This window comes from Paenibacillus sp. JCM 10914 (assembly GCF_001315105.1).
In the GTDB taxonomy this organism is placed as follows: domain Bacteria; phylum Bacillota; class Bacilli; order Paenibacillales; family Paenibacillaceae; genus Paenibacillus_AQ.
The window spans coordinates 1-96,612 of the sequence record NZ_BAZR01000022.1 but is presented as its reverse complement, the minus strand read 5'-3'; the positions used below and the strand labels follow the sequence as shown (position 1 = coordinate 96,612).

At 47.4% G+C, this 96,612-nt stretch carries 77 protein-coding genes and 8 pseudogenes; 24 read left to right on the top strand and 61 right to left on the bottom strand.

Annotated elements, in window-relative coordinates; genetic code table 11:
- From JCM10914_RS20415 to JCM10914_RS20355, 15 genes and pseudogenes are all read right to left on the bottom strand, one after another.
- A partial coding sequence (locus tag JCM10914_RS20415) for a hypothetical protein (RefSeq protein WP_036719288.1) occupies positions 1-844 on the bottom strand: 844 nt, incomplete at its 3' end.
- A 14-nt stretch (positions 845-858) separates the two neighbouring features.
- Positions 859-1,695 carry a hypothetical protein gene (locus JCM10914_RS29350; RefSeq protein WP_197286863.1) on the bottom strand — a complete coding sequence of 279 codons (837 nt, stop codon included), beginning with the start codon at positions 1,693-1,695 and terminating at the stop codon, positions 859-861.
- Between the two features lie 491 nt (positions 1,696-2,186).
- Positions 2,187-4,265 carry an ATP-binding protein gene (locus JCM10914_RS20405; protein ID WP_023964131.1) on the bottom strand — a complete coding sequence of 693 codons (2,079 nt, stop codon included), beginning with the start codon at positions 4,263-4,265 and terminating at the stop codon, positions 2,187-2,189.
- 173 nt (positions 4,266-4,438) lie between these two features.
- Complete coding sequence (locus JCM10914_RS20400; RefSeq protein ID WP_023964129.1) at positions 4,439-6,673, bottom strand: S-layer homology domain-containing protein; 2,235 nt, start codon at positions 6,671-6,673, stop codon at positions 4,439-4,441.
- Complete coding sequence (locus JCM10914_RS30760; protein WP_036719284.1) at positions 6,670-7,068, bottom strand: hypothetical protein; 399 nt, start codon at positions 7,066-7,068, stop codon at positions 6,670-6,672. The genes JCM10914_RS20400 and JCM10914_RS30760 overlap by 4 nt, the downstream gene beginning before the upstream one ends.
- 50 nt (positions 7,069-7,118) lie before the next feature.
- Entirely contained in the window at positions 7,119-7,790 is a 672-nt protein-coding gene (locus JCM10914_RS30755) for a GLUG motif-containing protein (protein WP_023964125.1), read from the bottom strand.
- Positions 7,791-7,993: 203 nt separating this feature from the next.
- Positions 7,994-8,200 carry a hypothetical protein gene (locus JCM10914_RS20395; protein WP_036719281.1) on the bottom strand — a complete coding sequence of 69 codons (207 nt, stop codon included), beginning with the start codon at positions 8,198-8,200 and terminating at the stop codon, positions 7,994-7,996.
- A 90-nt stretch (positions 8,201-8,290) separates the two neighbouring features.
- The gene (locus JCM10914_RS20390) at positions 8,291-8,842 is read right to left on the bottom strand and encodes an OsmC family protein (RefSeq protein ID WP_023964121.1); all 552 of its coding nucleotides are present in this window, start codon (positions 8,840-8,842) and stop codon (positions 8,291-8,293) included.
- A 131-nt stretch (positions 8,843-8,973) separates the two neighbouring features.
- Positions 8,974-9,897 (bottom strand): helix-turn-helix transcriptional regulator, encoded by a 924-nt coding sequence (locus JCM10914_RS20385; protein WP_023964119.1) that lies wholly within the window; start codon positions 9,895-9,897, stop codon positions 8,974-8,976.
- Positions 9,898-10,026: 129 nt separating this feature from the next.
- Positions 10,027-10,991 (bottom strand): annotated as a pseudogene (locus JCM10914_RS20380) (ABC transporter ATP-binding protein).
- Complete coding sequence (locus tag JCM10914_RS20375; protein ID WP_036719333.1) at positions 10,984-11,973, bottom strand: ABC transporter ATP-binding protein; 990 nt, start codon at positions 11,971-11,973, stop codon at positions 10,984-10,986. The pseudogene JCM10914_RS20380 and the gene JCM10914_RS20375 overlap by 8 nt, the downstream one beginning before the upstream one ends.
- Before the next feature lie 7 nt (positions 11,974-11,980).
- Positions 11,981-12,916, bottom strand: a complete 936-nt coding sequence (gene opp4C / locus JCM10914_RS20370) for an oligopeptide ABC transporter permease (RefSeq protein ID WP_023964111.1) — start codon at positions 12,914-12,916, stop codon at positions 11,981-11,983.
- Positions 12,917-12,934: 18 nt separating this feature from the next.
- Positions 12,935-13,888 carry an ABC transporter permease gene (locus JCM10914_RS20365; protein WP_023964110.1) on the bottom strand — a complete coding sequence of 318 codons (954 nt, stop codon included), beginning with the start codon at positions 13,886-13,888 and terminating at the stop codon, positions 12,935-12,937.
- Positions 13,889-13,983: 95 nt separating this feature from the next.
- A complete protein-coding gene (locus JCM10914_RS20360) occupies positions 13,984-15,735 on the bottom strand; it encodes an ABC transporter substrate-binding protein (protein ID WP_023964108.1) in 1,752 nt (583 codons plus the stop codon).
- Positions 15,736-16,475: 740 nt separating this feature from the next.
- Complete coding sequence (locus JCM10914_RS20355) at positions 16,476-17,228, bottom strand: superoxide dismutase family protein (RefSeq protein WP_023964106.1); 753 nt, start codon at positions 17,226-17,228, stop codon at positions 16,476-16,478.
- Between the two features lie 132 nt (positions 17,229-17,360).
- Here JCM10914_RS20355 and JCM10914_RS20350 point away from each other — a divergent pair, with 132 nt between their 5' ends.
- Positions 17,361-17,672: a hypothetical protein gene (locus JCM10914_RS20350; RefSeq protein ID WP_036719278.1), complete on the top strand. Its 312-nt coding sequence runs from the start codon at positions 17,361-17,363 to the stop codon at positions 17,670-17,672.
- A gap of 57 nt (positions 17,673-17,729) precedes the next feature.
- On the opposite strand, the gene JCM10914_RS28560 is transcribed toward JCM10914_RS20350, so the two are convergent.
- The 4 genes from JCM10914_RS28560 to JCM10914_RS20330 form a co-directional block, all read right to left on the bottom strand.
- Positions 17,730-23,003 (bottom strand): S-layer homology domain-containing protein, encoded by a 5,274-nt coding sequence (locus JCM10914_RS28560; protein WP_023964104.1) that lies wholly within the window; start codon positions 23,001-23,003, stop codon positions 17,730-17,732.
- A 209-nt stretch (positions 23,004-23,212) separates the two neighbouring features.
- Positions 23,213-24,226 (bottom strand): LacI family DNA-binding transcriptional regulator, encoded by a 1,014-nt coding sequence (locus JCM10914_RS20340; RefSeq protein ID WP_023964102.1) that lies wholly within the window; start codon positions 24,224-24,226, stop codon positions 23,213-23,215.
- Positions 24,227-24,493: 267 nt separating this feature from the next.
- Positions 24,494-25,474 carry a Gfo/Idh/MocA family protein gene (locus JCM10914_RS20335; protein WP_023964100.1) on the bottom strand — a complete coding sequence of 327 codons (981 nt, stop codon included), beginning with the start codon at positions 25,472-25,474 and terminating at the stop codon, positions 24,494-24,496.
- Positions 25,475-25,786: 312 nt separating this feature from the next.
- A complete protein-coding gene (locus JCM10914_RS20330; protein WP_231638721.1) occupies positions 25,787-26,134 on the bottom strand; it encodes a hypothetical protein in 348 nt (115 codons plus the stop codon).
- Between the two features lie 551 nt (positions 26,135-26,685).
- Between JCM10914_RS20330 and JCM10914_RS20320 the strand changes: the two genes are divergently transcribed.
- Positions 26,686-28,071, top strand: coding sequence for a helix-turn-helix transcriptional regulator (locus JCM10914_RS20320; protein WP_023964098.1), 1,386 nt, complete (start codon positions 26,686-26,688; stop codon positions 28,069-28,071).
- Positions 28,072-28,113: 42 nt separating this feature from the next.
- Here the strand turns inward: JCM10914_RS20320 and JCM10914_RS20315 are convergent, their stop codons facing one another.
- Positions 28,114-28,476 (bottom strand): hypothetical protein, encoded by a 363-nt coding sequence (locus tag JCM10914_RS20315; RefSeq protein ID WP_036719274.1) that lies wholly within the window; start codon positions 28,474-28,476, stop codon positions 28,114-28,116.
- Positions 28,477-28,889: 413 nt separating this feature from the next.
- On the opposite strand from JCM10914_RS20315, the pseudogene JCM10914_RS20310 reads away from it, so the two are divergent.
- Both JCM10914_RS20310 and JCM10914_RS20305 read left to right on the top strand, forming a co-directional pair.
- Positions 28,890-30,187: pseudogene (locus JCM10914_RS20310) on the top strand (GntP family permease).
- A gap of 41 nt (positions 30,188-30,228) precedes the next feature.
- Positions 30,229-31,365 (top strand): glycerate kinase, encoded by a 1,137-nt coding sequence (locus JCM10914_RS20305; protein WP_023964093.1) that lies wholly within the window; start codon positions 30,229-30,231, stop codon positions 31,363-31,365.
- 78 nt (positions 31,366-31,443) lie between these two features.
- Here the strand turns inward: JCM10914_RS20305 and JCM10914_RS20300 are convergent, their stop codons facing one another.
- The 3 genes from JCM10914_RS20300 to JCM10914_RS20290 form a co-directional block, all read right to left on the bottom strand.
- A complete protein-coding gene (locus tag JCM10914_RS20300) occupies positions 31,444-32,475 on the bottom strand; it encodes a sugar diacid recognition domain-containing protein (protein WP_023964091.1) in 1,032 nt (343 codons plus the stop codon).
- A 106-nt stretch (positions 32,476-32,581) separates the two neighbouring features.
- The gene (locus JCM10914_RS20295; RefSeq protein ID WP_036719268.1) at positions 32,582-33,100 is read right to left on the bottom strand and encodes a hypothetical protein; all 519 of its coding nucleotides are present in this window, start codon (positions 33,098-33,100) and stop codon (positions 32,582-32,584) included.
- Positions 33,101-33,127: 27 nt separating this feature from the next.
- Entirely contained in the window at positions 33,128-33,442 is a 315-nt protein-coding gene (locus JCM10914_RS20290) for a hypothetical protein (RefSeq protein ID WP_023964089.1), read from the bottom strand.
- Positions 33,443-33,703: 261 nt separating this feature from the next.
- On the opposite strand from JCM10914_RS20290, the gene guaD reads away from it, so the two are divergent.
- Both guaD and JCM10914_RS20280 read left to right on the top strand, forming a co-directional pair.
- On the top strand, positions 33,704-35,068 hold the full coding sequence (guaD, locus tag JCM10914_RS20285; RefSeq protein ID WP_023964088.1) for a guanine deaminase: 1,365 nt from the start codon (positions 33,704-33,706) through the stop codon (positions 35,066-35,068).
- 44 nt (positions 35,069-35,112) lie between these two features.
- Positions 35,113-36,471 (top strand): uracil-xanthine permease family protein, encoded by a 1,359-nt coding sequence (locus JCM10914_RS20280; RefSeq protein WP_036719262.1) that lies wholly within the window; start codon positions 35,113-35,115, stop codon positions 36,469-36,471.
- A gap of 165 nt (positions 36,472-36,636) precedes the next feature.
- On the opposite strand, the gene JCM10914_RS20275 is transcribed toward JCM10914_RS20280, so the two are convergent.
- The 6 genes from JCM10914_RS20275 to JCM10914_RS20250 form a co-directional block, all read right to left on the bottom strand.
- Complete coding sequence (locus tag JCM10914_RS20275) at positions 36,637-37,362, bottom strand: thioesterase II family protein (RefSeq protein WP_023964086.1); 726 nt, start codon at positions 37,360-37,362, stop codon at positions 36,637-36,639.
- Positions 37,363-37,465: 103 nt separating this feature from the next.
- Complete coding sequence (locus JCM10914_RS20270) at positions 37,466-38,251, bottom strand: hypothetical protein (protein ID WP_036719259.1); 786 nt, start codon at positions 38,249-38,251, stop codon at positions 37,466-37,468.
- A complete protein-coding gene (locus JCM10914_RS20265) occupies positions 38,248-38,937 on the bottom strand; it encodes an ABC transporter ATP-binding protein (protein WP_023964084.1) in 690 nt (229 codons plus the stop codon). Before JCM10914_RS20265 ends, JCM10914_RS20270 begins: the two co-directional genes overlap by 4 nt.
- A gap of 18 nt (positions 38,938-38,955) precedes the next feature.
- The gene (locus JCM10914_RS20260) at positions 38,956-39,324 is read right to left on the bottom strand and encodes a GntR family transcriptional regulator (protein WP_036719255.1); all 369 of its coding nucleotides are present in this window, start codon (positions 39,322-39,324) and stop codon (positions 38,956-38,958) included.
- Between the two features lie 135 nt (positions 39,325-39,459).
- The gene (locus JCM10914_RS20255) at positions 39,460-40,743 is read right to left on the bottom strand and encodes an MFS transporter (protein WP_023964082.1); all 1,284 of its coding nucleotides are present in this window, start codon (positions 40,741-40,743) and stop codon (positions 39,460-39,462) included.
- Positions 40,744-40,838: 95 nt separating this feature from the next.
- Positions 40,839-41,246, bottom strand: a complete 408-nt coding sequence (locus JCM10914_RS20250; protein ID WP_023964081.1) for a condensation domain-containing protein — start codon at positions 41,244-41,246, stop codon at positions 40,839-40,841.
- Between the two features lie 251 nt (positions 41,247-41,497).
- Here JCM10914_RS20250 and JCM10914_RS29015 point away from each other — a divergent pair, with 251 nt between their 5' ends.
- The 6 genes from JCM10914_RS29015 to JCM10914_RS20225 all read left to right on the top strand — a co-directional run bounded on the left by JCM10914_RS29015 (position 41,498) and on the right by JCM10914_RS20225 (position 45,901).
- The gene (locus JCM10914_RS29015) at positions 41,498-41,674 is read left to right on the top strand and encodes a hypothetical protein (RefSeq protein WP_023964080.1); all 177 of its coding nucleotides are present in this window, start codon (positions 41,498-41,500) and stop codon (positions 41,672-41,674) included.
- A 103-nt stretch (positions 41,675-41,777) separates the two neighbouring features.
- Positions 41,778-42,878 (top strand): transposase, encoded by a 1,101-nt coding sequence (locus JCM10914_RS20245; RefSeq protein ID WP_023964079.1) that lies wholly within the window; start codon positions 41,778-41,780, stop codon positions 42,876-42,878.
- 19 nt (positions 42,879-42,897) lie between these two features.
- Positions 42,898-43,635, top strand: a complete 738-nt coding sequence (locus tag JCM10914_RS20240; protein ID WP_023964078.1) for an ABC transporter ATP-binding protein — start codon at positions 42,898-42,900, stop codon at positions 43,633-43,635.
- A complete protein-coding gene (locus JCM10914_RS20235; protein WP_023964077.1) occupies positions 43,632-44,306 on the top strand; it encodes an ABC transporter permease in 675 nt (224 codons plus the stop codon). Before JCM10914_RS20240 ends, JCM10914_RS20235 begins: the two co-directional genes overlap by 4 nt.
- Before the next feature lie 29 nt (positions 44,307-44,335).
- Positions 44,336-45,190 (top strand): DUF4097 family beta strand repeat-containing protein, encoded by an 855-nt coding sequence (locus JCM10914_RS20230; protein ID WP_081739855.1) that lies wholly within the window; start codon positions 44,336-44,338, stop codon positions 45,188-45,190.
- Between the two features lie 36 nt (positions 45,191-45,226).
- Positions 45,227-45,901 carry an ABC transporter permease gene (locus JCM10914_RS20225; RefSeq protein ID WP_023964075.1) on the top strand — a complete coding sequence of 225 codons (675 nt, stop codon included), beginning with the start codon at positions 45,227-45,229 and terminating at the stop codon, positions 45,899-45,901.
- Between the two features lie 99 nt (positions 45,902-46,000).
- Here the strand turns inward: JCM10914_RS20225 and JCM10914_RS31480 are convergent, their stop codons facing one another.
- The 3 genes from JCM10914_RS31480 to JCM10914_RS20210 all read right to left on the bottom strand — a co-directional run bounded on the left by JCM10914_RS31480 (position 46,001) and on the right by JCM10914_RS20210 (position 48,024).
- The gene (locus JCM10914_RS31480) at positions 46,001-47,230 is read right to left on the bottom strand and encodes a copper amine oxidase N-terminal domain-containing protein (protein ID WP_023964074.1); all 1,230 of its coding nucleotides are present in this window, start codon (positions 47,228-47,230) and stop codon (positions 46,001-46,003) included.
- 228 nt (positions 47,231-47,458) lie between these two features.
- The gene (gene mazF, locus JCM10914_RS20215; protein WP_036719245.1) at positions 47,459-47,800 is read right to left on the bottom strand and encodes an endoribonuclease MazF; all 342 of its coding nucleotides are present in this window, start codon (positions 47,798-47,800) and stop codon (positions 47,459-47,461) included.
- Positions 47,794-48,024 (bottom strand): AbrB/MazE/SpoVT family DNA-binding domain-containing protein, encoded by a 231-nt coding sequence (locus JCM10914_RS20210; protein ID WP_023964072.1) that lies wholly within the window; start codon positions 48,022-48,024, stop codon positions 47,794-47,796. The genes mazF and JCM10914_RS20210 overlap by 7 nt, the downstream gene beginning before the upstream one ends.
- A gap of 516 nt (positions 48,025-48,540) precedes the next feature.
- Between JCM10914_RS20210 and JCM10914_RS20205 the strand changes: the two genes are divergently transcribed.
- Entirely contained in the window at positions 48,541-49,659 is a 1,119-nt protein-coding gene (locus JCM10914_RS20205; RefSeq protein ID WP_023964071.1) for an NAD(P)-dependent alcohol dehydrogenase, read from the top strand.
- Positions 49,660-49,750: 91 nt separating this feature from the next.
- Here JCM10914_RS20205 and JCM10914_RS20200 read toward each other — a convergent pair.
- From JCM10914_RS20200 to JCM10914_RS20165, 8 genes and pseudogenes are all read right to left on the bottom strand, one after another.
- Positions 49,751-50,916: pseudogene (locus tag JCM10914_RS20200) on the bottom strand (DUF4317 domain-containing protein).
- Positions 50,917-51,010: 94 nt separating this feature from the next.
- Positions 51,011-53,662, bottom strand: a complete 2,652-nt coding sequence (locus JCM10914_RS28555) for an InlB B-repeat-containing protein (RefSeq protein ID WP_081739853.1) — start codon at positions 53,660-53,662, stop codon at positions 51,011-51,013.
- A 269-nt stretch (positions 53,663-53,931) separates the two neighbouring features.
- Entirely contained in the window at positions 53,932-55,512 is a 1,581-nt protein-coding gene (locus tag JCM10914_RS20190; RefSeq protein ID WP_023964068.1) for a hydantoinase/oxoprolinase N-terminal domain-containing protein, read from the bottom strand.
- Positions 55,512-56,624, bottom strand: a complete 1,113-nt coding sequence (locus JCM10914_RS20185) for a DUF917 domain-containing protein (RefSeq protein ID WP_023964067.1) — start codon at positions 56,622-56,624, stop codon at positions 55,512-55,514. Before JCM10914_RS20185 ends, JCM10914_RS20190 begins: the two co-directional genes overlap by 1 nt.
- Before the next feature lie 4 nt (positions 56,625-56,628).
- Positions 56,629-57,939, bottom strand: coding sequence for a cytosine permease (locus JCM10914_RS20180; RefSeq protein WP_023964066.1), 1,311 nt, complete (start codon positions 57,937-57,939; stop codon positions 56,629-56,631).
- Positions 57,940-57,978: 39 nt separating this feature from the next.
- Positions 57,979-58,560: a TetR/AcrR family transcriptional regulator gene (locus JCM10914_RS20175; RefSeq protein ID WP_023964065.1), complete on the bottom strand. Its 582-nt coding sequence runs from the start codon at positions 58,558-58,560 to the stop codon at positions 57,979-57,981.
- A 554-nt stretch (positions 58,561-59,114) separates the two neighbouring features.
- Positions 59,115-60,102 (bottom strand): annotated as a pseudogene (locus tag JCM10914_RS20170) (tRNA dihydrouridine synthase).
- Positions 60,103-60,303: 201 nt separating this feature from the next.
- Positions 60,304-60,873, bottom strand: a complete 570-nt coding sequence (locus JCM10914_RS20165; protein WP_023964062.1) for a hypothetical protein — start codon at positions 60,871-60,873, stop codon at positions 60,304-60,306.
- An 879-nt stretch (positions 60,874-61,752) separates the two neighbouring features.
- On the opposite strand from JCM10914_RS20165, the gene JCM10914_RS20160 reads away from it, so the two are divergent.
- Both JCM10914_RS20160 and JCM10914_RS20155 read left to right on the top strand, forming a co-directional pair.
- Entirely contained in the window at positions 61,753-62,184 is a 432-nt protein-coding gene (locus JCM10914_RS20160; protein WP_052019883.1) for an HTH domain-containing protein, read from the top strand.
- A 132-nt stretch (positions 62,185-62,316) separates the two neighbouring features.
- Positions 62,317-63,876 carry an IS1182 family transposase gene (locus JCM10914_RS20155; RefSeq protein WP_023964060.1) on the top strand — a complete coding sequence of 520 codons (1,560 nt, stop codon included), beginning with the start codon at positions 62,317-62,319 and terminating at the stop codon, positions 63,874-63,876.
- A 98-nt stretch (positions 63,877-63,974) separates the two neighbouring features.
- On the opposite strand, the gene JCM10914_RS20150 is transcribed toward JCM10914_RS20155, so the two are convergent.
- Complete coding sequence (locus JCM10914_RS20150; protein ID WP_036719241.1) at positions 63,975-64,478, bottom strand: hypothetical protein; 504 nt, start codon at positions 64,476-64,478, stop codon at positions 63,975-63,977.
- A 720-nt stretch (positions 64,479-65,198) separates the two neighbouring features.
- On the opposite strand from JCM10914_RS20150, the gene JCM10914_RS30745 reads away from it, so the two are divergent.
- Both JCM10914_RS30745 and JCM10914_RS31970 read left to right on the top strand, forming a co-directional pair.
- Positions 65,199-65,360 carry an IS3 family transposase gene (locus JCM10914_RS30745; RefSeq protein ID WP_023964059.1) on the top strand — a complete coding sequence of 54 codons (162 nt, stop codon included), beginning with the start codon at positions 65,199-65,201 and terminating at the stop codon, positions 65,358-65,360.
- A gap of 360 nt (positions 65,361-65,720) precedes the next feature.
- Positions 65,721-65,810, top strand: a complete 90-nt coding sequence (locus tag JCM10914_RS31970; protein WP_370570269.1) for a hypothetical protein — start codon at positions 65,721-65,723, stop codon at positions 65,808-65,810.
- Positions 65,811-66,387: 577 nt separating this feature from the next.
- Here JCM10914_RS31970 and JCM10914_RS20140 read toward each other — a convergent pair.
- Both JCM10914_RS20140 and JCM10914_RS20135 read right to left on the bottom strand, forming a co-directional pair.
- On the bottom strand, positions 66,388-67,350 hold the full coding sequence (locus JCM10914_RS20140; protein ID WP_023964058.1) for a tRNA-dihydrouridine synthase: 963 nt from the start codon (positions 67,348-67,350) through the stop codon (positions 66,388-66,390).
- Between the two features lie 205 nt (positions 67,351-67,555).
- Positions 67,556-68,125 carry a hypothetical protein gene (locus tag JCM10914_RS20135; RefSeq protein ID WP_023964057.1) on the bottom strand — a complete coding sequence of 190 codons (570 nt, stop codon included), beginning with the start codon at positions 68,123-68,125 and terminating at the stop codon, positions 67,556-67,558.
- Between the two features lie 835 nt (positions 68,126-68,960).
- Here JCM10914_RS20135 and JCM10914_RS20130 point away from each other — a divergent pair.
- Positions 68,961-69,359 (top strand): (deoxy)nucleoside triphosphate pyrophosphohydrolase, encoded by a 399-nt coding sequence (locus tag JCM10914_RS20130; protein ID WP_036719238.1) that lies wholly within the window; start codon positions 68,961-68,963, stop codon positions 69,357-69,359.
- Position 69,360: 1 nt separating this feature from the next.
- Positions 69,361-72,229 (top strand): annotated as a pseudogene (locus tag JCM10914_RS20125) (DUF3427 domain-containing protein).
- 1,149 nt (positions 72,230-73,378) lie between these two features.
- Here JCM10914_RS20125 and JCM10914_RS20115 read toward each other — a convergent pair.
- From JCM10914_RS20115 to JCM10914_RS20080, 7 genes are all read right to left on the bottom strand, one after another.
- Positions 73,379-74,005, bottom strand: coding sequence for a type 1 glutamine amidotransferase family protein (locus JCM10914_RS20115; RefSeq protein ID WP_023964052.1), 627 nt, complete (start codon positions 74,003-74,005; stop codon positions 73,379-73,381).
- 112 nt (positions 74,006-74,117) lie between these two features.
- Positions 74,118-75,080 (bottom strand): YafY family protein, encoded by a 963-nt coding sequence (locus JCM10914_RS20110; protein ID WP_023964051.1) that lies wholly within the window; start codon positions 75,078-75,080, stop codon positions 74,118-74,120.
- Positions 75,081-75,482: 402 nt separating this feature from the next.
- The gene (locus JCM10914_RS20105) at positions 75,483-76,367 is read right to left on the bottom strand and encodes an MBL fold metallo-hydrolase (RefSeq protein ID WP_023964050.1); all 885 of its coding nucleotides are present in this window, start codon (positions 76,365-76,367) and stop codon (positions 75,483-75,485) included.
- A gap of 192 nt (positions 76,368-76,559) precedes the next feature.
- Complete coding sequence (locus tag JCM10914_RS20100; protein WP_052019882.1) at positions 76,560-77,147, bottom strand: TetR/AcrR family transcriptional regulator; 588 nt, start codon at positions 77,145-77,147, stop codon at positions 76,560-76,562.
- Positions 77,148-77,689: 542 nt separating this feature from the next.
- The gene (locus tag JCM10914_RS20095; protein ID WP_231638719.1) at positions 77,690-78,379 is read right to left on the bottom strand and encodes a hypothetical protein; all 690 of its coding nucleotides are present in this window, start codon (positions 78,377-78,379) and stop codon (positions 77,690-77,692) included.
- Between the two features lie 1,021 nt (positions 78,380-79,400).
- The gene (locus JCM10914_RS20085; RefSeq protein WP_023964048.1) at positions 79,401-80,627 is read right to left on the bottom strand and encodes a hypothetical protein; all 1,227 of its coding nucleotides are present in this window, start codon (positions 80,625-80,627) and stop codon (positions 79,401-79,403) included.
- A 602-nt stretch (positions 80,628-81,229) separates the two neighbouring features.
- Positions 81,230-81,808, bottom strand: a complete 579-nt coding sequence (locus JCM10914_RS20080) for a helix-turn-helix domain-containing protein (RefSeq protein WP_052019880.1) — start codon at positions 81,806-81,808, stop codon at positions 81,230-81,232.
- Between the two features lie 297 nt (positions 81,809-82,105).
- Here JCM10914_RS20080 and JCM10914_RS29005 point away from each other — a divergent pair, with 297 nt between their 5' ends.
- On the top strand, positions 82,106-82,261 hold the full coding sequence (locus JCM10914_RS29005; RefSeq protein WP_023964046.1) for a hypothetical protein: 156 nt from the start codon (positions 82,106-82,108) through the stop codon (positions 82,259-82,261).
- Positions 82,258-83,805, top strand: coding sequence for a recombinase family protein (locus JCM10914_RS20075; RefSeq protein WP_023964045.1), 1,548 nt, complete (start codon positions 82,258-82,260; stop codon positions 83,803-83,805). The genes JCM10914_RS29005 and JCM10914_RS20075 overlap by 4 nt, the downstream gene beginning before the upstream one ends.
- Here JCM10914_RS20075 and rlmD read toward each other — a convergent pair.
- The 4 genes and pseudogenes from rlmD to JCM10914_RS20055 form a co-directional block, all read right to left on the bottom strand.
- Positions 83,802-85,374, bottom strand: a pseudogene (gene rlmD / locus JCM10914_RS20070) (23S rRNA (uracil(1939)-C(5))-methyltransferase RlmD). The gene JCM10914_RS20075 and the pseudogene rlmD overlap by 4 nt on opposite strands.
- Positions 85,375-85,655: 281 nt before the next feature.
- Positions 85,656-86,536: pseudogene (locus JCM10914_RS20065) on the bottom strand (diacylglycerol kinase).
- Positions 86,537-86,554: 18 nt separating this feature from the next.
- Positions 86,555-87,314 (bottom strand): annotated as a pseudogene (locus JCM10914_RS20060) (sirohydrochlorin chelatase).
- A gap of 1 nt (position 87,315) precedes the next feature.
- Positions 87,316-87,606, bottom strand: a complete 291-nt coding sequence (locus JCM10914_RS20055) for a YerC/YecD family TrpR-related protein (RefSeq protein WP_023964038.1) — start codon at positions 87,604-87,606, stop codon at positions 87,316-87,318.
- Positions 87,607-87,896: 290 nt separating this feature from the next.
- Between JCM10914_RS20055 and JCM10914_RS20050 the strand changes: the two genes are divergently transcribed.
- Complete coding sequence (locus tag JCM10914_RS20050) at positions 87,897-88,490, top strand: hypothetical protein (RefSeq protein ID WP_036719231.1); 594 nt, start codon at positions 87,897-87,899, stop codon at positions 88,488-88,490.
- A 90-nt stretch (positions 88,491-88,580) separates the two neighbouring features.
- Here JCM10914_RS20050 and corA read toward each other — a convergent pair whose 3' ends face one another.
- The 4 genes from corA to JCM10914_RS20030 form a co-directional block, all read right to left on the bottom strand.
- Complete coding sequence (gene corA / locus JCM10914_RS20045; protein ID WP_023964036.1) at positions 88,581-89,540, bottom strand: magnesium/cobalt transporter CorA; 960 nt, start codon at positions 89,538-89,540, stop codon at positions 88,581-88,583.
- 108 nt (positions 89,541-89,648) lie between these two features.
- The gene (locus JCM10914_RS20040) at positions 89,649-90,638 is read right to left on the bottom strand and encodes an inorganic phosphate transporter (RefSeq protein ID WP_023964035.1); all 990 of its coding nucleotides are present in this window, start codon (positions 90,636-90,638) and stop codon (positions 89,649-89,651) included.
- Between the two features lie 14 nt (positions 90,639-90,652).
- The gene (locus JCM10914_RS20035) at positions 90,653-91,264 is read right to left on the bottom strand and encodes a DUF47 domain-containing protein (protein WP_023964034.1); all 612 of its coding nucleotides are present in this window, start codon (positions 91,262-91,264) and stop codon (positions 90,653-90,655) included.
- Between the two features lie 226 nt (positions 91,265-91,490).
- Positions 91,491-92,621 carry a DUF3048 domain-containing protein gene (locus JCM10914_RS20030; protein WP_023964033.1) on the bottom strand — a complete coding sequence of 377 codons (1,131 nt, stop codon included), beginning with the start codon at positions 92,619-92,621 and terminating at the stop codon, positions 91,491-91,493.
- 471 nt (positions 92,622-93,092) lie between these two features.
- On the opposite strand from JCM10914_RS20030, the gene JCM10914_RS20025 reads away from it, so the two are divergent.
- Positions 93,093-93,635, top strand: coding sequence for a DoxX family protein (locus JCM10914_RS20025; protein WP_023964032.1), 543 nt, complete (start codon positions 93,093-93,095; stop codon positions 93,633-93,635).
- Between the two features lie 61 nt (positions 93,636-93,696).
- On the opposite strand, the gene JCM10914_RS20020 is transcribed toward JCM10914_RS20025, so the two are convergent.
- Together JCM10914_RS20020 and JCM10914_RS20015 are read right to left on the bottom strand one after the other, a co-directional pair.
- The gene (locus JCM10914_RS20020) at positions 93,697-94,680 is read right to left on the bottom strand and encodes a methyl-accepting chemotaxis protein (RefSeq protein WP_023964031.1); all 984 of its coding nucleotides are present in this window, start codon (positions 94,678-94,680) and stop codon (positions 93,697-93,699) included.
- A gap of 8 nt (positions 94,681-94,688) precedes the next feature.
- Complete coding sequence (locus JCM10914_RS20015) at positions 94,689-95,168, bottom strand: methyl-accepting chemotaxis protein (protein ID WP_023964030.1); 480 nt, start codon at positions 95,166-95,168, stop codon at positions 94,689-94,691.
- 168 nt (positions 95,169-95,336) lie between these two features.
- Here JCM10914_RS20015 and JCM10914_RS20010 point away from each other — a divergent pair, with 168 nt between their 5' ends.
- On the top strand, positions 95,337-96,245 hold the full coding sequence (locus JCM10914_RS20010; protein ID WP_023964029.1) for a PIG-L deacetylase family protein: 909 nt from the start codon (positions 95,337-95,339) through the stop codon (positions 96,243-96,245).
- 79 nt (positions 96,246-96,324) lie between these two features.
- On the opposite strand, the gene JCM10914_RS20005 is transcribed toward JCM10914_RS20010, so the two are convergent.
- On the bottom strand, positions 96,325-96,612 hold a 288-nt coding region (locus JCM10914_RS20005; protein ID WP_036719227.1), incomplete at its 5' end, for a hypothetical protein.

Sequence of the window (96,612 nt, the reverse complement as noted above, 5' to 3'; positions counted from 1 at the left end):
TTTCGTTCACCAGACCGATGATAGGCTGGGTGTTCGGGCACCAGGATCCGCCGATCAGGATGTTGTGCGTGCCGTCCGTCTTCAGCAGCTCTTCCAGCTCATGGTATGTGATGTGCTCGAATACCACGTCTTTGCCGCGGAAAATCGCACGGTTTAGTTTGTCATCATAGACCGTCGTGAAATACTCCTCCGCTGTAAAGATGTCATGCTGCGCGATCTCCTTACCGTTCGTCTCCACAGCGATCGCTTTGAACACCTCGCTCCAATCAGATGAGGCGGAGGCGATGATCGGCGCTGCCTCATCCTCTTCCGTGCGCCCTTTCTCATAGGCAAACAGGAATGGCTCCGTGATTTTATGGGCGCTGACTCCTTGGCCATAGCTCACCTCTGCACCGGTTGCCGGCAGGTTCAGCAGATAGTTGTTCACCAAGTCGACGTACAGCTTCTTCTCGAGGTCGGCGGCGTTTTCGTCTGTAATATCCAGACTTGCGCCGTCCAGACGAGTGTCGAAATTGTAGATTTTCTCGACGCCGTAGGCTTTGGCCTGCGCGTTGATCTCGGCGATCTGCGCCTGCGTATCTTGGCTCCACGCGCCGCCGATCAGCACCAGATATGTGCCTTCGCTGTTAAGCAGCGTCGACAGCTCATGGGCGGTCACGGTCTCGAACACGTGGTCCGTCTGGCTCAGCGACGGATACACGCGCTTGAAGTAGTCGAAAGCATCCGCCTCGGCGGGAGCCTGCGGTTCGGCTGCTTGGGCCGAACCGGTATGGATAACGGGCAGCGTCAGGACGACTGCCAGGAGTAGGGCGAGTAGTTTACGTATAGATATCGATGATTGCATAGGCTCTCCTTTACTTAGCAGATTTCTTCTTCTTCAGGAGCCGGGGCCGGAGTAGGCGTCGGCTCAGGTGCTGGCGCGGGGGTTGGTGTTGGAGCAGGGGCCGGTGTCGGTTCGGATGCTGGCGTCGACGCAGGGGCCTTCGAATCGCTTTGCGACTTGGGTGATTCCTTCGGCTTGCTCTCTTCCTTGACAGGCGCAGGAACAGACTGCGGCTTGCTCGATTGCTGATTGACAAAGTTTACGGATTTAGACTTAGTGTCCGCCTGGCTGGAAGATGGTGCCGGTGTTGAATCAGGCGTGGCTGCCGGAGTTACAGGCGTAGATTGCGGCTTCGTCTCTTGCTTGGCTTGCGGCGTGGAAGCGGCAGGCTTATTCGCAGCAGGGCTGCTGACTGGGGTGCTGACCGGCGTCTGTTGGGCTTGCTGCTTTGCAGCAGGCGTGCTCACGCTGGCTGCAGCCGGGCCGGATGCGGCCGAGGGTGACTCGACGCTGCCGCCTTTCTGGGCAGCAGGCGTTGTATCTGCTACAACTTGTTCATTGCCGTTCTCGGATACCTGAGTTGATGCAGTCGAAGAAGCCGCTGCCGTCTCTTCCTGGGACGGTGCTTCGGCTGGAACCGTCGCAGCTGCAGACACTTCAACAGGAGCAGCTTCGGCTGTTTCAGACACCTCAGCGGGCTCAGACGTCTCATCAGTAGCAGCTGCAGCGTTCTCAGCTGCAGACTCCGCTTCTGCCAGAGGAGCGGACTCACCCTGTTTGTTGGCCGAGACGGCAGTGTAAGTGACGATGGATACGATAAATACAACTGCGGCAATCGATACCGTTAACTTGGAGAACAAACGATTTTTCATGATAGGTTCCCATCCTTTGGCTTGCAGCATTGGGATCTCCTCCGCTGCCAAGCAGAAATTTGGTCGATCGAACGTGTTTTAAATACATGTTGAAAAAGGCGGTTTTCCGTTTGAACAGCCTCTTTAAGCAGCTGGTCTCCCTCCAGCCTTCACCCCTCCATTCCTCTCTTGCTTTGGAGAAAAAAAAGAAGATCCGCCGAATATGCACGAGTTTGCGCATGTTCAACGAATCTCTGGTGGTCCAGTCGATTTCTTTCCGTGTTTCTCCACCATGATCAGTATCATGGTTGCTTAATTATCATCTTATTCTGCCAGACATTGCCTTGTCAACAGTTTTCCTATGTTTTTTGTCGGAATTAAACCGTGATGTCCTTTCCGGCACTTTTCAACACCTTACTAGAGCTGATCTGCCCACTTCTCCAAAATCCGTACACTCCCCCGCCATACCTCTCTTCCCATTGTTCTACCGTATACCCAGCACACAAGATCATTCATCGTCCCGCTCTCAACCTTTCGCTGAGCACGAACGCCGCATGCTTCTCCGCCGAGCGCAAATGGCGATAAAACGTTGCCCTGCTCATATGAAAGGAATCCGCGAGCTGATTTTTGTTCCGATCTTTCCGTATGTAACTGGCGATTAAAATCTCCTTCTCGAAGGCCGTTAAAGGCTCCGTAGGACCCTCATCGGTTAGAATCGCCTGAATCACTTCCCGTGCCTGCTGACCGCTCCAGTCCAAACGCCGCAGAACAGGAAGTCGTGCCAGTTGTTCCGGTTCGAACATCCGCTCAAGCAACTGCTTCATCTCGCCTCTTTCCATACCCGCGCCATATCCGTGCGCAAGTGATAACATCGACGCGCCCGCTGCCACTTCCGTTTGCCGGAGTATCCGGTGAATCCACTGGTCGAAGGTCGTTTGCCGAAAATCCAGCTCCCACGTCGTCAATTCGATGCCCGCGATCCCTGCAGCCTTACCGCGTTCCCGGAATCCCAGAATCGACAGCAAGGCATTTAACTGCGGATCCTCCGCCGCCAATATCCCGCGTAGCCCGCGGGTCATATAGATGAGCCATTGCTGCATCAGCAAGGCGCCCAGCTCTTCCGGACGATACAGGGATTGGCCGGTATTGACCGCGGATAGCAGCACGAAGATTGTATCGGCTTCCTCTATGGGAATATGGTGCAGCAAAAATCCTTCCTCCCCCAGAAGTTCCGCGCATCCTGGCGCATATCGTTCCAAGAGCGGCAAACTCAAGGCATGCAGCCAGACGCCGGCGCAAAAGGCCAACGGCGTTCCCTGTTCATCCCGGACAACAAAGATTCCTTCCGGAAAACGCACCGCGATTTCACCCAGTACGGCCGGGTAATCATCGCGCTCCACCAGTTCCGACTGCCAATCGGAATTACGGATCGATGCTGCCATGAACTCCTGCAAATGCGGCAGGTCCTCGGATTGAAACGGCTTCTGCTCGCCCGATTTCAGCGTGGAAGCGAAGTTCGCATAGGCATGCGCCGAGGGTAAAAATTCGCGGTACAGCTCCAGAATATGAGCACTCAAGGTCATCTGAATGGCTGGATCGACCCCGTGGAACCGCTCCGCCAATTGCGCAAACACCTGATGGCGAGTCCATTCATACTGTTCGGGGTTCCGACGTGCGAAGTCATCCCGCAAGATGCGGGCCACGATTTGATGCAGCGAGATGCCTTGCAGCGTGGTTCGCACGAACGAAAGCCCGGCCAACTGATAATAATCCGCTTCATCCAGCGGCGAGTCCAATAGACGATTCAACAGCCGTTCATCTGCGACCGGCAATAGCGACAAGATCGTCAATGCACGATATACGGCCGAGGAAGTCGCTTCCCGCAAAAACTCTGCGCTCAATACGGCCGGAACCTCACGCCATACGTTCCGCTCCTCCGCCTGCCCGGAGGACAGCATATCGACGATCAGCGCCAGCGATAACGGATGCCCGTCCGTCTTCTGGGCGATATCCCGTTGCAGTTCGGTGTCCAAACCGCTCCCGCCCAAATATTCATAGACCTCTGCTCGGGTAAACGGGCGCAGCGGGTAGGAATGGAGCCGGGACTTCCACTCCGGATTGCGCTGCCATTGGAGCGGCAGACCGTTCCTTGAAGCGCATACGATCAGCACGGAGGCGGACATCAACTCGGACAAAAAGCTGGACAATAACCACCCTCCCAGCCTGTCGAGCTGCTCGCAGTTATCCATCAACAGAACCGTTCGTTCTCTGGACAACTCGGATACGATGTACGGCAGCAGCGCCGTGTCCTTCGACCGGATACAACCATGCTCCGTTGCTAGCCCCATCTCCAGGCTGGCCAGAAACGCGCTTGACGTCGCCAAGCAGCCCTGTCCGTCCAACCATAAGGTTCGTACAGAGCTTTGCTTAGCCGTATGGGCCATTTGAAGCAGCAACGTCGTTTTGCCGATGCCGCCGATCCCCGATATCGAGAAAATAGAGGTTCGCGCTTGGGGGTCTTCCAGCCAGCCCGTAAAGCTCCCCAATTCTCCCTCAAACCCAATGATTTGTTGTCTTAACATCTTCTCCATCGGCTACGTCCCACTCCATTCGCTTCTTGCCGTTTGAATCTATTAAAATTCAACCATCTTGTTTTATACTAACCTATTTTGAAGGACTACGACCAGGCACGACCATGAACTCGGCGCGCAAAAACACGCACATCCTTCGAGAGAATGTGCGTGTGAACATGTAGAACTTTAGTTCAATCGATGAAATTCAAGTACAGCAGCATCCGGTTCAGCAAAACCGCGCTTTGGGCACGGGTGGCAAATGCCTGCGGCGCAAACGCCGCATTTCCCACCCCTTCCATCATGCCCGCGGCCAGCAGCTCGGCGGCCGCCCCCTTGGCCCAATCCGCAATCTTATCTTGGTCCACAAAACGTGCCAGCATAGATGCGTCTTGGCGAGGCAGCTCACCGGCATACTGTATAGCTCTGGCCAATATGACGGCGACTTGCTCTCGCGTGACCGCAGCATCCGGCCGGAACGAACCGTCGGCATAGCCTTCGACCAAGCCTGCTGCAGAAGCCGCCCCAATCGCACCGGCATACCATACTTCTTTTGGCCACACATCCGAGTAGGATAATGCCGAGGAAGACTTCCCATCGATGCCTAGCGCCCGTACGAGCATGGCGACGAACTCGGCGCGGGTCACCGTACGATTGGGCTCAAACGCATTGCCCGAAGATCCGTTCACGACCAGCTTGCTCGCCATCCGCTCGATTTCGTGCTGCGCCCAGTGTCCTCTCACGTCAACAAAGGTTCGGTCGGAGTGGACGACGGTATAGGCACCGGTGTGTGTGCTATAAAAAGTCGCCGTATCCCCTTTGAAGACAGACGGGACAAAGTGCAGCTTCCCGGCGTCATCCACCCAAACAACGGTGGAGCGGTCGGAATCGGTCTCAGCGTTCATCGAGAACGTGTGCTCCAAGTAGATGCCTTTCGTTTCAATCTTTTCATCGCCGTCATATAATTCGAAGCACGTCGGTTCCGCCAGTACGGCAAACCCTTGACCGGTCAATTCTTCTTCCAGCTCATGGCTAGCCGACTCCTTCCATTTCGCTATAACGACCGTTAGGCTGTCCTCGTCGTTCGAAACGCCGCCCAGCACGTGCAGCGGCACACGGAAGCTTGCGCCGTTCACGTTAATCCGAATGACGTCATTCGGCCTTGTGACCATGAGATCCTTGAGGGATTTCGCCGGAAAATCCACCTTTACCACCGGATCCTCGTTGTCGATGTCGAGGAGGATATCCCCCTCCCCAGCAGACCATGACCGTACCAAATCGCTGTCCATCATCAGTCGCAGCACGGTGCGGCCGTCAGGCTCCTGCTCTTTCTTGATGTTTACCCGTACCTGTTGGCCGTTAACCGTTACGATCATTCGTTGATCAGGTGCAGGCGTTGGAGCAGGTGCGGAAGGACTACCGCTATACGAGGGAGGTTCAGGCGATGGTTCCGGTTCGGGAGCAGGGACCGCCCTTAAAACAATTCTTCCGACATCCACTGTCTCTCCAATCAGCACATCCACGGTCACGGTGTAGTTGATGTATCCCGCTGCCGTCACCGTCAGCCTTTGGGGGCCTGCCGCTACACCAGTCAACGCAAAGCCGCCTGCAGCGTTGGAGATGCCGTCCATGCCGCCTACCGAAATCGCCGCACCTGCAAGAGGTGCATCTCGAGTGCCGTAGACCGCACCGGTCACCGTCCCCGTCGCTGCCGCCGGATGGACGGTCACCGCAGCAGAGGCCGTGTATCCTCCGTCGGCTGTTGTTACCGTAACGACCGCCGTGCCTTCAGCAATTCCTGTGACCTCGCCGCTCGGATCCACCACGGCAACGGCTGAATCGCTGGAAACCCAGGAGACCGCCTGGTTGGTCGCATCTCCTGGCGTCAGGACGGCGGTCAGCTTCTGCGAAGCACCGCCAGCCGTAAGCGATAATTCCGTCCGGTCCAGCGCTACGCCCGACACGGAAATGTCGTTCCGAATATGGGACGCAGTCAGCCGGATACTGTTCCATGCCAGAATACGCTGCTGGTCGTCCAATTCAAATACTTGAAGATAATGTCCCGGGGCGGGGAAAAAAATGTCCGTGCCAAGGGCATACCCCATCGCTTCATCAGGCAGCGCATCTCCCAATCCGGGTGTCGCGCCCTCGTCGGGGCCGAGCAGATAAGCAAATGTGTTCCCAGCATCACCCGGAATCGCCGTGACACTCGTCGAGCCGTTCTCGCTGCCCGGTCCAACGACAAACCCATCGATGTTCCGTGCAGCTTCATCCACGTACAAGGTCAAAGTAGCGCTGGCGGTGTTCGAGCCGATATCCGTCGCCGAAACCGTAACCGGGAACGCCCCGCTCACCGTAGGACTGCCCTCGATCTTGCCGTCGCCGGTCAGGGCTAGGCCATCGGGAAGTCCAGAGACGTTCCAAGTCAACCCTCCCCGTGCGCCATTGATGGTTCAATCGCCATTGAATAAGGTACGCCCTTGACCGCCCGCGGCAGATCGGTTGTTAAGATGCCAGGGCGCAAATATGGATATCCCCCATTGATTCTGGCATGAACGGCCCACGTATCCGCGAAATCCCAGCCGCCGTAAGTCGAGGCAAACTTCAGCTGCTCCGTCGTGCGGCCCATCAGATGGGGCGGATTTACGGCATCCCCAACGCCGATGCCGATGGTTTGGGTCGACGCCTCGATATCGAAATACGAGGCGTTGATCTGCCCACTCATCAAGATGCCAACAAAACCGCCTAATCCGATATATCTAACGTTTTCAGACTGAACGACCACAGTGGAAGCATAACTAATGTCGATCGTTCCGAATATCAATTGTCCGGTTAAGCCCCCTCCGAAAAAATAGTGATCGCCACCGGTATTCGTCACCGTTCCCGTTGCATATGAATAGCAATGCGGCCCGCGCCAAATGATCCTACCAGACCGCCAGCGTATTGATTGGGGGCTTCTCCGCTCTTCACCGAAGCAGATGAAGATGAGCGAAGGATGACGGAATCGCCAGTGGCAGCTCCCACCAATCCGCCAGCCACGCTCACATTACCAATCGCATCGCCGCTCGTAACCGTACCCTGCGAGTGCGAATCCAGAATGCTGCCGCCCGTCAGTTGACCGGCCAAGACGCCGGCATATTGGCCGCCGCTGACTTGCGCGGAAACGTCCAAGTTGCGGATGGTACCCGATACGTATCCGAACAATCCGGCATACTGCCGCGTCCCACCGTTGATGGAGAGACCCTCGATCCGGTGTCCCCTGCCGTCGAATATGCCGCTGTAGGCAGCGGAAGCATCGCCGATCGGAACCCAGTCGTATCCGGTCATGTCAATGCTGCCGGTCAATCGGATATTTCGATTCAGATAGTACGCTGGATTCTGATTAATATAAGCCAGTTCCTCCGCGGTCCCGACCCATACCCACCCGTCCGCTTCCAACGGCATCGGATCGTAAGCGGCCCGAACGGCGGGGATTGCGGGAACCAGCGAAGCAAGCACCAACGAGAACATCAGCAGCGCTGCCAGTAGCATGGAACTTTTTTTCATTTCGCGTTTCTCCTTTGCATCTGTAAATCATGGAGTCTTCAAGTGGACCTCGTGTGTGAAGGGCACTTTCATCTCTCCAAATCAGTGTAATATAGCAGGGGAACCGGCGATGTCTCATTTTTGTTTCATGTTCAGGGACTCTGTATGAACAAAAAAAACCGAGCGGATTCAGGAAGGGCCCTGAAGCTTTCGCTCGGCTGAATTTATGCTCTTCTGTTTTTAAGCTGATGATACGAAGCGATGAAGAAGATGATGAACAAAGCGGAGAAGAACATGATGCGAGTCTGAGAGAATCGAATGACGATCTCCTCGCCTCTCCACCAATCATATAGGCTCCCAATCCCGATATTCGCAGCGATCACGATCACGGACAATACGATACTCGACACAAACGCTTGAACAATCCTCAATCTGGATCCCTCTCTTTCCCTCGTTGGAATCCAGATTATCATGCTTCGCATGATCCGTATTTGATTGTTTTTGCTAAAATCGAATTTCCGTCAAACGGACGAGCCCTCTCCTTGAGCGGCAGGCGAGTGGTGCACCACGTTCCCGGAGATCGATTGCGGGTATTTCAGCAGATTGTAAATCGGGCATACGCGTTCGACCGCTTCGTGAAGTTCGGCGATGGTGTCCGCAGATTCTTCGGATACGATGTGGATGTTGTATTCGATATTGTGCGGATAGATGGGAATATCCTCGTACCCCGGCTTGCCGGCAAGCGGGTGCAATTGCCCCGTCACTTCCACCTCCAGCGATTCCAACGATACGCCGCGCTCCGCAGCCTGAATCAACGTAATGTGCGTCAAGCAGCTGCCCAACACGCCAAGCTGAATCTCCGGCGATGAAGGGCCGAGGCTGTAACCGGCATAATTCTCGGGACTGTCGCTGATGATCTGAAAATCGCGGATGCGGATTTCACGTACGCCGCTGCGACCCTTCGCCTGAACCTTGGCTGAATACGTATTCGGCTTGGGGTCTTGCTCTGCTTGAGTTCGAAGGGCCTGTGCCGCCGCTTTTTTCTGCACTAAATAATCGTTTAATGTCGTCATGGATATCGCTCCTCTAATTGAAATTGATCATGCATTATATATAAAAAAGACACAGCCCAGCAGATCTTACCTGCTTGAAACTGCGTCTCCGATGATTCGGTCAACACCTGTTCGATTGAGTATGTTCAAAATCATAAATTCTGCTCTATACCCAGGTATTCGAACAGTCCCTGCTCGATTTCTTGAATGCGCTCCACTCTTAAACTGTAGGTCGATACCGTCTCTCCGACGACATGCACGCTTAGCAGCCCCGCACTGCGCAGGTTGAAAATATGATCGTGCGTGATTCCTTTGGATATGCCCAGATGGCGAACCACCTCGATGAAGGTCCGGGGCTCGCTGCGCAGAAAATGCAGTATCCGCAAGCGACTCTTCTCGCTCAGGCTGCGGAGCAGCCGGTATAAATGAAGCGAAGGCTCATCCTCCTCATCCGAATGGGCCTCGATCCTGGAGGCATAATGGCAAAGGGTGAGGCTCCCGTACGAATAGAAAATATTGCCCGGTTGAAAATGATAATGGGGAATCAGCACCAGCTTCTCCAGTCCGTTGACCGGCTCGAAATAAAACCCGTTCGTCAGCGCTGCCACTTTCTCGTACGCTTCAAGTTCACCCGATGCCGCCTTCTCTGTCGCCTCGGCTTGCAACGCGGTGACGATCGCCGGGTCAATATGCCTGAAATAGACTTCGTTCCATTCGGACAGCATCCGGTGCTGCCGATCGCGTACCGCTCCAAAATGCTCAGGGAACGTCTGGACATACGGGGACAGTGCTGCGTACAGCTCGCCCACCGAAAGCTGTCCCAGCCAGATTAGAAAACCTTCGATACTATCCTTGCTCGGAGATACATAAGCCAGCAAGTGAAGCAATTTCCACTCCAGATCGATTCCGGTCTGTTCCAGTTGATCGGCGAACTCCGGGGACAAAGTGGCCTGGATATTCTGAGGCCATCCAGGTCCGAGATCAATCCGTTTATGCCAGCTTTTGCAAAGAAACGTGTGAAGGCTGTTGATCAGTTCGTTGACGGGACTGAACGATAATTCCAATTGATAAGACAAGAAGCCGCACTCCTTCTTTGACCTGTTAGGACGGATGAATTATCCGATAACACGGTAATCACTCGCCCATATTGTACAATATTCCGCGCCATACCACACGCCCCTTTGCAGCCCTTCCAGTCGTCAAGATTACACGAGATGGCAAGCAACGTAATGATCGCCCCCCATATTTCGCAATTCGGGCACAATCTCCTTGCACTTGGCCTCGGCATAGGGGCAGCGAGTATGGAACTTGCAACCGGAAGGCGGATTGGCAGGGCTCGGAATATCCCCTTTCAGCACGATCCGCTCCCGCTTCATCCTCGGCACCGGGACGGGGATCGCCGACAGCAGCGCTTTCGTATACGGATGCAGCGGACGGCTAAACAGTTCATCCCGCGAAGCCATCTCCATCATGGAGCCAAGATACATGACGCCAATACGATTGCAGAGATGCTCCACGACGCTGAGATCATGGGATATAAACAGATAAGTCAGCCCACGCGTATGTTGAAGCTTCTGAAACAAATTGATAATCTGAGCTTGAATCGACACATCCAGCGCGGACACCGGCTCATCCGCGATAATGAAATCGGGGTTCAGCACCAGGCACGCGCGATGCCGATCCGCTGCCGCTGCCCTCCAGAAAATTCGTGGGGAAACCGATTGTAATGATAAGCAGACAGTCCGCAAGCCTCCAGCACATCCAGCACCTGATCGCGCACCTCATCTCTAGCGGCCAAGCCGTGCTCCAGCAGCGCTTCGCCGATGGCATCTCCGATGCGGATCCGCGGGTTAAGCGAACTGTAGGGATCCTGGAAGATAAGCTGCATTTTGGGCCTCAGCTTGCGTACCTCCGAATGAGGCAGCTCGTGAAACGGGATTCCCTTGTAAAGGATATCCCCGCTGGTTTTCTCATGCAGCCGGAGGATCGTGCGCCCGACGGTGCTTTTGCCGCTGCCGGATTCGCCGACTAGGCCAAACGTCTCCCCCGCTCCGATCGTCAAGCTGATATCATCCACCGCTTTGACGTGACCAACGGTACGGTTGAGCAGCCCGGCGGTGATGGGAAAGTATTTCTTCAAATGGCGTACCTCAAGCAATGCTTCACTCATGCTCACGCGATGCCTCCTCTTCATACAACCAGCAAGCCGTACGGTGACCGGGCTCCACCTCTTTCAGTTGTGGCTGCCGAATGCGGCAGATGGACATGCAGTCCTCGCAGCGATCATGGAAGTAACAGGATTCGCTCAGCTCCAGGGGATTCGGAACCTGACCGGGAATCGAGTATAACTGCTCCGAGCGTTGACCGATGATCGGCTTCGACTTTAGCAGTCCCTTCGTGTAGGGATGCTTCGGATGATAAAAAATCTCCTCGACGTCTCCCTCCTCGACAATCTTCCCGGCGTACATGACGATTACGTAGTCCGCCATCTCGGCCACCACGCCGAGATCATGCGTGATCAGCAGGATCGACATCTTGGACTGCTCCTTGCTTTCCCGCAGCGTCTCCAGCACCTGCGCCTGAATCGTCACGTCCAGCGCGGTTGTCGGTTCGTCGGCGATCAACAACTTAGGCCCGCACGAGATCGCAATCGCGATCATAATCCGCTGCAGCATGCCTCCCGACAATTGATGGGGATAGGAAGCCGCAATTTGCTCCCCGCGGGAGATGCCGACCAGTTCGATCAGTTCAAGCGCCCGGGCGTAGGCTTGTTTTCGGTTCAAGCGTTGATGGAGCATGAGCGGTTCCATGATCTGCTTGCCGATCGTAATGACCGGGTTCAGGGAGGACATCGGCTCCTGGAAAATGATCGAGATGTCATTCCCGCGGATGCGGCGCATCTCCTCTCTACTGATCTTCAGCAGATCCTTGTCGCCGAATTGGATCCGGCCGTTCACGACTTTCCCGTGCGGCCCATCGACCAATCCCATGATCGACATGGCCGTGATGCTCTTGCCGCAGCCGGATTCGCCCACGACGCAGACCGTCTCGCCTTCACGGACACGGAAGCTGATATCGTCCACCGCTTTGACCGTTCCGGCACCGGATTCGAAATATGTGCTTAAATGGTTGATTTCGATTAATGAATTCATCATCCGTTCACCTGCTTGTATTCTGTTTAGGATCGAGAACGTCCCGCAGTCCGTCACCGAAAATATTGATGGCAATGACCGTCAAAAAGATCGCCAGGCCCGGCGGAATCCACAGCCAGGGCCGTTTCTCGAAATCGATTACGTTGTTGGCCGCATCGATCATGTTCCCCCAGGTCGGCGTCGGGGGCATGACGCCGAGCCCGAAGAAACTGAGCACGGATTCCGACAGGATCGCGCCGCCGATGCTTAACGTGGCGATGACGATGAGCAGCGGGAAGACGTTGGGCAGCAAATGACGGAACAGCTTCCGTTGATCGCTAAGACCCAGCACGTCGGCAGCCTGCATATACTCCCGTTCCCGTAAGGTCAACATCTGGCTGCGCACGAGCCGAGCCACGCCCGGCCAGCCAATCACGCTGAGCATCAGCATGACAAGATAGAGCCGATAGTCGGTTGGCACCTTCCAATCCGACATGAGCGCGCCCATGATGAAAAGGATCGGGAGACCCGGGATCGTAAATAGCAAATCGGCGGTTCGCATGATCAACTGGTCTACCACGCCCCGATAATAGCCCGAGATGACCCCGAGCACCGTCCCGATCGTCATGGACAGCGCCATGGATGCAAGCCCGACCGTGAGCGAAATCCGCCCCGCCTGCAAGAGCCGGGTCAGCACGTCGCGGCCGAGCAGGTCCGTTCCCAGCCAATGTTTGCTGCTTGGGGGCTGGTGCATCATGGCAGGGTTGATTTTACTATCTGCATAGGGAGAGAACATGGGGCCGATGAAGCAGGCTATAAACATAAACACGATGAAGGCAAAGCCGGCCAAGGCCAGTTTATTTTTACCGAGCTGTCGAATGGATTGCTTCCATAGCGAGTCTGAAGCACCCACCGCTCGGCTAACTTTTCCCGCCTGGCCTGCCGCCGTCGTTGGAATCGACAAGGGTAGCTCCTCCTTTCATTAAAGCCTGACCCGAGGATCGGAAGTGTGGTAGAGGATATCGGATATGAGCGTCCCGACGACCGTTAATATTGCCAAGAACATCGTAAAGCCCATCAAGAGCGGATAATCCCGCACGGTGAAGGATTGCATATACAGCTGCCCGATACCCGGCCAATTAAAAATCTTCTCAATGATGATGGAGCCGCCGAACAGGCCCGGCAATTCGAAGCCGATCAGTGTAATCGCGGGCAGCATCGCATTTTTCAGCGCGTGCCGATACAGTACCGTTCGTTCCTTCAGCCCTTTGGCACGGGCGGTACGGACGTAATCCTGCCGGATGACCTCCAACATGTTGCTGCGAAAATAACGGGTGAGCGATCCTACGCCCAGCAGTACCATGACCGCGACCGGAAGCAGCATGTGATGCAGCACTTCGACGATGTAATCCCAGCCCTCGGCCCGGCTGCCCGTCGTTATCATCCCTCCCGGCGGGAGGATTTTGAAATCGACGGCGAACACCTTGATCAGAAATAATCCGATGAAGAACGAGGGGATGGACATCGCGGCGAAAATACCCAGCATGACCAAGGTATCCAGGAGCGAGTATTGCTTATAGGCGGTAAGAACACCCACGACGACCGCGATGAACCAGGTGAAGAACGTCGAGACCACCGCCAGCAAGAAAGAGTTCCATATGTAGTCCTGAAACAGGTCGAGGACGGGGCGCTGCTGCGCCAAAGAATAACCGAAATCCCCCTTAAAAATGTTGGCCATCCAATTCACGTATCGCTCGATGACCGGCTTATTCAGCCCGTGGATCTCCCGTAGTTCCGCCTTGCGCTCTTCGCTCAGGCTCAAATTGTTGTCGACATAATCGCCGGGCGTTAAGGAATACAGGAAAAAGATCAACAGGGACGCGCCAACTAAGATCAAGAGCATATATAAGCATCTTCGGAGCAAATAGGTTCTCATGTTCTCTCCTTAATCAGGCGTCTCCGACCTGATGAACGCAGGCAGGAGACACCTTTGTTGATAGAGCAGATGGTTAATGCTTCCCTCCCACCGACTTACTCCAAGTTCCATGCCGGAAGACTGTACGCGATGCCCGCCAGCGGATTCAGTTCGAACCCGTCGATGCGGCCGTTGATCGCGATGACCGATTTCGTATAGTTGGTAAACATGATCGGCAATTCATCATTCAGGATTTTGAACATCTCGTGGTAAATCGCTTTACGCTCTTCAACGTCGCTCGTCGCCAGTCCTTGCGCATAAAGCTCCTCGATTCGAGGATTGTCGTACCCTTTCGTCTCTCCTTTGATGAACCTCTCTACCCCTTGCGATGGATCGCTGATAATCGTGGTAGAGAACGAAGCCAAATCATAATCACCACTATTGACCTTGGATACAAGCGTGTTGAAATCCGGGAACTGTTCCGGCACGAAATCGATCCCGATCTCCTGGTAGTTCTCCTTGGCGACGGCGATGAAAATGTCGGTATTCGGGCTCTTCGATCCGAGGTAGTTGATTCGCAGCTTAACCCCATCCTTCTCGCGGATGCCGTCGGCGCCGACCGTCCAGCCCGCTTCGTCCAGCAGTTGTTTCGCTTTTTCCGGATCGTACAGATACGGATTGATGTCCTCTTCCGTATAGGACCACAGAATCGGAGACGAAGGAATGTTGGCAATCGACGCGGCCCCTTGCCTGGAGTCCACATAAATCAGCTGCCGATTCAGACCGTAGGTCAAGGCTTGGCGAACACGCTTGTCCTTCAACTGTTCCCGCTCCAGATTGAATTGATTGTAGCCGTAGTTGCTTGCCGTGCTTGGAATCAGGTCCACGAACCCGAGGCTCTTCAGCTTCTCGATGTTATCCGTTGTGGCCGCGAAGCTGCCGTAGTCAACTTCACCGGTCTCGATGAACTGCCAAGCGTCGCCTTCGGTCGTCTTGTAAATGAAGTATTCCGTCTTCGGTTTGCCTAAGACATAGTGTTCATTGGCAATGAATCGCACCTCTTGGCCCGGAATGAATTTTTCCAGCTTGTAGGGACCGTTCGTGATCGGCGTCGCGTGCAGATTCTTGATGTAGTCCAGATTGCCAAATGTATAATCCTTGCCGTAGTAGGCCTTGGACAATATCGGTCCACCAAGCACTGTCAAAGCCGTCGCATTGGTTTCTTCCAGCGTTACGGAGATCGTCCGCTCATCGATAATCTGAATGCCCTCGATGGCATCCGCTGTTCCCTCCTTGTAAGCTTGACCACCCTTGATGTTCGCTTCCACCACGCTGTTGAGGCCGTCATAGTTCGGATCATGCAGCAAAGTCCACGTGAACGCGACATCCTCAGTCGTCATCGGGGAACCATCGCTATATTTGAGCCCTTCGCGAAGATAGTACGTATAGGTCAGTTTATCCTCGGAAATGTCCCATTTCTCGGCGAGGCCCGGAATCGGCAAACCTTCGGTATCCACCCGGACCAAGGGAGTGTACAGGACGGAGTTGACGTTGCCGTCGTATCCCACTTGCGTAAAATATGGGGTAAAGGCACCGCTTGGATTCACCAGCGTCACGATGATCGCGTCATTGCGCTGCTTCGCGCGATCCGGAAGTTTGTTCACATCCGTTGCGGCCAACGGCTCTTGGAGCAGATGCGCTTCCGTTGCCGGCTCCGGAGCCAGCTCATTGGAGTTACTCGATTTGGATGGCGACGATGGAGATGACTCTGATCCCGTGTTAGCCGAATCCGTTGAGCATGCCGATAAGACGATGAATAGTGCCAATAAGCCTAACCATAGCAATCCAGAATATCGTTGTTTTCTCATAAAAACCACCTTTGATTTTTTTATGGAACACCTTAAAACAAAATCGTTAATTCAAATAGGATAAGTAGGTTTTATTGCCGAACTGATGCATCAGTAAGCTCATTTTAGCCACCCTTATCGATTCTGTAAATAGCTAACTTTCGAGTGTTTCTGTCTAGACAGAAACATTTTGTCTGGTTTTGAGCCATTACAAACTGGCCCGTGGATAGATTGATTTTCATCCAGATGTTGGGTCGTTTCTTGTTCACCTGTTTCATTCGAAATGAGAAAATCATCTCATTCGCTTTTCAAATATAAAGTGCCAGCTCTTTACGCACCGCGGTACCCCACAGCTTAATAATCAGTCAACATTTATCCAAATGTTGTGTTTCCGTTATTGGCCAGATGTAAGATTCCAGGTTGATCTGGGTGTCTAATTGTCTTCAAAAATTTTTTTCGACGAAGTTCTTGATGGAGATTTCATGCGCTCCATCAATCCTTATGCGGATCAAAATCGTTGGCTCCCGCCAAACCCCGATCGGTCTAAGCCACGTGTATGACCTCGATCGTCTCGGCATGCGCATCCAGCACTTCCTGCAGCTTGCGGTACACCTGGAATCATGCAAAAGCGAAGATCAGCACATCGGGCGGAACCAGTATTTTCGGCATAAGCATCCTCTCCGGGGTTTGAAAGTCCCTTTTACAAACAAAAAACGCACCTCCCTATAGAGATGCGTTTTCCGCGGACCTGCCAGATTAGATTATTCGGGAATATTCCCGCCAGTTATACGGTCGCCGGAATCACCCGCCGGATCGGTTACGCCATCATCCTCCCCGGCGTGAATGATGAGCGAGCGTCCCAGCACTGAGTTAGGCTGCTCCTTCTCCAGCGTTCCATGCTGAATCAGCATCTCTGCTTCCACGGTCCCATCTGCTTCCACGACCAAGTTCGGCATATCGCCTACATGGCTGCCTTCCGGATGATCCAGGCCATGGTGCTTGTCGGTCGGATTGAAGTGTCCGCCGGCGGATTCAAAATCCGTTCCCTGGATCGCAAATTCATGCACATGGAATCCGTGCTTGCCTGGCGTGAGTCCAGATGCGGAAATCTTCACTTTCACTCCATCATCGACCTGTTCCAATGTGGCAAAACCCGCAGGCTCGCCCTCCGTATCATATAGCTTCACAACGGGCAGCCCTAACGATATCGTTCTGGAATCCTGCTCCCAATACACGGGCTGGCCGACCAGATCAGAAACCATGCGAACAGGCACATAAGTCGTGCCGTTATGAATGATGGAATCCGATGCCGCCGTTCCCTGGTTCATGTATTGGCCGTCCGCCGTGGAGTAATTCTCACCGTTCACGTAGTAACTTATTTTGGCGGTCGTATGTTTAATCGCGTCCAAAGTCTCTTCGGGATTCGCCGCTGCGAGCGAAACGCCCGAGAACAGCAGCGCACCTGCAAGAAATGCCCCTACCATATGTCTCGACTTGTACGTCTTCTTCTTCATTTCATCGCCTCCTGATCGTGGTATCACCTCCCAATACCCTGATTTCTTTTTACTCAATCGTATGGTTGGGGATTTGAGACTTTCGACGTTCATGATTGATTCCCAAGACATATGCTTGATTATCTCTATTGAATGGTATCAATTAATAGAATTGTGGACATAACCCCTAACTTATTCGATCGATTGATTACAGACGGGGTTCCCCGATATCACAGTTCAGTAACAAGTTCGGAATCCAACCCACAGCCGGAGACTCAGGTAAATGAGCGGCTTAAAGGTGTCGATGAAATCATTACAAAACACGGTAATTTTATTCGGGTCCATAGCCAATCCATATTCAACGAGTCTGAGATCGCGCGAAACCTCGAAGAAATCGGATATCCGACCAATCAGCTCATGTTGGATTACGGCATCTTTATTCGAGAGAGTCTGTTAGATGAATAACGAAAATAGAAAACAAGGACGCCACCTTCGAGCGGCGCCCCTGTTTTTAGTGTTTCCTTATTTCAAGTTGCCCAGCAATCTGGCAATGACTTGAACACTCTCGGCGCGGCTCGCCGCTCCTTGCGGATCGAACCTGTCGCTACCTTTGCCCTGGATCAAACCCAGCTCGGCTGCCGTCAGGACCGACGCCTTAGCCCAAGCACTGATCTGAGCCTCATCGACGAAAGCGGAGACGCCGCTGACCGCCGGAACGGTTCCTTGCCTTCTCTCATAGGCCTTGACCAGCATCATGGCCATTTCCTGCCGTGAAATGACCGCATCCGGAACAAAGCGGTTGCCATCGCGGCCGGAGACGATGCCGGCCGCATGCACGGCTTGGATCGCTTCCGCATACCATTTCGTTTCGTCGACATCGATGAATGCTACCGTTGCAACTGGACGCAGGTCCATCGCTCTGGCGATCAACGCCGCGAACTCCGCGCGGGTAATCTGCGCTTGCGGGGCGAATCTCGCATCGCTGATTCCGTTCACCAGCAGCCGTGCCGACAACTGCTGGATCGCCTCGTAAGCCCAGTGAGATCGGCCCACATCCGAATAGCGCTTGTCAAAGCTCAATAAGACGACATTTCCGTCCAGGCGATCGATTGGTACGGTAAAGATGTTCCCGTTCAAGACCCCGCCAGCATAAGTCAATTGTCCGGACGCAGATATAACATAGGCGCCGAGTATCCCTTCTGCAGGCTGGCGAACGCCCAGCCATTCAATCCGCACCGGCTCCGGCCATTCGGATAGCCGGTATTCCGTGCCTTCCTTGGAAATGGCCTTCATGCTCAGGGCAAGCATTTCACTGGCAACGGCAAGATTGGCTTTGACGCTGCCCGCGGCTTGATCGACCAGCTTCTTCGCCTGATCGGCCTCCGGTTTGCCCAATTCGAATACGAGTTGAGCCTGGCTTAGGTCTTGCCCAGGCAGCAGCGCCTTCAGCGCCTGGAGTACCTTCGCCGGAACGATAAGCGCCACCTGTTCTCCTTGCACCCGGAGCTGGTTGTCTCCGTCCAGAGCCGGGGCATTCGCCGGCAGCGCGATTTGGTGCTGGCCCGATCCCAGCTTGACCTCCACCACCCCGTCCTTAGCCGTCAGTTCAGGAGCAGTTGTCGGCGGGGATGGATGGCTGCCTCCATTGTTACTGCCCGGCGCCGTCTCCCCGTTTCCGGCGCCCGGAGGCGATTCGCTTCCGTTGTCATCATCCGGATTCGGTTCCTTCTTCATGACCGGGACGATCTGCACGTCGTCGAATGCCGACCAATTGCCGGCCTGGTTGTCCGAGAACAAGCCAAGCTCTACGTCGCCTGTCGTGACTTGGAACGGCTCACTGATGAACAAGGTGTATTCCGAGGAAGAAGCACTCTTCATATCCACTTGCACATCTTCTCCGCCATGCTTCTTGATCTCCATTCGCAGGACGTTCACGTCATCGCCGACTCTGGCCCAGACCGATGCCTGATACCAGCCGTTGTCGACCTTCACGGACTGATAGGTCGTCTGCTGGTAATCCTGATCGGCCCAGTGGGTCAGCTTGTACACACCGCTGCGTGGATCGCCGTCATCCACAAATTGGGCGTTGCCGATGTTCGACCAGCCCTGCCAGCCGTTCAGCTTGTCTTCATCTTCAAAACCGGGGTTCTTCAAATTCACGGGAACAACCGGCGTGATCGACTGAACCGTCGATGGGAAGGACTCGTTGTCATCCGTATCGACAGCGCTGACGGCAAAGCTATAGCTCTGCCCGTTGGTCAATCCCGTCACTTCCGCGCTGCGCTTGCCGCCGTCAGCCGGAACGGTGCTAACCTTCTGACCGTCCTGATAAATATGGTAAGCGGCCAAATCAAACTCCGTATTCGCGTTCCACTGCAGATAGGCTTTGCCGTCCCCGCCAATCCCGGCCAATCCGGCAGGCACGGCCGGCGCATAGCTGTAAATTTCAAAATCATCGATCCCAGCCCAGTTGCCGCCCTTAGCGTCCGAGAACACCGCAATTTCCATTTGACCGTTCGTTACCTGGATCTGATCGATCGAGAACGGCGTCCAGGTCCCCCCGCTTGCTGACTTCATATCTCGGGAGAGTGCGTCTCCGCCATAATTCTTCACTTCCAGTTGGAACATGTTCTGGCCGCCGCCGGTTCTGGCCCAGACTTGAACCTTGTAAGTACCATTCGGCAGCTCAAGGATGCGATAAGTCGACTGCTGATAGTCATCGCCTGACCAGTGGGTCAGCTTGTAACTACCGCGCGGATTGTCATTATCTACGAAATTCGCCGTTGTTTGATCTTCCGGATGCCATTCAGACCAGCCTTCAAGACTGCCCAATTCAAAATCCAGATTGGCGAAGGAAAGCGGGAGACCCGATGCGTTCGGCGATGCCGTGACAGTCTCGCTGTACGGCGATTCGTTGCCGGCCTTATCCACTGCTGTGACAGCAAATATGTACTTCTCACCCGGAGTCAGTCCGCGAGCCGTATATTGCGTCTGCAAGATCGTATTGATGGATCCGATCAGCACGTCATTCCTGTAAATATGGTACTTGGCAAAATCCCGCTCGACATTCGGCTCCCAGTACAGCTTGACCTGTTCAATGCCAGCCTCAGCCCGAAGCCCTTGCGGCGCTGCCGGCGGCACTTGATCCTGCCCCGCCTCGGTCGTTCCGCTTACGCTGCGGCTCACCGCCGACTCTCCGTTTTCATTAAACGCAGACACGGCATAATGATAGGTCGTGTCCCCCTGCAAGCCCGTGTCGGTAAACGTCGTGACAGCCCCGTCAAGCACGCTCACCTCGGCAAAATCGACATAAACATCGCCTGTAACCGTTGCATTTGCCAGATCTTTCAGTGAACGGTACACCTTGTAGCCCGCAGCTTCTTGTACCGGACTCCAATCCAGTTGAATGTTATGGCCGTCGTATACCGCCGATGTCACCGTCTGAGGCTCGGACGGCGGATTCGGGCCAACCGGCTTCGCTGGAGCCTTCGTTGTTACCCGGTACAGCTCGAAATCATCATAATTTGCCCATTCGGACCTCGATGTGCTCGAACTTACCCCGATCTCCAGTTGGCCATTCGTTACGCGAATGTTCTCCAACGTCACCTGTTTCCAATCAGAGTACATCTCCCCCATGTCAGCCGCCATGTCCGGTCCGCCATAGTTCTTCACTTCCAGCTTCGAGCGGATATTATCCGCTTTGTTCACCCATACGGATGCTCTATAGGTTCCGTTAGGCACTTTGACGGTACGGTATGTGTACTGCTCATAACCCTCGGAGAACCAATGGTTCAGCTTATACTCGCCGCTTCTTGCGCCGCCTGCTTCCACCTTGTGCGCGGTTCCCTTCGAGTTCCAATCCCTCCAACCAGTCAGATCACCCTGCTCAAACCCGCCGTTCATACCGATGTAATTCATCGTATCGAGATAGGAGGTCTGGGAGAACTGGAACCAGTTCAGATGCACAGGGCCGTTCATCACCAAATAGAGGGTGTGGACGCCGCTCGCCCCCTCTACGGCTGCCGCTTGGGTTGTCCAGTTCTGCAATCCACCGGTCGGTGACAGATCTGCGATCCCAACCAGTTGACCGTTCGGACTGCCCAGTCTGAACTCGATGCGCGCTTCCTGCTCAGCGGCCACGCGCAGCTTCACGCTAGCTGTTCCATCAACAAACTCCACATTCGGATAGGCCAGATAACCTTGATCGGCCAAGCTTACGCTTTTGCCGCCGCCCGTATCCGTCACGATGGTTGCGGTAACTCCGCCAGTACTGCCCTGCGGATCGTAATCCTCGGCTTCTACCCTGCTGTAGGGGGTCAGCATGTCCGGTCCGTTGCTGCCTGGCGTCCCGTTCCAGGTAAAGGTTGCCACGGCGCCAGCAGGCAGGGAATAGACAAAGCTCTCATTCCCCGAGCGAACCTTGAATTCACGTTCCGACTTCGCGGGATTCAACACGATTAAGGCTTTGGAGCCGTCCGGATTAAGGAATGCCACATTCTCGATGCCGCCCCCGTCGAACGAATTAGACTTGATGCGAACCGCTCCCGGCTTCACGAACTTGCTGGCATGACCGAAGGAATAATATTCTTCATTGTAGGTGACTTCCTTCGTCGCCTGATTGACCGTGACCACGCCGCGGCAGTCCCCGCAACCTCCGACAAATGGGCCATGATTCTCGTCCAGCGCGAGGTTCCATTTCAGCGAGGTTTTCGCCCAATGGCGCGTTGCGCCGATGATTAGATTCTGCAAGTCCCAGACCAGATTGTCGCTGAAGTTCGGTGCGAACTGACCGCCCGAACTTTCCGTGAAATAGATGCCTTTGTCCGGGAATGGGTCATGCACGAGCGACTGATTGTCTACAATGCCCGCATAGCCGTGAAAAGCCGTTCCATCGATGTAGGGATAGGCATCGACATCATTCAATACTTCGATCGGGTACGCCGGATCGTCCCAGTTATGGTCCCAGATGATGATTTTGGTCGACAGATTCGCCTCCTCCAGCGCAGGTCCCAGCTCCTTCACGAAGGCCGCCTGATCTTCCGGGTCCATCTTCATGCCCGAATACGTTGCCGGCTCGTATTGCGGCTCATTCTGCAGCGTCACGGCATCGATCTCAATGCCCTCCTGTTTGTATGCCTCGATGAATTTCACGAAATATTGGGCATACACCCCGTAGTATTCTTCCTTGAGTTTTCCCTTCATCAAGGAGCCCGTTGTCTTCATCCAAGCCGGCGCCGACCATGGCGATCCCATAAATTTCAGATCCGGGTTGATCTCGAGTGCCTGCTTCAGAACCGGAATGATGTAGTCCAGATCATACGCGATGGAGAAATGCTCCAAGTTCTCGTCGGTCTGCCCTTCAGGCAAGTCGTTATACGTATATTTATCAAGTGCAAAATCGCTTGCCCCCATAGGAATCCGAATGTAGCTGAGCCCCACGCCTTCTTCAGGGTCAAACAGCTTGCGCATCACTTCTTCCCGCTTGCCGGCATCCAGCTTCGTAAACAGCAGCCACGCGGATGAGTCCGTCAAGGAAGCGCCAAAACCGTCGATTGTCTGGTATTGTACCTCCTCGTCCACATTGATCGTATGCTCCATCGGATTCGTATCCGGCTGGAAAGCGGTATCATTTTGCGGCGTTAACAAATGGTTCTTGTCCCCCGTCGTCAACCATACCTTAACCGTCTCTCCCGTCGCAGCCGCCGCCGGTGACGCTGTCTGCGCGAAGATGGACGCGACCAGCGCCACGCTCAGCGCGCTGCTCAGCAATTTGCTCATCATGCTCTTAAGCTTCATGAAACTCCCTCCTCTTTCATAAATGTAATCGATTACAAAATAATGCGAGTAAATATGGGATAATCAGGCCCAACACAGCCTTCAAAGGGCTTTTATGATGGCTTCTCCCAGAATGCACCCCTCCTTCATCCGATCATCTATATAAGTTATCGTCAATATATCACCAATTGTAATCGATTACAATATGATGCAGAGGATTACCCTCGCCTTTATTTTGCAAATCGCGAGGACTCTCGGACCAGCAGCTCGGAATCCACTTTAAATACGCGCTGTTCCTTGAACTGGTTCTCGTTCATCTGGTCGATCAGCTTCTCCGTTATTAATGCCCCCATCGCATACTTCGGTTGGTCGACCGTGCTCAGGCGAGGCGTGATGTATCTGGATATTCGGTTATTGTCCACGCCGACAATTGCCAAGTCCTTCGGGATCGTTATTCCCATTTCCGCGCAGGCCCGGTACACACCCAGAGCCATTTCATCGTTGGCCGAATATACGGCGGTAAATGGCAGTCCCTTACCGATCAGCCGCAGGAAGGCATGATATCCGCCTTTTTCATTGAAATCGCCATTCTCAATCAACTCCTGCCGGAAGGGAAGCCGATGCTCCCTTAGCGCCTTCATATATCCCTCCAGCCGTTCATAGCTGTCCAGCGCATCCGGATATCCGCTCAGGAAGGCGATGCTCCGATGGCCCTGCTCGATGAAATGATGAACGACATTCATCGAGAACTTGACATTATCAGTAAAGATGCAAGGCACGCCGGCATGATCAATGCATTTGCCAACGACACCGATGTTATATCCCTTGTCTGCCAGCTCACCGATCAGTTCGTCGGAGATGGAGCCGGTCATCGAAACCAGAATCATTGCATCTACCGTTCGATTCAGCAACAGCTCCAGATAGCCAAGCTCTTCCTCCTTCTGATTATGCGCATCGCAAATAATGACCTTGTATTCCCTGGAATAGGCCATGTTCTCAATCCCCTTGACGATTTCGGCATAGTAGGACACATTGATGTCCGACACGATGACCCCGATCATCATCGTCTTCTTGGAACGCAGAAACTTGGCCGTCGCATTCGGGTGGTAATTCATTGACTCGATAGCCTCCTGAACCTTCAGGCGCGTCCGTTCGGTTACAACGCCACTGTTGTTCAGCACTCGCGATACGGTTGCTACCGATACATTGGCTGCCTTCGCCACATCTTTGATCTTGATATCCATTCCGGTTACCCTTCCTTTACCATGCCGATCTCATCCCTCTGATTGCCTATTATAGCATAAAAAAACATAAAACCGGCCCCTAATCGAAATCGATGAAGCAAACCGATACAGAAGAAGAAGCTTGTTAGAACATCACTAAATCAAAAACAAGGACGCCGTCACAGCGGGCGTCCTTGTTTGGTAGCGGGAGATACACGCTTTTTGTTCACCCTCATTACAGTGGGCATTCAAATTTATCCTACTTCTTGGCTTCCATCAATTGAGGCCTTAAATCCATGAAGCCTTCACCCGGCTTGCGCAAAGCTTCCAACACCACTTGCGCGTTATAGCGTCATAGAAATCATAGATGATACCGGGCTCTCCATTTAGCATTTGCACGATTTGCTTCAGAATCGGCAGCGGGCTGACAATATCGTCTGCCGGTACCACCTGCGGCTCGGCATCGTTGCTGCTGCGATACAAGTTGCGCCAGTTCTCCAATGCCAAAGTTCCATCATCACCATGAACCACCAGGGACACACGTTCTTCCCCCTCCCGCTGGTCGGTTCCCAACAGGTGAATCTCAGTGCCATTATGCAGCCTCATGATGGCACGCACGTGGCTTTCCGCTTGATTTGAATCCGGCGGAAACTCGATCTCGCTCTGCACTTGCGTAATCGGGCCGAATACCTGCTGGATCATTTGAATCCAGTGAATGCCAACCTCCAGTAAATATCCACCCTGCTGCCTTGAGGTAATCCAAGGATTCTGCTGCCAAGCCCGCGGCCACCGCGGGAACTCCAGGTACAGCTCCAGCTTGTGAATTCCACCAATCGCCTGCTCCTCCAACAATGCCTTCAGCTTCAGCACGGCCGGATCGAGCGGCAGCGAGAAATGAACCGCATGGAGCACGTCGGCCTGCTCGGCCTGCTCCACCAAACTCCGGGCTTCATCCAGGCTGTTGGCCAGCGGCTTCTCGCAGAAGACGTGAATGCCTTTCTCAAATGCGATCCGGGCCACCTCATAATGCAGGGACGGCGGAACCGCAATATATATCAGGTCCAGCGCAACCTCACTTAGCAGTTGGCGGTAATCGGTGAACAGCCGGGGAGTAATTCCTGCTGCTTCAACTTCCCTGTTCAAGCTGGATTCGTCACTGTCGCAAATGGCGACCAATTCGAGCTTCTCCGCATATTGGGGCAGCAAGCGGTGAATCATATGCCGGCCCATATGTCCTAAGCCGATGACGGCGATTTTTACTTTGTTCATCCTGTTCTCCTATTCCGTTCGCGATTCATTTTGTCCTAAATTGCACGCCATCTATTATAAATCAGGTGCTGCTGCTCGTACACTTAGATATCGCAAAAAAAGGCTCTGCCTGATAGCAGAGCCTTTATGTATAAAGGGATGGTTGCTTGCGTTAAACCCTGAAAAGCCTAATTTTCAGGGTTTTTATAACACCAATCCGGGTCATAAGGTAATGATTTTAACTTATTCATATCTCCCCAGCCATAAACCCAATCATTATCTGTAACCCAGAAGTAATCATCAGGATTTAATTTAAGATATTCATAAATAAATTTAAAAATTAAACTTTGGACACCATAGATATCTGATATCTTCTATATGACCAACTTGACATAATGATAGATTAGAATCCAAACCCAAATCCCCGTGGTAGTAAAAATCAATACTTGGATTATTCATAGCATGAACGGTAACAATAAAGGATTGCTCACTTTTCTCTGCAAATGAATTGTTGTTAATGTTCAGAGTAGTATTTAAAAACTCCCCCTTATCGGAGTAGTTCTTATTATTATGAAAATAAAGAGTTGCATCAGCATGAAATACGGAGACTATTGTATCTGCTAACAATTTTTCGGGTGAATATTTTATTTTTGGTGTCAAAATAACTGCTGAAGTGCCCATTTTATTCCAATACCTCCTTGAGTTCATCCAGAGAATTAACAATAGTAACCCCTTTAGATTTAATCTCCTGTAATTTTTTCAAATTATTTGGATGCAAGTTTGTTAATGGTTTGTCAATATACAAAATTACTTTCTTCTGATCGGGATTAAAATAGTTACTATATATTGGTGTTAATATATTTATCAAACTGATCTACCTCTGTCACTCGACCGGGTCGTACCTCCCCACAAGCGAACACCATCATCGTCATCTGACGGTCCAGTTGGTTCTTGGGGCAGGTCGGCACTTCATTAGCCCTCGACGCCTGATCCGATACTCGAAGCAGGATCTCGGGACCAATATCTTCACATTTGCATCCTCTCCGACTTATTGTAGATACTCTACTCCACCCATATCCTAGTATTACTAAAATATTCCAACATCCTTCATGTGAAAGATAAATTCCTGGTAAGATGCCATATCCCTATCCACTATTGCTTGAGTCTACTAAAATGTTTTACATTGATATTATGAATTATTCCCAGATGATGGAACATAGGAGGTTAAGACGGTGACTCTTGATGCGAATAAGACGATTATCGATCATATACTGCTCTATCTGAATCAGAATCAGATGAATATCTCTTCTTTTGCTGCTCAATCGGGAATTAACTCAGGCACACTAAGCCGATACCTCCAAGGTCAACAGGCTATATCCGTTTCTAATTTGGATAAGATTACGAACGCAATGGGATTAAAAGAGGGCAGCTTATTTCCTCTATATTTGAATGAGTTTCTGGTATTTTCTACTCCAAACTGGAGAAGATTTAGCCCGTTTATTACGCGATGCGCGGAATTAGGCAAGTTTCAACTCATCGCTGATACTGTAAATTTAATGATGGATCATCCTACATATCTGGTTAATCTCTTCGAACATGCCGAGCGTTTATACCAAGACAATTATAAAGAAGCCGCTTTAATTCTCTACAAGAGCATTGCCGAAAATGAAAAAAATCAACATGCGGAACGATTAGGTCTATGCCAATACAGAATATTTCAGTGCTCTCTGAACTCGGATCAAGAGCAGAACCTGGTTTGCTGCATCCAGTTTGAAGCCTTTATTGAGCGTGTTCCCGAATCCGTTCAGTTAGATGCTTTAAAAGATTTAGCCGATTCGTTCATTTCTTTACGGAAATGGAGCAAGGCTAAACAATATGCTACCGAAATGGGACGCATTGCAAGGATGAGATATGCTAATAAACACGCCAAAAATAGACCTAACAAAATACCACCCACCTATACGACCAGACCTTTATTCGGCTATATCCTGTACTCTGACTTACTGCTATCTTCTATTGCAGCGAATTGCGAAGAATATGATGAGGCACTAGTTTATCTAGCAAATTACGAGGATCATAGCTGGATTAAGGAAACGGACAGTGCTTCGGAACAAGTGAAAAAAAAGTTCTTGGACTGGGCTTTAGGTAATCGTTATCTCTATGAATTCATGAGTGGAAACCTAAATATTCTGGAGCAATACATGGTGTATATTACCTCCCGAAAAGGTGAAACGTTGAAAGCTTTATTCAAAATCATGCAATTTGCTAATAGACACCAATACGATTTGGATCAGTATCTTATAGAATTCGAGAGTTTAATTGAGAAACATATGAAACATGGAGGAATGGCCGGAACTTATAATAAAAATATCATCGATGATCAGTTTTGTGATTTTTTAGCAGACATGGGGAGATATTATCTTCGTAAAGAGCACTACAGTAAAGGCATAAAATATATTATAGATAGTTTGGAGCTCTCTTATTCTATTAATAACAAAGCTTATGTCGTTAAATGTACGACTATATTGGATCATTTCCGTTCAAAGTTAAACGCGACAGATTTATTAAGGTTTTCCGAGATTCAGGAAAGGTATAAGAATAACTTTTCTATGCTTTAAAGCCGCTGCTGCTGTTGATTTATCTTCAGAGAGGCTCAAATCTCAAGCCCCATTTGGGCTATCGGTTTGGTTCCATATTGCTTCTTCTGCTTCAAAGCTAATAACCCCTACATCATCGCCACCAGTAAGAACAATCTCTATAACTCTACTTGATACTGTTGATTTAACCTCAAAAATCTCATTACTATCAATTTGAAATGAGCTTGGTTCGATCTGAAAAGAAGTTACCCCTGTAAAGGATAGTACACCTTCTCTCATTTCTGGTTCAGTCTCAACATAAAAAGTTTGTTTCCACTGACACAATTCAAGACTAATAGATACTCTCAATTCACTGGGATTGTATTCAATATTTACTACAACGCTATCATGCAAATCATATGTTGAAAAAAACTCTGTTGGTTTCATTTTGATCCTCTCCTATGGAACGATATGAGAAGCTTTAGAGCCCTTAGCGGCGGCCTCGACATCCTGGGCGAATTTCTGTCACGTATCGGCGTGACCATTTTGCCTCCTCAGACCGCCGAATCGACGATCTCTTCCGCCGCTCTTATTGTAGACATTATATTTTAACCATATCCTAGGATTTGGAAAAGGTTCCAAGGTCCTTTATGCAGGTACTCATGAGAAGAATAAGAATAAACGCAAAATCCGGAGCACTGCATCCCGTTATTCATTGGAATTATACGGATAAAATCATTGTGCAGATGCACAATAAAAATCGTCTATTCATCAATATTTCTTTACGTCCATTCATTTTATACTGAAAGCGTAATCAACAAGAAAGCGAATTCATAAACAGCATAGGGAGGCATACAAAGATGGACGGATTAACCATCAGTTGGATCGGGGCACTCGTTGGACTTGCCATTGCGATCATCCTCATCTTAAGAAAACTAAATCCGGTGTATGCATTATTTCTAGGAGCCATCCTCGGAGCATTGATCGGCGGAGCCAATCTGCAACAAACCATCGATGTCCTGGTCGGTGGAACACAAAGCGTGATGGGTACGGTACTTCGGGTGCTCGCCGCAGGGGTTCTGGCCGGCGTCATGATGGAATCGGGCGCAGCCGAAACCATTGCACAGGCCATTGTCAAGAAATTCGGCGGGGGTAAAGCGATACTGGCGCTCGCCCTGGCAACGATGATTATTACGGCCGTAGGCGTATTTATTCCGGTAGCTGTCCTGATCGTAGCACCGATCGCCCTCTCCGTCGGCAACAAAATGGGCATCTCCAAGATCGCGCTTTTGCTTGCGCTTTCAGGCGGCGGTAAGGCGGGAAATATCATCTCGCCCAATCCGAATACGATTGCAGCAGCGAACGGATTTAGCTGGATTTGAGCCAAGTGATGATTGCAGGTTTCGTACCGGCTTTGTTCGGACTAGCTGTGACCGTGATCGTGGCATCCATGCTGAAGAAAAAAGGAACCATGGTATCCGCTGAAGAAGCAGTAAATGAGCAGGAAGTCGATACTTCCAAATATCCGCCGCTCAAAACAGCCATCGTGGCGCCGCTTGTCGCCGTCATCCTGCTCATGATTAACCCGATCGGTTCGATTCTCAATATCGATCTGCTGGCCAGCTTCAAAGTTGATGCGATGTTTATTCTCCCAATTGCCGGGGTGATTGGCATGCTCGCAATGGGGAAAGCGAACAAAATCTTGGATTATTCCGCGTCGGGACTTAACAAAATGACCGCAACGGTACTCATCCTGCTGGGTGCAGGCGGTATCGCGGGACTGATTTCGAATTCCGATCTCTCCACGCAGGTCGTCAGCATTATCGAAGCTTCCGGTATTTCCGGCACGTTCCTTGCACCGATTGCCGGTATTCTGATGGCGGCAGCAACCGCTTCAACTTCGACAGGCGTTATTCTGGCAACCGGCTCATTCGGCGAGGCGATCCTGAATATGGGTACGGCTCCAATTGCCGCCGCAGCGATGGTACACACGGGTGCGACCGTGATCGATTCCTTACCACAGGGCAATTACTTCCACGTGACGGCAGGCAGCATGAACATGTCGATCAAGCAGCGGATGGGACTTGTCCCTTACGAAGCCATCGTCGGGGGAACAATGACCCTTGTCGCTACATTGCTCTATGGATTTTTCCTATAAGCTATGATCCAATCCAATAATGAACTTATGAGGTGAGAGGGATGAAACAACCTACATTTTTGCTTGCGCCCGATTCTTTTAAAGAAAGCATGACGGCGAAGGAAGTCTGCATCGCGATGGAGGCAGGTCTGCGTAAAGCCTTTCCGGAGGCGAATTATGTGCATGTGCCCATGGCGGACGGCGGCGAAGGAACGGTTCAATCTCTTGTGGATGCAACAAGCGGCCAATTGGTTGAAAAAGAGGTCATCGGTCCATTAGGCCAGGTCGTTACGGCCAAATACGGCATGATGGGTGACGGCGTGACCGCTGCCATCGAAATGGCTTCTGCGAGCGGCATTCATCTGGTGACCAAGGAAACGAAGAATCCGCTGGTTACGACGACGTACGGCACGGGCCAGTTGATCAAGGAATGCCTGGATCAAGGCATCAAGAAGATCATCATCGGCATTGGCGGCAGCGCCACCAATGACGGCGGCGCCGGTATGGCGGAGGCGCTGGGCGCGAAGTTTCTGGATGCGAAGGGCAGCGCGCTTCCGCGCGGCGGTGGAAGCCTCGGCAGACTGGCTTCGATCGACATTAGCGGGCTCGATCCACGGCTGGCCGACGTACAAATCATCGTCGCTTGCGACGTGACCAACCCACTGTGCGGAGAGACCGGTGCATCGCATGTGTTCGGACCGCAAAAAGGGGCGACGCCGGAGATGGTGCTCGCGCTGGACGCCAATCTGGAGAACTATGCGGACGTGGTCAAGGAACAGTTGGGCAAAGACATTCGCGACATTCCCGGCGCCGGCGCGGCTGGCGGCCTGGGGGCGGGTCTGCTGATCTTCACCCAGGCCACGCTGCAGCGCGGGATCGACATTGTGATCGAGTATACCGGGCTTCGCAACAAGCTGGCCGATGCCGATTACTGTTTCACCGGTGAAGGCGGCATGGATTTTCAGACGAAATTCGGAAAGACGCCGTATGGCGTGGCTAAGGCAGCAAAGCTGGAGAGCAAGAAAGTGATCGCACTGGCAGGTTATATCGGCGAAGGCGCTGAGGTGTTGCACGAAGAAGGCATTGATGCCATCTTCGGGATCGTGCCTGGTGCAGCGGCCATCGAGCAGTTGCTAGCCGACGGCCCGACAAACGTGGCGAGAACCTGCGAGAACATCGGACGGCTCTTAAAGCTATAAGAAATGGCAAGCACGCACAGCGTTAAGCATATCGCTGTGCGTGCTTTTTTTACGGAGATATGGGCAGTGTAACGATGCTTATTTATATAGCTTTAACAATCCGTGAGTCAGCTCAAATAGGTCGAGCGTATTTCTCGGGTCCTTGCCCGTCAAGTCATGGATTCGCCTCAGTCGGTATTGGAGCGTGTTCCTGTGGATGTTCAGCTCTGCCGATGTGTCAGACATACTGCCGTTGTTGTGAATAAACACCCGCAGCGTCTCTAGCAGATCGACGGAATCTTTATCCTCCAATTTCATGATATGATGTTCGGTACCAAGCTCCGACTCGCTTAATTTCACCAAGAACTCCACCTGGTCGTACAGAATGATCTTCTCGGGAAGCTGCAGGGCCCGGCCAATTCTCATGGCGGATTTCGACTGATAATAGCCGTCTGCGATATGAGCTCCATGCCGTGAGACGCTGATCCTCAGCAGGGGCTGACTTTGCAGCAGTTGCTTGACGACCTTCTTGATCTCTTTCGCATCCTGGACGAGAATCATGCAGATATCCGCCTCAAGGATAAAAGAGGGGAACATCAGAAGCAGATTGGACATTTCGGTATTCATGCCTGCATGTTCGATGTACAGAATCGTGGTGGGAAGCAGCAAGTCGATGTTGTAGGCGATCGCTTTTTTCTGCAGCTTTTGCGTATAAATCCCTTGATGATGCAGTAGAACCTCCAGGAAAGCCTTCTTGCGGTTCGCTTCACTGTGCATCGACTCCAGCGCCATCCGCTGTTCAATCAGCAGCACAACGGTCGTTCTTACGATATTACAGAAAGGCCGAACCTCCTCCGGGTTACCCGAGATGCCGATGACCCCCACACGTACTTGATTAATGACGATCGGCTCATTCGTCCCTTTCTTCTCATAACGTTGATCTTCCCATACCTCCACCATCTCTCCACTCTCAAGGGCCTTGATCGCTCCGCGATGCTCCGTGCCGATTCGACCGGAGTTGCCGCTGCCGATAATTACGCCTTGATCGTTCATAATGTTGATATTATAGGGAATGTCATTCATCATGCGATCCACAATCTCTTGTGCTAATGCCTCGGATAACTGATACATGTCATGTCCTCTCCATCGGGCTTGTGTTATGCTGTCCGGCTAAAATCGTATTGTAACTTAATTTGTGCATATGAATGAAGAAGTATGATGAAAAATGGTTCAATGTTTAACCTTTTCTTTCGCCTATCATCCACTTGCCATCTTCTTTGAAAAACAAATAAATAACATTACCGAAATAATGCATATTGGTTTCAGGGTGATAAATTTCCTCCTCGACTCCTACTTCCATATCTGAAACATATTCAGATGGTCCATCGTAGAAGGTAGGATCCGCTAAATACGTTATTTTGAACAACTTGAGATATTCACTTGTATTCGTCTGTTGATCGTTATCTTTCGTTAATACACTTTGATATCCCTCAACATTTCCAGATAAGGTACTCCTCATCATTTTATTTAATGTTTGAACAATCTCTAGCTCTTCCCCTCGATATTGGCTTTCATCAATATATTGAGGGTTATGCAGATAAGTTGCGGATGCCTGCTCATGGTTCTCTTGTGTTGTTGTTTGCTCCTTTATTACAGTCATTTGCTGAGAAACCTCATTACGGTTTGAGAAACTTCCACATGCTGCCATGCTTATCACGATTCCAGTCAACACTAGGCAATAAAGAAAACCCTTCATACTCCACCTCCTGTGCTAAGCCCGAACTCATGACTTCATATCCGCGAAATAACCAAACAAACTAAACAAAACAACGATTAGAATAATCAAAGCTACCAAATAGCAGATAAGCATGATCCGAGCTGTAAACCAATTGAATCGCCCATACGCTTTACTCGCTACATACTGGGTTAGTCCAAGCAACGGAAAGGACAACACCATCAAGAACTCCAAATCATGTACAGCCCAGCGGTAAAATCTGTTGCCTGCCGATCTGCTAAGCAAGTATACGAGTCCAAATAACCAATTAAACGTAACAAACGTTCCTAGCATGCCAAATACAATGGCAATCAAACCGATCATCTGTATAACCCCTTTTAACGGACTTACCCCTATTGTATATTGTATTCTCTCTAACGACTTTTTTGCAAAATGAGTTCTCCCATCGCATCACGACATCCGGCCCTCTAACAAGTAATTCTTATCACTCACTCTCGTGAATTGGCAGTTATTGTCCAATTCTACTAAAGGCTGCATTTGTTCGCTTTTAAACTATAGACTTATCCTTTTTGACGGACTATAATAACAAAAGCATTCCTAAAAACGAACATTAAGGCGGTAAACATGAGTAAATATATGCAATTGTTTCAAGGTACATCCTTTTCAAGTAAATCTCCCACGGAAATTCAAATATTAAGAGACTATCTGTATTGTATCAATGCAGACGGCATGATTGAGCGGATCGTGGCGCCGGAAGACGCCGACTATCAATCCTTGCTCGATACGTATCAAGGCAGCGATAACTTTCATCGATTAGAAGAAGGACAGTTTTTCTTGCCTGGCTTTGTCGATTTGCATGTGCATGCCCCGCAGTGGGCACAATCCGGCACCGCGCTGGACATTCCGCTCTATGATTGGCTCAACACCTATACCTTTCCGCTCGAATCGAAATTCTCTGATCTCGATTTTGCGCAACAAGTGTACGAGGACGTGGTGAGCACCCTGCTCGCCAACGGAACGACGACCGCGCTCTATTTTGCCACGGTGCATAAAGAAGCCAGCTTGCGGTTAGCCGAAATCTGCGCAAGTAAAGGCCAGCGCGGGCTGGTGGGCAAAGTCGTCATGGACGATCCCGCACAGAATCCGGATTTCTACCGCGACGCGGATACCCCCACGGCCTTAGCCGACACGGAAGAGTTCATTATCGCTGTACAGGAATTGGCGAAGACCACGAAACAAGGCGTATATCCGGTCGTCACACCGAGATTCATTCCAAGTTGTACCGATGAAGGTCTGCGAGGCTTGGGCGAGCTGGCGGCCAAATATGACACGTACGTGCAATCCCACTGCAGCGAAAGCGACTGGGCGCACGGGCATGTTAAAGATCGATTCCAGAAAAACGATGCGTTTGCCCTGCATGATTTTGGCCTGCTGCGCGACAAATCGGTCATGGCGCACTGCAATTTCCTCGAAGATTCAGATGCGGAATTGTTTGCAGAGACCGGCACCGCGATCGCGCATTGCCCGATCTCCAACGCCTATTTTGCCAATAGCGTCCTCCCGGTTGCTCATCTCCATGCCAAAGATGTCGAGATTGGCCTCGGTTCCGATATATCCGGCGGCTTCTCGCCGAGTCTCTTCGATAACATCCGGCAAGCCGTCATCTCTTCCAGAATGCTGGAAGACGGCGTGAACACGGCCCTGTCTGCGGAAACCCGTGGCGTTAAGGACGCTCGCATTACAATCCATGAAGCGTTCTACCTGGCAACCGCCGGGGGTGGTGAAAGCCTAAGCCTGCCGATCGGACGCATTCAAGAACAATACGCGTGGGACGTGCAGGCGATTGATACTAGGGTGCCGTCCGCCAAGCTGCCGATTTTTGATGAGCATGAGGATTTGCAGGATGTTTTTCAGAAGATCATGTATCTGGCAAGACCGGAGCATATCCGCGAGGTATGGGTACAAGGGGAACAAGTGCATTCCCGTTAAGATATAGATCACAACCAATCCAATAATTCGAGGTGTCCATCCTAGTGAAAACAGAAAACATCCAGCAACATGACGCGCACACGCCATCACCGTCGCCACATTTAACGGTCCCGCCAGACGGCAAAATATCCATCGGAAAGTCTGCTATCTTAGGTTTACAGCATGTCGTAGCAATGGACGTCTACGTCGTTCCGTTCCTGATCGCGATGTTGATCGGCTTGTCGGCCGACCAGTCCAGCGCGCTCATTCAATCCACGTTCATTGCGGCCGGACTGGCCACGATCGTGCAGACGTATTTTTGCATGAAGCTGCCAATGGCCCAAGGTCCATCCTATGTTCCGCTCGGCGCGATCGTCGCGATTTATGCCGCCAGCGGCGGCGGAGAGATGGGCTGGAGCTCCGTACTCGGAGCGAGCGTCGTGGGCGCGGTCCTCGTCGTGATCTTGGGATATACGGGCGTGTTCAACAAAATCGTGAAGTCCTTCATCCCGCCGATTGTCGGGGGCACGATTATCTTCATCGTCGGTCTATCCTTGCTGCCTGTCGCCATCCGGGACAACGTTTACGGCGCCACGGACGCCACCATCAATCAGAACGTGTTGCTCGCCCTCATCTCGGCCGCTTCCTTGATTCTGTTCGTCATCCTGGGATCGGTGTTCGGCACAAAAGGCGCGATCTTCCGCATCACGTCCGTCATCATCGCGCTGATCATCGGATGCTTCTCGGCGAATGCCATGGGCGTGCTGGATTTTAGTGCCGTCGCAAGCGCCAACTGGTTCAGTATGCCGCAGATTCCGTTTAAGGATTTTGGCTTCTCGTTCGACTTGTCGGCGATCATCACCATGGTCATCATTTATCTCGTGCTGCTGGCTGAAACGACCGGTACCTGGTTTGCCATCAGCAACGTCATCGATAAACCGCTGACGGACAAGAACATTAATCGCGGCGTCATCGGCGAAGGCCTCAGCTGCTTGATCGCTTCGGGACTTGGCTCGACGCCCGTCACCGGCTATTCCACGAATGCAGGCATCATCTCCATTACCGGTGTGGCAAGTCGCAGAGTCTTCCTAGCAGTAGGCGGATGGTTCGTCCTCTTCGGATGTTCGGGCAAATTGGCCGCGCTGATCTCCTCGATCCCGACGGCCGTCATCGGCGGTGTGTTCGCCATCGTCTGCGGCATCATTGCGATCAACGGGATCCAGGTCATGAAGAACGAAAGTATCGGCGAAAAAGAAATGTACATTATCGCCATCCCGATGATTATAACGTTGGCACTGGTGCTCATCCCTAAAGATTTCCTGTACACCTTGCCTAACTTCGTGCAATACCTGTTCGGTTCTCCAATCCTGGCCGCTGCGCTGGCAGCGATTCTGCTGAACAAGCTGCTGCCTAGTGCGAAGTAGGTTGTAAGGCGAGGTAATTGGAGTTGTATGTAAGCTAAACGGGGCCACCCCCAAAGACTACGTTTGTCGTAGGCTTTGGGGGTGGCTTTTGTTGTATGTAGGGATTAACGATTAGCGAATATTTGATTTAACGATTCTCGAAATGATGTCTCATTAAGCGATCTATTATTCAGCATTTCTTGCAAAATGCCCCTTAAGTCCTCGGAGCTCCAGCATTCTCTGAGTCAGTAATCCGATCAGCAACTCCTGTTGACTATGAATGAAAAAGTGATCACCCGGTAACATGTGCAAGCTGAATTCACTTGCAGTCTGCTCTTTCCATGCCTGCAGTTGATGGATGCTCACTTCCGGATCCGCACTGCCTCCAAAAGCTGTAATTCCGCATGGAAGAGGCGGTCTTTCTTGATAAGTATAGGTATCACACAATTGAATATCGGACCTCAATATAGGCAGAATAAAGTTCATTACTTCATCGTTATTCATAATCTCTGCAGGTATTCCGTTCAGCTTACCAAAGAACTGCTTCAGTTCATGTGCTGGAAGTTCGTGCCGCAGCACCTTTCGATCACTGACTAATTGGGGTGCACGGAAGGCGGACACAAACAGATGCTGCAATGCTCCAGTCTCCAGCTTCACTAGCTGATGGGCGAGTTCATAACATAATAAGGCTCCCATACTATAACCAAATAACATGAGCGGTTTGTCAGTGAATGGGACAAGCTCTTTCAATAATGCGGGAATCAGCTTGTCTACCTCTGTATATCTGTCCTCAATAAATCGGCTCCCTCTCCCGGGCAGCTGTACCGCCAATACTTCTATTTCCTCTGGAAACAAATCCGCCCATTCATGATAAACGGAAGCATTGCCGCCTGCATAGGGTATACAAATCAAGCGCGCCGCTGCCTTATGATTCGGCTTCTTGCAAACGATCCATGGGCTGGAGTAATTGAGGGAATAAATATCGCTTCACTCCTCTGCCTAGATTGGCTTAACATTAGATTTGAAGCGCTCTATCCACCAGTCTACTGCTAATCCAGACGAGCATGATGGAATAAATAAGCTGCACAAACATGGTTCCCAGCGAGAAAATAGTCAGTTCAGATAATACATTTATCGTATGAACCATATCATGCTGATTCAATAAAATAGGGTGAATCCACTCTGTTACAGCCGATGTTAGCATTCCCCATGATACTAACTTGGAGTAACCTGCTGTTTCATGAAAAAGCGCTTGAAACAGACCTGGTATCAATAGAAAGCCTGCGACCAGAAGCAATCGGAATCGGGTGACACTCTTCCCGATAATGATCGCACACATGACTTGACTGCCTGAGAGAATAGCCATAATCATCGTGCCGAGAAGAATAACCCAAAATTCAGAGATAAACCAATGGACTGCTTGGATGACCACATCATTATTCGCTTCCAGAATGTAACTGTACAGCAAGGCCAATACTCCGTTACAGACTAATAGAGATATGATCATCATCGCAATTCCAGCGGCAAACTTAGATGTAACAAGCACTAAGCCTGAATGAGGCAGGTTCAGCCAGTGGGTTAACATCTTATTCTTCCATTCGACGAATATGGAATAGACTACCCAGACAGGTAGATAGATGACATGGAATAATATCATGACAAGCAGGCTATAGAGTAAGATTTGTGTCTCATTGAGAAAGAATAGGGATGATGCGCCAAGTAGGATGACGAGTACATTGAAATAGAACCATATTCTAGCTGCTCTGAATTCTTTAATAAACAACGTTATCCAAGATGTCATACACAATACTCCCTCATCACATTTAAAATACTTTGTTCCCGCTCTTCCCGAATCTCCTCAGCTGAAGCATAATGCATCATCTTTCCTTCCTTCATGAAGATGACATAGTCAAGATACGGCTCCAGCTCGGACACCTCGTGCGAAGATATAACGATGGTCTGCTGGTACACCCCGCCGAAGTGGACAAACATCTTCAGAAGTTCTTCCCTTACGAACGGGTCAAGTCCGGATAAAGGTTCATCCAACAGCAGCAGCGGTACCCTGCGTGCAAGTGCGATGGCTGTGTTCAATCGCATTTTATTCCCCTTAGACAGTTGACCCACCTTCTGATTCATATCAAAATTCAGGAAAGTAACGATCTCTTCTGCCGCCTCCCTTACGAAGTCCGGATATACCTTCTCGGCGTAATCTATCGTTTCCCGGATCGTATAGAAAGCATAAAAAGACTGATCATCGGCCACATAAGCAATGTGCTTGCCCGATTGCCGCGTAACTTTAGACCCATTTAAGGTAACACGACCTTCTGTGGGACGCATTAAGCCGGCAATCAAATTAAGAAGCGTGGTCTTGCCACTGCCATTCAGCCCGAGCAATCCAACAATACCTTGGTCTGGTAGACGAAGAGAAACATTATGAACAGCCGTGATACTCCCCAATCGCTTAGTGACATGATCTAGCTCAACCATTATGGAATTCTGCTGCAATTATGCCCCACCTTCTTTCTTTATTACTTCGGCAAGCTGTTTCTGGATGTCCTCATCATGAAACCCCATCTGCTTCATCGAGTTATAAAATGCTTTTACCTGGACTTCAGCCATCTGTGACTTTAGCTTGTTTATAAATTCAATATCATTCGTAATATAAGATCTTTGGCCCCGTTGTTTCTCAACTACACCATCCCGTTCCATATCCATATACGCTCGTTGAATGGTATTAAGGTTTACGCCTAATTCTACTGCCGTTTCTCTTACAGAAGGCAGCTTGTCACCGGGGCGGAGTGTTCCGTTACAGACCCGTTGATAAAAATCATTTTTAATTTGCAAATAGATCGGCTGATCATTGGAGAATTTCATTATTTGCCCTCACTCTACTAGAATCCAGCTAATTGTATTTTATTCTAAATTATGGTATGAGGCAAACATATTTAAAACAAAATGCCCTGCCTTCATATGAATGAAGAGCAGAGCATCACTTCATAATGCATATTGCTATCCTTGTTCCATAGCCTGCGGCCCCCTTCGAATCCCTTTGACACTGAGTACCACAATCAACAAAATGATAGCTGCGATGGAACCGCTAAGCATTAACAAGCTGGAAATCGTCATGCCATTCGTCAGGAGCAGCGGCACAATCCCAGCTGATATGGGATACAGGCCTGTGGATGCTAACGTAAATAAACTCATGCCTCTTCCAAGTTTATCTTGATCCAGGCTCAACTGATAAACCGTTACAAGCATCATATTCCCATATGCCGATAACAGTCCGGTAAATACACTTATTATGATGGCGTAGATAAGGATATTCACTGATCCTAGTCCTACAATTCCTAGACACAGCAATATGAATGCTGAGTATGCCCATATCGCCAGGCTTCCCTTCGGACGGAACAGACCGAGCAGCACTCCCCCCGCAATGCTTCCTAGAGCAAATGAGGTCTGAAGATAGGTGAGATCAAGTGCATCTCCTTTAAATACTTCCTTCACTAATGTCGGGAATGCTACACTCACAGGACCTGACACGAAGAAAGCGGCAATTCCTGCTGTAATGATGATGGAGAGCTTGAAGGAGTCCTTCTTAATATAAATCATGCCTTCCTTGATTTCATTAATCATGGACGGCCTTACTTGTTGTTTGGGACTAGCTGTAAACGGCTCACGTACGAAAAATAAACAGACCGCTCCTAAAAAAAGCAACACTCCTAATATAGCAAACGTTAACTGGAAGGATCCGAATGCAATAAGCAGACCTGCAAATGCCGGTCCGGCAAAACTCCCCAACTGCTGAATAATTACATTTACACTGTTGGCTATCCGTAGTTGGCCAGGCTTCACGATTGTGGGAATGATTGCACCTGCCGCCGGCCAATAAAAAGCCTCCATGATACCGAATAAAGCCGCACATGCAAGCAATACCCAAAAGTTTAACAACCCGAGAACCATAAGTACGGCCATCGAAACTAAGATGAGAAAGCGTATGAAATCGGACAAAAACATAATTTTCGATTTAGGGAAACGATCGGACATTACCCCACCAACCGACATTAACAACAGTCTTGGAATTGCCGTGGTCATCAAGACAAAACCGAGCATAGCCGGCTTGTTCAAATAGTCAACAACATACCAACCCTCCACCAGCATATACATTGGCGTTGTCAAGCTTGTAAATATGATCGAGAATAGAAAAAATAGAAACGTTCTGTTCTTGAAAACGCTCCGTTCTTCCGGGTTGTTTACAACCGTCTCTGCAAATGGCTGTGGCTTTTCTGTCTCCATAATACCTCCCCAATTTGGTATGAATACCATGAACTGACGCCCAAATATCGAATGATCAAATCAGGCTTTGAGCGTCAGTTCATGACTAAAGATACTTACTGAGCGACAACGGTGATCACATTTCTCATCAATTGCTCTCTAAATTGCTCACTTAGCAATTGAATCGTCTCTTTCCTGTACATGAGCCGGCTGTAACCGAATCTGACTTGTAACTCCCCATCCAAAACGATGGCGTTTATATACAGCGTGAATGGAACCGGGAACTTATCACTGAAAGAATTACCGATCATATGCACCGATTGCTTAAATTGTGTCCCCAAGCTTTGATTTACCCTTCCATGATAGTTGAAGCTGATCTCCGGCTGCAGCTTAAAACATGGGAGCTGGCTTGCTTTGGAAGGAGCTAAGTATTTTAGAATACTGTACCCGATTCCTTTATTCGGCACCTTGCGCAGTGTTTCAGTTACCTTGTGTATCGCCTCCTGCCAATCCGTTGTCGTCATGGGAAGAGGATGACTGGAGAATAGTATTCAGAGTGATGAGCTCTACCTCCATATCACCAAAAACCCAGTTGTAGATCATAGACCCATTTATTTCTTAATTTATCATTTTTATGTTGCTCTTGATTTTTGCATAGTGTACTATGATGGTAATACAAATGGACTGAATTTACAATTCGTATAACAATGTTAAACATCACTTTTTTAAGCATAATATGGAAATATTACGGGTGTATTAAGGAGGAGCGTTTTTTATGTCAACAAAGACCGTAATGAAATGGATATTTTTCTTTTGCTTGATTACCCTGGTCATGAATGGGTTTCTTTATCTAGGGCTTAGAAAGTCAGAGTTATTGATTAGTCTCGTCAGCGCAGCTGGTCTGGGACTGATCTCCGGATTTACCCTGTTGATGAGTAGAAAGAAGGAATAACACTTATCGGTTTTTCTCCGGTATCTCTGGATGACTTCCCTGGATTGTATGCTTCCTTGGACATCATTCATTTCAGGTCAACAAGCAAAGAGAGGAATCATAAATGAATAAAAATTCAACCTATCTGCCCAATGATGTAGAAAACATGCTGAGAATCTATTTCAAAAACAATTTAAAACAGCTCCTAAGTGAAGTATGGGAGGACATTCAGTTAGACCAGCAGTTTGCTCACCATGCAGCATCAAGCTCTTCCCTTCATGCCAAATTTATTCCGAATGCCGTACCTTCCAGGGATCAGCTTGGACACATACATGATTCCGCTTTACAAACGGCACCGTATGGCATTCACACAAGAGATATCGCTAGTGCTGTCACAAGTGCTGTCATGCATGTATTGCAGATGAATTATGCGAATAACGGCGCCGGTATGGAGCAAGAAATTGACTTGGACATATGGAAAAGACGTCCGATTAACGTCAATCTGTCGATCCTCTATGTTGACTTTATGAAGCTGCAAACCCGTGGCTCATCTTCAATCCATAAATTTATATATTTTATTGTTGGTGTAACAGACAAAGGATATCGAGAAATTATCGATATTTGTTTCGCTCCGAAATTGGATTATCCGGCTTGGAAAGAAATATTTATGAATCTACGCAATCGGGGACTACAAAAAATTCTTATTGGCGTTTTCCATGAAAACAACTGCATTAAAGAAGCCTTTTGTAGCGTATATCCCTATGCTGCCATCCAAAGATCATTTACCTTCATGCAAAAAGAAACACTCCGTAAAATTGAAAAACACCGGCAACCTGAATTCGTTGACGATGTAAAAAAGATCTATCAGGCTTCAACAAGAGAAGACTCGATTAAAAACTTCAAGCTTTTTCTGAATAAGTGGAAAAGTACTGCCCCTACCGAAATGAATCAATGGGAGAAACAACGATCCTTGCTGCTCACCTTCTATGAATTCCCTGATCCTATTCGCTGTAATTTGTATAACACCAACTGGATGAAACAGACCATTTCTGAGTTCCGAAGCCAGTTTAAGCTCATCCCACACCAGCCTGCATCCGAACCTATCGAGCATACGATACTAAGAAAAGTGAATGAGTTTAATGGTCGCTGGAGTACCCGGCGTTTAAAGGGATTTAAGGAAGCCAGTACAACGTTAAGAAAGATGCTGAATCATTACAAAGAATAGACGATTGAAGGGAGAAATCATGCAATCGGCACCCATACTGCAAATTCGCAATGTGAGTAAAACAATCCAGAATCGGAAAGTCATTGATCAATTGAGTCTGGATGTATTTCCGGGTGAAGTGTTTGGCCTGCTAGGTCCTAATGGGGCTGGCAAGACATCCGCCATCCGGTTAATTGTCGGCTTGTCCTTGCTACAGCAAGGAGATATCAAAATTCATGGTCATAGTATCAAATCGGATTTTACTAAAGCCATTTCACATGTGGGGGCTATTATCGAGCAGCCGGACCTATATTCGTATCTGACCGGGTACCAGAATTTACTTCATTTTGCGCGAATGCATGGGAATATCTCGCATGACCACATCATGGAAATGGCTGATATCGTTGGATTAACGAATAGAATTCACGATGTCGTAAGCAGTTACTCCCTCGGAATGCGTCAAAGATTAGGGATGGCTCAAGCGCTGCTTCACTCCCCGTCATTGCTTATTCTCGATGAACCAACCAATGGACTGGATCCTGCGGGAATTAGAGAAACACGCGATCATATACGGAAACTGGCTCTTGAAGACAATACGGCTGTCCTTGTTTCCTCTCATTTGCTTTCAGAGATCGAACTCATATGTGATCGGGTAGGCATTGTGCAGAACGGGAAACTTTTGCACACGCTGAATGTGTCGGAGCTATCCTCCTCTTCCGGATCGAAAACTCCTCTGGAGGATGCCTTCCTGCAAATCACTAAAGGGAATGTCATATGAAGCTGATGATGCTGGTCAAAAATGAAAACATGAAACTTTATCGCCAGCGAAGCGGTATGATCTCACTGATCACCGCTTATGCATTCACTATGTTGGTGGCCATAGGGCAGTATGTAATCAACTCATCGCCTGTTCTTAGTTATTGGGATAGTGCTTCATATGTATTGCAGATATTCATTCAGCTCTTCATGCTGGTCTCGATGATCATCGCCATTCATATTCTTGGCAGAGAGTATTCAACGGGGACGATGAAGCTGCTGCTGATCCGGCCTCATTCCCGATCAAGGATTCTGTTATCCAAGTACATTGCAATTCTGTCATATATACTCCTTGGAGTTCTGGGTAGTGTTCCTCTAGCTATGACAATTGCCGGAATTACATCAGGATTTGAGGGTTGGATTTACGTGGAAGATCTTCATGCAGCCATGAAGCTGTTTATCACGAAGCTGTTTATTTTTCCATTTTATATAGCATTGGCCTTTACGATAACTGTACTTACCCGCCATCAAGGCCTCTCTCTTATCATTACGATTCTTTTTTTTGCGATTACTGTCAATTTCGTTCCCGTAATCCCGGGCATGAACATTCTTATCTCTTTCTTGTTTTGGACCCTCCTCAATGCTGCATTTCTATTTATAGGCGTTAGAGCGTTCAAGCAGCAAGAGATATAAGAAGAGAAGAGTACCTTTGAAAGGATATCATGATGAAAAAACACATGGCATGGGTTAGTCTAGTGCTTCTGCTATTATTGAGTATTGCTACAATAGTGGGGGTTAACAGTCTCTTTACGGCTGATTTTAACGAATCGACAAGCATTGAAGCGCAGCATATCAAAGATATTACCATCAGCAGCGATATAACTGACATTTATTTATCCTTGAGTTCTGATCATCAGGTTCATGCGAGAATTACCGGCACGGCCTCCAAGCTGAGTGATTATGGTGTCTTCCTGCTCCCTGAAGACGATCATCTGCACATACGGGCAGTTGAGAAAAATGCTGCTGTTTCCTCACTTAGCCTGAACAAATCGGTCCGACTTCAAATTGATCTGCCGGCAGACAAGCTGCGAAATGTAACGGTCCAATCTAAGTTTGGAAGCGTGTATGCGGAGCAGCCACTGATGGCTGATACATTTAAATTTAAAAGCAATCTTGGCGGAATGTATCTGGATTCCTATACAGGACAAGAATTAACGGCTGATTCTACTCTTGGAAATATTCAAATTATGAGGCTGGAAGGAAATGCTTCGCTGACTACAGGCTCCGGACATGTAACTATAGCGAAATGGCAGCCGCTAACGGGCCATAATCGTATTCTAACGAATAAAGGGAATATCGAGGTTGGCTTGACCCCTCCATCACAAGCTCTATTCTTCCACATATACTCCAACGGTATAGTCCGTACCGATCTGGATGCATCCTTCACATCTGTCCCCGCTTCATTTAGCAGAATCGGTATGAATCAAATAGCAGGAAACCTTGGTGAAACAGCGGATCATGGAGCACGACTGGAAATTAGCAGCGATACTGGAAAGATCGTCGTAAACAACAAGTAAAATCCCGTTAGGACTTGCAGGAGGTTTATATTTTATATGAAACTGATCGGTTTAGTTCGCAACGAAAACATGAAGCTTTACAACATGCGATCCACTTGGGTCATGCTTTGTGTATCTTTTATTTCTATTATAGTGGTCTTACTGTTAACGACACTTCAGAGTCAGCCTCTAAGCGATTATTGGACCGTGACATTCAATTTATTTCAGACGGAAAACCAAATACTGTATGTGATTCTAATTCTGTTTGTCTCGCAAATCATTAACTACGAATTTTCATACGGTACAGCCAAGTTATTATTTATTCGGCCAACCTCCCGTTTGCAAATCATGATTGCGAAGTGGGTGTCTGCTGTACAGTTTTCATTGCTTGTGCTGATCTTTAATTTAGTCTCCTGTATGCTGCTGGCACTTCCAATGTCAGCTATTGCCCCTCTGACAACGGATGACTTACATCAGCTCTATTTCTTATTCGTCATCAAGCTCGCAGCCTTTATCTGCTATGCTACACTGTTCTTTGCACTCGCTGTAATGATTCGGAATACTGCTGTATTTATTATCATGAGCCTCGTTCTCATGGGTTCACTGCAAAGCCTGCCGAGTATGATTATTTTCCCGCAGACCGGATTTTTGTTCTCAGCAGGCTGCTGGGTCTTATTTTGTGGAAGCATTTTAATTATTGCTTTAACTCGTTTTCAGAAGTCGGATATCTAAATCGTTCAACACACACATTCAACACGACAGATTCCAAACAAAACTAAGCAGCCTTAGTCCTGTGGGGTACCGAACTAAGGCTGCTTTGTTTATTACTTATTACAATCGATGAACGGACCAGTATGCACCCCTGCCCGGTTCTAACGAGACATTACCCGTAAATCCATCGTTAACATATCGAAGTTGAAGCTGATCTCCGGCTTGCAGGTAAAAATCGCCTTGCATCGTTACGGTGCCGCTGGACAATACCGTCCGCATCGTCAGGATGAGTGCGATGTTGACATCGAAAATCGGCAGCTGGCCACGTAGGATTGAGCTGCTGTTGTTCGTCACTTCAAACATCGGATTAACACCTTGGCCCAAAGATACATTCGCTGTTGGCGTTTTGTAATTGATCGTAGCCTTAATTGAATATTTCCCAGCCTCCGTGACCGTGTAGGCGCCCGTCACCGGATTGAAATTTGCGGAATCGAATTGCGTGCTCGGTATGGCCCAATCTACAAGAGTAGAGTCGAAGGCGTAGGCTACGCCATCAAGATAAGCGGAAAACCCTTCTCCCGTCACGCTCGTGCCAGCTGGCCCCGTCGGTCCCACGGGACCCGCTGGGCCAATCGCCCCTGCTGGTCCTTGCGGGCCTGTTGCTCCTGTCGGTCCAACCGGACCCTGATCGCCTGGATCACCTTTGGGCCCTGGCGCACCGGTGTCGCCTTTCGGCCCTGCCGGGCCGGTCGCTCCTGCTGGTCCTGTCGCGCCTGAAGATCCTGGCGTACCCGCATCCCCCTTCGGTCCCTGAACGCCCGCGTCGCCTTTGGGCCCTTGCTCTCCTGTGTCACCCTTCGGGCCTTGCGTTCCACTGCCGCCGTTCCCTGCATGGTCCCCTGTCGTAAGCTTAACGGTTTGGGTTTGCTTGTCCCACGACATAGCCGCGCCAAGCGCGTCCGCGAATGGACGAAGCGGCACAATCAGGCGACCGTCCAACAATTGCACAGGCTGCGACAAGTTAATGACACGGTTGCCCGACGTGGTTGCCACAGTCGCCGTCTTCGCCCCAAGCTTCGCCGTTACGGTATGTCCATCCTTTTTCACCGTCATTGTCTGACCCTGCTTGTCCCACTGAAAGTTAGCCCCGAACCATGCGGGTAGATCGACGGCAGCCGCCATCGTTGTTCCGCCAATGATGATAGGATCAACCTTGGTCGCTACCGCTTGACCATTCACCTGCACCCCGATCGTCCCGGCCGCGAACGCAGCGGGTACTGCCGCTAGCGCCATCATCAGAGCCAAACTTAACGTGACCCGCAGAATACTTCTGAATTCGATGAATCTCATTATCGATTTTCCCCCTTTTGTGATCATAACCGGTTCATGCAACGGTTATTATGACCCAATAATTAGAGAGTTTAATTCAATGCCAAGAGATTGAAAACCAACTAAAGTCGTAGAGCGCGAAAAATAATAGAGATAGTTTCTTGATAGATACCTAAATGTATTTTACAGGAAAAAAACCGCTCCCATAAAACCCAAACTAAGGAGCGGCTCATATATCATAATGTACGGTTAGTGCATCAACAAATCGACCTTACTCAAAACCTCGTCCAAGATCTCCTTTGGAACTCTGCCTATAAACTTGGCTTGACGAGATTGCCAATCAAGACTCTTTATTTGATCAGAAAGAATAACCCCTTCGATCGGTAAATCCTGTGGAATAACCACCTCGAATGGGTAGCCTTTGGCTTTTGAAGTGACTGGGCAAAATAAGGCTAACCCGACCTTTCCATTATACTGTTCTGGTGAGAGCACCAGAGCTGGACGTTTCCCGGACTGTTCATGGCCAGATTGAGGATGAAACTGAAGCCATACCAAGTCGCCGCGATCAGGAATATATTGTTCTTTCACCATGTCTCCCGTCCTTGCGACTCTCCCGATTGAACCTCAGAATGGAGATTATCAGGCGTTATTTTCGAAAGTAGCTCATCCAGTTTATTGTTCCGTGGTTTGATGACGAGATGACCATCTTCAACGTCAAAATCGATTTCTAACCCCTCTTCAAGTCCTACCTCCATGGCTAATGCTTTGGGGATACGGACACCTAAACTGTTACCCCATTTTTGAATTTGCGACATACTACCACCTCAAAATAATGTTTATACAAGTATAAACATTTAATTTAATGAAGTCAATTAGCTTAGCCTAGACTCCATAGCTTTATGAACCCCCTGCCGAATCGTTCTAGAGGGCTACTTGTTTCAATCACTCGTCATAAGGTAAGACTAATCCTGAGGAAGCCATATGGATTTAATAGCGACCGCCACTTGCTCTGGTGCAAATCTTCAGCTTCATCGCTATATCAACGATTGAGCATCAGCAACTGGGTGCGTGAAAGCGTTTTGATTCTTATCTCAATTTGTTAACAAATCTGGAATTTTGTTTAGTTGATTAGGGCACCGATAATTATTATACTGGGTACTATGTGCATTCGGCATGGTTAAAGCCAACACCAAGTAAGCAGCATAAATGCCAGCTTCTCCATTGGAATGACATCATGTTCTCACGAGAAAAAAGTTCGACTCGGGTTTGGGACTTGATCATTCCAGGACAAAACACATTCATTTACATCTATAGGCAAAAGGAGACTGAACATGAAAGTAAAAGCAGCAGTTATTAATGAAGTGGATTCTCCATACGTACTCGAGGAATTAACATTAAGCGATATCCGTGAAGACGAGATTTTGGTCAAAATGGTCGCCTCCGGGATCTGCCATTCTGATGCAGTTGCACGTGCAGGTGGTTATCCGTGGTATCCCGTTGTCTTAGGACATGAAGGGTCTGGCATCGTGGAAAAGGTAGGTTCCGCTGTTCGCGGCTTTGAACCTGGTGACCATGTTGTTCTTTCCTATCTATACTGCGGTCACTGTAGTAATTGTCTCACCGGCCTTCCGGCTTCTTGTGAGGAATGGATGAACTTTAATTTGAGTGGTGCTCGAGAAGACGGTTCATTATATTTCCAACGAGAAGATGGCTCGCCAGTATATAACTTCGTTAGCCAATCCTCTTTTAGCACACATACGATTGTATATGAGCGTAATTTGACTAAAGTGGATAAATCCGTAGATTTGCGTCTCGTCGGTCCTTTGGGCTGCGGCTTTTTAACAGGCAGCGGTACCGTGTTGAATGGGTTGAAACCTAGTCCTGGCTCAACCATAGCAATTTTTGGTACTGGCGCGGTCGGTTTGGCCGCGATGATGGCTGCTAAGATTTCTGGCTGCTCCCAGATCATCGGAGTGGATATCCACGATAACCGTCTTGAAGTAGCTAAACAACTAGGTGCTACCCATACAATTAACAGTAAAGATGTCGATGTGCTTTCCGAAATCAAAAGACTCACGAACGATAAAGGCGTTAACTATTCGATTGATACAACCGGCGTTCCGTCTGTGGCGCGAACTTCCATCGAAATTTTGGCTGTCGGGGGCGTCGCAGCACCGATTGCTTCTTCCAAGCATGGAGTCGAAGTGAATTTCAACGCCGATTTAAATATGCTCAACCGTACAATCAAAGGTGTGCTGATGGGAAATGCGGTTCCACAATTGTCCATTCCACAGTTAATTCAATTTTACAAAGATGGGCAATTCTCGTTCGATCAACTGGTTAAGTTTTATAAATTTGATGAGATTAATGAAGCTTCGCACGATTCGTCGACCGGCAAAACGATTAAACCCATTCTGATCATCGACGAGGACTACGTACCGGGAACATAAAATGCTCTTTGGAGCCATCAATAAACGGAGACCTCTTAAAAGGAGGTCTCCGTTTTCTCATACAATGCTGAATCTTATACGATGAACGAGTTTATAATAGCGTCTCTGTACTAAGCGTAAACCCTTCGATGACGGCATCCTCATCAACCTCGATCAAGATACATCGTCTCCCTTGATAATTCACCTGCTTCACATACCTTAAATCCTGCGGGCTGACCGAAATCGTGGCTACCTTGGTATCAATCTTAATCGATTTGGACGAGAATTTCGCATCACGCTGCTCGCCTTCAGTTCATAATTCGTATCGTCGACAACGGTTTGAAACGCTTGTTCCACCTTTTCCGGCGTCACGTTCTCAACACCGCTTACGGTCAGCACCCGTTCCACATCTTTATAATCCAGCTTCGGAGGTTCCTCCTCCTGGTGGTTTTCAATGACATGGTGGATTTCCTCATACACATGCGCGAGGGTAGCTCCGTCAAGCTGTTCGCCCGCCACTTCCTTCACGATTTCTTCGAAGATGCCCCTCTCCTCCATCGCGGTCGTAGACCTGTCGGCATTCAAAACATGTTCGATGAAATGTGGATTCGGAAAATTGGATTTTCCCGTACAATACAGAATGCGATTCACATCGGAATAATTGTCCGTCACGCTCGGATAAAAGAACCCTTCCTCCGGCGAACTCAATTTGATGATTGGATCCACGATGACATTGTACTTAAATTCTCTCTCCACATAATCGAACAGGAGCGTTTTCCGCTGCTTCTCCGTGGAATTCACGCTGCACAGAATGAACGGATGACCGAACACTTCGTCCTTCCCGCTCTCTTCAGCTTCCTCATTCCGGGCCTTCGTCGGCCGATAGTACTGTCCGCGTACAAACGTGATGACCGTATCCCGTTCATACTTGGTATCTGCCATCATTTTGTCCACCAACAGCAGCATCAGGTCCTGCCATTCTTCCGGATCGCCTGTCGACAAGCCTTGGTGAAGCATCACCTGCGCCGGGTCCTCTGCATTCTCCTGAAACTTCAATTCGAACAGCTTATGATCCAGTTCACCGGTCAGCAGTTTTTTGAAATTGCCCATATACAGCTCCTGCTTCTCTCTGTCCACTAAGCCAAACGGCAGCCGCTCCCAGTGATAGATTTCATTCGTTTCCTTCATAATGTACACGTTGAGTATATCGTCAATGTTCAGCAAATCGTTATCCAGCTTAAATTGCTTGCGTATGTGTGCGACTTCTTTCTTGATCATGATCCGTTAGACAACTCCTAGGAAGTTATTTGGCCTACTCAGTATAAACGATATAAAGGCCCTTCGCTAGAAGGGCCTTTATACTACTTCTCTTTTACTTTGTCAGGTTCAATGCCCGGTACATCATGGCGACAAACTCTGCACGTGTCACAGGCTCATTTGGCTTAAATTTACCTTTATCACCTAGTACAATCTCTAGATCTGCCAGTGCAGCGATATAATGATAACTCCAATGCGCCATTGGTACGTCTTGGAAGGTACTTGTTCCACCTGGCTTTATCTTAAGGGCAAGTGCTACAGTTTTTGCCATCTGTGCACGTGTCACGGGTTCATTTGAATTAAATCTACCATTCGTTCCGTCTACAATTCCTGCTTGTTGCAGTGACGAAATGGCTTCATAGTACGGATGGCTTGACGATACATCAGAAAAAGTTACCGCTTCACGTGTAGGCTCTAACTCGAAAGCACGCACGAATATCAAGGCCATATGTTGGCGCTGGATGGATTCATTTGGATGAAAAGATCCGTCTGGATACCCCGTAATAATCCCTCGACTAGCTAATTCCTCAATCATTCCTTTTGCCCAATGTCCCGAAATGTCATCGAAACTCACAGCCGGAAGCTCTGGTTTCGGTCCATCTGGTTCTTGCCCCGGCTTCGGATCTGGGGAGGTGTTTGCAATCCATTTTGCATACAATTTTATATTTTTTGTCACACGGTCCGTTAGAAGATCCCACTTTTGGGTCAACGCAACATCTTGATACCAGCCTCCAAATGTAAATCCTTCTTTGGTAGGGGTCGGTAGCTCTGCTAGCCTTGAATCATTTGCTACAGATAGACTGACTATAACGTTCCCGCCATTGGTTTCAAAATATACCGTTGAATTCTGTGGTGGTGTTGGAATATAACCTCCTCCTCCACTACCACTACTTCCTGAAGAACTATTACCAATCCACTTCGCGTACAACGTCGTATTCCCTGTGACTATATCCTTTGTGAAGATCCATTGGTTTGTTAATGTTATCTCTTTATACCAACCACCAAATGTATAACCTGGTTTCGTTGGTGCACTCGGCTCGGTTGCCATTTCGTTATATGATTTATTCTGAGGTGCTACGACACTTCCTCTATTTGACTCAAAAGTCACTGTATAATGATTAACATCCCACATTGCATATAGTGTGACATTAGCTGCGATTATATTGAATGTCTCATTCGCTGCAAAGCTTGTCCCACTTCCATCTGCTTCGGTATTCCAACCATTAAATGTATATCCTGTTTTCACTAAACTTCCAGTATTATCAGCTACGGTTACATGATTCCCAGTCTCATAGGTTTGACTATCTATGGGTACAAGTCCTCCAGTAGCTCCATTTCCGTCGTAGCTTACTCTATATTTAAAGATGCTGAATGTAATTGTAGTCGAGTTACCTGCGGCATCCGTAACAACAAGTATATAGGAGCCTTCATCGTCCACAGGCGAGCCATTTATAAAGGATTTGCCGTTCAATGTTGCGGTACCTTCATTAAAGGTAATGGTTCGTGAGGAATTATAGCTCTCTCCATCTGCAACACCTGTGACAATCGGAGCTGTCATATCCAGAATAATACTATCTTGAGCTGATCCAATATTGTCCGCATGGTCGATAAATCTCACATAGACCGTCTTGCTGCCATCACCTGCTGGCAATGTATAGCTCATACTTGCGCTGTATACTTCTTCATCTGACCATGTCACATTGTCATTGGAGAACTGCACGCTAACGACATCCGTCACTCCTGATCCTAGCGTAATATCTAGTGTTACCTCTTGACTTGTTGCATAGACAGCTCCAGAGTTAATGACGACAGTGCCAGTCGGAGGAGTCTTATCTATTCGAAATTGAATCGTTTTTGATTGGTTACCGGCTGTAACCGTTAGCGTGTATGAACCTTCACCAGTAACCTGTGTTCCACTTGTAAATGGATTTCCATTTAAAGTGGCTGTTCCATTAAATTGTGGCGTTACATTCGTGTTATATAGACCGCCATCTTGAACTCCTGTTATCTGAATGTCGACAATTTCAGAGTATGTAATAATCAAATACGGACCCAGATAGCCGGGTTGCACATTCGTTTCGGTCATTTGTATATAATGATCAGCATTCAGTATTCCATTCTGAGCTGCTTCTTGAGCTGTCATCCCTGAAAGAATAAAGGTTGCTCTAGGATCAGCTTTAGCGAATTCCTCTGTTATGTAGCTAGTAAAATTAAAGGGAGCTAGTGTAGGTTTAAGTATGGGGACATGATTAGCTAATAATCTTGTTTGTGTAGACCCTGAAGTTGGAGCTGGTGGCGACGTTATTCCACTATCCTGTTTCCAGCTATGATCTGTACTAGTAGAAACTTTTAGCGAGAACTCAGTTGTTGGTTGAAAAGTGCCACCTGTTACAGGGAGATAAAGGTTTGCAGTTTCAACTTCGTACCCTGCAGGGATTGGTGGCAAATTAAACTTTAGTAATACTTGAACCTCTAAGGGCTTACCAGATGACCCTTGATAGCCTACATCAAGATACCCGAGGTTTCCCTTCTCATATACCAATCCAGCATTGAGACCCTCGTAAATTATTGTAGTGTCCTCAGATGCAAAGATTGGTGTTGGAACTATATTCGCAGAAGCCAAACTTTGATTATTAAAAATTATAATGAATGCCATACATACTATTACAGCTAGCAAACTTGTAATCGAGACAATTCTCTTCCTCACCACGCACTCTTCCTTCCAATACTAGGTAATTTTTATCAAGCAGTTCATCATTTACACTACCACAGTCATAATTTTAAATAAATAATTTTATATATTTCAATTTCTCGCATTGCTACTCATCCAGAATTGAATAATAATGCAAACATACCACTCCTATCTTTTTCCTTTCAAGCAACTAAAGTTGTTGTTTTTGGGCAATCAAAAAAACGAAACCCGCAATAAGCGAGTTTCGTTCAATTTAATAAGATTCCAGCAGATCCATATTCACCTTATAATCGTCCAGCCGCTTTCACCTTCACAAGCAAAGCATTACCCGGCAAGTATGCAATCGGAATATCCTCAGACAACACGATCTGTACAGTTTCACGATCTGCACCGGCAAGAACCGCTTGTTCTATCGCATGGTTACGAGCATCTTCTTTCGCTTGATCGTATGTCATTTCATCTAACGAATAGATCCGCTCTGTCTCTCCGCTAACCTCACCTAACGCTGCACCAATCGCATTCGCAGCATCGTAGTGATCCGGTCTGACGATCCGTGCTACACCTTCAAGCTGATCAGCGACAAGGATACTTCCGCCCCCAACCAAAATGACGTCAACCGCATCCGCGCTTGTCTTCATACGATCAATTGCATCTTCAATATCCCGCGTAATGATCTCATCTGCTCTACGGCAGATCGATTCATCAAGCTCTTCCATCTTCGCATCTTTCCACTCATATCGTCCAAGCTTAACAGCCACATCCGTAGCGGTGAGTGTATCCCCACCAAAGATCACACCACGCTTCAATAACTCATACCCAACACTATCGGGACCGACAGTTACCTGATTCTGCGCTGCATCCGAGCGAACGATCGTCCCCCCACCGATGCCGATTGATAAAATATCTGGCATTCGAAAGTTGGTCCGAATCCCACCAATCTCCACGGCAGCAGATGATTGACGAGGGAAGCCTTGCGAGAGAACACCGATATCTGTCGTCGTACCGCCAATATCTACAACGAGCGCATCATCAAGACCCGATAAGTGCGCTGCACCACGAATGGAGTTCGTTGGTCCGCAAGCAATCGTCAGAATAGGATAACGAAGAGCATATTCACTGTACATCAGCGTACCATCGTTCTGGCAGATATAGACACTTGCACTTATTCCAAAGCCTTGAAGCGCTTCTTCGAAACCTTTTACTACACCTGCGATGACGTTAAGTAACGCACCATTCAACATCGAAGCATTCTCACGCTCCAGCAGTCCAATACTTCCAATCTCATGCGACAGCGTTACAGGCATATCCTCACCAAGCACTTGCTTTGCAAGTTCTTCAGCGCGTTTCTCCTGCGATGTGTTCACGGGAGAGAATACGCCGCAAATCGTAACGGCTTCGACGTTACCCTTCATCTTCGTAAAGCAGTTGATCATTTCCGCTTCGTCTAGGTCAACAATCGTTCGGCCGTCAAACTCATAACCACCGCGAACGATATAGGCATGGGAACCAACAATGGACTTCAGTGTATCGTCCCAATCCGCCAGAGGTGGAACCGCGGTTGTCGCCGGCGCCCCGATACGAATCAAGCCAACTTTTCCCAAGTGCTTACGTTCCACAATGGCATTCGTACAATGCGTCGTCCCAAGCATAGCATAACGAATCTGCGCAGGATCAACAATACTCTCCGACAACAGCCGACGAATCGATTCGCTAATACCCTCATTGACATCACGCGTTGTGTGTACTTTTACAGTATGAATCGTATTTAACTTGGAATCGAGCAAGGCAGCATCCGTATTCGTTCCGCCGACATCAATCCCAATACGATAAATTTCTTCCATATTGTTAACATTCGTATCCACCATTATTGTGCTCCCCCTCTCTCAGCTGCCAACTTCTCAATCGGAACATAAGGTGCATCATAGCCAAAATATTGCGGGCCTACCGTCTCAAGTCCCTTCACTGTACGCCATCTTGGATCACAAGGAAATCCAACTGCGGTAACACGGGCTCCGTATTTCAAATTTTCAGTCGTAATCGGCATACCTGTATCTTGGTCGAGCAATGAGATCAGGTCAGGTGTCACAGCAAGTGACTGTCCATCTTCAGTTGCGAGCAGGAATTCATTCTGGAAGAATAACCGCATCGTGCGTCCCTTTTGGGCATCCGTACCTTCGAATATAGCTTCACCACGCGTAAATCCGCCTTCTGTACGGCGGCGAATATCTACAGCTTTACCATGGAACAATGCATATCCATTCAGTTGCTTCAGCATCGCCTCGATTGGATTTTGCTTCAGCTCCTTAGATTCGTATAAGGTTTTACCGATTTCATACGCAAGCGTGAGCGTGTTAGGAATCGCACTTTCCTTGACCTGTGCCCCTGACACCGGATAATCGCAAATCGAAGCCGATCCACCCATCTGAATCGTAACTGCGCGCGCCATCCGTTCCTCCCACACACCGTCGATCGCATGCATAAGTACAGCATTTCCACGTTCATCAGCCATCGTAATCGGGCTGCAATCAATGGCGTCCAAGTGGAACGTTACCATTTGAGATTCCGGAAAGGCCCGTCCCATCGCATCCGCATCTAGAATAGGAATGCCCCGTTCCGCCGCCGCAATAACAGGAACGAGTGAGTTACCACCACCAACCTCAATCGGCATAATAGCGGTCACCTTGCGTCCAAGCTCTTTTTCGATTAAATCCAAAGGTTTCGTCATTTGCTCAACCGATGGAATCTTCTCATTCATCACCGTTGGTGCACCGATCATGGAGAGAGGAATAACCAAAGCATCGTCCTCCAGCTCCTCCGGACTTATTAAGCGTACAGGACCATGTTTACGAATGGCTTCCTGCGCCATCAACTTACCGATATGCGGGTCACCACCTCCGCCTGTTCCAAGCACTGCCGCACCGACAGCAATGTACTTCACTACTTGTTCATTTAACTCTGTTATTCTGTATGTTGTCATGATGTTATCCTTTCTTGGTCATGATTCTGCCAACGATCCATTGCACGATAAAGGCAAACATAAACGCATCTAATGCCGGAACACGGGTAATCTGGAACCATCCAAATCCGTCTGGCGCTGCAGTTGTCATAAACGCGAACAACGTAGCTGCAACCCACACGACCAAGGAACGAGCGATCCAATTTTTATTGCGATCGATTCCTTCAAAGTTGAATTTCTTGCGGTCGACGAGCAAATATTCTGCTGTGTAGATCCCCCCGATTGGAGAGACAAACACCGTAATGATATTTAGGAAAGACAAAAAGTTATCATAGATACCGAATACGGCAAGCAACGTAGCAATAATACCCGCAATAACGGTAATCAGCTTTTTCGGTACTTTTTTAAACACAACAGAGAACCCTAGCGAAGCAGAATACAAGTTATTCGTATTTGTCGTCCATTGTGCCAGCGTTAAGACGATAATCGCAGGAAGCCCAAGCCCCAGCGCGATGAAAATATTCGTTAGGTCATCTGTGTTCATCACTCGAGATAAGAAAATCGCGATGATCGTCATGAAGCTGTTACCAACAGCGAAGCCAATAAAAGCTGCCGTTATGGCATGCTTCGGTGTACGCGCCCAACGTGCGATGTCAGGTGAAAGAACCGTACCCACAATAAAGATACCAATTACAAGTGAGATCGCTGTCCCCATCGGAATCGGTGAACCACTGATCGGTTCCCAAACAGCCGAAGTACCTTTCGTCTGGAAAGCTGTAAATACAGCAACCCCGATGAAAATAATCAGTAACGGTACGGACCAGATACTCAAACGTTCAATAGACCGATATCCCCAAATGGCCGTCGACATCATCAGTAATCCACCGATAAACGAAAATACACCCAAAGACAAATCAATATCCCATATTTGATGAAAAGCGGTCTGCATATTCGAAGCAAAGAAACCGACCTGCACCCCAAACCAACCAAGTGAAAAAATACCTAACACTACCGATACGATCAGGGCTCCCTTGTTTCCAAATAAGAAGCGCGTGATCATCGACGTCGATAATCCCGTTTTTGCGCCTACATACGCGCATAATGCTCCGATTACGCCTAGTATCAACGACCCGATAATCGTCGCAGTAAGCGATTCTGAAAGATTCATTCCATTACCAAGCTGAGCTCCCAAGAACATTGCCGATAGATCGATCCCAATGGCGATCCAGACGAGTGCCATGGACAGCCATTTCTTTCGCAATTGATCTGGAACGGGCTCTCTTTCATAATCTCCTGAACCCGTATTATCGCTCTTAACTTGAACTACTTCTGCCATTTCTCGCATCCCCTTGTTGTTCAATCTTGTCCTCTATCTCTAAGAGCACGCACCTCTCCAATACATTTCAAATGCATGATTCAATTTACGTTCATAAATTCCCTTTGACGTATAATAGAAATACTGCATGCTTAATCCGTCCATTAAGTTGAGAAAGGCGTCTATAAGAAGCTCCACAGATTGATTCCGAATAAATCCCTCTTCCACCCCTCTTACGATAAATTGTTCTATGACTTTGGTTAGCTTCTCATCTGAATGACAGAAGGCACCCTCAATCGTCTCCTTCAGGAATACGGGTGGAAACATCACATATCTGAGCACCAGCAAACTCGCTTCTGGGTTCTGCTGATAGAATTCATATTGTCTTAATAGAATTCCATGCAGACTATCCTTCACACCCAGCACCTTCTGTTCATCTGACAACTGCTGCACAAATGAATTGTAGGACTCCATCGCTTCCCGAAAGACCGTCATGAACAAATCCTCTTTATTTTCAAAAAAGGCATAGATCGCCGGGGTTTTCACGCCAACTTCCTTGGCAATTTCAGAAAGGGCTGTACCGTCATAACCCTTCTCACTGAACAGCTTCATCGCCACATTTTTCAACTTATTTTTAGTCAATGATACTTCCCACCCCAAAATTAATTAACGTTAATTAAGTGAAATTATACTTCTAGATGCATAAACATTCAACAGTTAATCTGAATAATAATTCTATTCTGAATGTATAAGGAAATATGTTCCTTCGTTAGCCTCTTAGTATTCAAAAAAAAAGAAAGATTGAGGGATTAAATACGCAGAAGAAATTAACAACAACCTTGATTTTAGTCCTCTCTTTCGTGCTCCTGATGTCTGGATGCGGCAGTGATAATCACAGCCAAAACGCGACTCAAGACAATGCATTAGAATTCCATTTCAATTATTTTTGTATAAGGTGACGTCAAGAAATATGTATAAAAAAAAGAGAGGTTCAGCACCCCTCTTCACTATTTCCGCCAATACACACCAACTATTAGTCTTTTCTAACAAACAGTGAGCAACACTCCACAAGGGATGAATGTACAGTGGAAACAACCCGACTCGATGTGCCCCCAACATATGATAAGCCAACGGCTTGAATCAAAAAGGGGCCTCGGTTTGCCGGGTGCCCTCAGTCCTTACTCAAACTTGGCAACTTAGTTCCCGCGTTCCTCCGCCCCTTCATGCTCCTTGTTTCCAAATTCGTCCAGCAACGCACGTACTTCGCTTGTTGACTTGGCGTTCATTAAGCTATTTCGGAGTTCACTTGCCCCCCGAAATCCACGAACATAGATTTTGAAGAAGCGGGCAAGGGGGCTGAACGAACGTGGTTCAAGTAGCGAGTATTGATCATGGAGATCCAGATGCTGCCGCAGCAGACCAAGCAATTCCTCACTGCTGTGTTTCTTCGGCTCCTTCTCAAAAGCAAATGGATTCTGAAAAATACCACGCCCAATCATAATACCATCCACACCGTATTGTTCAGCGAGCTTGAGGCCGGTCTGACGGTCCGGAATATCCCCGTTAATGGTTAGCAGTGTATCGGGCGCCACCTCATCACGAAGTTTCTTAATCTCCGGAATCAGTTCCCAATGAGCGTCGACTTTGCTCATTTCCTCTCTCGTCCGTAGATGAATGGACAGATTCACAATGTCTTGTTGCAAAATATGGGTTAACCAGTCGCGCCATTCGTCTACAGCGCTGAAACCGAGCCTTGTTTTTACACTGACGGGGAGTCCCCCAGCTTTGGCGGCCTGGATAATATCGGCTGCAATGTCGGGACGGCAGATCAGGCCGCTTCCCTTCCCATTCTCAGCGACATTCGCTACAGGACAGCCCATATTAATATCGATGCCTTTATCCTTCTTTCGCCATGCCGATACTCATCTGACGAAAGTATTCCGGTTTATCTCCCCAGATATGGGCTACCATGGGCTGCTCATCCTCTGTAAAAGTCAAACGTCCGCGCACACTATGGTTCCCCTCCGGGTGACAATAGCTCTCGGTATTCGCAAACTCCGTAAAAAACACATCCGGTCTGGCTGCTTCACTGACGACATGGCGAAACACAACATCCGTCACATCTTCCATAGGCGCCAGTACAAAAAATGGTCGCGGTAAATCACGCCAAAAATTATCCGTTATATCCAATACCCCTCTATACATACCAGGACAAATCGTTATCCCGAAATAGTAAATACAACCTGTTCATGCTGTTGCTTTTTCTTCACTTATATATCATACCCCAGAGAGGAGCATACTCCCAATAGATTCGTCAAAAAGGAGGGGCGATGTCCCTCCTTGCTTCCAATGATCTCCGGATTACTTGTAAATTCAAGTTCATGTTCACAACGTGCTGCGCCGTAGTTCATAAAAATACTGCACGATGGGATGCTTTGACTTCATCTTCTCGGCCATGTTTAATATTCGCTTTTTGCCAACTCGTCTGTCCACCAAAGCTAAAATATTCAATAAGATATCATGACTCTCCAAGCTTTCATCTATAGAACTCGATAAAAACCTAGTAGCTACAACGACAAAATTCGATTTACTTAATGCGGCCTGTGCCGACAAAAGCTCTTTTGCAAGTTCTGACATTTTTCGGCTTCTGGCAATGACTTTAAGACGATCCTCGGGAACGGTCCCCTTGGTATCCTTCCTGACCGCTTCAATGTCATCATGGTTGATCGGAATTTGGATATCCGGATCATTCTTAATTTCCTGCTCCGTTTGATACCACCTTATTGAGCTCGTTGTATCACTCATATTGAGTATGTTCTTTTTATCTACGGCAAGATAACAAATTCCGGATTTATCCGGTAGATAACGATAACTGGTTGCCCGGTATTCGACCCTTCCTTGTAACGCAGGAGAGAGAAAGCTCTCCAGTTGTTGCTTTAATTTGCTCCAGGACATGTAATCCCCCTATGATTTTAAGGCCTGACTACCAGTAATTCGCGGTAGGTTTATGGCAATGACACCTATAGTGCCAGGTTAGTTTGATTTAAAATAATATATAATCAAGAGTTATGGGGAAGACCGAGTGAGTTGAAGAATTCCATATCAATTAGTAATTTCAATTGTATACTGTATGCAAAAGGGAAAATTGAAATCCCAATTAGCTGAACTAGAGCATCAGAAACACTGGTTGTCGAACCGTACCAAAGGTTTACATTTGCAATTGATCTAGGCAGAGAACATAATAGCGCCGCGTTACTTACTTCCCGTCCCTCACCAACACCGCCACACTCTCCATATGTGTTGTCAACGGAAAAGGAACAGACATCACTTCTTCAGCTGCTTTTTTTGGAATAGTACACCCATCCTAGCTTGAATACTGCTTTTAAATCCTGTCTTGTATATAAATGTGAACCTGTTAGGATTGCATTCAGCATATCAGTACGCTCCTGCCCCAGCAATAAACCGATTAAAATATTACGTACAATCACTACTTCTTCCTCATTGAAAAAATATTTACTGATCAACAGGATCGTAATGTTGGGCCAACTTATATAGTGGTGGTCTTTTAGATATTTTAATACTAGAAATATATCTTTGCGAAGCGGCCTGTTTTTTGCTTTCAGGAACTTTAACTCAGGTATTTTCCCTTGTTTATGTGATGGATAGTTGAGAAATACTCGATCGAGTTTTCTCTCTTGGTCAGGTTTGGCCCAGGAAAAGGAAACTATTGGCTAATTCAGTCTACCTTTGATTGAAAATTTGTATTAATTCCATAAATTGAGATATATTAGTAGTAGTTAGAACTACTACTATTCGAAAGGGGATTGTGAATCTGTGGACTCTATTAAAAAAATAGTTATACCAAACAATGACGAAGATGAATTCGGTCGAATGTTTGAAATAGTTACCAATAAGTATCATATATCAACACAGTCGTTAGGTTTGATAACGGGAATTGATGAAGAGCTAATAAATAAGCAGGAGTATGGGCATGACTTAACCACATTAAAACAGCTATTGGTCATGTTATCTACCGGAATGGAACAAGTCGGGGAAGATGAACGAGTACGGGGAATTCTTGAGGTCTTAAATCAGGTTTTTAATATTACTTGCCAAACTATTGCCTTGTATTCTAAAGTAGATGAAAACGATGTTGAGCAAATGTTAAATGGTAACTACGACCAAATTTCATTTGAAAATCGCTACCGCATTGCGACTACATCAATTTTTCTTCACTACCTGTTTAATAAAACATCGTTACGGTAATTAAATGGGGCTGTCCCATAAGTCATCAAATGGCTTGGGGCAGCCCCTGTTTTTTAATTTTTCCATATAAAAAGAAGCCGTACCTTAGTAAAATGGAAGTGTCGAGCAACCATCTAAAAAGGAGGGCTTCTTTTGTACATTCAATATACCATGGACCAACTTTATCTGCCAATGGATTTGGAAGAAGATATTCCAGAGAATCACCTTGTTCGCGTTGTGAACGAGGCGGTCAATCGTTTGGACGACCAGATTTTCCGAGAAGCCTACTCGGGCGGTGGGCGAGACAGTTACCACCCCAAAATGCTCACCAAAGTCATCATTTACGCTTACACCCAGAGAATTTACTCCTCTCGCCAGATCGCCAAAGCGGTCCGCGAAAACATCATGTTCATGTGGATCGCGGGCAGGCAAAGACCGGACTTCCGTACCATCAACCGGTTTCGATCAGAACGAATGAAAAACGTACTGGAGACGGTGTTTACCACCGTTCTTCAGTTTCTGGCTGAGGAGAAGTACGTGCAACTGGATCATTACTTTGTGGACGGCACCAAGATCGAGGCGAACGCCAATCGATACACCTTCGTTTGGGGCAAGGCGGTCGTGAAACACAAAGCGAAGCTGCAAGATAAAATCCAGACCTTGTTCGCCAGCATCGAAGAAGCGGAGAAGCAGGAAGCGTACGAATGGGCGGACCAAGACCTCGCCGAACTTGGCGAGGCGTCTACAGTGACGAGCGAAAAACTGGAAGTCGCTGTCCAGCGTCTGGAATCGAAATTACAATCCCGGCCCCAGGACAAACCCCTGAAAAAAGCGGTACGTGTCCTTCGTAAAGATTTGCTGCCGCGACTCCGAAAATATGAGACACAGCAAGAGGTTCTCGGAGATCGGAATAGTTTCAGCAAGACCGATACAGATGCGACCTTCATGCGAATGAAAGAAGACCACATGCGCAATGGTCAGCTCAAACCCGGTTATAATGTGCAGATCGGAACGGAAAACCAGTTCATTATTGGGTATAGCTTACATCAGCGCCCAACCGACACACGCTGCCTGAAGCCGCATTTGGAGACAGTAAAAGCCGCGCTCGGCAAGCTGCCAAAAACGGTGATCGCGGATGCAGGATACGGTGGAGAAGAAAACTACGCGTATTTGGAGAGCGAACAGCTTGAAGCCTTGGTGAAGTACAGTACCTACCACAAGGAAAAATCGAAGAAGTGGCAGCAAGATATCAGTAAACTGGACCATTGGCAGTACGACGAGATAGAAGATACGTGGACGTGCGTGGCCGGGCGCAAGCTACGATTTCGTTATGAAGGGAAGGAAATAACGGAAAGTGGCTATGAAATACGGAAGCGACATTATCGAAGTGAAAGCTGTGACGGTTGCCCGTTCAAAGAAGCTTGTACAAAAGCCAAGGGCAACCGGGAAATCAGCGTGAGTATGAAATATCTCAGGTACAAACAGCAAGTCCGTGAAAAACTCCGAAGTGAAGAAGGACACGCGTTATCCGTTCGGAGAATGATCGAGCCCGAAAGCGTGTTTGGTCAGATGAAAAACAATCGAGGATTCCGACGTTTTCTGCTTCGAGGCCTGCGAAAAGTGAGCCTTGAGGTCGGGTGGCTTTCGCTCGCCCGCAATCTGCTCAAGAAAGCGGCGGTTGACCAAAAAGTAGAAATGGCAGTGCAGGGATAGTCTCTCCTGGCACTGCCATTCACTGTTTATTCCGCTTTTTCATCAAATGATCTGTCTAATCTCGCAAACAAATCTGCTTTTGGGACAGCCCCATTTAATTAAAGATTAATTCTCCAAGTAATCGTATTAGGAACAGTTTTGGCTACAGGAGTAAGTCCGAAGTATGCTGTACCATCTAAATGTGCGTTATACATGTGACCTTTATATGCTGTATAAGGAACTGAACCTGAGAACCCTGATACTGGAGTCGCGCCATGACTCATACCAGATGTTATATTCATTATACTTAATATTCCAGAGAAGTGTGTGACGGGAATAGTCATCGCAAGATTATATTCAACTGTTGTAGAAGTAGCGTATAAGGTAAGAAGTCCTCCGTTCCCAGGGAAAGTTTCCAAAGGACTAATTTCACCTTCAGGTCGGATCAATTGCATTGGAATAGAAACTGATTGACCTTGTACTAATTCAATTGTTTCATCACCAATTGTTAGGCTGATAACTTTGATTTCTTCTTGCTTTGGAGTAGTAGATTCTGCAAATGCTGCGACAGACATTGTAAACATTAATACGAGTGCAAACATCGAAGCAACGATTTTTTTCATTTAATCATCCCTCCTATTATTTGGTAGGTAGTATATCAACCACCTCCAGTTCCATATTATAGAAGTAAATGAATATTAGTACAATATATGTTTTTTAATTGCGTTTGATGATTTTAAAACCCTAATACGAATAAATGAATTGGGAATCAATACCTCTACTCAAGTCAGACTAGAGCTGTTTAACAAAAAAAAGTCAACTAAAAACCAACAGGATTTTCTCTATCGATGCTATCGGATTACACCACGGTGTTCCTTGTTATTAAGATAGGAAACAGATTCTCCATTATTACCAACTCTTTTGATACAACATGTTTCGACAGTCAACATAAAATCATCCTCTACAAAAATAATAAAGTCTACTCCAATAGGAATAGGCTGTTTGCTTTGTGAAATTAGAGCTCCTAGTCCTGGAGGATGGTTTATCTCCCATCCTCATCGTTTTCAATGAATACACTTAATTTATTTCACGCATTACGTTATATCAGCTTCTACAATTCGCTACACATATCAGCAACTCTAATGAACCAATGCTTACACGCTAATTTCATTTCATAGCGTGTGGGTCATGACAATATCGCAAACATAATGAATATTTATGGTCATGCTCTCCGTTCGATTAAGCTGTACAGTTCCGAAAAGATAAACATGAAAAAAACACTCGGCTAATTTGAAGTGTACCCTTTAGGTTATCCGATGAAAATTCTAGGGGTGCATTTTTTTATGGCGATTAAAGGACAAAAGTTTAAAACGTATTCTGAGAAACTCAAGATGGAGGCCATTCGTTTGCACATAGAAGAAAAATGGACGTATCGGCAAATCAACGATCATTTAGGAATCCAAGATCGGGGTGGGATGAATCGTTGGATGCGCAAATATCGTTAAAAGCGTGGATTTGGTCTACTCGATGAGCGAGGACGGCGGAAGGAATATTTAGATCAGGAGCAATATGTTCAGCAGTTGAAACGGGAGGATGCGATCCTAAAAAGTGTTTAAAAATCTGGATGCGGGAAAGAAATAACAGCGTTTCAAACTCATCGAAACAAGCGGCAAACATCGGCCAAGTAGCTGAACACTGCCAACTCCTTGGCGTCTCTAGAGGTGGCTACTACGCGTATTTAAAGCGGAAGAAGAATGACCGAGATGCCGAGGCTAAACGATTCATCCTCACCGTGTATAAACGCTACGAAGAAAAGTACGGTTATCGTCAGATCAAGCGTTTTTGTGGCAGGATGAAGTGTATGGATGAATCACACGCAGGTACTGCGTCTTATGCAAAAGCTCGGTCTTCAAGCCATTATTCGCCGGAAACGTCAATTTAATATGACATACTAGGCTGCCGAACGTGTGGCTGATAATCTGCTCAAGCGAAATTTCACAGCCGAAAACCAAACCAGAATTGGGTTTAGTTGTGACTCAATACCGGATAGGCGAGCGCTGACTGTATCTTTCGGCAGTGAAGGACCTATTCAATAACGAGATTGTGGCCTACCAACTTAGCGAACGTAACGACAATGAGCTGGTTCTGCAGACGTTCTCCAAAGCATTTGCCAAGCAAAAGACGTGACCGGATTGATCGTTCACAGCGACCAAGGGTTCCAGTACACGTCTCATGCTTACCACAACATGCTGCCAAAGGTTAGCGCCCAAATCAGCATGTCTCGCCGGGGCAATTGCCTAGACAACGCCTCCATGGAGAGCTTCTTCTCGCATCTGAAAACGGAAGGACTCTATCCTTATGATATCAGTACAGTACCGACGCCAGTTTGCAGCCTAGGGTGTTTTTTTATTGTCTACTAAATGGGGGCTTGACCACATCAGCAAGGAGGCGTGCTTTACTACTACGAAATGATTAAAGAATTCAATTAAAGGGCTATATGCGTAAACCTATCCATTACCTGAACCTTTACTGTCACTCCACCACAAATTCATCGAGCAACGCACGTACTTCACTTGTTGACTTGGCGTTCATTAAGCTATTTCTGAGTTCACTTGCCCCTCGAAATCCACGAACATATATTTTGAAGAAACGGGCAAGGGAGCTGAACGAACGTGGTTCAAGTAGCGAGTATTGATCGTGGAGATCCAGATGCAGCCGCAGCAGATCAAGCAATTCCTCACTGCTGTGTTCCTTCGGCTCCTTCTCAAACGCAAATGGATTCTGAAAAATACCACGCCCGATCATAATGCCATCCACACCGTATTGTTCAGCGAGCTTCAATCCGGTCTGACGGTCAGGAATATCCCCGTTAATGGTCAGCAGTGTATCGGCTGCCACCTCATCACGAAGTTTCTTAATCTCCGGAATCAGTTCCCAATGAGCGTCGACTTTGCTCATTTCCTCTCTCGTCCGCAGATGAATGGACAGATTCACAATGTCTTGTTGCAAAATATGGGTTAACCAGTCGCGCCATTCGTCTACGCTACTAAAACCAAGCCTTGTTTTTACACTGACGGGCAGTCCCCCAGCTTTCGCGGCCTGGATAAGTTCCGCTGCAATGTCGGGACGGCAGATCAGGCCGCTTCCCTTCCCATTCTCAGCGACATTCGCTACAGGACAACCCATATTAATATCGATGCCTTTAAACCCTTCTTGTGCCATACCGATACTCATCTGACGAAAGTATTCCGGTTTATCTCCCCAGATATGGGCTACCATCGGCTGTTCATCCTCTGTAAAAGTCAAACGTCCGCGCACACTATGGTTCCCCTCCGGGTGACAATAGCTCTCGGTATTCGCAAACTCCGTAAAAAACACATCCGGTCTGGCTGCTTCACTGACGACATGGCGAAACACAACATCCGTCACATCTTCCATAGGCGCCAGTACAAAAAAAGGTCGTGGTAAATCACGCCAAAAATTATCCTTCGTCATATCCAATACCCCTCTATACATACCAGGACAATCGTTATCCCGAAATAGTAAATACAATCTGTTCTTGGCCTTGCTTTTTCTTCACTTATATATCATACCCCAGAGAAGAGCATACTCCCAATAGATTCGTCAAAAAGGAGGGGCGATGCCCCTCCTTGCTATTCTCCAATGGATCTCCGGTTTACTTATAAATGCAAGTTCATGTTCATAACGTGCTGCGCCGTAGTTCATAAAAATACTGTACGATGGGATGCTTTAACTTCATCTTCTCGGCCATGTTTAATATTCGCTTTTTGCCAACTCGTCTATCCACCAAAGCTAAAATATTCAATAAGATATCATGACTCTCCAAGCTTTCATCTATAGAACTCGATAAAAACCTAGTAGCTACAACGACAAAATTGGATTTACTTAATGCGGCCTGTGCTGACAAAAGCTCTTTTGCAAGTTCTGACATTTTCCGGCTTCTGGCAATGACTTTAAGACGATCCTCGGGAACGGTCCCCTTGGTATCCTTCCTGACCGCTTCAATGTCATCATGGTTGATCGGAATTTGGATATCCGGATCATTCTTGATTTCCTGCTCCGTCTGATACCACCTTATTGAGCTCGTGGTATCACTCATATTGAGTACGTTCTTTTTATCTACGGCAAGATAACAAATTCCGGATTTATCAGGCAGATAACGATAACTGGTTGCCCGGTATTCGACCCTTCCTTGTAACACAGGAGAGAGAAAGCTCTCCAGTTGTTGCTTCAATTTGCTCCAGGACATGTCATCCCCCTATGTTCTCAAAGCCTGACTACCAATATTTCGCGGCAGATTTATGGCAATGACACCTATCGTGCCAGGTTAGTTTGAGTTTAAAAAAACAAATTTCTAAAGTTAAAATATTTCCCTTGGTGAAGGTCTATCATACCATTAAAAAATCGAGCGATACAACTCGGAAGGCTTGGATGCTACTCTAAGTGAATCAGTACATCGTCCACGCGGTTCAGGAGCTTCTGGAGCTGCGAGGCATCCATGTGTTGAACTCGTCTAACGTGACACTCGGATCAATTTCTTTATTGTAGTCAATAGCCTACAAAAACCTCCTTATAGAACCACATACTATGAATCTAACTACCATTAAGGAGTTATTATAATGAATCATGAGAAATCGATAGAACTGCAAGCCTTCGGCAGAGCCCCGAACCTATCCATTATATCGACCGGAGTAACTATCACCTTCACCTAAATCATCTTCTGATTCTGCAATCCAAGTTTTTTCTCACCGCCTTTTTTTAACGTAATGTTTTCTTAATTTAAGATAAATATTTGGATATACAGACTATACAGGCAAATCTCTTTCGTCCAGCGGTACCAGAATGATCGATGCTCAGGAACAGGTTCGAATCTTAAATGGAACACACCATCCTCGAAGGGGGCATGCTTTTCTTGGTCGCCCCCATTACATCATGGGCATCCGTTCAATGTTGTAGAGTAGCATGACTGCTTCATTGTGTATCCATAATGTAGTATGAAAGTATAGCCCATACGGCTTAAACTATAATAGAATAGAATAAAAGCTACTTACATTTACCAGGCTGCAAGACCGGAGGGGAAAATGATGAAAAAAAACATCCACGTCGTCGGAGCTGTCATTATCGAAAATGGAAAAATTCTCTGTGCGCAACGCGGGGCTACCAAAACCCTGGCGTATACATGGGAATTTCCCGGAGGCAAAATTGAGGAAGGCGAAACGCCTCAGACAGCATTAAAACGCGAAATCGACGAAGAAATGAACTGTGTCATTGAAATTGGTGATGCAATTGAGACGACCATCCATGAATACGACTTTGGCATTGTCCATTTATCTACTTTCTATTGCCATCTTCTGAGTGGAAAGCCTGAGCTAACGGAACATGTTGCCATCTCCTGGTTGTCACCCGATGAGCTCACGTCCTTGGACTGGGCCCCTGCAGACATTCCAGCAGTACATAAAATCCAACAGGACTTAATTAGATAGAATGAATACCTCTATTCAACAACTAAACCATTCCTTAAGCTGGGCGTTTATTAATCACCAGCAAGAGTCCTTGGACAAATTCAAGCCTAAGCTTCTGATAAACAATAAAGAAAATAAAGATTACGTACTGACACCACTCCTAGAAGAACTAGATAACTGCCAATTTTTTATTTTTTCTGTTGCCTTCATTACAGAAAGTGGACTAGCTACAATCAAATCTCACCTGCTTGATCTCAAAATGCGTGGCATTACCGGTAAGATCCTGACCTCTAACTATTTGAACTTTAACCAGCCAAAGATCTATAAAGAGCTGCTTAAAATCACAAACGTAGAGGTCCGATTATCCGATCTGAGTGGGTTTCATGCGAAGGGCTACCTTTTCCACCAAGAAGGTTATTCCACCATTATTACGGGGAGCTCTAACCTTACAGCTTCCGCTTTAAAAGCCAATTACGAATGGAACGTGAAGCTAACGTCGTTCAAGCAAGGTGGATTATTAGAACAGTTTCAAAGTGAATTCGATAAGGTCTGGAATGATTCTATTCCTCTATCCAAACAGTGGATTGAAGCGTATCAGATTCTATACGAAGAGGTTCTGAAAGCAAACACACAAGCTAACCAAGTACTCCCATTGGCTCCAGAAGCCATTCCACAGACGTTGTTCAGTCCAATCTCGCCGAATACCATGCAGAGGAATGCGCTCAGGAACCTTCAGGACTTGCGTGTTAGCGGAGCGCGGAAAGGGCTGGTCATCTCTGCAACTGGTACTGGTAAGACGTATCTCTCTGCATTTGATGTAAAGAGCTTTGCTCCGGGCCGGATGCTGTTTGTTGTACACCGAGAGCAGATTTTGAAGAAGGCTATGGTCGATTATCAGCGAATCCTTGGCGGTGTGGATCGAGATTACGGCATTTTATCCGGTACTAGTAGAGATACAGAGGCTAAATACTTATTTGCAACTGTCCAGACGGTTTCTAAAACCTCCAATCTAACCAGCTTTGATCCCGCAGCTTTTGACTATATTCTTATAGACGAAGTGCATAAAGCTGGAGCAAGCTCTTATCAAAGAATTATTGATTATTTTGAACCTACGTTTATGCTCGGCATGACCGCCACACCTGAGCGGACCGATGATTTTAACATCTATGAGCTGTTTGACTACAACATTGCCTATGAAATTCGCCTACAAGAAGCATTAGAAGAAGATATGCTGTGTCCCTTCCACTATTTTGGAGTCACTGATTTTGAGGTTAATGGCCAAATCATCGATGATACCACGATGCTCTCAAAATTGGTTTCGGATGAGCGGGTATCCTATTTATTAGAAAAGATCGAGTACTATGGATACTCTGGCGAGACCGTGAAAGGCCTAATCTTTTGCAGTCGTAAAGAAGAAGCGATGGAACTATCTAGTCTACTTAATTTGAGAGGCTACGACACGGTGGCCTTGACGGGAGACGACTCTCAAGAAAGACGTCTCCGTTCTGTAACTGATCTTGAAGATGGGCGGCTGGACTATATCCTGACGGTGGATATCTTTAACGAAGGAATTGATATTCCTTGTGTAAACCAGGTTGTCATGTTGCGTCAGACCCAGTCCAACATTGTATTCGTTCAACAACTTGGACGCGGTCTACGTAAACACGTAGATCATCGACTTTATCGGAAATTACAAAAATAACTATCTGATCCCCATCGCTCTCTCAGGAGATAAGTCTCAGAACAAGGATAATATCCGTCGCCATATGAAAGACACTAGCTATATTAATGGGGTTTCAACAATCAACTTCGAAGAAGTCGCCAAGCAGCAAATCTTTCGCTCGATTAGCAACAGTAACCTAACCGCTCTTAGAATACTGAGAGAAGAGTATGTCCAGCTCAAACATCGTTTGAATCGGATTCCGACGCTCATGGATTTCCTGGAGCACGGCTCCATTGATCCACTGATCTTCTCGGTTGAACATGGAAGCTATTATCACTTTTTGCAGAAGATTAAGGAGTCTGTTCCTTTTTTAAGCGAGCAAGAGAAAAAGTATCTGTTTATGTTGTCTGCCGAGGTACTGAATGGTAAACGCAGGCATGAGATCATCCTACTCAGCATGTTATTGACAGAGACGAGCGTTAGTTTTGAGGAATTTTTACATGTTGTCATGGAAGAGAGATGCTCTACAGATTCGGAGACGTTGGAATCCGTTAAACGTGTGCTCGACCTGTCCTTTTTCACCGAACCCACGAGAAAAAAATATGGCGATACCCCCATCGTAGTTTTTACAGATGAACAACAGTTTTTATTTCACTCGGCAATGTCCCATTCGATTCAAAGCAATGTGTATTTCAGGGAAATACTCACCGATATCGTTCAAGCCGCTTTTTATATTAATGAGCAATATGATTGTAATGAACAGCTTACCCTATATAAAAAGTATTCCAGGAAGGACTCCTGCAAACTATTGAATTGGTTTAGTGACGAAAGCTCCACCATGTATGGATACAAAACGAAGTATAAGACTTGTCCCATCTTCGTCACCTACCACAAGCATGAAGGCGTCGAAGCTAGCACCAACTATCAGGAGGAATTTATATCTCCTGATGTTCTGAAATGGTCAACCCGAAGCAGAAGAACGCTTGAATCAGATGAGGTCCGCACGATTATTCAGGCAGATGAGCTCGACATTAACCTGCATGTGTTCATCAAAAAAGACGATGCGGAGGGAAGCGAGTTCTATTATATCGGCAAAGCACATCCGGACCCTCAAAGCGCCATCCAAGGAACGATGCTTGATAAGAATGGCCAATCCATCTCTGTTGTGCACATGAATTTAATACTAGAGCATTTGGTGGAAGGTAAGCTTTATAAGTACTTGACTTGAGGTTGATATTGAAGAAGCTGACGTTGGGGAGAATGACGTCAGCTTTTTTGATGTAAATTAAAAAAAATGATGAGGGTATTGTCACTCAATGCAAAACAATCTTTAGCGATATGACAAAACTTTTTTTTCATCGTAGTTGTAGTCGCAATGTTGCTAAATGGCCGTTATTAAACTACTAACTGATTAATTGTATTTGTAAGTCCATTTAATTATTTGATATAAGACATAGTTGTAGTGAGCCCCTCTTATTCAGATCAATATGCAGCGTTGAGATAGGCGTATGCCGAAAGTCTGGTATAATAAGAAAAGAAAATACCCGTTAGCGAGGCGTTATGCTATGCAATGGCAAGAAGTTGTTCGTAATATTACCCCGATCAATATGTCCTTCTGGAAATTCTGAATTCTTATACCGAAGACATTACTCAATATGTTGACGAAGTAGCCTTAATCAAAGCGATTCAAGATCCAGATGAAGCAACCAAGGAACTGTTGAAATGTAGAGATAACCACATCGTCTATCATACGGGCCAAGCTAAAATAGCTATTGAGATTAGAAGAAATCCCTTCTACAGGAGCCGATGAGATGCAGTTGGATTATATCGATGGCTTGCTTCACGTATCATTGACGATCTGTTATAGAGCGCACTCGTTAACAATCGACAATTTGGTAATTGATACTGGCGCGGCGCATTCTCTTATCTTCTGATGTTGTATCAGAGATCGGTATCAAATTCGAAAATGGTGATAAACTTGTGCCAAGCTTTGGGATCGGTGCAGATGAATATTCGTTTCGAAAAGAAGTTGATCAAATCCAGTTAGGTAGCATGACCATGACTAACATCAGCTTAGATTTTAGCGTCTTTCATGAAAACATCAATTCCATTAATGGCCTTATCGGACTGGATATCCTGAAACATGGTGGTTTCGTTATAAGCCTTCACCAAATGTAAATGTATTCAGCCATACCTACATAGCACTAAAATGAGGACGCGAATTTGCTCACGTCCCCATTCCCCCAACTACTCACTCAAACCCCATATAAATCAACGAACAGACACTCTCCACATGACTTGAGTGTCAGTCACTGTAATTCTACACGTATTGTCCTCATCTGGCGGCAAGACCACCTGGGACTTATGCTTATGCCTTTCATTGGAGGGAATTCATTAACTCATAGAAATATTTGGATTCATGAGTCTTATTAAGACTATACCAGGCATCTAATGTTTTTGAATTAATCACGCCCAGAGCTTTCAAGACATGTACAGAAAATTCCAACGGAGCTATTCCAGATGCTGTAATTAGTTTTCCATCAGTTACAACAGACTCCTTTTTGTAATACTTTTCGCCCGTGTAAGTGGGACAGATCATTTTAAGGTATTCCAGATCATTGCTTGTATGCCAACGTGAATTCAGCAATCCTGTCTGGGCAAGTCCTATTGTTGCACCACAAATAGCTGCAACCAATATACCTTCCTTCAAACACCTTTCAACGATTTTTAAGATCGGCTGGTGAATGGTTTCTGTCCATGTATCTCCACCGGGTAAAATCAATGTATCTGTGCTTGCAATGCAGCACTCATCCAGTTTGATGTCAGGCAGTATTTTCAATCCGCCCATTGTAGTTACAGAAGTCTTTTCAATTCCCACGGTAACTATTTTTGATGCGGTCAGCCCCTTTTTATAATATCTTCCCGAGTTCAATTCGGCAGTTACATAACCTATTTCCCAGTCTGACATTGTGTCAAATACATAAAGATATACCGTATTATTCATGTGCAAGTTCTCCTTATTTTACAATTCATCAAGGATACCAATCGTCCATCGGCAATCCATGATTATAATCATTATAAAATAGCTTCACTGACATCTACTGTCAGTGAAGCTATTAAAGTTGGTAATATTCCAATAACTCCGACGCAACAGCAACAAGTTTTTCATTCAAACTCTCTGGTTCGATTACTTGAATGGATTTCCCGTAGGATAGGAGAAAATTAGGTACATATGTATGAATTAAATTTTCCTCAAGTAAAAAGATTGCTTGATTTGATGTCCGCTCTTTCAGATGATGCCCCAAAAACCAATGCAGGCATAAGTCATCCAATGCCTCTGACCTGCCACGGATAATTAAAGAAATTAACCCGTCCTTGTCCACTAAATCAGGTAACAAATTTTGCATAAAAAATTCACGGGCCGAAAAAGCTTCGGAACGCTTAAATATTTTTTGAGTACGCTTAATTTGTAGAATCCGTTCTGCCCGAAAGCTGCGGATCTCATTCCTTAGATGACAAAATGCAACAGTATACCATTTATTGTTCCAGTAAAGCATTCCATAGGGGTCTATCACTCTATTCTTGGGTTGTTCTTCATAGCGTGTGCGATAATCAATTTCTACAGAGAATTCGTTTGCTACAGCCTGCTCCAATTCCGCCAATACCAGCTGAACAGAATGGTCTCCTACACGGTTTATAACTTCAAATCCGGCTAAATGACGACTAAGTATACTTTCCTGCTCCTGATTCGAATACATTTTCAATTTTGATGTAGCATTGTCTAATGCCTCACTCAAAGGGTATCCAGCTCCTTTAGCAAAAATAGCAGCATGAAGGAGTGCCTTCTTTTCTTCAATATCAAATAGCAGAGGTGCTCTAATAAAATGATTCATCAAACTATACCCGCCGTTATGACCTGGGTCGGATATTATAGGCACTCCACTGGCACATAGTGCATCAATATACCGATAAACTGTCCTTATATTTATTTCTAACTTTTCGGATATTTGTTTTGCAGTCATTTTTACGCCCGTATTCAACATCCATAGAATGGCTAGCATATTATCGTTTTTTGGCATAACATAAACCTCATCTTTTATTAAACCTCTATATTTTATAAATATCTTTTTGATCTACTCAAGTATCGCACGAAATGACTAGCTTTGCGAATCGCCTGCCTATCTTTCAACTTCCTCACCAGCATTGTCACATCTCTTTTCGTACCATCAATATTAGGCGCTCCACATGTGTCGAGTACGGATGTTAGAGAATAAAAATTATACTGCGACTGGTATTCACCTCGAATTTGCTGTGTGTATGAATGACGTGCTTGATATTTTCAAAGCTCACGGCATTGATGAATCGTAGATAATAAGCAGCAGCAAAATGATTGTTTTCCTTCAGGAAAACAATCATTTTGCTGAATTAAAAATATGAAAATGGAGAAACCTTAGACTTGTTTCATATCGGATTCAAACTCATTAAATGTCGTTCGCTCTCCACTGCTCTTGCACGTAAATATAACGATTACCTTCTTTTTTGACATATCCGAAAACCGGAAAATCCAAATGCATGCCTGCCACTCTAATTCTCTCTTGAACGGCAAAATCAAGCAATTTTAGGCGTGAAATCAAAGCTTGCTCAGAATCGATATCCATCGCGATCTTCAATTCCGGTCTTGACAGCTGGATAACAGGACTTTGGATAATATCGCCCCAGATTAATAGCCGGTCGCCTTCCGATTCAATGAGATAGGCCGTATGACCGGGCGTATGCCCATGGGCTTCGATAGCCGTTATCCCAGGAAGGCCAACGGAATCTGTAAATCTCACAACCTTATCTTTATAGGGCTCCATTGCCGATTGAACCATTGTAACGATCATTTTCCATTCATCAGGCAACTGCTCTTCCGCGCTGCCATTCATCCAAAATTCATATTCTTTTTCATGAACGATGACCTCTGCGTTTGGAAAAGCTTTCGTTCCGTCCTCCAAGATCAATCCATTAATATGATCCGGATGCATGTGGGTTAAAAGAACGGTATCAACATCGCTGGCGGAGTAGCCTGCGGCTGACAGATTATCCAGCAAGCGGCCTCCGGTAGGCCCCATCTTTTGCCCCAGTCCCGTATCAATTAAAGTAATATGACCGTTGTTATTCACAATAAATGCATTCGTATTCATGTGTGCTGGAACCGTCTGGAGATGTTCTCGCAAGATTTTAACGGCCTCGTCCTTTTCCAGTTCATAGAAGACTTCCAAGCCTAATTCCGCATTTCCATCCGATATTACCGTAACGATAATATCTCCTATTTTTTTATGGAAAACACTTGGAACCTGAACCTCAGGCTTATAAGTTGTACTCATTGTAACGCCTCCTTAAACAACATCTGTTACTTATGATACAAGTGTTATCATACAGCCCGTCTCAAGGCACCTCAACCATCAATAATTTAAATTTGTCGCATAAAGCACAAATCCCTGTATATGTTGTTTTTTTACCGTATACGGCCAGTAAACAGAAGAAGGCAGCAGGCTATAACAGCCTGCTGCCTCTTCTCAGTTCGCTTCGGAAACGATCCAAAATGAAAAAAAAGGAGCGATATTATGGAATAACTCAATAGGTGTTTCGATTTTCCCCTTAATAAACCAGCGATAAGTAATCTCATAAATGGACCAGCTAATAATCGTTGCCGCTTGCTCCAAACTCCTGCCATCTTCTTGTGCATAGGTTTTAGATAATAGCTGCAGCACAAATTTCTCCAATTCGACAATAATATTCTTCTCCACTAACGGGGCAACGGACTCGTAGTTTCTTACACATTGCTTGCTCGATGATTCATGATAGTCACATAAGGAATGAATCAAATTTTTTACCGTTTCTTCCGTCAAAATCGCATTTTCAGGTACTCTTCTATGGACATAATCCATAAACGCATCAGACAATAACGCATCTAGAAGACCAAATTTATCTGGAAAATGGGAATAAAATGTAGCCCGGTTTATCGTCGCTACTTTCGTTAAATCACTGATTGTTATGGAGTTAAAATCCTTTTTATTAAGCATATACATAAAAGCGTCCAATATCAGCTGTCGCGTTCGGATAACACGAGGATCGTTCGGATTATGCGAAGGTGTGGTCGTCATTTTCATTTACCTCTTTTTCAAAACAAAAGTTAATCTTCCCTCCCATTATAGAGCTTCCGTTTCAATTCCAACAAGTATGCTTCACATAACTATATTCCCATATATTCCCTAATGTGTATGTTGTCTTATAGTAAAATGCCCAAGCTTGTGCTCAGCTTGGGCATTTTACTAGGTAAATATGGTTTATATCACTGCATTCTTACTAGCGACACACAGCACTCCACATGTGTGGAGTAGTCAGGGAGTACAGGCTTTTAATACTAATGGAATGGCATTTACCCACGACTCAATAGGCGCTCTTCTCCGGGGCGTCTTTTCTTTATCGGCAAACGTACCCTGCAAAACAATTGAAGGCGATACGTGGTGATTCTGAAAGACTGACGAAATATATAAGACTGGGGCGAATGTCCCGAACTAATCTAGATTTGAAACGCGATCTTTACGCTCTCGTTTCCGGTTACTTGTTCGACCGTGCTTAATATGGCGTTCCAGTACCGCGAATATAGCTATTCCTTCGCGAAAGCGGTCGGACAGTCTATAAACTAAAAACCTATCAACGATCTGAATGGCGTATAACCAGTTACAATAGTAACAATTGAACTGACAAAGCCTATTACGCCAATAAGGAATGATAGTAGCTTGACTAAAAAGTTATTTGAAAGCGTGTTGTACGTCCTATACCGTATTAGTCCCGACCAATACATTAAAGATACAGGACTTGTGACAACAAAGCGCACACCTTCTCGAAGCCATATTAACGGATTTTTCAATTCCTTTTGTGCTTCGTTTACCCAGTTATCCGCAGCGCCTATAAACGTAAGCAACATGTCATCTATCATGCGGATAGTTTCCTGCAGTATTTTACGATCCAAATTCAATCCGAAACCATTATCCATGTGTGAATAGGATTCCCTAATGCTGCTTATGCCGTTTATAATCATTTGATGGTTACTAAAGTAATAGTTTGCGCCTGGCGGTTTATACATTGACGCTATACCAAACGACCCCATAAGCGTTTGTATTTTTGACGAATTCATTTTTAACCACTGATATTTGTCGCTATTGAAAGTGTTTTGAAACAACGGTGAACAGAATTCTCTATAATTATTCATATATTCGATTGCGAAGTTGTGGTTTTTTATTGTTTTTCGGTAAGATGAGATGGTTTTGACGAAACCAATAATTATGATAAGTGTGACAATAATAAACGGTAGCCAGTTGCTCAACGACATACCCCCTTAAAGTTAATGTTACATACATGGGCATATTGTACATATTTTTACGTTAATTCGGTCAAGGTTTCACCAATGTTCGCAACGCAAATATTGCACAACACATTGTTTCCCCTCGCGTCAATGGTAATCCAGCAAGGATTAGACCCAAATGACGATTCCCTCTCCGCTGATTGTAACTTGCTGATATCGAATTTACGGAAAATGCGTGTGAATTTTGATTCCCTTTTTCATGGCAAAGTGATCCCGATTACCCCGATGGGGGCTTTGGTTAACATTGAAGTTCAAGTTTCAAATGAAAACAATAAAAAGACGCCGATTGAATCCTTTTCGATTCTTCGACGTCCATATATTAAGGGTAGGAACAACGATGTCGGACGTCGTTCCCATATATATATGTCGTTTACTTTGCGTACTTGTAACAGTCGATTCGTATTCTTTTACACGACGATAAAACGTATCTTTTCCCATTCCTGAACGTTTCATAGCTTCGACGGCGGTAATGTCCCCTACTTTCCATTCGTCGTATGATGGCCTGAAAGCCTCTGTAACGGCTTGTTTTGGGCGTCCGAACCGTTTCCCTTCCTTTTGAGCTGCGGCGATTCCTTCGACTTGTCGGTTGCTTATACCTTTTTCGAATGATATTAAGCGGAAGGCAATGTACGAGAAGAATGTCATCAAATCTGACGGTCATCGGCTTTTCATATGAATATTACTTTATTGCAAAAACGAAGTAATGTCCGATTATGCATACATTCGGATTGAATGGACGTGCTGGAAACCCAATAGTTGTGCAGGTTTCAATCTATTTTCCATTTGAAGCGATATTTTCAAAACAGGACATATTCGACATATCTAACGTATGTTTCCGATGTGTTTTCTCTAAAACTGTTGTTCTCGGAAATTCTTTATACCTGACCAAAGGAAAATATAGACTGTTAATTGTGCAATAAAATAAACACTCATCAATTAAGATTTTCTGTACTTCCTGGAGAGTGATTTGTCATCTATAAGAGTAGATTTATTTCGCCTTATTATTAATATATTTATCTTTTAATGATAACTCCCAAACAACTTTAATTGCTTCATCTAGGCATGATTTAAGTTTTACCTCATCTGGATTTTCTTCATATATTCCTTTAAATTGTGGTTGGGATTTAAACACCATATCATATAGTTTTTCTTTAGGTTGAATCCGTTTAAATTCATGCGCTGGAAAGTAATCCTCAACTATATTTTCCCCGTTATCATTAAGAAAGAGTATCTTATATGATTTATATCCATATTTTCTACTAGTCTTTTTTTCTGTTATTCTTCCTAGCTTACCATCTAAAGTGTATACATAGTCATCAATATCATAAATATCTTTAGTTAAAGGTGTATACCATCCAATAGAAGATTTTAATTTATCCATATACACATCTAGATTTTTGATCTCATCTAAGTCCGTTATTTCTAGGACTTCACCACATAGACAAATAATTCTATTTATCATTACCATCATAAACCTGATGGTATTAGCTAAGACTTCTGAATGCTGGTGGTCAATGTTTGAATTGAAATGAATTTTACTACTTGCATAAGAATATCTTTCATAAGTAAATCCTAACAGTAATTTGTCCAAGTTATCTGAACTTTTCAGAGCTTTTTTAAGTTTATATCTGTAAGATGATTCCTTCAAATACAAATTTGTGCCCTTAATATTAGTTCTACTTCTACTGTCACCAATAAAAATAAAGAAACATTTATTTTCATCTATATGTATGCTTTCTTGAAGTATTAAGTTTTCTATATTCGTCAATTGTCTTCCTTTTCGTTCAGATCGAATATTATAAAACTCATCTAAATCACTAATTTCATTTTTTAATGAATTATACACGTTTACTAAATAATAGTATTTAATATACCTTTCATCACTTAAATTCTTCCATAACAGAAGATTTACTAATGTCTCCATAAATTTTCTTAAATACATATTTATTTCATTATTCATTCCTTGAATAATAAGATTCCCCAGTAATGTTTTTACTTTATCGCTATCAAATCCATCTTTAAAGTCGTCTTCCCACCTAATAATCGACGTTAGTAATCTAATAATCTCATCTAAAACTGTTGCAATATAATATTCCGTTGGAGATGTTTGAAGATACCCTTCTTGTTCTAAATTTATTTTCAGTAGTTCTCTTAAATTATAAGAGTTTTTACAAAGCAGACCGTGCATAATCATATCTTTATCAGTTAAGAACATTATATTTCACCTCTCTGTATCTTAATTTATCTCAAACTATTTAAATCCGCGTGAGAACTCGCTCCCCTCGCAGATCCCTCTTACCGTTTTCCTTCCTAAGGATCACACCACCGTACCGTATAATCCAAAATAGGGATATTACCACTAAAGTAAACTGTCCGTTAACTTAACATGAAAATCCTTAGGAATAATATAACACATTTAGTATTAACGTTTTTACTTACAATTTGGTTCGATATAATACCGTAAGCAGGTTTCAGCGTATCAATACGAAGCGGGAACGTATATATCCAATGTGCTACAATAACCGCTATAATTAAGACTCTAAAATACGTATGCATAAACGTCCCTTCGCTTCGTGTCGTTGTCGACCGCTATCGTTCCCGCACTTACCTTTATACAATCCCTTTTGATTTTTTGTCCACGAAATAATGAAAGGATAGTAGGGGCGCGGAACGATAAGCACTTTGGAGGAACATGGTCTTAGATCATTTATCATTTATTTTGAAGTTCTAACGTTATTCTTGTATCAGTTTATAGATTGTTAGAAGAAATGGCTTGCGCTTACGATCGGCTTTAATAAGACAACATTCTATGTTGGATTATTGAAGTCGATTTTCTTTAGATTTAACGTAAATGTTCTTCCATTCATCATCGAGATTGACTTCGGTTGGTTCTTCTTTGTTTGGTTCTTCTTTAATGACTAGTTCTTCTTTATGTCCACTTACGTTGCATAGGGTAATGTCCGTTATCGTTTCGTTACTTGTCAATGAATCTTGACTACGTATTGGGTGCGACTGTCTACCATCTCTTACAATAGTAGGTTTGACATTAATCCGCGTCGTATCATCCCTTTCACGTCCCATAAGCACACCGCAAGCCTTGTTAACTCGATATACTGACCGTTTACTAAATCCGTGTCCCTTCCAAGAACGTTCCAGAAGTGGCGAACCATCTTCCATCGTAATCTTTAACAGTCTTCCAACGCGTACATTAGCGGCTTGTCTCGTCACTCCCATTAAATCTGCAAGCGTTTCCTGTGTCGGATAGCAAACGCCGTCTTCGTCCATGAATGCCGCAATAGCACACAAGGTCGCCCACCCGTTAGCACCTAGCGTTGATATTAGACCCGCTTCCCTAATTGCCAATACGTCAACCTTAAAAAAAATTCTTCTGTTCATTTTACATCGTCTCCCTTGGCTGAATCATCGCTGCTCTGTCACTATGACTGAATCACGTAAACATATGTCGTAAAGGGACTATCGTTTGTGACGCCGAATGTCTTCATTTCTTGACATTTGTTCAATTGCGTTTCAACACTCCGAGGTGCATTGTCGGCAATTCTTTACATTGGGATGATACGCAGCAGCATCGTCAGCTTTGGTAGACAGCGTGAAATTAATCGGAAGCGGACGTGTCACAAATCGAATTATTACCGCGACATAAGGCGCAACCAAAACAACAAGAGGTTGTGTAATATGAAAATCGAAAGAACGTTTATCGGAACCGTTAAGCTTGAAGATATGCTGATCGCTTTACTTAGGAATCAAATTGACAGCTTAATATCAACTATGTACGATGAAAAAAGGGTAAATGCCATTCCTTCTATTTCGGAAGGGGCGGCAAAACAATGAAGTGTGCCATATATGCTAGAGTCAGCACAAAGAGAGAAGAACAAAAAAGCAGCTTAATGAACCAAATTGCTTTAGCTGAGAATATTGCAAGAGAAAACGGCTTCGAGGTCGTAGAACGGTACCTTGACAACGGAATAAGTGGCGCAGGTGTAAAAAATCGTGCAGAAATTCAGCGACTAATTGAAGACGCTAAGAAAAAGAAATTTGACGTAATAATTACAAAGTCAGTTTCACGCTTCGGAAGAAATACGCTTAACAGTCTTCAAATGGCAGATCAATTAGAACGCATACCAGTACGCCTTATTTTGCCCGAGGACAATTACGATACGGCTACAAGTTCTAGTCGCTTTATGTTCAACCTTAAGGCAATCTTGGCAGAAGAAGAGAACGCTAAGTTATCCGCACGTATTAAGTACGGTTTACAGTCTAGCGCTTTGAAAGGTACACGTCGTGTTTCGGTTCCTGCATATGGGTACACAATTAACGAAGCAACGAATGCCTATGAAGTAGACGAGAAAACCGCACCGATAGTACGTGAGATTTATAGTCTGTACTTACAGAAAGGTCGGGGAATGTTCACGATAAGCAATTACTTGATGCGCAGAAACATTCCGACCCCGCGGGCTAGCGCTGGCATTTCAAATGCAGGAACCAAATGGAAACAAAGTACGATTAAAGATATTTTATCCAATCCTGTATACACGGGGAATCTTGTATATCGGCGTCAAGAAACGACGGGAACGCTTGCGGAATCGGAACTATATAAAATTCGTCGTAAGGTTGATGCAGATAAGCAAATTATTATCGAAAACGCACATCCTGCGCTAGTTTCAGAAGAGGATTTTGAATCGGTTCAAAAACTCATGCGAAAAAAGGGGAAGAGTAAAAGCAACGGTAAAGAAAGTCTGTTTTCCTATATCGTTGTTTGTCCTGATTGCGGTAGTGGTATGCACTTCAAGCCCGATAGACGAAAAGGCGCATATGTTTGCGGCGGATATGTAAAGTATACGTCTAGCTACTGTTCATCACACATAATCGCGGAAAAAGAATTGCTACAAACTGTTAGGGAAGACTTATCTGCGTTGGTTAAGGATAATGTCAATATGGAAAAGCTATACGATTTCGCCAATGAAAAAACGCATTCGGTTCAGGCTAATACTAAAAAGGAATTAGCGCTAATTGACAAAGAATTAGCCCAAACAGATAGACGCTTCGACGAACTGTTAACTCTAAAAGTTGATGGTACGGTTACGCCAGAGCAATTCAAGCGACAAAACGAACGAATCGTACAGCAACAACAAGAATTAGCGAATAAAAAAGCTGAACTAATCGTTTTACTTGAAGCACGGCAAGACCTATCTGAACAATTGCACGTATTCAAAAAAGAAGTAGAACGGTTCTCGACCCTTGATATTGGTGATGTGCAGGTCATGAAACACGTTCTACAAAGGTTAATACAAAAAATTGAAGTGTTCGAAGGTGGAAAAATTATGATTCACTATAACTTATCCAACCCTCTTTCACAGAACCAAGATATAGTCTAATCGGCTGTATCTTTTCTTTCAAGTCTTACTGTACACTCCACATGCACCGTATGGGGAAACATATCCACCGGTGTCACTTCCACCGTCCTATACCCACCATCCTCGAGAATCCTCAAATCCCTTGCCAGAGTGGAGGGATTACAACTCACATACACTACCCGCTCCGGCTTCATCTCCAGAATCGTCTCCAAGAGACGCGGATCGCAGCCTTTGCGCGGCGGATCAACCACAATCACATCCGCCTCAATCCCCTGCTCTTTCCACGCTGGTATAACATTCTCTGACGCTCCAACCTCAAACGTTACGTTATCCATCCCATTCAATTCCGCATTCGCCCGCGCATCCTCAATCGCTTCTTTCACGATCTCGACACCATACACCTTCTTGGCGTGCTGCGCCAAGAATAAGGATATCGTCCCGATGCCGCAATAAGCCATCAATCACCGTCTCATTACCAGTTAATCCCGCGTACTCCACCGTCTTACCATACAACACTTCCGTCTGTGCCGGGTTCACCTGATAAAAAGAACGCGCTGATATCGCAAACTTCACATCACCAATATAATCATGGATGACTTCACGTCCCCACAGGACACGGGTGACATCTCCGAAAATCACATTCGTGTTACGGGTATTCACGTTCTGACAGATGCTGACCACGGCAGGCAGCTCTTCACGGATCGCGGAGATCCATTCATCCACCCTAGGAATTCTGTCCCCGTTCGTAACAAGCACGATCATCATCTCACCAGTAGTGAATCCAATCTTCACCACCACATGACGCAGCAAACCCTTGCCTGTCTCTTCATCATAAGCAGTAATACCGAGACGTCGCCCGATCTCCTTCACCTGTCTGACAACAACGTCGTTCTGCTCGTGTTGGATGAGGCAAGCGTCCATATCGACGATGCGGTGACTGCCGCGGGCGTAGAAACCTCCTACGAGTCCCCCCTCAATAACACCGATTGGAACCTGCGACTTATTGCGGTAACGCCAAGGGTCGCTCATGCCGAGTGTCGGACGAACGAGAATTCCGTGCTCACCACCAGCGTTGGCTCCCTTCTCCCCATTACCTGCTTGAACACCCACATGCTGTTCGCCATCTACTCCATCTGCCATACCCTGACTCTCGCCACCTACATACCCCTCACCAGCCACCACCCGCAGCTTCCCAATCCGCTCCAGGTTGTCCACCACCAGCTGCCGCTTCCACGCCAACTGTGCCGCATAGTCCATATGCTGCAGCTGGCAGCCGCCGCATTGGTCGTAGATTGGGCACGGGGCAGCAATGCGGCTCGGGCTTGGCTCGACCAGTTCCAGCAGTTTGGCGTAGCCATACTGCTTCTTGGTCTTAAGCACCTTGACCCGGACCTTCTCGCCCGGCAGAGCCCCTTGCACGAACAGGGTATAGCCGTCGGCCCGGCCTACCCCTTCTCCGTCATGGTTCATGCCGATGATGTCGATCTGGACTTCATCGTTCTTCTCGACCGGCAGGCCGGCGATGGCCGCTGAGGTGGTCTTCGGCTTGCTCTGGCGGCGTCCGTCACGTCCGCTTCGGTTCTTCTTCATGATGTGCTGTTCACTTCTTTCCTTTAACACGGTTATTCATACCGTACAATTATATTGATCTAACTCTATATCCAGAGGAGCATTTCTTTGGAATCATTGTACTCCCTTGTCTGCTGCATCTCATTCTTTCGTTCAACTCATCTATATCCTTACCATCATTACCATCAGCTTGTCCTAACAACAACAAAAAGCTCCCCAAGGGAGCCTGTCGCTTCTGACATTCATCACCTGAAGCTCCGTCATCATTATACGGGAGCTTCAGGTCTTATTCAATCATAGGATCAACCAAAAATCCTTAAATGCTGCGGTAAAATCCGGAACGTGCCCGGCAATACGCCGCCGTACTCGCCATCCAGGTTCAACTGGACCTGGCCTGGGGAGGTGACCTCCATGTAATCGGTGCGGAAATGCAGCACCCGCTTATCATGGATATGCTCTCCCCGCAGGGCGAGCGTGGCGACGCGTACTAACTCCGCCAAGTTGCATTTGCGGAGCGCGATGACGTCGAACTGGCCGTCATCCATGCTTGCACCCGGCGCCAGCTTATCGAAGCCGCCGACCGAGTTGCTGTTGGCGATGAGGAACAGCATGAATTCATCATGGATGACATTCTTGCCATTCGCCCGAATGATCAGCTCCTGCGGCGCGAGGCTGACCATCTTCTCGATGCCCTTCAGATAATACGCGAGCTGTCCGATCATCGTCTTCAGCTTGCTTGGAACCTCATACGTCAGCTCCGTCAGCGTACCGCCGCCCGCGATATTAATGAAGTAACGGTCATTCGCCTTGCCCACGTCGATCGCGCGCGTCTCACCGCGGATGACAAGGTCGCAATACTCTTCCCAGTTCTTGGATATGCCAAGCGCACGTGCAAAATCATTCGTTGTACCTAGCGGGAAAATGCCGAGCGGCGGAAGATGATCTCTGCCCGCCATTCCGTTTATGACTTCATTGAGCGTACCATCCCCGCCAGCAGCAATGACAAGATCATACCCCCGCTCAACCGCATCTGCAGCCTCGCGGGTCGCATCCCCCTCCCGGTTGTTGCATGGCAGGAGGTTTCAATACCGGCACTGTCAAGCCGATGCAGTATATCAGCCAAACGACGCTTCATTTCCTCTCGCCCGGAGGTCGGGTTATAAATTAACCTTGCATTTCTCATTAACGATACGCCACCTACTTATGATTTCAAGGATTGAAGAAGACGCTTCGCCTGCGACTCCATCCACTGCGGCAGCAGCGGATGCGGCAACAGCGTTCTGCCCGAATAACGACAAGATAGCCCCGCCAGCCGATCCGGTATCACGTTCTCCGTAAAATACCCTTCACTCAAAAAAAGCGGAGCCACGATCACTTCGCGGCCACGCTCTAACCATGCTGTCACTTTGTCCCGCACATCGCCGGGACTCAGCAAGGCATAATCTGCGCTTGTACCGCTAACTTCGCTAACTCGCCTTGCCAATGACATTATACCCTTTTCCCAGCGATGGCGAAACAGATCATGCTTGCTTCCATGTCCGACGAGTAGAATAACCTCCCGCGCCGTCCGTAGATAATGCTCTTACTTTGTCCCACACCATGGCAGCAATCGTCGGATCATCGTCCATCGGGGAACCGAAATGAACCCGAGCCTGAACCTGAAACGGTCCAAGATCGGTCTCCATGTCCGGAACCGGCTTCGCTCCTATAGCATAAGCGATTTCATCCATATGTGTGCTGCCGGACGAGACAAATAACGGAATGACCACAATGTCAGTGACACCCTGGTCCTCCAATGTCGTGATCCCGTCCTGAATCAGACGGCCCTCTACCAATTCAAGATAGGAAGCCACAACAGGTATGTCCATGCGGGATGCCAGCTGCTGGACGGCCTCGTCCACCAGCGACACCCACCCCTTCTCTCGCGAGCCGTGGCTAATCACCAGTACGCCGGGCTTCATCTTAACGTCCCAGTCGCTCCAGCGTCAGCTTGTACCCATCATTGCCGTAGTTCAGGCAACGCTTCACACGCGATATCGTAGCGGTGCTTGCTCCCGTCTCTGCTTCAATCTGGTTGTATGTGGAGCCCTTGCCCAGCATGCGTGCAACTTCAAGCCGCTGCGACAAAGACTGAATTTCGTTCACGGTGCACAGGTCGTCGAAGAATACGTAGCATTCCTCCACATCCTTCAGCGTTAGAATCGCTTCGAATAACTGATCGATACTTTTATCATTTAACTTCTTTAACTGCACTGGATGATCATCCCCTATTGTTACTGTGTATAAAACACTCGCATTCCCATTGTACCCGAGCGGATATGGTCTTTTCAAGCATTAACGGTTTCACGCACTACAGGACGACCACGTCTTACCGGCGAGCATCCCTTATACAGCCTTCGATTCCAATCATTAAGCGCCGGTTTAAATCTTCCTGGCATTCGCCCGATTCCGCTCCTATCCCGAAAATCGGGTGAAACGCCTAAACCCATCGCCCGCCCGTATCATACAGTATAGTATCTTAACTTACAAAGGAAAGTGATATCATGTCTGGTCATTCTCACTATCATCATCGCCGACCCACCTCCCATCGTTCGCTAAGTGAGTCATTGCCGCAGGAGGCATCACCTTATCCGGGCATCACGCCATACAGCGAGGTGGATGCAGCCGCTTCATATCCATACACCGATACCCCAGATATCGAAGTTCTGTCTGGATCCGAACTCGAGGCTTCGGCTTCAGCTCTGGCACCAGCCAACAACTCGGGTGGCGGGGGGCTGGCAGGTCTCCTTGGCGGAGGCGGCAGCGGAGGTGGAATAGGTAAGCTTCTCGGTGGGCTCGGCGTCAATAACATCAGCGATCTCAAGGGCATCATAGACCGTATGGGTGGCATCGACGGGCTCGTGAACAACATCGGCAAGGTTCAGAAGGTCATGCAAGGCTTCCAGCAGTTAGCCCCGATGGTGTCTCTGCTCGCTGGCGCGTTCAGCAAGAAGAAGAAAAACGGTGGCTCCAGTACGGCTTACACCGACCAGAACGACGGCTATGAATATAGACCGCGCAGGCGGCGTGCAAGAGGCAAGCGACGCTCCGGCTCACGAAGACCGACAGGCTCGGCCAAGGGCAGACGCCGCCGCTGATCCTAAAGTGAAATACGGGCAGCCCATACATGACGCAACAAAAGGCTCCGGCTGCTCTTTGAGCGGCTGGGGCCTTATTTTTCTTACATTCTACTTAAACCATCCTCTGCGCATAAACCACATCACCATTCCGCCCCCAAGCAGAAACATCAACCCCAGCACCACGAAATACCCCAAGGGCCACTGCAGCTCCGGCATGTTCACGAAGTTCATCCCATAGATCCCGGCAATCAGCGTAAGCGGCATGAAGATCGTCGTAATCACCGTCAAGGTCTTCATGATCGTATTCATCCGATTCGAGTTGACCGAGATATAACTGTCCCGCAGATCCGCCGTCATCTCCCGATCCGCCTCAATCATATCCGCCAGCTTCAACAGATGATCATAGATATTGGAAAAATACGCCTGATGCGCGTGCTGCTCCATATGCTGCGAATGGACGATCCGGTAGAGCAGATCCCGCATAGGTACGACCGTCCGCCGCAGGCGAAGCAGTCTGGAACGCAAAGCGAAGACTTGATTCATCAGATCCTCGACCGAATCCTTCTCCCCGCGGCTCTCCAGCTCCGCCAGTTCGTCTTCAATCGCGAACAAGCTTGGGAAATACTGATCCACCAGCTTGTCGATAATCGTATATGCCGTGAAGCTGGGACCGTCTTCTCCAAGCGGTTCTTTGCGGACGACCGAAGTCACACGCTCCCAGGCATCGTCTAATTCAGGCAGATCATGTTGATGGAAGGAGACCACGAAGGAGGGCGAAAGGAACAGATTCACCTCGACCGCGTGCAGTGTGTCCGGCTGAAGCGCATGCAAGACAACGAATTTGATCTCCTCGTCGTAATAATCCAGCTTCGGCCGCTGCAGAACGTGCAGGCAGTCTTCCACCGCCAGCGGATGAAAATGAAAATAATGATCCAGATACGCCGCTTCTTCCGGCGTTGGCTCGCTGAAATCCGCCCAGATCCAAGCATATTCCTCCATCCGGATGTCCTGAAGCGGCAGCCCGATAACAGCTTCATGGTCATGTGTGATCGCGAGCGTGCGAATCATGTACGGACACCTCTCCTTCCCTTCATCTCCATCCTATTATCGGCAAAACCAATAAAAAAAGCCAATCAATAACAGATTGGCCCACAACTATCCATACTCTATGTGTAATTAGAACAGAATCATAAATATAATACCTGCCAGCACTGCCGTAATCGGAATGGTAATGAACCAGGTCACCACGATTCGTCCTGCCAGCGACCATTTCACGGCAGAGAAGCGTTTCGCTGAGCCTACACCGAGAATAGCCGAGGTAATGGCGTGCGTCGTACTAATCGGCAAGTGAAGCAACGTTGCCGAGAAAATAACCGATGCGGCCGAGAAGTCGGCGGCGAAGCCGTTGATCGGCTCGATTTTGAATATTTTCGTACCCATCGTCTTGATGATCTTCCATCCACCCACGGATGTTCCAAGCGCCATCGCCGTTGCGGCAGACAGCTTAACCCAGAAGGGAACTTCCATCTCCGATAGTTGACCGGAGGTCACGAGCGCGAACGTGATAATCCCCATCGCTTTCTGAGCATCGTTGGTACCGTGCGTGAAGGATTGCAACGCTGCCGTAAAAATCTGCATCGTACGGAAGCCTTTGTTCACCGTATGCGGACTGCGCTTCGCAAAGATGACTTTCAGCAACTGCATCACCAGATAACCGATCACAAACGCGATAATCGGTGAGAGAATGAGTGCAAGTACGATATCCTTAAATCCGCCGTAATTCAGCATCTCGCTGCCTGCACCGACAAATACCGCGCCCGCCAAAGCTCCGATCAGAGCATGCGACGAGGAAGACGGCAATCCGAACCACCAAGTCACCAGGTTCCAGATAATCGCGGCTAACAGCGTAGCGATAACAATAGGTATGCCGTTCTCCAGCTTCGCGGGGTCTGCTATGCTGCCGCCAATCGTCTTGGCTACGCCCGTGAACATCATCGCACCGATGAAGTTCATGCTGGCTGCCAGCAGAATCGCGACGCGCGGCTTTAACGCCCGGGTCGATACCGACGTTGCGATTGCATTCGCCGTGTCGTGAAACCCGTTGATAAAGTCAAACGCGAGCGCCAGAAATACAACAATAACCAACACTAACATCGTTGTTTCCATATGTCAGGACCCCTCTACGAATTACGCATGATGATGGATTCCAGCATATTCGCCACGTCTTCGCAGGTGTCCGTGGTCGTCTCGAGACGTTCGTATATTTCCTTCTTCTTGATCAGGAGAATCGGATCGCTTACCGATGCGAACAGCTCCTTGATACTGATGCGAAGCAGCTCGTCCCCTTGGTTCTCCAGATCGTTCAAGCGGATCGTGTACTCACGAATCGCCAGCAGTTTCTTCTGAGAGAGCAAATGAATGGCTTTCTGAATTTCATAAGCGGATTGACGCAAAATTTCTGCAAACTGCACCATATACTCGTCAGGTTTCCCTAATTGATACATGTAGAAACGGGATGCGGTGGCTTCCAGCCCGTCCATTACGTCATCCATACTGGTTATCAAAGCCATGATGTCATCGCGTTCGATCGGCGTGATAAACGTTTTGTTGAGTTCAATGATGACGGTATGGGTATACGTGTCACACTGAGACTCGAACTTCTTCATTTCATTGGCAAATTCAAGCACATCTTGAAGATTGGAAACGTGCTGCGAAAAATAATCTGCGGCTTGTACCACCGTGTCGGCCATATTCTCCAACGTTTGAAAGAATATATCCTTTTTCTTCTTCATTCTTAACCCCTTCTTTTCCGATAAAATTGCCACGAACGCTTTGCAATGACGGTGTGGTTTGACAACCTTGACTATCTTATCACATCCATCGCAGGGTGTGTATATATAAGTAACACTCAAATTTGTGAGAAAATAGCAAAGAAGGCGACCTTTGGACTTACAGCCTACGCCTCTTTGCCTATTAACATCTCCCTATCGTGGCGGATTATCCGGACTCTATCAACATTTACGGGTTCGTAATCGTAACGTGGCTTTCGAACGACGGGGCGTTCGGCACAATATTGAAGTACGTCTTGCCCGGCACGAGCTGCACTTCCTGACCATCCTTCACGAACCGAATCGCATCGCCCGCAGCCCGTACCCATTGCCCACGGATCACCTGCCCGCGCTGGAACAGCATCGCTTCTCCGCCTGCTTCCACGTTCACCGCAAGTCGCCCCACGTCATCCAGCACCTTATGGTCAGCCCCGAGCACGATCACATTCGCCGCTTCGAGCTGCACGTTGTCATTCGGATCGATATGAGGCGAGCCGTTCATGGAACGTTTATACGTATTAGTAGAAGCATCATAGACATACCCCACGACATAACTGTCTAGCAAAAATTTGATGTCTACGTTCGTTGCAGCTTCTCCAGCGGCATCGCCATCCGTGCCAGATCCACCGGCTTCCTCGCCGCTAACCTCCACGCTCTCCGGATAGAAGGTATACTGCGGAACCGTTACCTCCGTGTTATAGTTGTGCTTGGCCGCGGCTTCACGCAGCTTCTCGTCACTCGCATACAGATTATGCGGGGCCTTGCGGTCACTCGCCCTGAAGAAATAGGCGCCCGCATTTCCGATCTCATCCAGGTCGTGCTTGCGCTGGCTCTGAATGATCGAATACGCCTCCGGGCTGCCGCCTGCGTGTACAAGCACGCCGCCGTAGCTTTCGCCAAGGTTGATCAGGTACGGACGGATACTGCGTATCGGTCCGATCTTTTCAATTCCGCTCTGGCTCTGGTAAATCCCGATAAACCGCGTAATGCCTCCTTCCGCTAGCACCTCGTACACGATATCCGCTTGACCCAGACCCGACTGTGGCCGTGCGGCTGGTGCGTTATTGATCATGATCGCAAGCGGACGCTGCGTCACCGGCTCCTCTATCGGCAATCCCGTTAAAGGTGCTGTATATGGAAAAGAAGCGTTATCCTGCGGCTCTTCCGTTGGAGCCTCGATCGGAGCCTCCACCTCGCTTGGCGGAGATACTTCTGCCTGCTTGTCCCCATTGCAAGCCGACAGTGCGATTACGGCTGAGACCGCTAGCAGGCCCGTGCCCGTCCTCCAGATCGCTGTCTTCAATAGATCGTTGAATCCCATTCGTGTTTCCCCCTATAGACCACAATACTTATTACCCAAATTTTGCATTCAACCTGTCTGTAATTTCCAGACGCCGACAAGAGACATTTGTTTTACATTTAATCACAAATTTCGCGCTTTGTCTGTATAATTTAGCCATTCTATAGGAGATGCGATGCTAGATCATCGTCTTGAACATAGACTTCAGAATCGCCGGTCAATATGTTGCTGTTCACATATGCTGCTTTCCGAGGCCATCTCATTCGGCGAGTTCGGTTCGCGGTTATCCTTCACTTATATCGACCGCAGCGCCCAAAATTTCAATGTTCACAGATTTGTGATTTTTATCACATTTATTGTGAAATTTTTCACTTATAATAAAGACATAGGAAAGGTGATCACTTTCACAGCAATAACGCAACACATCAGGTCAGACATCAACGTAACGTTTACAACTTAACAAAATATAAAATTCACTAAGGAGTGGTTAATATGTTTAACAACTGGCTGAGAACGAACAAATGGGCAATGTGGTTTCTAACCTTCATTCGGGTCTACATCGGGTACGAGTGGATGGTCGCAGGCTGGGGCAAGTTAACGGGGGGCTTTGATGCTGGAGGGTACTTGCAAGGCGCCATCGCCAAGGCGAGTGGCGATCACCCGGCCGTACAGGGCTGGTGGGCTGTATTCCTTGAAAATGTAGCACTGCCAGGGGTCAACGTCTTCAACTTCATCGTCCCGCTCGGCGAATTCCTCGTCGGCGTCGGCTTGATCCTCGGTACCTTCACCACCTTCGCAGCCCTCATGGGCCTGGTGATGAACGCGGCGTTCCTCTTCTCGGGTACGGTGAGCACCAACGCTCAGATGCTGCTGCTGGAAGTGCTGATCATTGTCGCTGCTGCCAATGCCGGTAAGATCGGTCTGGACCGGTGGGTGCTTCCTTACCTGCGGGGCCTGTGGAACCAATGGACGAACAAGAGCACCAGAGGCGACGGTACGACGCCGAACAACACATGGAAGAAACAAACCACCTAATTTCTAGCACCAATAAAAAGGCGATGCAGAATCTTCTCTGCATCGCCTTTTTTCTATACTATTACCGTTTGGTCACCAGCTCGTTCAGCAGCAGGCGCTGCTCTTCCAGTTCCTTGAAGTTGCTGGCGATTTTGCTGATCCGATCGTTCTGGTCCTCTATCGAGGAGAACACTTCTTCGATCGATGCGCTGCTCTGCTGAGTGACGGCCGTCACGGAAGCGACCTCGTCCAGCACGGATTTGGAGGATAAGCGCAGCTCCTCGGATGACTTCTCTGCATCCGCGGTTCGGCCCAGGATCTCGTTCATGCTGACCATGATCTCCTTGAAGATCTCGTCTGCGCGTGTCGATACCTTGCGGCTGTTGTTCATCATCTCATGGCCTTTATAGATTTGCTCGGTCACGCTGACCGTCTTGCGCTGAATCTCGCCCAGGATATGGGCAATCTCCTGAGTGGAGGTATAGGAGTTCTCTGCCAGCTTCCTCACTTCACCGGCAACCACGGCAAAACCTCTGCCCTGCTCCCCTGCCCTCGCCGCCTCGATGGCTGCATTCAAGGCGAGGAGATTCGTCTGCGAGGAAATATCGGTAATCGCTTCGACAATGACGCTGATCTGTTGGTTCTGCTCATTCAATTCGTTCATCAGATTGACGGTGATGTCGATAATCTGCCGGATCTGATCGATCTCGCCGACAAGCGTCTCCATCTGTTCGTTCCCTTCGGTCGTGATGGTGGACGTATTGCTGGACAACTGATGCATGTCTTTGGCGATCGTGTCCACGGACTGCACGAGCTGATCGATATTCGATAACGATTGGTTCATCTCCACCATGCTGGAGGACTGCGCGTCCACGCCGTGCGACATATCCGAGAACGTGCGCGTCAGCTCGATGGATATCTGATTGGTTGAAGCGATATTGTCCTGCAAATTCTGGCCGAACCGGTTGAGTACCTGCAGCGATCCCTGCACTTGCTCCAGCAATTGCTCGGTGTGCTGTTTGGCCTCCACCGCCTCGGCCGTTCGCCGTTCATTCTCAGCAACCATCGCCCGTCCTAGTCTGGCCTGTACGCCAGAATCAAGGTCACAAGCCCGAGAAACAGATTGAAGGTCAGAAGGGCATCCAATTTGTAAACAGCGAACATCGTATCGGGGTAGATGGCATAGAACACATTCGTCAGAATAACCCCGATCAAGCCGGACAACAGGATCGCTCTGGCGTTGTTATACAACGTAATCAAGGCGAGACTATAATAAACCAGTAAATAAGTGGTAAGTGTATGGGTGGAATAAATAATGAGGAACGACAGGATTCCTAGCGCGAGCACCACCAAATATTGAATGTAGCGCGAGAATAGTCTTTTCCAGGACAGCACGGTGATCAGTCCAATGATGACGATTCCGGTGCTTAACAAAATCATAATTTTGTCGATCGATTGCCCTGTTGCGATCTCCACGATGAGTCCAAGCGCCAGCGAGAACCACAACAGCTTGGATAGCAGCTTATTGCGCTGCTGGAGCATTTCCATGTTCATGTTTCCTTTCAGCCTCCCGTCATTAATAAACAACACAAATATATATATCGGGTAAAGGAAAGCGTTTCACTAGAGGAAAATGATAATCCGGTGTCGAATTTTGGAATAATGCACCAATCAATTATGGTTATGGTCATTTAGCACAGATACCAACTAGGGGGACATCACATGGAAGTTATCAACAGAATGCCGCGGAGCAACCGCAGCAGGGGAAGACGAAAGAACAGATGGGTCAAGGTGGTCGGCTCCATCGCCATCCTCGTGCTTGTCATCTTGCTAGCGGGAATCGGATTCCTGAACGTATATATCAACGATCGGTCGATTGACGTCGGGTCCACGCTCATTGCCGATCAGGATGAACAGCGCTTGCTGGTCGTGTTCGCCCATCCCGACGATGAAGTCGTCGTGGCGGGTACGCTCAGTAAATTGAGCAAGCAGGGCGTCGATATTACGTTGGTCTATTTAACGCGGGGCGAAGCCGGCCCTACCGGCGATATCGTGGAACGGGGTCAGCTCGGAGCAAAGCGGACGCAGGAAGTCGAGCATATCGCGGACATCCTGGGAGTATCCGGTCTTGAAGTATTCGACTTCCCCGACGGTGGGTTGGTCGATACGGATGAAGAAGAGATCAAAGGGGTTATTCGTGATATGATCGCCAAGTATTCCCCTTCTACCATACTGACGACCGATGATAAAGTCGGCTTGTATGGACATATGGATCATCTGTTGGCGGGCAAATATGTACGAGAGGTCTTTAATGAGGATCGCGAGCAGGAAGATTTCACGGCGAACCGCTTGTTTTTTGCCACCTTGCCGCAGCCGATGATCGATACCGCCCTCAAAATATCGCAGACGTTCAAGGAGCGATACCCAACCGAACCGGGCGCGGGTCTGCCTAAGCCGACACTGGCGATCAAGATGCCGTCCGAAGCTGGCGTGAAGAACAAGGTCATCCTTGCCCACGAGACCCAGTGGCAGGTCATGAACGACGTGCAGCCACTGTACGACAAGCTGCCACCGTTCATCTATTATCGAATCTTCGATCGGGAGTATTACACACTGATTGAGAGTCGGTAAATCTCAGCGCCCCTGATGCCGGGGAATATGAACTGGAATGATAAAAAGGCAGCCCGGCTGGGCTGCCTTTTTTTATGCGTTATTTTGCGTAACCTAGCACTATACCGCGAATGCGGTCCTTCGTCATCGTTCCGAACAGCCGGGTGTCTGCACTGCGAAACCAATCGTCCCGCACGATGTAAACCAACAAGTCCCTCTCAGGGACTTGCTGCACTCCGGCGGCGCGAATTCGCTCCCACAAGTCCCTCTCAGGGACTTGCTGCGACTCCAGCGGCGCGATTTCGCTCGCACAAGTCCCTCTCAGGGACTTGTTGCGCTCCGGCGGCGCTTTTTCCCTCACACAAGTCCTTCTCAGGGACTTGCTGCG

Bases quoted from the DNA above. Each gene is read 5' to 3' on its own strand.
- JCM10914_RS29350 (WP_197286863.1), bottom strand. From the start codon at position 1,695: ATGAAAAATCGTTTGTTCTCCAAGTTAACGGTATCGATTGCCGCAGTT.
- JCM10914_RS20405 (WP_023964131.1), bottom strand. From the start codon at position 4,265: ATGGAGAAGATGTTAAGACAACAAATCATTGGGTTTGAGGGAGAATTG.
- JCM10914_RS30755 (WP_023964125.1), bottom strand. From the start codon at position 7,790: ATGAAAAAAAGTTCCATGCTACTGGCAGCGCTGCTGATGTTCTCGTTG.
- JCM10914_RS20390 (WP_023964121.1), bottom strand. From the start codon at position 8,842: ATGACGACATTAAACGATTATTTAGTGCAGAAAAAAGCGGCGGCACAG.
- JCM10914_RS20375 (WP_036719333.1), bottom strand. From the start codon at position 11,973: ATGAATTCATTAATCGAAATCAACCATTTAAGCACATATTTCGAATCC.
- JCM10914_RS20365 (WP_023964110.1), bottom strand. From the start codon at position 13,888: ATGAGAACCTATTTGCTCCGAAGATGCTTATATATGCTCTTGATCTTA.
- JCM10914_RS20360 (WP_023964108.1), bottom strand. From the start codon at position 15,735: ATGAGAAAACAACGATATTCTGGATTGCTATGGTTAGGCTTATTGGCA.
- JCM10914_RS20355 (WP_023964106.1), bottom strand. From the start codon at position 17,228: ATGAAGAAGAAGACGTACAAGTCGAGACATATGGTAGGGGCATTTCTT.
- JCM10914_RS20350 (WP_036719278.1), top strand. From the start codon at position 17,361: ATGGTATCAATTAATAGAATTGTGGACATAACCCCTAACTTATTCGAT.
- JCM10914_RS28560 (WP_023964104.1), bottom strand. From the start codon at position 23,003: ATGAAGCTTAAGAGCATGATGAGCAAATTGCTGAGCAGCGCGCTGAGC.
- JCM10914_RS20340 (WP_023964102.1), bottom strand. From the start codon at position 24,226: ATGGATATCAAGATCAAAGATGTGGCGAAGGCAGCCAATGTATCGGTA.
- JCM10914_RS20335 (WP_023964100.1), bottom strand. From the start codon at position 25,474: ATGAACAAAGTAAAAATCGCCGTCATCGGCTTAGGACATATGGGCCGG.
- JCM10914_RS20330 (WP_231638721.1), bottom strand. From the start codon at position 26,134: ATGGGCACTTCAGCAGTTATTTTGACACCAAAAATAAAATATTCACCC.
- JCM10914_RS20315 (WP_036719274.1), bottom strand. From the start codon at position 28,476: ATGAAACCAACAGAGTTTTTTTCAACATATGATTTGCATGATAGCGTT.
- JCM10914_RS20305 (WP_023964093.1), top strand. From the start codon at position 30,229: ATGAAACAACCTACATTTTTGCTTGCGCCCGATTCTTTTAAAGAAAGC.
- JCM10914_RS20300 (WP_023964091.1), bottom strand. From the start codon at position 32,475: ATGTATCAGTTATCCGAGGCATTAGCACAAGAGATTGTGGATCGCATG.
- JCM10914_RS20295 (WP_036719268.1), bottom strand. From the start codon at position 33,100: ATGAAGGGTTTTCTTTATTGCCTAGTGTTGACTGGAATCGTGATAAGC.
- JCM10914_RS20290 (WP_023964089.1), bottom strand. From the start codon at position 33,442: ATGATCGGTTTGATTGCCATTGTATTTGGCATGCTAGGAACGTTTGTT.
- guaD (WP_023964088.1), top strand. From the start codon at position 33,704: ATGAGTAAATATATGCAATTGTTTCAAGGTACATCCTTTTCAAGTAAA.
- JCM10914_RS20270 (WP_036719259.1), bottom strand. From the start codon at position 38,251: ATGACATCTTGGATAACGTTGTTTATTAAAGAATTCAGAGCAGCTAGA.
- JCM10914_RS20265 (WP_023964084.1), bottom strand. From the start codon at position 38,937: ATGGTTGAGCTAGATCATGTCACTAAGCGATTGGGGAGTATCACGGCT.
- JCM10914_RS20260 (WP_036719255.1), bottom strand. From the start codon at position 39,324: ATGAAATTCTCCAATGATCAGCCGATCTATTTGCAAATTAAAAATGAT.
- JCM10914_RS20255 (WP_023964082.1), bottom strand. From the start codon at position 40,743: ATGGAGACAGAAAAGCCACAGCCATTTGCAGAGACGGTTGTAAACAAC.
- JCM10914_RS20250 (WP_023964081.1), bottom strand. From the start codon at position 41,246: ATGACGACAACGGATTGGCAGGAGGCGATACACAAGGTAACTGAAACA.
- JCM10914_RS29015 (WP_023964080.1), top strand. From the start codon at position 41,498: ATGTCAACAAAGACCGTAATGAAATGGATATTTTTCTTTTGCTTGATT.
- JCM10914_RS20245 (WP_023964079.1), top strand. From the start codon at position 41,778: ATGAATAAAAATTCAACCTATCTGCCCAATGATGTAGAAAACATGCTG.
- JCM10914_RS20240 (WP_023964078.1), top strand. From the start codon at position 42,898: ATGCAATCGGCACCCATACTGCAAATTCGCAATGTGAGTAAAACAATC.
- JCM10914_RS20235 (WP_023964077.1), top strand. From the start codon at position 43,632: ATGAAGCTGATGATGCTGGTCAAAAATGAAAACATGAAACTTTATCGC.
- JCM10914_RS20230 (WP_081739855.1), top strand. From the start codon at position 44,336: ATGATGAAAAAACACATGGCATGGGTTAGTCTAGTGCTTCTGCTATTA.
- JCM10914_RS20225 (WP_023964075.1), top strand. From the start codon at position 45,227: ATGAAACTGATCGGTTTAGTTCGCAACGAAAACATGAAGCTTTACAAC.
- JCM10914_RS31480 (WP_023964074.1), bottom strand. From the start codon at position 47,230: ATGAGATTCATCGAATTCAGAAGTATTCTGCGGGTCACGTTAAGTTTG.
- mazF (WP_036719245.1), bottom strand. From the start codon at position 47,800: ATGGTGAAAGAACAATATATTCCTGATCGCGGCGACTTGGTATGGCTT.
- JCM10914_RS20210 (WP_023964072.1), bottom strand. From the start codon at position 48,024: ATGTCGCAAATTCAAAAATGGGGTAACAGTTTAGGTGTCCGTATCCCC.
- JCM10914_RS20205 (WP_023964071.1), top strand. From the start codon at position 48,541: ATGAAAGTAAAAGCAGCAGTTATTAATGAAGTGGATTCTCCATACGTA.
- JCM10914_RS20190 (WP_023964068.1), bottom strand. From the start codon at position 55,512: ATGGTGGATACGAATGTTAACAATATGGAAGAAATTTATCGTATTGGG.
- JCM10914_RS20185 (WP_023964067.1), bottom strand. From the start codon at position 56,624: ATGACAACATACAGAATAACAGAGTTAAATGAACAAGTAGTGAAGTAC.
- JCM10914_RS20180 (WP_023964066.1), bottom strand. From the start codon at position 57,939: ATGGCAGAAGTAGTTCAAGTTAAGAGCGATAATACGGGTTCAGGAGAT.
- JCM10914_RS20165 (WP_023964062.1), bottom strand. From the start codon at position 60,873: ATGTCCTGGAGCAAATTAAAGCAACAACTGGAGAGCTTTCTCTCTCCT.
- JCM10914_RS20150 (WP_036719241.1), bottom strand. From the start codon at position 64,478: ATGAAAAAAATCGTTGCTTCGATGTTTGCACTCGTATTAATGTTTACA.
- JCM10914_RS30745 (WP_023964059.1), top strand. From the start codon at position 65,199: ATGGCGATTAAAGGACAAAAGTTTAAAACGTATTCTGAGAAACTCAAG.
- JCM10914_RS31970 (WP_370570269.1), top strand. From the start codon at position 65,721: ATGAATCACACGCAGGTACTGCGTCTTATGCAAAAGCTCGGTCTTCAA.
- JCM10914_RS20140 (WP_023964058.1), bottom strand. From the start codon at position 67,350: ATGACGAAGGATAATTTTTGGCGTGATTTACCACGACCTTTTTTTGTA.
- JCM10914_RS20135 (WP_023964057.1), bottom strand. From the start codon at position 68,125: ATGTCCTGGAGCAAATTGAAGCAACAACTGGAGAGCTTTCTCTCTCCT.
- JCM10914_RS20130 (WP_036719238.1), top strand. From the start codon at position 68,961: ATGAAAAAAAACATCCACGTCGTCGGAGCTGTCATTATCGAAAATGGA.
- JCM10914_RS20115 (WP_023964052.1), bottom strand. From the start codon at position 74,005: ATGAATAATACGGTATATCTTTATGTATTTGACACAATGTCAGACTGG.
- JCM10914_RS20110 (WP_023964051.1), bottom strand. From the start codon at position 75,080: ATGCCAAAAAACGATAATATGCTAGCCATTCTATGGATGTTGAATACG.
- JCM10914_RS20105 (WP_023964050.1), bottom strand. From the start codon at position 76,367: ATGAGTACAACTTATAAGCCTGAGGTTCAGGTTCCAAGTGTTTTCCAT.
- JCM10914_RS20100 (WP_052019882.1), bottom strand. From the start codon at position 77,147: ATGACGACCACACCTTCGCATAATCCGAACGATCCTCGTGTTATCCGA.
- JCM10914_RS20095 (WP_231638719.1), bottom strand. From the start codon at position 78,379: ATGTCGTTGAGCAACTGGCTACCGTTTATTATTGTCACACTTATCATA.
- JCM10914_RS20085 (WP_023964048.1), bottom strand. From the start codon at position 80,627: ATGTTCTTAACTGATAAAGATATGATTATGCACGGTCTGCTTTGTAAA.
- JCM10914_RS20080 (WP_052019880.1), bottom strand. From the start codon at position 81,808: ATGAACAGAAGAATTTTTTTTAAGGTTGACGTATTGGCAATTAGGGAA.
- JCM10914_RS29005 (WP_023964046.1), top strand. From the start codon at position 82,106: ATGAAAATCGAAAGAACGTTTATCGGAACCGTTAAGCTTGAAGATATG.
- JCM10914_RS20075 (WP_023964045.1), top strand. From the start codon at position 82,258: ATGAAGTGTGCCATATATGCTAGAGTCAGCACAAAGAGAGAAGAACAA.
- JCM10914_RS20050 (WP_036719231.1), top strand. From the start codon at position 87,897: ATGTCTGGTCATTCTCACTATCATCATCGCCGACCCACCTCCCATCGT.
- corA (WP_023964036.1), bottom strand. From the start codon at position 89,540: ATGATTCGCACGCTCGCGATCACACATGACCATGAAGCTGTTATCGGG.
- JCM10914_RS20040 (WP_023964035.1), bottom strand. From the start codon at position 90,638: ATGGAAACAACGATGTTAGTGTTGGTTATTGTTGTATTTCTGGCGCTC.
- JCM10914_RS20035 (WP_023964034.1), bottom strand. From the start codon at position 91,264: ATGAAGAAGAAAAAGGATATATTCTTTCAAACGTTGGAGAATATGGCC.
- JCM10914_RS20030 (WP_023964033.1), bottom strand. From the start codon at position 92,621: ATGGGATTCAACGATCTATTGAAGACAGCGATCTGGAGGACGGGCACG.
- JCM10914_RS20025 (WP_023964032.1), top strand. From the start codon at position 93,093: ATGTTTAACAACTGGCTGAGAACGAACAAATGGGCAATGTGGTTTCTA.
- JCM10914_RS20020 (WP_023964031.1), bottom strand. From the start codon at position 94,680: ATGGTTGCTGAGAATGAACGGCGAACGGCCGAGGCGGTGGAGGCCAAA.
- JCM10914_RS20015 (WP_023964030.1), bottom strand. From the start codon at position 95,168: ATGAACATGGAAATGCTCCAGCAGCGCAATAAGCTGCTATCCAAGCTG.
- JCM10914_RS20010 (WP_023964029.1), top strand. From the start codon at position 95,337: ATGGAAGTTATCAACAGAATGCCGCGGAGCAACCGCAGCAGGGGAAGA.